The sequence below is a fragment of the Brevibacillus sp. NPDC003359 genome (assembly GCF_042878995.1).
Classification (GTDB): domain Bacteria; phylum Bacillota; class Bacilli; order Brevibacillales; family Brevibacillaceae; genus Brevibacillus.
Window position 1 is genome coordinate 344,452 of record NZ_JBIAOR010000001.1, and the last position, 115,343, is coordinate 459,794.

General features: G+C 47.6%; 118 protein-coding genes and 3 tRNA genes (2 of these 121 only partly in view). 105 read left to right on the top strand and 16 right to left on the bottom strand.

From position 1 onward, the window contains the following. The 15 genes from hisC to ACFYU8_RS01690 form a co-directional block, all read left to right on the top strand. Positions 1–681, top strand: partial view of a histidinol-phosphate transaminase gene (hisC, locus tag ACFYU8_RS01620; protein ID WP_390296447.1) — the 3' portion only. It extends 414 nt beyond the left edge of the window; the window shows 681 of its 1,095 coding nt (coding positions 415–1,095); its start codon lies beyond the left edge, outside the window; it ends in the stop codon at positions 679–681. A 69-nt stretch (positions 682–750) separates the two neighbouring features. Then, positions 751–1,854, top strand: a complete 1,104-nt coding sequence (locus tag ACFYU8_RS01625; protein ID WP_390297367.1) for a prephenate dehydrogenase — start codon at positions 751–753, stop codon at positions 1,852–1,854. Between the two features lie 91 nt (positions 1,855–1,945). Further along, the gene (gene aroA / locus ACFYU8_RS01630) at positions 1,946–3,229 is read left to right on the top strand and encodes a 3-phosphoshikimate 1-carboxyvinyltransferase (protein WP_390296445.1); all 1,284 of its coding nucleotides are present in this window, start codon (positions 1,946–1,948) and stop codon (positions 3,227–3,229) included. A 319-nt stretch (positions 3,230–3,548) separates the two neighbouring features. Then, positions 3,549–4,670, top strand: coding sequence for an amidohydrolase family protein (locus ACFYU8_RS01635; RefSeq protein ID WP_390296443.1), 1,122 nt, complete (start codon positions 3,549–3,551; stop codon positions 4,668–4,670). A gap of 147 nt (positions 4,671–4,817) precedes the next feature. Then, positions 4,818–5,408: an RNA polymerase sigma factor gene (locus tag ACFYU8_RS01640; protein ID WP_390296441.1), complete on the top strand. Its 591-nt coding sequence runs from the start codon at positions 4,818–4,820 to the stop codon at positions 5,406–5,408. After that, a complete protein-coding gene (locus tag ACFYU8_RS01645) occupies positions 5,405–6,055 on the top strand; it encodes a zf-HC2 domain-containing protein (protein WP_390296439.1) in 651 nt (216 codons plus the stop codon). Before ACFYU8_RS01640 ends, ACFYU8_RS01645 begins: the two co-directional genes overlap by 4 nt. A 128-nt stretch (positions 6,056–6,183) precedes the next feature. Beyond that, positions 6,184–7,131 (top strand): tetratricopeptide repeat protein, encoded by a 948-nt coding sequence (locus ACFYU8_RS01650; RefSeq protein ID WP_390296437.1) that lies wholly within the window; start codon positions 6,184–6,186, stop codon positions 7,129–7,131. Positions 7,132–7,234: 103 nt separating this feature from the next. After that, positions 7,235–8,353 (top strand): hypothetical protein, encoded by a 1,119-nt coding sequence (locus ACFYU8_RS01655; RefSeq protein ID WP_390296435.1) that lies wholly within the window; start codon positions 7,235–7,237, stop codon positions 8,351–8,353. Positions 8,354–8,362: 9 nt separating this feature from the next. Then, positions 8,363–8,578 carry an IDEAL domain-containing protein gene (locus tag ACFYU8_RS01660; RefSeq protein ID WP_106837506.1) on the top strand — a complete coding sequence of 72 codons (216 nt, stop codon included), beginning with the start codon at positions 8,363–8,365 and terminating at the stop codon, positions 8,576–8,578. Positions 8,579–8,667: 89 nt separating this feature from the next. After that, complete coding sequence (locus tag ACFYU8_RS01665; RefSeq protein ID WP_390296433.1) at positions 8,668–9,090, top strand: DUF2487 family protein; 423 nt, start codon at positions 8,668–8,670, stop codon at positions 9,088–9,090. A gap of 252 nt (positions 9,091–9,342) precedes the next feature. After that, positions 9,343–9,861 (top strand): Rieske (2Fe-2S) protein, encoded by a 519-nt coding sequence (locus tag ACFYU8_RS01670; RefSeq protein WP_007716590.1) that lies wholly within the window; start codon positions 9,343–9,345, stop codon positions 9,859–9,861. A 1-nt stretch (position 9,862) separates the two neighbouring features. Further along, positions 9,863–10,534 carry a menaquinol-cytochrome c reductase cytochrome b subunit gene (gene qcrB, locus ACFYU8_RS01675; RefSeq protein ID WP_390296431.1) on the top strand — a complete coding sequence of 224 codons (672 nt, stop codon included), beginning with the start codon at positions 9,863–9,865 and terminating at the stop codon, positions 10,532–10,534. 28 nt (positions 10,535–10,562) lie between these two features. After that, positions 10,563–11,354, top strand: coding sequence for a menaquinol-cytochrome c reductase cytochrome b/c subunit (locus tag ACFYU8_RS01680; protein WP_390296429.1), 792 nt, complete (start codon positions 10,563–10,565; stop codon positions 11,352–11,354). 76 nt (positions 11,355–11,430) lie between these two features. Beyond that, complete coding sequence (locus tag ACFYU8_RS01685; protein WP_390296427.1) at positions 11,431–12,030, top strand: DUF1405 domain-containing protein; 600 nt, start codon at positions 11,431–11,433, stop codon at positions 12,028–12,030. A gap of 48 nt (positions 12,031–12,078) precedes the next feature. After that, positions 12,079–12,894 carry a sporulation protein YpjB gene (locus tag ACFYU8_RS01690; protein ID WP_390296425.1) on the top strand — a complete coding sequence of 272 codons (816 nt, stop codon included), beginning with the start codon at positions 12,079–12,081 and terminating at the stop codon, positions 12,892–12,894. Positions 12,895–12,953: 59 nt separating this feature from the next. On the opposite strand, the gene ACFYU8_RS01695 is transcribed toward ACFYU8_RS01690, so the two are convergent. Then, positions 12,954–13,811, bottom strand: coding sequence for a YitT family protein (locus ACFYU8_RS01695; RefSeq protein WP_390296423.1), 858 nt, complete (start codon positions 13,809–13,811; stop codon positions 12,954–12,956). A gap of 215 nt (positions 13,812–14,026) precedes the next feature. Here ACFYU8_RS01695 and ACFYU8_RS01700 point away from each other — a divergent pair, with 215 nt between their 5' ends. The 15 genes from ACFYU8_RS01700 to ACFYU8_RS01770 all read left to right on the top strand — a co-directional run bounded on the left by ACFYU8_RS01700 (position 14,027) and on the right by ACFYU8_RS01770 (position 29,579). Beyond that, positions 14,027–14,374: a nucleotide pyrophosphohydrolase gene (locus tag ACFYU8_RS01700; RefSeq protein ID WP_390296421.1), complete on the top strand. Its 348-nt coding sequence runs from the start codon at positions 14,027–14,029 to the stop codon at positions 14,372–14,374. Then, positions 14,367–15,119, top strand: coding sequence for a 4-hydroxy-tetrahydrodipicolinate reductase (gene dapB, locus ACFYU8_RS01705; protein ID WP_390296419.1), 753 nt, complete (start codon positions 14,367–14,369; stop codon positions 15,117–15,119). Before ACFYU8_RS01700 ends, dapB begins: the two co-directional genes overlap by 8 nt. Positions 15,120–15,169: 50 nt before the next feature. After that, positions 15,170–15,580 carry a methylglyoxal synthase gene (locus ACFYU8_RS01710; protein WP_390296417.1) on the top strand — a complete coding sequence of 137 codons (411 nt, stop codon included), beginning with the start codon at positions 15,170–15,172 and terminating at the stop codon, positions 15,578–15,580. After that, entirely contained in the window at positions 15,577–16,272 is a 696-nt protein-coding gene (gene bshB1 / locus ACFYU8_RS01715) for a bacillithiol biosynthesis deacetylase BshB1 (protein ID WP_390296415.1), read from the top strand. Before ACFYU8_RS01710 ends, bshB1 begins: the two co-directional genes overlap by 4 nt. 16 nt (positions 16,273–16,288) lie before the next feature. Next, complete coding sequence (gene bshA, locus ACFYU8_RS01720) at positions 16,289–17,422, top strand: N-acetyl-alpha-D-glucosaminyl L-malate synthase BshA (protein WP_390296413.1); 1,134 nt, start codon at positions 16,289–16,291, stop codon at positions 17,420–17,422. A gap of 135 nt (positions 17,423–17,557) precedes the next feature. Beyond that, positions 17,558–18,781: a CCA tRNA nucleotidyltransferase gene (locus ACFYU8_RS01725; RefSeq protein ID WP_390296411.1), complete on the top strand. Its 1,224-nt coding sequence runs from the start codon at positions 17,558–17,560 to the stop codon at positions 18,779–18,781. Then, positions 18,771–19,754: a biotin--[acetyl-CoA-carboxylase] ligase gene (locus ACFYU8_RS01730; RefSeq protein WP_390296409.1), complete on the top strand. Its 984-nt coding sequence runs from the start codon at positions 18,771–18,773 to the stop codon at positions 19,752–19,754. The genes ACFYU8_RS01725 and ACFYU8_RS01730 overlap by 11 nt, the downstream gene beginning before the upstream one ends. 261 nt (positions 19,755–20,015) lie before the next feature. Then, the gene (gene panB / locus ACFYU8_RS01735) at positions 20,016–20,879 is read left to right on the top strand and encodes a 3-methyl-2-oxobutanoate hydroxymethyltransferase (protein ID WP_390296407.1); all 864 of its coding nucleotides are present in this window, start codon (positions 20,016–20,018) and stop codon (positions 20,877–20,879) included. Next, entirely contained in the window at positions 20,876–21,742 is an 867-nt protein-coding gene (gene panC, locus ACFYU8_RS01740; protein ID WP_390296405.1) for a pantoate--beta-alanine ligase, read from the top strand. The genes panB and panC overlap by 4 nt, the downstream gene beginning before the upstream one ends. A gap of 20 nt (positions 21,743–21,762) precedes the next feature. Continuing rightward, positions 21,763–22,146 carry an aspartate 1-decarboxylase gene (gene panD / locus ACFYU8_RS01745; RefSeq protein ID WP_007723146.1) on the top strand — a complete coding sequence of 128 codons (384 nt, stop codon included), beginning with the start codon at positions 21,763–21,765 and terminating at the stop codon, positions 22,144–22,146. Positions 22,147–22,228: 82 nt separating this feature from the next. Next, positions 22,229–23,683 carry a tetratricopeptide repeat protein gene (locus ACFYU8_RS01750; protein WP_390296403.1) on the top strand — a complete coding sequence of 485 codons (1,455 nt, stop codon included), beginning with the start codon at positions 22,229–22,231 and terminating at the stop codon, positions 23,681–23,683. Between the two features lie 91 nt (positions 23,684–23,774). Beyond that, positions 23,775–26,678: an ATP-dependent DNA helicase DinG gene (gene dinG, locus ACFYU8_RS01755; RefSeq protein WP_390296401.1), complete on the top strand. Its 2,904-nt coding sequence runs from the start codon at positions 23,775–23,777 to the stop codon at positions 26,676–26,678. Between the two features lie 41 nt (positions 26,679–26,719). Further along, a complete protein-coding gene (locus ACFYU8_RS01760; RefSeq protein ID WP_390296399.1) occupies positions 26,720–27,619 on the top strand; it encodes a ComEC/Rec2 family competence protein in 900 nt (299 codons plus the stop codon). Positions 27,620–27,634: 15 nt separating this feature from the next. Then, positions 27,635–28,258, top strand: a complete 624-nt coding sequence (locus tag ACFYU8_RS01765; RefSeq protein ID WP_390296397.1) for a redox-sensing transcriptional repressor Rex — start codon at positions 27,635–27,637, stop codon at positions 28,256–28,258. A gap of 16 nt (positions 28,259–28,274) precedes the next feature. Beyond that, positions 28,275–29,579 carry an amidohydrolase gene (locus ACFYU8_RS01770; RefSeq protein WP_007723137.1) on the top strand — a complete coding sequence of 435 codons (1,305 nt, stop codon included), beginning with the start codon at positions 28,275–28,277 and terminating at the stop codon, positions 29,577–29,579. Positions 29,580–29,642: 63 nt separating this feature from the next. On the opposite strand, the gene ACFYU8_RS01775 is transcribed toward ACFYU8_RS01770, so the two are convergent. Further along, positions 29,643–29,822, bottom strand: a complete 180-nt coding sequence (locus ACFYU8_RS01775) for a hypothetical protein (protein WP_390296395.1) — start codon at positions 29,820–29,822, stop codon at positions 29,643–29,645. A 133-nt stretch (positions 29,823–29,955) separates the two neighbouring features. On the opposite strand from ACFYU8_RS01775, the gene ACFYU8_RS01780 reads away from it, so the two are divergent. The 23 genes from ACFYU8_RS01780 (at position 29,956) to ACFYU8_RS01890 (ending at position 57,330) form a co-directional block, all read left to right on the top strand. After that, positions 29,956–30,660, top strand: a complete 705-nt coding sequence (locus ACFYU8_RS01780; protein ID WP_390296393.1) for a hypothetical protein — start codon at positions 29,956–29,958, stop codon at positions 30,658–30,660. A 29-nt stretch (positions 30,661–30,689) separates the two neighbouring features. After that, positions 30,690–31,169, top strand: coding sequence for a cell wall elongation regulator TseB-like domain-containing protein (locus ACFYU8_RS01785; RefSeq protein ID WP_390296391.1), 480 nt, complete (start codon positions 30,690–30,692; stop codon positions 31,167–31,169). A 154-nt stretch (positions 31,170–31,323) separates the two neighbouring features. Further along, positions 31,324–31,851: a hypothetical protein gene (locus ACFYU8_RS01790; RefSeq protein WP_390296389.1), complete on the top strand. Its 528-nt coding sequence runs from the start codon at positions 31,324–31,326 to the stop codon at positions 31,849–31,851. Next, on the top strand, positions 31,844–33,355 hold the full coding sequence (locus ACFYU8_RS01795; RefSeq protein WP_390296387.1) for an AAA family ATPase: 1,512 nt from the start codon (positions 31,844–31,846) through the stop codon (positions 33,353–33,355). The genes ACFYU8_RS01790 and ACFYU8_RS01795 overlap by 8 nt, the downstream gene beginning before the upstream one ends. A gap of 178 nt (positions 33,356–33,533) precedes the next feature. Continuing rightward, positions 33,534–36,251 (top strand): WIAG-tail domain, encoded by a 2,718-nt coding sequence (locus ACFYU8_RS01800; protein WP_390296385.1) that lies wholly within the window; start codon positions 33,534–33,536, stop codon positions 36,249–36,251. A 216-nt stretch (positions 36,252–36,467) separates the two neighbouring features. Further along, positions 36,468–37,757, top strand: coding sequence for an asparagine--tRNA ligase (gene asnS, locus ACFYU8_RS01805; RefSeq protein WP_390296383.1), 1,290 nt, complete (start codon positions 36,468–36,470; stop codon positions 37,755–37,757). Positions 37,758–37,879: 122 nt separating this feature from the next. Then, complete coding sequence (locus ACFYU8_RS01810) at positions 37,880–38,563, top strand: DnaD domain-containing protein (RefSeq protein WP_390296381.1); 684 nt, start codon at positions 37,880–37,882, stop codon at positions 38,561–38,563. Between the two features lie 105 nt (positions 38,564–38,668). After that, positions 38,669–39,091, top strand: a complete 423-nt coding sequence (locus tag ACFYU8_RS01815; protein ID WP_390296379.1) for a hypothetical protein — start codon at positions 38,669–38,671, stop codon at positions 39,089–39,091. Further along, positions 39,072–40,244: a glycosyltransferase family 4 protein gene (locus tag ACFYU8_RS01820; RefSeq protein ID WP_390296377.1), complete on the top strand. Its 1,173-nt coding sequence runs from the start codon at positions 39,072–39,074 to the stop codon at positions 40,242–40,244. The genes ACFYU8_RS01815 and ACFYU8_RS01820 overlap by 20 nt, the downstream gene beginning before the upstream one ends. Positions 40,245–40,366: 122 nt before the next feature. Continuing rightward, a complete protein-coding gene (locus tag ACFYU8_RS01825) occupies positions 40,367–41,413 on the top strand; it encodes a glucose-1-phosphate thymidylyltransferase (RefSeq protein WP_390296375.1) in 1,047 nt (348 codons plus the stop codon). Continuing rightward, positions 41,410–42,213, top strand: coding sequence for a glycosyltransferase family 2 protein (locus ACFYU8_RS01830; RefSeq protein WP_390296373.1), 804 nt, complete (start codon positions 41,410–41,412; stop codon positions 42,211–42,213). The genes ACFYU8_RS01825 and ACFYU8_RS01830 overlap by 4 nt, the downstream gene beginning before the upstream one ends. Further along, entirely contained in the window at positions 42,210–43,160 is a 951-nt protein-coding gene (locus ACFYU8_RS01835; protein WP_390296371.1) for an NAD-dependent epimerase/dehydratase family protein, read from the top strand. The genes ACFYU8_RS01830 and ACFYU8_RS01835 overlap by 4 nt, the downstream gene beginning before the upstream one ends. A 26-nt stretch (positions 43,161–43,186) precedes the next feature. After that, on the top strand, positions 43,187–44,260 hold the full coding sequence (locus ACFYU8_RS01840) for a glycosyltransferase (protein WP_390296369.1): 1,074 nt from the start codon (positions 43,187–43,189) through the stop codon (positions 44,258–44,260). Between the two features lie 12 nt (positions 44,261–44,272). Then, on the top strand, positions 44,273–45,559 hold the full coding sequence (locus ACFYU8_RS01845) for a UDP-glucose dehydrogenase family protein (RefSeq protein WP_390296367.1): 1,287 nt from the start codon (positions 44,273–44,275) through the stop codon (positions 45,557–45,559). A 97-nt stretch (positions 45,560–45,656) separates the two neighbouring features. Continuing rightward, positions 45,657–47,516, top strand: a complete 1,860-nt coding sequence (pepF, locus tag ACFYU8_RS01850) for an oligoendopeptidase F (protein WP_390296365.1) — start codon at positions 45,657–45,659, stop codon at positions 47,514–47,516. A 250-nt stretch (positions 47,517–47,766) separates the two neighbouring features. Next, positions 47,767–48,990: an efflux RND transporter periplasmic adaptor subunit gene (locus ACFYU8_RS01855; RefSeq protein WP_390296363.1), complete on the top strand. Its 1,224-nt coding sequence runs from the start codon at positions 47,767–47,769 to the stop codon at positions 48,988–48,990. A 4-nt stretch (positions 48,991–48,994) separates the two neighbouring features. Further along, entirely contained in the window at positions 48,995–52,090 is a 3,096-nt protein-coding gene (locus tag ACFYU8_RS01860) for an efflux RND transporter permease subunit (protein WP_390296361.1), read from the top strand. Between the two features lie 120 nt (positions 52,091–52,210). After that, a complete protein-coding gene (locus tag ACFYU8_RS01865) occupies positions 52,211–52,999 on the top strand; it encodes an SDR family oxidoreductase (protein WP_390296359.1) in 789 nt (262 codons plus the stop codon). Between the two features lie 20 nt (positions 53,000–53,019). Next, complete coding sequence (locus tag ACFYU8_RS01870; RefSeq protein ID WP_390296357.1) at positions 53,020–53,511, top strand: YajQ family cyclic di-GMP-binding protein; 492 nt, start codon at positions 53,020–53,022, stop codon at positions 53,509–53,511. A 122-nt stretch (positions 53,512–53,633) separates the two neighbouring features. Next, positions 53,634–54,110 carry a hypothetical protein gene (locus ACFYU8_RS01875; RefSeq protein ID WP_390296356.1) on the top strand — a complete coding sequence of 159 codons (477 nt, stop codon included), beginning with the start codon at positions 53,634–53,636 and terminating at the stop codon, positions 54,108–54,110. Between the two features lie 66 nt (positions 54,111–54,176). Continuing rightward, entirely contained in the window at positions 54,177–54,968 is a 792-nt protein-coding gene (locus ACFYU8_RS01880; RefSeq protein ID WP_390296354.1) for a phosphotransferase, read from the top strand. A gap of 79 nt (positions 54,969–55,047) precedes the next feature. After that, positions 55,048–56,706, top strand: a complete 1,659-nt coding sequence (locus tag ACFYU8_RS01885) for an AMP-binding protein (protein WP_390296352.1) — start codon at positions 55,048–55,050, stop codon at positions 56,704–56,706. A gap of 117 nt (positions 56,707–56,823) precedes the next feature. Continuing rightward, complete coding sequence (locus tag ACFYU8_RS01890; protein WP_390296350.1) at positions 56,824–57,330, top strand: GNAT family N-acetyltransferase; 507 nt, start codon at positions 56,824–56,826, stop codon at positions 57,328–57,330. A 77-nt stretch (positions 57,331–57,407) separates the two neighbouring features. Here ACFYU8_RS01890 and leuD read toward each other — a convergent pair whose 3' ends face one another. Next, positions 57,408–57,992, bottom strand: a complete 585-nt coding sequence (leuD, locus tag ACFYU8_RS01895; RefSeq protein ID WP_390296348.1) for a 3-isopropylmalate dehydratase small subunit — start codon at positions 57,990–57,992, stop codon at positions 57,408–57,410. Then, a complete protein-coding gene (gene leuC, locus ACFYU8_RS01900) occupies positions 57,989–59,419 on the bottom strand; it encodes a 3-isopropylmalate dehydratase large subunit (protein WP_390297365.1) in 1,431 nt (476 codons plus the stop codon). Before leuC ends, leuD begins: the two co-directional genes overlap by 4 nt. A gap of 114 nt (positions 59,420–59,533) precedes the next feature. On the opposite strand from leuC, the gene ACFYU8_RS01905 reads away from it, so the two are divergent. Further along, positions 59,534–60,421 carry a LysR family transcriptional regulator gene (locus tag ACFYU8_RS01905; protein WP_390296346.1) on the top strand — a complete coding sequence of 296 codons (888 nt, stop codon included), beginning with the start codon at positions 59,534–59,536 and terminating at the stop codon, positions 60,419–60,421. Between the two features lie 29 nt (positions 60,422–60,450). Here ACFYU8_RS01905 and ACFYU8_RS01910 read toward each other — a convergent pair whose 3' ends face one another. Both ACFYU8_RS01910 and ACFYU8_RS01915 read right to left on the bottom strand, forming a co-directional pair. Further along, positions 60,451–61,140 carry a class F sortase gene (locus tag ACFYU8_RS01910; RefSeq protein WP_390296345.1) on the bottom strand — a complete coding sequence of 230 codons (690 nt, stop codon included), beginning with the start codon at positions 61,138–61,140 and terminating at the stop codon, positions 60,451–60,453. 31 nt (positions 61,141–61,171) lie between these two features. Beyond that, the gene (locus ACFYU8_RS01915; RefSeq protein ID WP_391365166.1) at positions 61,172–61,390 is read right to left on the bottom strand and encodes a hypothetical protein; all 219 of its coding nucleotides are present in this window, start codon (positions 61,388–61,390) and stop codon (positions 61,172–61,174) included. A gap of 150 nt (positions 61,391–61,540) precedes the next feature. Between ACFYU8_RS01915 and ACFYU8_RS01920 the strand changes: the two genes are divergently transcribed. Genes ACFYU8_RS01920 through ACFYU8_RS01930 form a run of 3 tightly spaced genes read left to right on the top strand, consistent with a single transcriptional unit; the run spans position 61,541 to position 64,008 of the window. Then, a complete protein-coding gene (locus ACFYU8_RS01920) occupies positions 61,541–61,888 on the top strand; it encodes a thioredoxin family protein (RefSeq protein WP_390296343.1) in 348 nt (115 codons plus the stop codon). A 33-nt stretch (positions 61,889–61,921) separates the two neighbouring features. Beyond that, positions 61,922–62,830, top strand: a complete 909-nt coding sequence (locus ACFYU8_RS01925) for an RluA family pseudouridine synthase (RefSeq protein ID WP_390296342.1) — start codon at positions 61,922–61,924, stop codon at positions 62,828–62,830. A gap of 59 nt (positions 62,831–62,889) precedes the next feature. Further along, entirely contained in the window at positions 62,890–64,008 is a 1,119-nt protein-coding gene (locus ACFYU8_RS01930) for a YheC/YheD family endospore coat-associated protein (RefSeq protein WP_390296340.1), read from the top strand. Positions 64,009–64,071: 63 nt separating this feature from the next. Here ACFYU8_RS01930 and ACFYU8_RS01935 read toward each other — a convergent pair whose 3' ends face one another. From ACFYU8_RS01935 to ACFYU8_RS01945, 3 genes are all read right to left on the bottom strand, one after another. Beyond that, on the bottom strand, positions 64,072–64,872 hold the full coding sequence (locus tag ACFYU8_RS01935) for a VOC family protein (protein ID WP_390296338.1): 801 nt from the start codon (positions 64,870–64,872) through the stop codon (positions 64,072–64,074). A 99-nt stretch (positions 64,873–64,971) separates the two neighbouring features. After that, positions 64,972–65,424, bottom strand: coding sequence for a GNAT family N-acetyltransferase (locus tag ACFYU8_RS01940; RefSeq protein WP_390296337.1), 453 nt, complete (start codon positions 65,422–65,424; stop codon positions 64,972–64,974). 27 nt (positions 65,425–65,451) lie between these two features. Further along, positions 65,452–65,949: an NUDIX hydrolase gene (locus ACFYU8_RS01945; protein WP_390296335.1), complete on the bottom strand. Its 498-nt coding sequence runs from the start codon at positions 65,947–65,949 to the stop codon at positions 65,452–65,454. A gap of 161 nt (positions 65,950–66,110) precedes the next feature. Here ACFYU8_RS01945 and ACFYU8_RS01950 point away from each other — a divergent pair, with 161 nt between their 5' ends. Both ACFYU8_RS01950 and ACFYU8_RS01955 read left to right on the top strand, forming a co-directional pair. Continuing rightward, positions 66,111–67,460 (top strand): D-serine ammonia-lyase, encoded by a 1,350-nt coding sequence (locus ACFYU8_RS01950; RefSeq protein ID WP_390296333.1) that lies wholly within the window; start codon positions 66,111–66,113, stop codon positions 67,458–67,460. Positions 67,461–67,550: 90 nt separating this feature from the next. Then, complete coding sequence (locus tag ACFYU8_RS01955; RefSeq protein WP_390296331.1) at positions 67,551–68,450, top strand: alpha/beta fold hydrolase; 900 nt, start codon at positions 67,551–67,553, stop codon at positions 68,448–68,450. A gap of 41 nt (positions 68,451–68,491) precedes the next feature. Here the strand turns inward: ACFYU8_RS01955 and ACFYU8_RS01960 are convergent, their stop codons facing one another. Then, a complete protein-coding gene (locus ACFYU8_RS01960; RefSeq protein ID WP_390296329.1) occupies positions 68,492–69,238 on the bottom strand; it encodes a class I SAM-dependent methyltransferase in 747 nt (248 codons plus the stop codon). 237 nt (positions 69,239–69,475) lie between these two features. On the opposite strand from ACFYU8_RS01960, the gene ACFYU8_RS01965 reads away from it, so the two are divergent. Then, complete coding sequence (locus ACFYU8_RS01965) at positions 69,476–69,925, top strand: hypothetical protein (RefSeq protein WP_048032705.1); 450 nt, start codon at positions 69,476–69,478, stop codon at positions 69,923–69,925. Positions 69,926–69,991: 66 nt separating this feature from the next. On the opposite strand, the gene ACFYU8_RS01970 is transcribed toward ACFYU8_RS01965, so the two are convergent. Then, positions 69,992–71,443, bottom strand: coding sequence for an amidase family protein (locus tag ACFYU8_RS01970; protein ID WP_390296327.1), 1,452 nt, complete (start codon positions 71,441–71,443; stop codon positions 69,992–69,994). Positions 71,444–71,586: 143 nt separating this feature from the next. Then, on the bottom strand, positions 71,587–72,531 hold the full coding sequence (trhO, locus tag ACFYU8_RS01975) for an oxygen-dependent tRNA uridine(34) hydroxylase TrhO (protein WP_390296325.1): 945 nt from the start codon (positions 72,529–72,531) through the stop codon (positions 71,587–71,589). Positions 72,532–72,728: 197 nt separating this feature from the next. On the opposite strand from trhO, the gene dut reads away from it, so the two are divergent. After that, positions 72,729–73,265: a dUTP diphosphatase gene (gene dut / locus ACFYU8_RS01980; RefSeq protein ID WP_390296323.1), complete on the top strand. Its 537-nt coding sequence runs from the start codon at positions 72,729–72,731 to the stop codon at positions 73,263–73,265. A 65-nt stretch (positions 73,266–73,330) separates the two neighbouring features. Here dut and ACFYU8_RS01985 read toward each other — a convergent pair whose 3' ends face one another. After that, positions 73,331–73,633 carry a DUF3846 domain-containing protein gene (locus tag ACFYU8_RS01985; RefSeq protein ID WP_390296321.1) on the bottom strand — a complete coding sequence of 101 codons (303 nt, stop codon included), beginning with the start codon at positions 73,631–73,633 and terminating at the stop codon, positions 73,331–73,333. 148 nt (positions 73,634–73,781) lie between these two features. Between ACFYU8_RS01985 and ACFYU8_RS01990 the strand changes: the two genes are divergently transcribed. The 6 genes from ACFYU8_RS01990 to ACFYU8_RS02015 all read left to right on the top strand — a co-directional run bounded on the left by ACFYU8_RS01990 (position 73,782) and on the right by ACFYU8_RS02015 (position 81,125). Next, positions 73,782–75,008: an NAD(P)/FAD-dependent oxidoreductase gene (locus tag ACFYU8_RS01990; RefSeq protein ID WP_390296319.1), complete on the top strand. Its 1,227-nt coding sequence runs from the start codon at positions 73,782–73,784 to the stop codon at positions 75,006–75,008. Between the two features lie 228 nt (positions 75,009–75,236). Next, the gene (locus tag ACFYU8_RS01995; RefSeq protein ID WP_390296317.1) at positions 75,237–76,298 is read left to right on the top strand and encodes a sulfate ABC transporter substrate-binding protein; all 1,062 of its coding nucleotides are present in this window, start codon (positions 75,237–75,239) and stop codon (positions 76,296–76,298) included. Positions 76,299–76,328: 30 nt separating this feature from the next. Further along, positions 76,329–77,165, top strand: a complete 837-nt coding sequence (gene cysT, locus ACFYU8_RS02000; RefSeq protein ID WP_390296315.1) for a sulfate ABC transporter permease subunit CysT — start codon at positions 76,329–76,331, stop codon at positions 77,163–77,165. Between the two features lie 12 nt (positions 77,166–77,177). Then, positions 77,178–78,044, top strand: a complete 867-nt coding sequence (gene cysW / locus ACFYU8_RS02005; protein ID WP_390296313.1) for a sulfate ABC transporter permease subunit CysW — start codon at positions 77,178–77,180, stop codon at positions 78,042–78,044. After that, complete coding sequence (locus ACFYU8_RS02010; protein WP_390296311.1) at positions 78,041–79,162, top strand: sulfate/molybdate ABC transporter ATP-binding protein; 1,122 nt, start codon at positions 78,041–78,043, stop codon at positions 79,160–79,162. Before cysW ends, ACFYU8_RS02010 begins: the two co-directional genes overlap by 4 nt. Before the next feature lie 349 nt (positions 79,163–79,511). Beyond that, a complete protein-coding gene (locus tag ACFYU8_RS02015) occupies positions 79,512–81,125 on the top strand; it encodes an ABC-F family ATP-binding cassette domain-containing protein (RefSeq protein ID WP_106837769.1) in 1,614 nt (537 codons plus the stop codon). 66 nt (positions 81,126–81,191) lie between these two features. Here the strand turns inward: ACFYU8_RS02015 and ACFYU8_RS02020 are convergent, their stop codons facing one another. After that, complete coding sequence (locus ACFYU8_RS02020; RefSeq protein ID WP_144615974.1) at positions 81,192–81,386, bottom strand: hypothetical protein; 195 nt, start codon at positions 81,384–81,386, stop codon at positions 81,192–81,194. A gap of 404 nt (positions 81,387–81,790) precedes the next feature. Here ACFYU8_RS02020 and ACFYU8_RS02025 point away from each other — a divergent pair, with 404 nt between their 5' ends. From ACFYU8_RS02025 to ACFYU8_RS02105, 17 genes are all read left to right on the top strand, one after another. Beyond that, on the top strand, positions 81,791–82,549 hold the full coding sequence (locus ACFYU8_RS02025; protein WP_390296309.1) for a hypothetical protein: 759 nt from the start codon (positions 81,791–81,793) through the stop codon (positions 82,547–82,549). 291 nt (positions 82,550–82,840) lie between these two features. Continuing rightward, positions 82,841–83,008 (top strand): hypothetical protein, encoded by a 168-nt coding sequence (locus ACFYU8_RS02030; protein ID WP_390296307.1) that lies wholly within the window; start codon positions 82,841–82,843, stop codon positions 83,006–83,008. Next, entirely contained in the window at positions 83,005–84,264 is a 1,260-nt protein-coding gene (locus tag ACFYU8_RS02035) for a M20 family metallo-hydrolase (RefSeq protein ID WP_390296305.1), read from the top strand. The genes ACFYU8_RS02030 and ACFYU8_RS02035 overlap by 4 nt, the downstream gene beginning before the upstream one ends. 128 nt (positions 84,265–84,392) lie before the next feature. Beyond that, on the top strand, positions 84,393–85,250 hold the full coding sequence (locus ACFYU8_RS02040) for a carbon-nitrogen hydrolase family protein (RefSeq protein WP_017248204.1): 858 nt from the start codon (positions 84,393–84,395) through the stop codon (positions 85,248–85,250). Between the two features lie 36 nt (positions 85,251–85,286). Next, the gene (locus tag ACFYU8_RS02045) at positions 85,287–85,958 is read left to right on the top strand and encodes a GNAT family N-acetyltransferase (protein WP_390296303.1); all 672 of its coding nucleotides are present in this window, start codon (positions 85,287–85,289) and stop codon (positions 85,956–85,958) included. 41 nt (positions 85,959–85,999) lie between these two features. Continuing rightward, positions 86,000–86,671 carry a GNAT family N-acetyltransferase gene (locus ACFYU8_RS02050; protein ID WP_390296301.1) on the top strand — a complete coding sequence of 224 codons (672 nt, stop codon included), beginning with the start codon at positions 86,000–86,002 and terminating at the stop codon, positions 86,669–86,671. A 117-nt stretch (positions 86,672–86,788) separates the two neighbouring features. Beyond that, complete coding sequence (locus ACFYU8_RS02055) at positions 86,789–87,124, top strand: DUF4406 domain-containing protein (RefSeq protein WP_390296299.1); 336 nt, start codon at positions 86,789–86,791, stop codon at positions 87,122–87,124. A gap of 24 nt (positions 87,125–87,148) precedes the next feature. After that, positions 87,149–87,391, top strand: a complete 243-nt coding sequence (locus tag ACFYU8_RS02060; RefSeq protein ID WP_390296297.1) for a hypothetical protein — start codon at positions 87,149–87,151, stop codon at positions 87,389–87,391. After that, positions 87,388–88,686: a sigma-54 interaction domain-containing protein gene (locus ACFYU8_RS02065; RefSeq protein WP_390296295.1), complete on the top strand. Its 1,299-nt coding sequence runs from the start codon at positions 87,388–87,390 to the stop codon at positions 88,684–88,686. Before ACFYU8_RS02060 ends, ACFYU8_RS02065 begins: the two co-directional genes overlap by 4 nt. 162 nt (positions 88,687–88,848) lie before the next feature. Next, positions 88,849–89,718: an energy-coupling factor transporter ATPase gene (locus ACFYU8_RS02070; protein ID WP_390296293.1), complete on the top strand. Its 870-nt coding sequence runs from the start codon at positions 88,849–88,851 to the stop codon at positions 89,716–89,718. Further along, the gene (locus ACFYU8_RS02075) at positions 89,715–90,575 is read left to right on the top strand and encodes an energy-coupling factor transporter ATPase (protein ID WP_390296291.1); all 861 of its coding nucleotides are present in this window, start codon (positions 89,715–89,717) and stop codon (positions 90,573–90,575) included. The genes ACFYU8_RS02070 and ACFYU8_RS02075 overlap by 4 nt, the downstream gene beginning before the upstream one ends. A gap of 13 nt (positions 90,576–90,588) precedes the next feature. Continuing rightward, positions 90,589–91,425, top strand: a complete 837-nt coding sequence (locus tag ACFYU8_RS02080; protein ID WP_390296289.1) for an energy-coupling factor transporter transmembrane component T family protein — start codon at positions 90,589–90,591, stop codon at positions 91,423–91,425. A 66-nt stretch (positions 91,426–91,491) separates the two neighbouring features. Then, positions 91,492–92,049 carry an ECF transporter S component gene (locus ACFYU8_RS02085; RefSeq protein ID WP_390296287.1) on the top strand — a complete coding sequence of 186 codons (558 nt, stop codon included), beginning with the start codon at positions 91,492–91,494 and terminating at the stop codon, positions 92,047–92,049. Next, positions 92,049–93,011 (top strand): P1 family peptidase, encoded by a 963-nt coding sequence (locus ACFYU8_RS02090; protein ID WP_390296285.1) that lies wholly within the window; start codon positions 92,049–92,051, stop codon positions 93,009–93,011. The genes ACFYU8_RS02085 and ACFYU8_RS02090 overlap by 1 nt, the downstream gene beginning before the upstream one ends. Before the next feature lie 37 nt (positions 93,012–93,048). Next, a complete protein-coding gene (locus tag ACFYU8_RS02095) occupies positions 93,049–94,266 on the top strand; it encodes a M20 family metallopeptidase (RefSeq protein WP_390296283.1) in 1,218 nt (405 codons plus the stop codon). Positions 94,267–94,409: 143 nt separating this feature from the next. Beyond that, on the top strand, positions 94,410–96,197 hold the full coding sequence (locus ACFYU8_RS02100) for a M3 family oligoendopeptidase (protein ID WP_390296281.1): 1,788 nt from the start codon (positions 94,410–94,412) through the stop codon (positions 96,195–96,197). Positions 96,198–96,319: 122 nt separating this feature from the next. Then, positions 96,320–96,559 (top strand): hypothetical protein, encoded by a 240-nt coding sequence (locus ACFYU8_RS02105; protein ID WP_106837426.1) that lies wholly within the window; start codon positions 96,320–96,322, stop codon positions 96,557–96,559. Positions 96,560–96,637: 78 nt separating this feature from the next. Here ACFYU8_RS02105 and ACFYU8_RS02110 read toward each other — a convergent pair whose 3' ends face one another. Then, the gene (locus ACFYU8_RS02110) at positions 96,638–97,546 is read right to left on the bottom strand and encodes a C40 family peptidase (RefSeq protein ID WP_390296279.1); all 909 of its coding nucleotides are present in this window, start codon (positions 97,544–97,546) and stop codon (positions 96,638–96,640) included. Between the two features lie 176 nt (positions 97,547–97,722). On the opposite strand from ACFYU8_RS02110, the gene ACFYU8_RS02115 reads away from it, so the two are divergent. The 21 genes from ACFYU8_RS02115 to ACFYU8_RS02215 all read left to right on the top strand — a co-directional run bounded on the left by ACFYU8_RS02115 (position 97,723) and on the right by ACFYU8_RS02215 (position 115,086). Then, positions 97,723–97,799: transfer RNA gene (locus tag ACFYU8_RS02115), tRNA-Asp, on the top strand. A 43-nt stretch (positions 97,800–97,842) separates the two neighbouring features. Continuing rightward, a tRNA-Thr gene (locus tag ACFYU8_RS02120) sits at positions 97,843–97,918 on the top strand. 8 nt (positions 97,919–97,926) lie between these two features. Next, a tRNA-Leu gene (locus ACFYU8_RS02125) sits at positions 97,927–98,013 on the top strand. Between the two features lie 226 nt (positions 98,014–98,239). Continuing rightward, positions 98,240–99,286 (top strand): NAD(P)/FAD-dependent oxidoreductase, encoded by a 1,047-nt coding sequence (locus ACFYU8_RS02130; RefSeq protein ID WP_390296277.1) that lies wholly within the window; start codon positions 98,240–98,242, stop codon positions 99,284–99,286. Positions 99,287–99,442: 156 nt separating this feature from the next. After that, positions 99,443–100,072, top strand: coding sequence for a VanW family protein (locus ACFYU8_RS02135; protein ID WP_390296275.1), 630 nt, complete (start codon positions 99,443–99,445; stop codon positions 100,070–100,072). Between the two features lie 132 nt (positions 100,073–100,204). Next, positions 100,205–100,750 carry a hypothetical protein gene (locus ACFYU8_RS02140; protein ID WP_390296273.1) on the top strand — a complete coding sequence of 182 codons (546 nt, stop codon included), beginning with the start codon at positions 100,205–100,207 and terminating at the stop codon, positions 100,748–100,750. Between the two features lie 63 nt (positions 100,751–100,813). Next, positions 100,814–101,440 carry a fumarylacetoacetate hydrolase family protein gene (locus tag ACFYU8_RS02145; RefSeq protein ID WP_390296271.1) on the top strand — a complete coding sequence of 209 codons (627 nt, stop codon included), beginning with the start codon at positions 100,814–100,816 and terminating at the stop codon, positions 101,438–101,440. A 335-nt stretch (positions 101,441–101,775) separates the two neighbouring features. Then, positions 101,776–102,678: a C40 family peptidase gene (locus tag ACFYU8_RS02150; protein ID WP_390296269.1), complete on the top strand. Its 903-nt coding sequence runs from the start codon at positions 101,776–101,778 to the stop codon at positions 102,676–102,678. Positions 102,679–102,883: 205 nt separating this feature from the next. Beyond that, complete coding sequence (locus tag ACFYU8_RS02155; RefSeq protein WP_390296267.1) at positions 102,884–103,489, top strand: TetR/AcrR family transcriptional regulator; 606 nt, start codon at positions 102,884–102,886, stop codon at positions 103,487–103,489. 33 nt (positions 103,490–103,522) lie between these two features. Beyond that, complete coding sequence (locus tag ACFYU8_RS02160; protein WP_390296265.1) at positions 103,523–105,034, top strand: o-succinylbenzoate--CoA ligase; 1,512 nt, start codon at positions 103,523–103,525, stop codon at positions 105,032–105,034. A gap of 10 nt (positions 105,035–105,044) precedes the next feature. Beyond that, positions 105,045–105,461 (top strand): MaoC family dehydratase, encoded by a 417-nt coding sequence (locus ACFYU8_RS02165; protein ID WP_390296263.1) that lies wholly within the window; start codon positions 105,045–105,047, stop codon positions 105,459–105,461. Beyond that, on the top strand, positions 105,458–106,504 hold the full coding sequence (locus tag ACFYU8_RS02170; protein WP_390296261.1) for a 3-oxoacyl-ACP synthase: 1,047 nt from the start codon (positions 105,458–105,460) through the stop codon (positions 106,502–106,504). Before ACFYU8_RS02165 ends, ACFYU8_RS02170 begins: the two co-directional genes overlap by 4 nt. Before the next feature lie 67 nt (positions 106,505–106,571). Continuing rightward, positions 106,572–107,741, top strand: coding sequence for a substrate-binding domain-containing protein (locus tag ACFYU8_RS02175; protein ID WP_390297363.1), 1,170 nt, complete (start codon positions 106,572–106,574; stop codon positions 107,739–107,741). 12 nt (positions 107,742–107,753) lie between these two features. Then, the gene (locus tag ACFYU8_RS02180) at positions 107,754–108,524 is read left to right on the top strand and encodes an ABC transporter ATP-binding protein (RefSeq protein WP_390296259.1); all 771 of its coding nucleotides are present in this window, start codon (positions 107,754–107,756) and stop codon (positions 108,522–108,524) included. After that, complete coding sequence (locus ACFYU8_RS02185) at positions 108,508–109,209, top strand: ABC transporter ATP-binding protein (RefSeq protein WP_390296257.1); 702 nt, start codon at positions 108,508–108,510, stop codon at positions 109,207–109,209. Before ACFYU8_RS02180 ends, ACFYU8_RS02185 begins: the two co-directional genes overlap by 17 nt. A gap of 27 nt (positions 109,210–109,236) precedes the next feature. After that, on the top strand, positions 109,237–110,097 hold the full coding sequence (locus ACFYU8_RS02190) for a branched-chain amino acid ABC transporter permease (RefSeq protein WP_390296255.1): 861 nt from the start codon (positions 109,237–109,239) through the stop codon (positions 110,095–110,097). A 22-nt stretch (positions 110,098–110,119) separates the two neighbouring features. Further along, positions 110,120–111,103 (top strand): branched-chain amino acid ABC transporter permease, encoded by a 984-nt coding sequence (locus ACFYU8_RS02195; RefSeq protein ID WP_390297361.1) that lies wholly within the window; start codon positions 110,120–110,122, stop codon positions 111,101–111,103. A 137-nt stretch (positions 111,104–111,240) separates the two neighbouring features. After that, complete coding sequence (locus tag ACFYU8_RS02200; protein WP_390296253.1) at positions 111,241–112,824, top strand: acetate--CoA ligase; 1,584 nt, start codon at positions 111,241–111,243, stop codon at positions 112,822–112,824. A gap of 105 nt (positions 112,825–112,929) precedes the next feature. Next, positions 112,930–113,745, top strand: coding sequence for a transglycosylase domain-containing protein (locus ACFYU8_RS02205; protein WP_390296251.1), 816 nt, complete (start codon positions 112,930–112,932; stop codon positions 113,743–113,745). Positions 113,746–113,873: 128 nt separating this feature from the next. Next, entirely contained in the window at positions 113,874–114,122 is a 249-nt protein-coding gene (locus tag ACFYU8_RS02210; RefSeq protein WP_390296249.1) for a YuzF family protein, read from the top strand. A 70-nt stretch (positions 114,123–114,192) separates the two neighbouring features. Then, positions 114,193–115,086, top strand: coding sequence for a manganese catalase family protein (locus ACFYU8_RS02215; protein WP_390296247.1), 894 nt, complete (start codon positions 114,193–114,195; stop codon positions 115,084–115,086). Between the two features lie 80 nt (positions 115,087–115,166). Here the strand turns inward: ACFYU8_RS02215 and xerS are convergent, their stop codons facing one another. Continuing rightward, positions 115,167–115,343: the final stretch of a tyrosine recombinase XerS gene (xerS, locus tag ACFYU8_RS02220; protein WP_390296245.1), read on the bottom strand. The gene runs 936 nt beyond the window's last position; only the last 177 of its 1,113 coding nucleotides appear in the window; its start codon lies beyond the right edge, outside the window; its stop codon occupies positions 115,167–115,169.

Sequence of the window (115,343 nt, forward strand, 5' to 3'; positions counted from 1 at the left end):
CACGATCTTGAAGCGATGGCGGCAGCTGTCAACGATCAGACGAAGGTCGTATGGGTATGTAACCCGAACAATCCATCTGGCACGATTGTAACGACATCCGAGTTGGAAACTTTTCTGAAAAAGGTTCCCAAAAATGTCCTGGTCGTTTTGGATGAGGCTTACTACGAGTATGTGGTTGATCCGGAATATCCACAAACAGTACCGATGCTCGCTGAGTATCCGAACCTGATTATTTTGCGTACGTTCTCTAAAATCTACGGTCTGGCTGCTCTTCGTATCGGCTACGGTATTGCTACAGAGGAGCTCATTTCCTCTCTGGAACATGTGCGCGAGCCGTTCAATACAGGCACCCTTGGCCAAGTAGCAGCACGAGCGGCGTTAAAAGACCAGGAATTTGTGAAAACGTGCCGTGAGCGTAATCGTGAAGGCATGAAGCAGTTTACTGATTCCTTTGACGAGTGGGGACTTTCCTACTATCCATCTCAGACCAACTTTATTTTGGTTGATGTGAAAAAGGATTCCGATGAAGTATTCAAGAAGCTGCTCTCTCAAGGCATTATCGTTCGCTCTGGTAATGCGCTAGGCTTCCCAGGTTTTCAACGCATTACCATCGGGACAAAAGAGCAAAATGATAAGATTCTTTCTGTATTAAAAGAAATCGTGACTGGAGCATTGAAATAAAGGACGAAGATGCCGGGCATGCCTCGGCATTTTTGTCTAAGAGAGATGAAGGAAGGATAGAGAGTGGAGATGAAAAAAACCACCATTACTGTAATCGGCGTGGGGCTGATCGGCGGCTCAATCGCACTGTCTATGCGACGCGATCCAACTATTCGGGTAGTTGGCTACGACGTACGTCAGGATTGTTTGGATAAAGCACTGACTCTTGGTGTCATTCATGCTGGCACGACAGATTTGCAAACCGCAGTTCGAGAAGCAAATATTATTTTCCTCGCATCACCTGTAGAGCAAATCGTTGCAACCATTCGTTCGTTAGTGGAAATGGATTTGCAGCCTGGTGTGATCATTACAGATGTTGGCAGTACAAAAGCAGGTATTGTCAGACAAGCGGTAGATGTCATTCCCGATCACGTTACGTTTATTGGCGGACATCCGATGGCTGGTTCGCATAAATCCGGCGTGGAAGCTGCTTCTGACCGTCTTATGGAAAATGCCTACTATGTTTTGACACCAGCTCCGGGAACACCTGAAGAAAAAGTAAAGCAATTATCTGAACTACTCACATTGACACGCGCAAAGGTTGTGCAAATGGACGCGGCATCACATGATCAGGTCGTGGGTGCAGTCAGTCATTTTCCGCACATTCTCGCTTCGGCTCTGGTCAATCTGGTGGCAGAGTACGATGAGGAAAATGCTTGGCATGCAACTCTTGCTGCTGGTGGCTTCCGTGACATTACGCGCATTGCATCGAGCAACCCTCAGATGTGGCGCGACATCTTGGTGCAAAACCGCGATCCCATCCTGAAAATCGCAAAAGATTGGGCAAACGCATTGGAAGATGTCGTTCACCTCGTAGAAAAGGGAGATCCAGAAGGAATCGAGCATTTCTTCAAAACGGCACGTGAATTCCGCGACAGCTTGCCTGAGCGCAAAACGGGGGCATTGCCTCCATTGAACGATTTGTATATCGATATCCCAGACAACCCGGGCGAAATCGGACGAATCACGACTCTGTTGGGTGCAAAAGAAATCAACATCACGAATCTCCAAATCAGAGAGACGCGGGAAGACATTTTTGGGGTGCTGCGCATTACATTCCATTCGCAACAAGAGTTGGAAAAGGGAGAGGAAGTTCTTCGCTTTTTCGATTACAATGTATACAAGCGCACATAAGTTTTTTTATGCAAAAACACTTTACAACGAAGACGCTTCACAGTGCGACTGGTGATCTGAGTGAGCGTGAGAGAGAAAAGGAGTGGAAGAAATGCTTCGCGTACAACAAGCCAAACAAATCAAAGGTACCGTTCGGGTGCCAGGAGATAAATCTATTTCCCATCGTGCAGTTATGTTTGGAGCTCTAGCAGAAGGAACCACAACCATCGAAGGCTTTTTGCCGGGGGCCGATTGCTTGAGCACGATTAGCTGCTTCCGTCGGATGGGGATCGAGATAGAACAACAAGGGGATGCCGTAACCGTACAAGGAAAAGGCTGGTACGGCTTGCAGGAACCATCTCAGCATTTAGAAGTAGGGAACTCTGGTACGACCATTCGCTTGATGGCAGGGATCATGGCGACACAGCCTTTCCATGTAGTAATGGAAGGTGATGAGTCCATTGCCAAAAGACCAATGCGCCGTGTGATCGGACCACTGCGTCAAATGGGCGCCAAAATCGATGGAAGAAAAGACGGCGAGTTCACACCGCTATCCATTCGTGGTGGGGAGCTTCAAGGGATTGTGTATCAATCCCCAGTTGCAAGCGCACAAGTGAAGTCAGCGATTATGCTGGCAGGGTTGCAAGCAAAAGGCGTGACGAGTGTAACAGAGCCGCATTTATCCCGCGATCATACAGAGCTTATGCTGCAAGCATTTGGTGTACAAGTTGTACGTGATGGCTTGACCGTTTCAGTAGAAGGCGGACAAAAGCTGAAGGGCCGTGCCATTTCTGTTCCTGGTGACATTTCTTCCGCTGCTTTTTTGATTGCAGCTGTGATGGTCGTACCAGGTAGCTCTCTTCTGATTGAAAATGTCGGAATCAACCCAAGCCGCACGGGCATCATTGATGTGGTCAAAGCTATGGGGGGAAGCCTGGAGCTGTTGAATGAGCGAGTCGTAAATGAAGAACCGGTTGCAGACCTCCTCGTGAAACATTCGGAGTTGCACGGTATTGAAATCGCCGGGGATATCATTCCACGTCTTATTGATGAAATTCCGGTGATTGCTGTCATGGCGACGCAGGCAAAAGGGCAAACCGTTATCCGTGATGCCGAAGAGCTGAAAGTAAAGGAGACAGACCGTATTGCAACGGTGGTTAATCAACTGTCAAAATTTGGTGCGAAAGTGACACCTACCGATGACGGAATGATCATCGAAGGAAAGACAGAATTGACAGGAGCTGTCATCGATAGCATGGGCGATCACCGAATTGGCATGGCGATGGCGATCGCAGGTCTAGTTGCCAAAGGTGAGACGACGATCGAAAATGATGATGCGATTGATGTATCGTTCCCTGGCTTCCACGAGCTGCTTGTGAAAATTAGTCAAAAGTAAAGAATGAATAGAAGCCTGTGCCTCTATAGGGAAGCAGGCTTCTTATTTTGTCGCGAAGAGAAAGCGTTCCGAATTTTAGCAAAAATGATTTGACAAGCGCTTACATTCCGTTTATTATAAAAATACAGTATGGTTTCTCTCCACTCCTATCCAATATAAGAAAGCACGAGTGTGCTACCGTCGTTTGAATGCGCTTACATCAACGGCGGTCTTTTTTTGTTTAAAAAGCGCTTTGGCCCTAATAAGTACTTTTTCCCCTTTTGCTGCATATGCTCGTACAAGAGTAGTGTGTACATAAGAAGCGGGAGGGGGACGAGCTATGCTGGAGCGAGGGATGGTCATACGCGGGGGAACGATTGTCACAGCACTTGAAATGAAAGAAGCTGATATTTGGATTCGTCATGGGAAAATCGTACGAATTGCAAAAGATACCTTGACGAAAAACCCCTTCAACGATTCATTTGAAGAAATAGATGCTACCGGTATGTATCTTTTGCCTGGTTTCGTCGCACTCCCGACACATTCGTTGTATAAAATCAAAGAGGTAGATGTATATATAGAAGCCATGCGAAATCTCATCAGCTATGGATGTACAAGCCTGGTAGACGTCTTCCGACCGGAACGTTGGATGAGCAGACCGCAAATTCACTATCAACAAACTCAGCATTTCAATAGCTTGTTGGATTATGTTTGGCACGTGGAAATCGATGTCGCTGATCTGCACGGTGACCGCTTAGCAGAGTGGTTTAACCATGGTTGCTCTTCGTTTCATGTCACGATTCGAAATCCAGAAGAAATTTCCACAATAAAATGGGAAACGCTTTTGCAACTTCATACGTCTAAACATACGATCCTTCACATGCAGGTGCAAAATGATCCGTTCTTGAAAAAAGAACAACGGGAACACATTCGCCAGATGTGGATGGAGGCTACTCGTTATTGGCGGTTACGTACTGTCATTACTGATTCTCAAGCAGCCTTTCATCTTGAAGAAAATGACCCGTACCTGCATATCTTTCGTTTGCCTGCTGAAGTGACGGATCAAGGTCTTCGTCAATTACATCGTCAATGGTTTGGGAGCTGGCAAGTAGCGTCTCCGATTCACGATGTGCGGATTGATACGCGAAAGAGCTGGTGCACGCCTGAAGAATTGCTTTCTTTGCTAGTCAGGCTCACTTCGACAAATGTTGCAAAAGCAACTGGACTGTATCCGCGAAAAGGAAGCTTGACAACTGGCGCAGACGCTGATATCGTTTTCCTGAAAAAGGAAAACTGGTTGACAAAGATTGATCTTTCCACTATTCTCAATTTTAGTGAAATGCATCTTCCAACATCTGTTATGTCGAACGGTAAATGGATATATCGAGATATGCGATTTGTTCCTTTGATTGGTATGGGTAAGTGCTTATTCGACACGAAGCCCTACGCTTATGTCATATAACCCCGGTTTGGGGGTTTTTTCGTGAATGGTTTCCAGCAGACAGACGAGAAAAAGAATCGTAAGGTCGCGCAACTTTTTACATCCCCAGCAGTCTAATTATGCAAAAGGCCGCTGAGGGATCGGAATCGCAAGGAGGTAATCCTGATCATGACCGATTCCCAGCTTATCCGAGAGATTAAAGAAGGTAATCTGGAATGCTATGCTGAACTGATTCGTCGATATGAAAAAAAGATCCTCTCATTTGTCACTCATCTTTTGCGTCAGGCACATTTAGAGCATATAGCGGAGGATATATGTCAGGAGACGTTTTACAAGGCGTATAAGAGCATTCATTCTTTTCGAGATGTAGAAGCTACATTCTCCACCTGGCTCTATACGATTGCACGCAACTCCGTGCTTAGTGAATTGCGCAAGAGCCGCAATTCTGACGTGTATCTGGATGATACGTTGCAAGTGCCTATGGCTTCTCCCAAGTCGCTGCCTGAGCAAGTTTTGCTCCGGAATGAACGGGAGAGCATGGTAAGACTGGCAATCAACAGCTTGCCAGAGAAGCAACGCTCAGCGCTGATATTACGCGAGTACGAACAAATGGATTACACAGAAATCGCTACGATTCTGGATTTAACAGTGAGCTCTGTGAAGTCTTTGCTGTTTCGAGCGCGGCAAAGTATTCGTGGACAGTTGGAAACCTACATCCTGGACCCTCATTTGGATGAAGCTGAAGGGATGAATCGATGATGAGATGTGAAGAAGTTCAGGAAATACTGCCTGAATACGCCGAAAATCTGTTGCCTGAGGTGACCCAACGCCGGGTTGATCACCATATGGCGGCATGCTATGCCTGTCGTTCCGACTATGAGATTTGGTCGGACAGTGGTGAGTGGATGGAGATGGATAAAGAAGAATACCATTCAGTAACTCCATCACGTTCCATTGTAGACGCGGTGATGGCCCGTATTTTATCAGAAGAGCAGTGGGCGATCCCGATTGGCAGAAAAATTTTCAGCGTGACAGCGAGAATGCGACGCATGGCTGCGAGTGTAGCTGTTTTGTTGCTCATGGTCTTTTCTTTCACTTTATATGTGAATACAAGTACCACGGAGCATGCGAATTCTCTCGTTATAAACGGAGAAGTTATGGAAATTAACGCGCCAAAAGCGCAAGTCATTTCCTCTTCCATGCAAACAGACGACGGTACATACGTGGTAGAAGCACAGGCATATACATCGCATGGAGATTCGTTGGAACATGCCACTGCTTCGATCGTACCGCTCGATGGGAAGCCGTCTTCTACTGATTTAGCCAAGCCGAATTACAGCATCGTACTTAGTATTTTTGGAATCCTTATCACTGTTCTTACAATGAGCTGGCTAACGCGAGCGTAATGGTATATGATCAAGAGTAAAAGAAAAGACCGTCTTCGGACGGTCTTTTGTGGCTATTTTATTAGAGTGGTTGTTCAACAAGCACGTAGAGCAACAAGGCCACGCAAAATACATATGAGGTGAAAGAAATGCCGAAAAAGTGGCTGGTTGTCATAGACGAAGCGATTAAACGGATCGAAAACGATGAAGTGGAGTTGGGCTTGACCGCTTTGCAAAAGGTTCAGGAACATGGAAAAGATTTGCCGGATGTCATGATGTATTTGGCAGAGGTCTGGTACCGACTCGGTCATTTGGAAGAGGCGAGTCAATTGCTGACAGATGTCATGGCCAAAAATCCACAAATGGATTCCTCTTTGCGCAGAGAATGCCAGCTGTTGTTGGCGGAAATTGCTTTGGACTCCAGTGATTTTGAAACGGCGCAACATCTTCTCTATGAATGCAAAGAATCTGGCTTTGAAAGCATCCAGCTTGACTTGTTGCTAGCGGATCTGTATTCACTCCAAGATTTAGATGAAGTAGCGGTCAAGTATTTGGAGCAAGCGAGACTAAAAGAGCCAGATAACCAAGATATTATGGCAGCGTTGGGTAATATGTATTTCCGTATTGGAGAAGACGAGAAAGCAATGAAGCTCTTAGAACAAGCCGGGGATGAGAGTCTGTCCATGCTTTTGACGAAGGGGCGCTCGTACGCACAAAGCGGTCAATTCGAACAGGCTTACCAAGTATTCCGTCAGGCGCTGGTCATGGACCGCTCGCCAGAAGTACTTTACGGATGCGCCCTGATGGCCTTCCACGTAGGACGCCTGGATGAAGCAGCAGAATTGGTCAGCAGCTTGCAGGCGGTTGACGAGGAGTATGTGGCTGCTTACCCATTAGCTGCAGATGTGAATCTTTCGATGGGGAAAACAGAAGCGGCTATTGAGGCTTTGAAGCAATATGTATCTTTGTCAGGTTTCGATTTGGATCAAATCCGTAGGCTGATTGCCCTTTTGACTCAAGCGGGGCGCTATGAGGAAGCGAAAGAATACCAACAGCTTCATGACTTGTGGGACCAAGAATCCGACGAGCAATCATAAAAAATCGCTAAACAGGAAGTCACTTCGGTGCCTTCCTGTTTATTTTTCCGCATTTTGGTAAGAATGAGAGACAAGTAAGCCATCGTAAAGAAGGGATGCACAGATGAACTTGGCTGAGATTTTGGTGTACACCGATATCCGGCAGCTCCATCAGATTGCCAACCATTACGGATGCGAATGCAACCCTCATTCCAAAAACGAATTGATTACGTCACTGCTGTCTAGCTTGAGGCACAGGTTGACAATCTCTCAAGAAGTTGAGCAGCTGAGCAGTGCGGAGACCCATTTTTTGCTCCAATTGTTCCTGGACAAGCGTACGATCATGTCGCTTGAGGATTTGTTGGCGAAGGCCGGGGTGGCACTGGAGTGTGAAAAGGAAAAGAAGCAGGAGGAAGGACGGAAGTTTGTTGCTGCTGCAATGAAACGAGGATGGATTTTTCCGGCGAAAAGTAAAACAGTAGGGCAGTATCAGATTCCGCTGGACATCCGTGAACCGTACTTGCAAGCGTGGCTGACAAAGTGGCGTGAGTCAAACGCATTAGTTCATCCCGGTCCGCAAGCTTATAGGGATGAGGGAACAGCTCTATGCGATGATATCATGCAATTTTTACAATTTCTCCAGCAGGAGCCAGTGCCGCTAACCGCAGAAGGTGGCATGTACAAGCGTCATCAGCAGCAGCTTTTTCAATTTTTGTACGTAAAAGAAGAGCCGCTATTGCCGCAAAAATGGCGTTTTGGGTACGGTCTGCACTTTGATTTATACCCTGACCGTTTTTCGTTGCTATACGATTTCTGCTACTATCACCGATGGATTGTAGAAGTGGACGGCAAGGTAGCATTAACGGATGCAGGCAGGGAGCGACTGGAGCAAACGTATAACGATCAAATGTACCATGATGTCATTCGCTTCTGGATGAGGCTGTACAAGCGGGCTATCCCGAACTTGCCGATGCTGGTTCAGCTCATTCCATTGATCGCCTCGGGTGGTTGGGTAAGTCAGCAATCGCTGATGGACACGCTGCTCCATTGGATGAAAGAGTTTTACTACGATTCGCCCACAGATATCTTGGTGAATCGGGTATGCAAGATGATGGTGCATCTGGGATTGTTGCGCGTTGGTCAAGACGACCAGGAGCAGTGGTTATACACCGCAACGTATGCGAGCCAGACTTGGCTTCGAAAATACAATGGTTTTACCGAAACGACTATTTTATTGAAGTGAGGGATGGGTATGGAGTGGCCGAATTTCTATTCCAACGCGTACGGAACGAACAATCAAATGGTTTCCGGTTTACTATCTGAAATGGTGATAGACGAGCAGATGCGTCAATATCGCAAGCGCACGCTAATCCAGGAGATTGATGAGGCACTGGCAACGAAAAACAAAGAGCTGTTTTTGCGGTTAACAGACGAATTAAAAGAAATCATGGCTTACGAGCAAGCCTAATTACATAATCGTATGCGTTATTGCGAGTCTCCGACCATTCATGGTACGCTTGTTTCCAGAAATGAACAAGGAAATGAGGAGACGGCTCTATGCAGTGGAACTTGAACGATTTTGAAAACTGGGAGGAGTTGCGGTCCTTTGTGGATACCGCGCTGCTCCCTCTTTATTTGTACAGCTCGGACAGAAAAGTAGAAGAGCATGTTGTACGCACGAACTACTTATTAAATGTAGCTGCTGGGATTGAGCAGCGGCTGAAGGGACGCGTGCTGCTGTTTCCGTTAAGCTATCAAATCGCAGAAGAAGAGCTGGAGCAAAGAACACCGGCGGAATTCCCCTATAAAGTAGTGCTTCATTTTCGTGGAGAACAGATTCAATTAAAGGAACGAGCAGAAGAAGGCGTATTGACTTTATTGGTAGGGGATGAAGACCTGGAATCTTCTTTGCGATTTGAAGTGACCGTAGATGTGCTGTACAAAGAGGTCATAAAGATGTGGCAAACAGGGCGGGGATAATCGTTTTGACTTAAAAAAGAGACGCAATAGAGAAAGCGTTTTCCGGTAATACTACAGAAAAATGGGTGGGGCAAGGTCTTAAATTTGACAATCTGGCAACAATATCCTGTCACACATCGTTTGGGTAAAGACATGTCCACTGGACATTCTTGACATCTTTATAGGCGTTAGCTATGATTGGGATTGACCTAGTGTATATGTATGAAAATGCCATCGTAGCGCTATTTTACAGGATAAGGAGGGAAAAAAGATATGGGAGACAAACGCGAAATTTCCAGGCGTACATTTTTGAACTACGCCCTGATGGGAACTGGCGGATTCCTTGCTGCGGGAATGATCACCCCAATGATTCGCTTTGCGGTAGACCCCCTTCTGCAAGGACATGCAGGTGGAGATAAAGTAGCTGTCGGCAGTCCGGATGAGTTTAGTGCCGTGCCAAAACGCGTTGAATTCAAGGTCCATACCAAGGACGGTTGGTATGAATCAGAATCTACACTTACTGCATGGGTTACCAAGAACGACAAGGGTGAGATTCTTGCTCTGTCCCCGATCTGTAAGCACTTAGGGTGTACGGTTGACTGGGGAACTGGCCCAGGACAACCAAATGAGTACTTCTGTCCTTGCCACATGGGTCGTTATTCGATCAATGGCGAGCACATTTTGGGAACGCCACCGACGGCCTCTCTTGATGAGTATGAGACAGAAGTCAAAGACGGAAAATTGTATTTAGGTAAAGTAAAAGCAAATCCTCGTCCGGGGGTGAACGGCTAAAATGATGCAAAAAATGTATGATTGGGTCGACGAACGCTTAAACATCACTCCGATGTGGCGTGACTTGGCTGACCACGAAGTACCTGAGCACGTGAACCCGGCACATCATTTTTCCGCTTTTGTTTACTGCTTTGGTGGACTTACGTTCTTTATTACCGTTATTCAAATCTTGTCTGGTATGTTCTTGACGATGTACTATGTACCAGACGTTATCAATGCTTACGAATCCGTTAAGTACCTCCAGAACGAAGTAGCGTTCGGGGTAATTGTACGCGGTATGCATCACTGGGGTGCCAGCTTGGTAATCGTGATGATGTTCCTACATACTCTGCGTGTATTCTTTACAGGTGCATACAAAAAGCCTCGTGAATTGAACTGGGTAGTCGGCGTACTGATTTTCTTCGTTATGCTGGGTCTCGGTTTCACAGGCTACCTCTTGCCTTGGGATAACACAGCATACTTTGCGACCAAGGTAGGTGTACAGATCGCAGACTCTGTACCATTTATTGGTCCTTATGTAAAAACGTTGCTCACAGGCGGAGACATTCTAGGGGCGCAAACCCTTTCCCGTTTCTTCGCGATTCACGTGTTCTTCCTGCCAGGCGCTCTGCTTGGTCTGTTAGGAGCTCACTTTGTTATGATTCGTTCGCAAGGTATCTCGGGTCCACTATAATCGGTCTTCGAAAAAAGGAGGAAATAGCATGGCAAAACAAGATAAAGATGCTACCTTCGTCGGAGATTCCCGAGTATCGGCGAAGCGTATCCCGAACATTTCTCCATCCTACTCTGACTTTCCAGGTAAAAACGAGCCATTCTGGCCAAATTTCCTGTTGAAAGAGTGGATGGTGGCAGCCGTCTGCTTAGTTGGCTTCCTCGTGTTGACGGTTTCTCATCCGTCGCCGTTGACTGACAAAGCAAACCCGAATGATACATCATTCATTCCGTTGCCAGACTGGTACTTCTTGTTCCTGTATCAATTGCTGAAATATCCATGGGCTGCAGGGGATTGGGTCGTTCTTGGAATCGTTGTTATTCCAGGTATCGCATTTGGTGCACTGATGCTGGCGCCTTGGCTGGATACCAGCAAAGAGCGTCGTCCTAGCAAGCGTCCAGTTGCTACTGGCTTGATGCTGACTGCACTCGTTGGTATTTTCTACCTGACTTGGGCGGCAAACCATGAATATCATCTGGCTCACCCAGGTAAAGGCAAAGGAACTGGTGGCAAAGAGGGCTCTAGTGCAACAGCACCTGCTCCTGCAGACACTAGCTTTAAAGCAGATGCACTTTGGAAAGCGCAAACAAGCTGTATGGGATGCCATGGTAAAAACATGGAGGGTGGCATGGGGCCAAACCTCCAAAAAATCGGTGCAACTTTGGATGCAGCTAAGATTACTGACGTCATCAAGAACGGTAAAGGCGGAATGCCAGCCGGTTTGATCAAAGATGACGCGGAAATCGCAAAGCTGGCTGAATACATGGCTAGCTTGAAATAAGCTAATAGGGGAAAAGCTGGCTGGTAATGCGGTCAGCTTTTTCGTTAGCGGCGTACACAGCGGGAGACGATTATACATGATCTGGATATGGGAGTGGTTTCGGCAATCATTGGGCAAAAGGTGGTTTCTTTGGACGCTGTTCGTCGTCAACTTTTTGGGAACCATATATGGATTCATGTGGTATGGTAACCAACTTGCTGAGACACCAGCGTATTTGATTCCTTTTGTCCCGGACAGCCCGACAGGTAGCGGACTTTTTTCGCTTGTACTCCTTACCTATTTGTTGGGTCGCCACATTCCTGTACTGGAAGCTTTGGCTGGCATCACCAATTTTAAGTATGGTGTCTGGGCCGTCTGCATTATCGTGGCTGGTTGGATGATGGGCAATGAAGTGCGTTGGACAGACGTGATGCTGATCATTTCCCACACCGGCATGGCTGTGGAATCTGTTTTGTATGCGCGTTTTTACAAGCTAAGTCTTCTGCCGGTAGGAATCGCTGCGCTGTGGACACTAAATAATGACTTTCTCGATTACGTCATGGACATCCATCCGTGGCTGCCGAGTGTGCTGGATCCGTATGAGGGCTTCGTTGGTTTGTTTACGGTGCTTCTCAGTTTGATCTCCATCTCGGTGATCTGGTGGGTGAATATGAAGTATACGACAAATAAGGTCTAATCTTGTCCTCCTTTCCATAGGCTGTACTAGGGAAGGAGGTTATTTGCGTTGAAGAAAAACATCCGGTTTTTATTATTCTTTCTCATGATCGGGTTGTTCTTGTCGTGGCCCATTCATAATTTGTACTCGAAGCTGAATCAACCGATAGAAGAAAAGCAGTTGGCAGCATTGGATCAAATTGCGCATGAGTTACTGACGTATGCAAAAAAGGGAGATCTTGAAGGGGCAGAGCAGCGCATTGTACAACTTGCGGAACGATTCCCGAACCAGCATTTGCCCAATCCGATACGAATTGAGAGTTTGAATGCAGTGACCCAGTCCATACTGGCAGCCAAGCAAAGTTTTGCTTCCACGAACGCAAGTGAACAGCAATTGCTGTGGCATGCCACGCGGGTCCGTATCGCCATAGACGCATTGACGCATGATCACCAGCCGATGTGGCGCGGCTACTATCCTTCTCTCGTAACACAGGTCCAAAACCTGCAGCTATCGGCTGTTGAGCGGAATTTCAGTCAGTTTCGTGAACAGTTCGATGAGAATTACCGATTATTTTTGGCTATTAAGCCGGGGATGAGTATTCAGCTTCCGGAGGGACAAATGTCCTCGATTACGGTTGCGTACGATATTATATCCAAAGAGATGCGGAACTCCCAAGTAGACTGGCAACTGGTACGAGAGGCGTTGCGAGAATTGAACAGCTCTTTTCAAGTGGCTTTTGTGGGAGAAGAGAAGAGTACGTTCGCTCGTTTGATGATGCGGCCAGACTCACCTATTGTAATTCTCACATCGATCTCGATTGCTTTGGTCATGGCCTTGTCTTATGTGGCATGGAAGAAATATGACGGAGAAATCCGTTCGACTTAATGGATGCAAAAAACCTTGCCTGTACGAATAGGCAAGGTTTTTTGCTGTGCTGCTTCGTTCTAGTCGTGAAGCGGTTTCTTGTTTTCATCAAGCGTGAAGCCTTCTCCGAGAACTTCATGCACATCGTTGACGATGACAAAAGCATGCGGATCAATTTCTTGCACAATCGTTTTAAAACGCATGACTTCGTTTCGACTGACAACCACATAGATGACTTTCTTTTCATCGCCAGAGTAGGCACCTTTACCCGCCAAGAGTGTCACACCTCGACCTAGATCGAGGATTTGCTTGGCGATGCTATCTGCTTCGTTGGATATGATCGTCAGTGCTTTTCCTGCATACGCGCCATCCTGGAAAAAGTCGATGACACGTGCTGCGATAAAGACGACGACGAGGGTATACATAGCGCTTTCCAGATTCAAATAGACGAGGGACGCCCCAATGACCAAGATGTCTCCGAAAAACAATGTCCTCCCCATACTGATACCCATGTATTTCTGAAGCAGTCTCGCAATGATGTCCACACCACCGGTTGTCCCGCCGTAACGGAAGATAATCCCTAGACCGACACCAACCGCTACCCCAGCATACAGGGAAGCGAGCAAGCGATCTTTCATCGGCAACGGAAGGACACCATCAAATAGGGATAAAAAGACGGAGAGAGAAACCGTTCCCAAAATCGTGTAGAAAAAAGAAGTTCGTCCAAGAATTTTCCAGCCCAAGAAAAATAACGGTATGTTCAGGACAAAGAAGACGATTCCCTGATCCACAGCAGGAACTAACAGCTTGATCAAAATACTGATACCAGTGATACCGCCCTCAGCTAGGTGGTTGGGAATGTTAAACGCGTTAATACCGAATCCCATAATGGCAGAACCGATGATAATGGCAATGATACTGTCAAGACGAATTTTCATATTTCCTCCTGTTCGCCGGACCAGGAAAAGGCTTCCCCCCGGACTTGATGTGCAGGTAATACTTGTGTTACCTGAGGGCTATCCGAAAGCCATTATAAATGAACGCTCGTTTGGTTGTCCATATGCTGGAAAGACGAAGTATTGTGATTTGGCAAACGAAGCCTTTTTTAGTACGATAGGTGAAAGAGAGAAGTATGTGAAAAAGGAGTGGGCGGATGGAACGGAAAAAGACTATGCAAGAGATGCAGCAAGAAGTTGATCAATACATATCGCAATTTAAAGAAGGCTACTTTTCCCCGCTTTCGATGCTGGCTAGGATGACGGAAGAAGTAGGTGAATTAGCCAGAGAGATTAACCATTTCTATGGGGAAAAACCGAAGAAAAAGGATGAGGGCGAAAAAACAGTAGAGGAAGAGCTGGGTGACGTACTCTTCATCGTAATCTGTTTCGCAAACTCACTCGGAATCGATTTGCAGGAAGCGTTTGATCGTATTATGTACAAGTTTAATACTCGCGATAAAGATCGCTGGACGAAAATAGAGGAGAACGAGCAGCATGACTAAACAAATCCGTGTAGCAGTTGCAGGCGCAAATGGTCGAATGGGGCAAGAAGTAGTGAAAATGCTGGCGCAGGATACCACTCTCGTTTTTACAGGCAATCTAGACACGCGTGTGAGCGAAGCGGAAATCAATCAACAACTGGACGAAATGAAGCCGGATGTTTTAGTAGACTTTACGACACCGCATACGGTGTATCGTCATATGGAGCTCTGTCTGGCTCGTGGTGTGAGACCAGTTGTCGGAACAACGGGGCTGACAACAGAGCAGCTGCAAGAAATAACAAAACGCTATAAAGAAGCGGGACTAGGTGCCATCATTGCCCCGAATTTTGCGATCGGAGCGATTCTATGTATGAAGTTTTCCGCAATGGCGGCAAAATATATGCCGCATGTGGAAATTATCGAGCTACATCATGACCGCAAGCTGGATGCGCCAAGCGGAACTGCTTTGAAGACGGCCGAGATGATCGCAGCCGTTCGAGAAGAGCTCAAGCAAGGGCATCCGGAAGAGGTAGAAACGATTCCAGGTGCTCGCGGCGCTGACTACGAAGGCTTCCGGATTCATAGTGTCCGTCTGCCAGGCATGGTTGCTCATCAGGAGGTTTTGTTTGGCGCAACAGGCCAAACGCTGTCCATTCGTCATGATTCGATTAACCGGGAATCATTCATGCCAGGTGTGAATATGGCCATTAAAGCCGTGATGAATATGAACGGATTGATTTACGGATTGGAGCATCTGATTGATTAAACGTTTGATTAACATACAGACGATACCCAGCCATAAAGGGAGAGGTTTTCTTGAAGATTGCATTGATTGCCCATGATCGAATGAAAGAACAGATTGTGCAACTAGCGATGGCCTATGAATCCATTTTGGCAAAACACGACCTGTATGCCACAGGAACAACTGGGTCGCGAATCATGGAAGCTACGTCGCTGTCCTTAACCCGGTTTCTGTCAGGGCCATTAGGAGGCGATCAACAAATCGGAGCGATGATCGCCCGCAATGAGATGGACTTGATTATCTTTTTGCGTGATCCACTGACTTCTCAACCACATGAGCCTGATATTATCGCATTGCTTCGACTGTGTGATGTGCACCAGATTCCGTTTGCTACCAATCTCGGTTCGGCAGAAATCATGCTGAAGGCTTTGGAGCTGGGACAACTGGATTGGCGTGAAGTGGTGCATGAGGAGAATGAAGCATGAGTTCACTCGATATTTTGGCAATCGGCGCGCATCCTGACGATGTCGAAATAGGCGCGGCAGGCAGTCTGATTTTGGCAGCCAAAGAGGGGAAGCGTGTGGGGATTCTCGACTTGACCTACGCTGAACTGTCTTCGAATGGAACGGTTGAAAGAAGGCAGCAAGAAGCGGCTGCAGCTGACCAGGTGATGGGAGTGGCTGCTCGATATAATTTTGGTCTACCTGATCGTGGCTTGGAAGCTGTCAGGGAAAGTGCGATTGAACGTGTCGTAAAGGTGATTCGCGAAACACGCCCAGCCATTGTGCTTGCGCCTTATTATTCAGATCGTCATCCAGATCACGAAAGCGTAAGCCGGATCGTTCGAGAGGCGGTATTTAATGCGGGCATCCGCAAGTATTTGCCGGAGCCTTCTTTGCCTGCCTATCGACCTTCGCAATTCCTTTACTACTTTATTAATTCCACTGTCACGCCTCAGGTTGTCGTGGATATCACCGCTGTTTATCCGCAAAAAATGGAGGCGCTGCGTTGCTACCGCAGTCAGTTTGAGCTAGAAGAAGGCAGCGTTCAAACACCGCTTACCAACGGGTATCTGGAGTCTGTCGAGTATCGAGAGCGACTGTTTGGTCAGCAGGCTGGTGTAGCTTACGTAGAAGGATTTGTCAGTGCAGCTCCGTATGTATTAAAGAGCTTGTGAGAAGGAGTGACACTGTATGAAGATCGGGATTACTTGCTATCCGTCATTGGGCGGATCGGGGGTAGTAGCCACAGAGCTGGGCAAGCTATTGGCCGAGCGAGGACATCAAGTCCATTTCATTACAGGTGGAATGCCATTTCGCTTAGGTGCGTTTCACCCGAATATTTTTTATCATGAAGTAGAAGTGAACAACTATGATGTTTTTAAATATCCACCTTATGATTTGACCTTGGCGAACCGAATGGCGCAAGTGGCGAAAAATGAAAACCTGGACTTATTACATGTGCATTATGCTGTGCCACATGCGTTGTGTGCGTTCCTTGCCAAGCAAATGGTAGGGGATCATTTGAAAATTGTGACCACCTTGCACGGGACGGATATTACTGTTCTGGGTTATGACTCGAATTTGAGTGATATGATCCGCTTCGGCATTGAGCGAAGCGATTTGGTAACCGCGGTGTCCAATGATTTGATCAGGCAGACGAAAGAGCTGTTGCATGTTGAAAAGGAAATTGTCCCCGTGTACAACTTCGTAGACAAGCGGCGTTATTACCCAAAAGAGGTTACGAAGCTGAAAAAGGTATTTGCACCGAATGGTGAAAAAATTCTTATGCATATCTCTAATTTCCGTCCGGTCAAACGAGTGCCGGATGTGATTGAAATATTTTCGCGCGTACGTGAAGAAATGGCTTCCAGACTGATCCTCATTGGCGAAGGTCCCGAAATGGGTCTGGTCCGCAAGATGATCGCTGAGCTCGGTCTGAGCGACGATGTTTGCTTCCTCGGCAAGCAAGAAGACGTCGCTGAGGTATTGTCGATGGCAGACATCATGCTGCTTCCATCAGAAAAGGAAAGCTTCGGACTCGTCGCATTGGAAGCAATGGCTTGCGGCGTGCCTGTCGTCGCTACGGTGGCAGGAGGCTTGCCTGAAGTCGTCCTGGATGGTGTGAACGGCTTCTTGCGCCCGATTGGGGACGTTGAAGGCATGGCGAAAGAAACGATTCGTCTCCTGCAAAATGAAGAGCTATACCGCGAATTCTCGGCGAATAGCATTGAGCGATCCTGCAAAACGTTTTGTCACGAAACGATTGCCTCTCAGTATGAAGCTCTTTATGCTAACTTGCTGGCAAGCGATCCGGTGAAAAACTAAGCTTTTGAACGTAAGATTGAGCTTTTGGCTAGCTGATGCACTTTGGAAATAAAAATGAACAATCCATACAAAACTCTCATGAATAACGCCTCCTTGTGTAGATCAGGCGGAGCAAACCAGAAAGGGGGGATTGGATTGGCGATAGAATTGGCAAAGCGTGTTCTCGACAAATTAGAAGAACATGGCTTCGAAGCTTACTATGTGGGTGGTTGCGTCCGCGATTGGCTTTTACAACGACCTGTTCATGATATAGATATATGTACGAATGCCCATCCCGGCGACGTCATCCGATTGTTTCCCGATCATGTCCCGACTGGTCTGAAACACGGTACTGTGTCTGTAAAAGTCGAGGGGCAGATGTTCGAGGTAACCACGTTTCGGACGGAAGGAAAATATGAAGATTACCGTCGACCCGATGAGGTTCAGTTCGTTTCAGAACTTCGGCTCGATCTGGAGCGACGAGATTTTACGATGAACGCAATGGCAATGGATCGTAATCAAGTATTGCACGACCCGTTCTGTGGACGAGAGGATATGGAGAATCGGCTGGTTCGGGCTGTAGGCTTCCCGCTAGAGAGATTTCAGGAGGATGCCCTTCGGCTTTTACGAGGAGTACGATTTGCTTCCCAGTTAGGTTTTGCTATAGAAGATCAGACTATGCTTGCCATGAAACAGACGGCACCTTTGTTAGCTCATATTGCTGTGGAGCGGATAAGAGAAGAGCTGAATAAAACGCTCGACAGCAAAGCCCCAGAGGTAGGTTGTCAGTTGTTGAATGAAACGAAGCTCATGGCTTGTGCTCCTGATGTAGAAAAACTGTTCGTCCTCTCAAATGAGCAAGTCTGGCGGCTCCATCATTTGCAAACCGTGACGCAAAAATGGTCGTTGCTACTGTTTGCGGCGAATTATTCTCCCGTGCAATCGCGTGAAGTATGTCAGTTCCTCAAAATGTCCAAACGGGAAACAGAAGCAATTTGTTGCTTGGTTGGACTTTTGACACGATTGCAGCCGCAATGGGATGTCCCTCAATTGATCGAGTGGGGGCCATTGCTGCTTGAAGTCGGGTGGGACACGTGCAACGAGTTCGCCATTTTATTGCAAGCGTGTTGGTGGAAGGAGAGGCAATCGTTTTCGATACAAGCACTCATCGATCAATACGAGAGCATGCCTGTCAAAACTCTTAAGGATTTGGCAATCACGGGGCTTGATCTGCAAATGGCTATTCAGAAAAAGCCAGGCGAGTGGATTTTCCGCGTCTTGGAATCGTTGCTAAGACAATCGGCTCTGCACGGTTTACCAAATACACCAGAAGCACTCGTCGAAGTTGCAAAGAAAGAGGTTGCACAAGATGAACATTAAGCAAGTCATCCTTCAAGCATTCCGTGACCAGCCGGGCAGTTTCATCTCTGGTGAGGAATTAAGCCAAACATGTGGTTGCTCCAGGACGGCGGTTTGGAAACACATCGAAGAGCTGCGCCGTGATGGTTACGAGGTAGAGGCGGTACGCAAATCGGGGTATCGCCTGCTGGTTGCCCCTGATCGCTTGTCAGCAGCTGAAATCATGGCTGGACTTGCGACGGATCGGATCGGACAGAATGTCATCGCTTACGATGAGGTCGTATCTACACAACCACTCGCACACGAGGCTGCGGCAAAAGGGGCAGTGGAAGGTACGATTGTGCTGGCAGAGCTGCAAACAGGTGGGAAAGGCAGACTAGGTCGACCATGGCATTCTCCGAAAGGTACGGGGATTTGGTTGAGCTTGATCATCCGTCCTGCGATTCCTTTGCCGAAGACACCTCAGATGACGTTGCTAACGGCAGTGGCCGTAGCGAAAACGATTCGGGAAGAGACGGGGTTGCCTGTCAAAATCAAATGGCCGAATGATATTTTTATCGGTGACAAAAAAGTATGCGGGATTTTGACAGAACTGAATGCTGAATCGGATCGAGTCAATTATTTAGTAATCGGAATTGGGCTCAATGCCAATAGTGTCGAGTCTGATTTTCCATCTGAACTGGCACAGATTGCGACTTCGCTTCGAAGTGAATCTGGCGAGCCACTCAAGCGTGTTTCGTTTATCCAGCGGCTTTGCCGAATCTTTGAAGAAGAGTACGACCACTATTTGCAAGCTGGCTTCGAGCGTGTAAAAAAAGAGTGGGAGGATCATTCGTACACCATTGGCAAATGGGTGACGCTCCAGACGATTTCACAACAGCTTGAAGGTCGTGCCGTTGGCTTGGATGAGGAAGGCGTACTCAAGGTCGAGGATCAAGCGGGGCAGATTCACAAAGTTTATTCGGCTGATGTCAATTATCGTGCAAATGATTAAATCATTTGCTATACTCCAATTTGGAGGCTGTATCACTTCGTGAACGGTACTTCCGGAGTAATTTTGTATAGATCGTGTAATCTTAATGCAATACGTGTATGGACAAAAATCTGCTCAGAGCCTGTGTGGACCGAGACAGAAGGAATCCGTTGGACGCATGATGTCTTTTTGACATGGACAACCTTCTCCCGATTGACGCGAGAAGGTTTTTTTATTCCTCACACGATCCACGGGCTTGATGCGAAAGAGGAGAAATGAATAATGGCAACAAACGACAGACCCATTACGACTTCGAGTATCCGCAAGAAAAAAGAAACACGAACCCCGATTACCATGGTGACCGCCTATGATTATCCGTCAGCCAAATTAGCTGATGAAGCTGGCGCTGATATGATTCTGGTTGGTGATTCATTGGGAATGGTTGTACTCGGTTATGACTCCACCATCCCTGTTACGATGGAGGATATGCTACACCATACGAAAGCAGTAACGAGAGGGGCCAAGCGTGCATTTGTCGTGACGGACCTACCTTTCCTGAGTTATCACGGAACGCTTGAGGAAGCGGTGAAAAACGCGGGCAGACTAATGCAAGAAGGGCTGGCCAAGGCGGTCAAAATGGAAGGGGGCCGTGAATTAACCCCTATCATTACACGTTGTGTACAAGCAGGCATCCCTGTCGTTGGACATATTGGACTTACCCCGCAATCGGTCCATCAATTAGGTGGTTACAAAGTGCAAGGCAGAGATCTGGAGGCAGCCAAAAAATTGTTGGACGAAGCTCTTGCCATTCAAGAAGCGGGTGCATTCGCCATTGTTCTGGAATGTGTTCCGGAAGAGGTTGCAGGCATGATTGCTGACAAGCTGGACATCGCTGTGATTGGGATCGGAGCGGGTGTAACTTGTGACGGGCAAGTGCTGGTGTTCCATGATCTGGTCGGCTACGCATCGGATATCACACCGAAATTCGTTAAGCGTTACGCAAACATCGGAGAAACAATCCGTGAAGCCATTGAGACCTATAACAAAGAAGTCGAAGCAAGAAGCTTCCCAGGGCCTGAGCATGTGTTTCATGCCTCTGAAGAAACGATCAAGGAATTGTACGGGGAAGGAGTGAAGCAGTCATGATGCAAACGATGATGCAGCAAGTCTCCACAATTGAAGAGATGCGCGTTCATGTAAAAGAAGCACGTCGGCAAGGCAAAACGATCGGGATGGTGCCGACCATGGGGTTTCTGCATGAGGGACATCTCAGCTTGGTGAAAGCTGCCCGTAAAGTATGCGATTTGGTCGTGATGAGCATTTTTGTAAACCCGCTGCAATTTGGACCGAATGAGGACTTTGAACGTTATCCGCGCGATATCGAACGCGATAGCAAAATGGCAGAAGAAGCGGGAGTGGACTTCCTGTTTACCCCGGAAGTCAGCGAGATGTATCCGAAGCCGATGTTGACCAATATTTCAGTTGCGAATGTGACGTCTCCATTGTGCGGAGCTTCTCGTCCAAGTCATTTTGATGGCGTATCGACCGTTGTCAATAAATTGTTTCAAATTGTCCAGCCTGACTACGCCTTTTTTGGACAAAAGGATGCTCAACAGGTAGCCGTTGTGACGCAAATGGTTTACGACTTGTCGATGCCAGTTCAAATCGTTCCATGCCCAATTATACGCGAAGCGGATGGACTTGCCATGAGCTCTCGAAATGTATACTTGTCAGCAGACGAGCGAACCCAAGCGTTAGTGCTATCTCAGAGCTTGAAGCAAGCAGAAGAATGGTTGGGAGAGGGCATGGCTCTTTCAGAAATCAAAGATCGAGTGACGCAAACAATTTCTGAGAAGCCGCTGGCTGATATTGATTATGTGGAAATCTTGAGCTATCCAGCGCTTACTCCAGTCGAGCAGGAAACAGCAGGTCAAACTATCCTCCTCGCACTAGCTGTTCGTTTTGGCAAAACACGACTGATCGACAATACGATTACAACAATCAAGTAGAGTAAAGGGAGGAATTCTTAGTGTTCCGCACCATGATGAAAGCAAAGATCCATCGCGCAACGGTAACTGAAGCAAACTTGAATTATGTTGGCAGTATTACCATCGACAAAAATTTGTTGGATGCACTGGATATTTTGCCAAATGAAAAAGTACAAATCGTCAATAACAACAATGGCGCACGTTTGGAAACATACGTCATCGAAGGTGCTCCAGGCAGTGGCGTCATTTGCTTGAATGGAGCAGCTGCACGTCTCGTACAGGAGGGCGATATCGTCATTATTATTGCCTATGCGATGATGACGGATGAAGAGGCGAGAACCTACAAGCCGCGTGTCGCCATCATGGATGAAAAAAATCAGATCAAAGAATTGATTGCAGAAGAAGTACACGCGACGATTCTGTAAGCGATCTGTCGCCTCCTGCATAGAGCCACCTGCCTTGTGAGACAATGAAAGTACTCATGCCTCATAGGGGGTGGCTTTTCTTGTGAAAATCGAAGACTGGTTCCATACGCTTCGTAACAAAGCGCAGACGATTGAAGAGAAGTGGCAGGGGGCTTCTGAACAAGAGCGCCTTCAGCTCGCGGAACAATTATTTCAATTGCGTCAAGTAAGCGATACAGTCGTAGACTTGTGGCTTCAATTCGAAGAAAAATTATCGAATGCCATTCGTAGTATCAAGGAAATGGAAGGACAGCTTCCGGCAGAAGAGAAAAAGACGCAACAGTCGCAGGTGAATACAGAAGCATCAAATGCCGTTGAAACGAAAAAAACAGCAGACGGAAAAAAGAAAGACCATTCCCCGGAAACAAATCTATACGAGCCGATTTTTCGTCGTGGGGAAGGATTTTATCATTTACGCATGTTCCAGGACGCGAAAAAGTGTTTTGCAGAATTAGTCCAAAAATCGCCAGACTGGGAAAGTGGACGCCTGTACTACGCCTACAGTCTCCTCTTGTGTGAGGAGAAAGAATTAGCCTTTCGGGAATTCCGTCTACTCGGCAGGACAGCAAGCTCACCTACCATGGTGGCCATCAGCTTCAATGCCATGGGATGCATACTGGCAGAAGAGGAGCAATGGTTAGAGGCGGCACAAGCTTTTAAGACGTCTCTCGAGATCAAGCCAGAACAAGAAGAAGCTAAATACAACCTCGCGCTATGCTATTTAAGGGATGGCGATGCACAGGAAGCTTTGGACGAATTGGAACCGTATCTAGAAAAAAACGAGCACGATTGGGAAGCGCAGATGCTATGGCTGCGTGCTGCCAAATTACTGCATACGATGGATCAGACGGTGGAATGGAGCCCGCCGAAAGGGTTGCAGCTGCCGACACGCGATTTGGACAGCGATACTCTTCAGGAAATGGCTTCTCTATACGAAACAGTGGGCAATTACCACCGGGCACAAATTTGCTATCACTTTTTGACCGAGCGTTCCCCAAAAGATGGGTGGACGTGGCATGGTTTGGCCTGGAATACTTGGCTCATTGCGGGTACGAAGCGCGCATTGACGCTTGTCAAAAAAGCAATCAGTCTTGCTCCCGAAAATGACGACTTTCTTTTTAGTTATGGCTGGATGCTGTTGTTTGATGGAAGGGTAGACGAAGCGATCAAAGCGTTTCGGATCATGCTGGAGAAAAATCAAGACAATCGCCTCGGACAATCCGGGATGATTTCCGCATACGAAAAGCTGGGGGATACACAAGAGGCGAAACGATTGGCAAAATATTTCCTGGAAGACGCTGAGCCATATGTACGTTCGCTAGGGTATTTTCATCTGGGAAGAATCGCGGTTGTGGAGGAAAATTGGCGCCTAGCTGAACAGTATTTTCAACGGGCATTGCCATTCGCAGAACAGTTATGGGAAATCCCCATCTATCTACAATTGTGTGCAAGTAAGCTCGGTCAATCAGAAATGCAAACCGAGCTCGTACAGCCTTAAATGTACAGGAGAGCAGGAATATTTCCCATCGTTGCCGAATGTGAATGGGTGCGGATTGAATGTTTCCGCCCAGGTTACGAGGTGACAACGTTTGAATCGATTACTAGTTGTAGATTTTGAGACGACGGGAAGCCATCCACGCCAAGGAGATAGCATCATTCAGATTGGTGCAGTCGCAATCGATGACGGGCAGATTACCGAGAGTTTTTCCACCCTGATTCATCCGGGCCAGGATATTCCCCCATTTATTACCCAATTAACAGGGATTACCAATGAGATGGTTGCAAATGCTCCTTCCTTGGAAGAAGTGTTTCCAGATTTCTTGCGTTTATTGGACGGACGAGCTTTTGTTGCACATAATGCAAGCTTTGATCTCCAATTTTTACAAGAAGCCCTGCTGAGCCAGGGCTATTATGCGTTCGACGGCTATGTGCTTGATACAGTGGAGCTATCCCGCGTTCTTTTGCCGATGCAAAATAGCTACAGACTCGGAGAACTGGCGTCTGAGCTGGAAATAGAGCACGATAATCCCCATCAAGCAGACAGCGATGCACTTGCCACGGCGCAGCTCTTTCTCCACTTGCTAGATATTTTAAAGAAATTGCCGCTTGTGACGATCCAGCGGCTGCAGATGCTCGTCTCTTCGTTTCGCTCTGATATCGAGGTTCTTTTACGTCAGATCGAAATGGAAAAGCTCATAGAGCTGCCAGAGCTGGATGGAACGCCAACAGTAACTGATTCCTCAGACATGTGGGATATTTATCGTCAGCTGGCCCTTCGGAAGCGAGAAGAAAAAGCAACGGCGTCTTTGAAACGTCCTCATATCGATGCTAGGGTGACAAAAGCATTTGCTGATCAGCTCGAGGATGTTTTGGGCGAAAACGGGCATATGCAAGCTAAAATGTCGGGGTATCAACGTCGGGATGCTCAGGAAGCGATGATGCATGCCGTCTACGAGGCGATGGAAGATGGTGCCCATTTATTGGTGGAGGCAGGGACAGGCACGGGAAAATCATTAGCCTATCTCTTGCCGGGAATCATTTGGGCTCATCACAATCAGCAGCAGCTTGTGGTTAGCACCAATACCATTCAATTGCAGGAGCAGCTATTCCACAAGGAAATCGCTACCTTGCAGGAGTCGTTGCCGTTTTCCTTCACAGCTTCGACGCTAAAAGGCAGAGGAAACTACTTATGCTTGCGTAAATTTGAACAAGCCGTAGACGAACCTGTGGAAGGAAGCAGCCAAGAAATGCGGTTGGTCAAAGGACAAATGCTGACGTGGCTCACGCAAACCGTTACAGGTGACGTGGAAGAGCTGAGCATGCCTCCAAGTGGTCAACTGCTGTGGCAGCAGGTAAAAAGTGATACGAGCTCTTGTTTGAATCGGGCTTGTCCTTGGTTTAGCCGCTGCTACTACTTCCAGGCGAAGGAACGGGCACGCGATGTTGACGTACTCATCGTCAATCACGCCCTGTTTATCAGTGACTTGCAAGCGGAAAACAGAATCCTCCCTCCGTATGAAGTTGCTATCGTTGATGAGGCCCATCATTTGGAGGATGCCGCGACACAGCATTTAGGCAAGCAGTTTTCAACTACGCAGCTTCTCTTCTTGTTAGATCGTGCATCGGTTGAAGAGAGTGGGGCTATTGCCCGCTTCGCAGAAGAACTACAAAGCTGGATGCCTGCGGTACAAGAAGATGTCACTGCAAAGCTCCTGGAGTTGAAAAAGCAGTCCGCTTCTTTGCGAGAGAAAGCGCAGCAATGGACACAGCTCTTGTATGTATGGGCATCAGAGCGCGCGGAGGAGACGACAGACGCCGGACGTGAGACGGTACGTTATCGGATCGAATCGTTTGTAGGCAAACACGAGAAAATACGCAAAGTAACCAAAAAGCTGATTGAAGGGATGACAGCACACGCAGCGGGCATCGAGCAGCTTTTGCGAACCACTCCGCAAGAGGAAAAGCCTCCTTTTGCCGTACGCAGTCTGCTGACGGATTTATTCGGTCTCATCAAAGACTGGCAAAACGCCGTGGAACTGCTTCACTTCTTTTTGCTTGAGCAGGATGCCGAGTATGTATATTGGATGGAAGTAGAGTCCCGTACAGCTCGCAAGCAGGTTCATTTTTCAGCAGCACTCTTAAAGGTTGCCGACTCACTGGCAGAACCACTTTTCGCGCAGAAGCGGAGTCTGATCTTGACATCAGCCACTCTGACTGTCAAAAACAGCTTCTCCTACATCAAAAGCCAGTTTGGTCTCGACCAACTGCCTGAGGAACGAGTTCGTACCTTGTCATTGCAATCGCCGTTTCATTATGAAGAGCAGGGGTTGTTGTTGATTCCAGCTGATTTCCCCGCACCAGGCAAAGAGAGTGACCATACGTATTTGGAGGTGGTTATTCAGGGATGCGTTGATGTCGTATTGGCTTCAAAAGGAAGGACGCTGATTCTGTTTACCTCCCACTCGATGCTGCGACTCGTTTACCAAGCAATGAAGGAACGACTTGCGGACGCCCCAGAACCGTATACGTTATTCGGTCACGGCATCGATAGCAACAATCGGAGCAAGCTGGTACGTCTGTTCCGAAGCATGGAGAGAAGTGTTCTGCTAGGGACGAGCAGCTTCTGGGAAGGTGTCGATATCCAGGGGGAATGGCTGAGCAGTTTAGTCATTGTTCGCCTCCCGTTTGCTCCGCCGAATCATCCTGTTTATCAAGGCAGGGCAGAACTTTTGAAGGCAGAAGGTAAAAACGCCTTTATGTCTTTGTCTCTTCCACAAGCCGTTTTGCAATTCAAACAAGGTGTGGGGCGATTGATTCGCCATCACTTGGATCGCGGGGTCGTGATCGTATTCGACACGCGTGTGGTTGAGTCGAGATATGGACGTTCATTCCTTCAATCTTTACCGCCATTTCAGATCGAAAGTGGTTCATGGCCAACGCTGCGAGAGCGCATAGATCCATTCCTTAGTATGCAATCCCTGTCAGATTCATAAAATGAAGCAATAGTCTCATAGGGATTAAGGTGATAAAATAAATGTTAGGGAAAAAAGCGTGGTGTTGGTGGATTGTGGTTCTCTGTGCGATTTTCCTTTGCGCATGCTCGATTGACAGTCATTTGCTAGAAGCAGCAGTGAAGATCGAAGACCCGTTTGAAACGGAGACCGAACAGGAATTTTCTGGTCTCATTATCAGCTACTTGGCACTTCCTCATGGTGAAAGTACACTTTTGAGAATGCCAGGTGGCAAGACGATGCTGATTGATACGGGTGCGGCAGAAGATTGGCCCGTTCTTTCGGCGCGTTTGGCAGAGCTTAAGATCACACGGCTCGATTATGTGGTGTTGACGAACGATCAGCCTGAATATATGGGAGGCTACGCTTCATTAAGCCAGCAAGTGCTTGTAGATGCCGTCATTTTACCCAAGCTGATCTCACCTTCGATTCGTCATGTCGTGCTGCTTCGCCCCAAACAAAAGCAGATGGAAGCAGAGCAAGGACAAGTACTCACGCTTGACCAAGAAATCTCCATGGAAGTGTTGCTTCCGAATGAGCCGTTATTTTTATCGCCCCAGAACAATTCTCTCGTTTTTCGATTGATGCACGGTCAATTGCGGTTTTTATTTATGAGTGCCGTGAATGAAAAAGCAGAAGAGCGATTGTTGGAACAAAAAAATGACAAGCTGAGGGCGGAAGTGCTCAAGGTAGCCGGTCAGGGGAGCAATCAAGGGTCTTCGCAACCCTTTCTGACGCAGGTCGATCCGCAGGTCGCCATTATTCAAACAGGCCGATCGCGTGATCAAATGAAAGAAGGTCAGACGGAAGTTATGGAGCGCTTGGGTGAATCATGGGCCGAGACATATGTTACCAGCCACGATGGTTCCATTACCATTTTATCGAATGGGAAAGAATATCGGATTTTGAAGCAAAAGAATTAGGGGGGAAGACCGAACGTGGCAAAACACGAAAAGATTTCAGAAGCGGTCGTCCGTCGTTTGCCGATTTATCTGCGTTACCTCAGTTATTTGCAGCAGGTTGAGGTGACCACCGTTTCCTCCCAACAGATGGGCAAGAATCTTGATGTGAATCCTGCCCAAATCAGAAAAGATCTTGCAGCTTTTGGTGATTTTGGAAAAAAAGGAATCGGCTATGATGTCGATTATCTGGTGGAAAAAATACGTGAAATCCTGAAGCTAACGGATGAAATCCGTGTGGCTTTGGTCGGAGCTGGACATTTGGGCCATGCCATTAGTAACTACAACGCTTATTTGAAAGATAACATGCGGATTGCGGCCATCTTTGACAGTAACCCCGAGAAGCAGGGCAAAAAGGTCGCAGGTATACTGATTCAGCCTTTATCAGAGCTGGAAGAAACGATCGTAAACAAGCAGATCAAGCTGGCGATTATTACGGTACCAGCACCTGCAGCGCAATCCGTATGTGATCAGTTGACTCAAGCGGGTATCAGGGGGATCTTGAATTTTGCCCCTACGACGATTCGCGCAGGAAAAGATGTTCGCATTCACTATGCAGATGTGACGTCCAACCTGCAAAGCTTGGCCTACTACTTGACGTAAGAACGGAGTGTATATTATGAAAAAGACGATCCTCATTCACGCAACAGTCATTACCGTTAACGATACGAATGAAGTCATTTACGATGGTGCCGTAGCATTCGAAGGCAACAAGATTACGTACGTGGGCCCAACGCCTGAGGACCTGTCGGAAGCAGGATACGATGAAGTCATCGATCAAAAAGGAGACTACATACTGCCTGGATTGATCAACACACATGGACACGCTGGCATGTCCCTCCTACGCGGTTATGCAGATGATTTGCCGCTGCAACAATGGTTGGAAGACAAAATGTGGCCATTGGAAGCGCAATTCACGGGAGACACAGTAAAATGGGGTACCCAACTGTCGCTCATCGAGATGATTCGCACTGGAACCACTACGTTTGTGGATATGTATGATCATATGGATGTCGTGGCAAAGGAAGTCGATGCAGCTGGAATGCGTGCACGCCTGTGCCGAGGTATGATCGGTCTGTGCTCTGAAGAAGAACGTCAAACAAAGCTGAAAGACGCGACTCTTTTTGCAAAAGAATGGCATAATCAGGCAGACGGTCGGATTACCGTCATGATGGCACCGCATGCTCCATACACTTGCTCGCCAGAATTTATTACCCAAATTATCGAAAAAGCCGATGAGCTTTCCTTGCCGCTTCATATCCATATGTCTGAAACCGCTTGGGAAGTCGGTCAAAATGAGAAGGACTACGGGCTGCGTCCAGTTGCGCATTTGGAAAAGCTGGGAATGTTCAATCGCCCAACGCTCGTCGCGCACGCTGTTCACCTGACGGATGAAGAAATCGACATTTTGGCAAAATACAACGTGAGAGTTTCTCATAACGTTGTGAGCAACCTGAAGCTGGCAAGCGGTGTTGCGCCTGTTCCGAAAATGTTGGCAAAGGGTGTCAGCGTATCGCTGGGTACCGACAGCTCGGCAAGCAACAACAATTTGAATTTGTTTGAGGAATTAAAACTCGCTGCGATCCTGCACAAAGGTGTAAACAACGATCCAGTAGCCGTACCTGCAGAGGAAGCACTTCGCATGGCTACACGTTATGGGGCAGAAGGAGTATTCCAAGAGGAAACGCTTGGAAGCATTGAAGTAGGCAAGCAAGCCGACTTGATCGTGCTAGATAGTCACCAAGCACATTTCCACCCAGCCCACCAACCGATTTCACACGTGGTGTACGCAGCAAATGGACGAGATGTGAAAGATACGATTGTAGCGGGTAAATTTTTGATGCGTAATCATAAACTGTTGACCATCGATGAGGAGCGCGCGATTTACGAAGCGAACCGCGTATTCCAAACGTTAAAACGGTAAAAGGCTCCTGTCAGGTGGGGGACAGGAGTAAGGCAGTGCAGGTGTAGGTAGGGGAATTGGATACTACGACGTTCCGTTGTTCATATTCGCCACAGCTTTTGTCAGGAGATGATGGCGAAAATGAAGAGTGGGTGTGTGCGACCATTGACGCAAGGGAGACGACAATCCTGCCCAGGAGACGCGGTATTCCTGCAACAGAAACCCAAGTATGTCAGGAGATGTGGTTTGTTGTGAAGCTGTCACGCGCTCACCTCCTCGGGGTGTATATGTAGTATGACCGCCCGACCTTAAGCTATGATTAGCAACTTTTCCGTGTCGTTCTAAAACCTTCCCGTATAGCATAGGCTAAAGACAAAAATGGGACAGGGGGGACGACATGTACATCCGGCCCAAAATGCTGTGGTGGCTCATTCCTATCCTACTCGGTCTATTCCTCCTCGGTATTGTATTGGGGACAGTAAGTCGATCAGCCAATACAGACAGCACAGATACTGCGTCTGCGGTCAGACAAACAGCAGGTACGGAGCAGACTACGACGACTGTAGAAGAGCTTTTGGAGCAGATCACGAAGGACGAGGAACGCTCATTTCTGGTATACATGCAGGATCAGACTTTGCATGGACGATATCGAAATGAACAATTTCAGCTCGCAGGAGAAATAGGTGGCCACCAGCTTGAAATAACCAGAGAAGATGGGCAGCTAGTGTCGGTGCGAATTGATGGCCAGATACAGGATCATGCCGCACTGCCTTATGCGCTGTTCACCCCGTATGAGCACGCAGCATTACTCAAGGGAGTTATGCAATCTGTTCGTCCTGAAAGTCTGAAAGATACTGCAGGGCAAGGATGGAGTGGATATCGGTTAGCGGTACCACCTGAGGAAGTCTCTTCGCTATTATCGATGTGGTTAGGTCCATCCTTCCCCATTCATGATTTGACTTCGAACGTAACGAACGGAATTAAAGTCAGTTACCAACTATGGTACGAGTCAACTACGGGGCAGCTTCGTCAACTGGAGCTGGATTTGCAAATACAAACGGCAGTTGGAGTGAAGAGAGACCAGCTTCGATTCCGATTGTAATGTCAGCCACGTAAAGGAGTTACTTTGCTGTGTTAGTACGAATTATCCTATCAATTGTAGCCGTCATATTACTTACGGGAGCAGGATTCGCCTATCATTTGACGGCTTCTGTAGCAGGAGAGCGTAACCAATTCGAGGAGACCGTTCGTCAGTGGGTCCAAGACCGCACGACAATCACGGAGATTGAATCCATTGATGAATATCGAGGCAAGGAGAGCTACGCGGTCGTCATTGGGAAAAATAAGGCGGGGACACCGGTTGTAGCTTGGATAACAGATCAAAAAGTTAGTTTCGATCGAATGGATCTAGCTGTTCCAAAAAAGAATGTAGAAGACGCGGTCTACAAGTCATTCCCGCAATCGGAGATCACTCATTTGGTTCCTGGTCTCGAAAACGACAAGAAATTTTGGGAAGTCACTGTTAAAGACAAAGACGGTCGTTTTCACTATGTTCACTATGATCTATTCACTGGTGCTCTGCTAACTTCTTACGTGCTTGCGCCAACCTAATACACTTGCGTGACGACAGGCCTTTTCCTTATGGGAGAAGGCCTGTTTGGCATTCCATCCAACATCTGTATAAGAAATTGATATACTCATATGATATACTGGGGTCGTTGCAGAGAGAGAAAAAACGAGAACGATATTTATGGGGGGAGTAGCCGTGCAGTTGAAAAAGAGCACAATTGGATTGTCATTGGTAGCAACATTGGCACTCCTGTTCGGAGGATGGTTCTTGTATCAAAAGATGGAGATTGAGGAACCAATCCGTGCAGAAATTGGACAAATGCAGTCCGCAACATTGGGCAATTTGGAGATCAACAAAGATAAAATTCAAATAGATGTAACGGTTACAAAACCAGACGCTTTTCCAGCAGAATATCGCAATCTGTTAGCAGAAACAAAAAAGATCGCAGGGGAAAAAGAAGTAGTCATTGACATAGACAACCAATCGACAGCGATGAACGATATATGGCAGAGCGGTCAATTTGTGTTTACTGAAGCGGTGGAATTACATGAATATAGCCGCATTCCTGCCCTCGTAGAGCAATGGAAAAAAGGGAATCAGTTGGACGAAGCATCTGCATTGATGGATGACGAGAACATTTATGTTTACTTGAAAAAAGGAACGGAGGATTTTTACACCATCATCCCTCGTTCGATTGAAAAAGAGGTGACGGCACGTGCGTAAGGAAATACTGATCGGCGTCGTACCTGCACTGTTGATTTTTCTTGTTTTTCTAGGTGTAAACATTACGCCTTTCCTAGTATTTGGAGCTGTACTGGGGGCGATTTACTTTCTGGTTATTCGTCAGCAAAATGGACAAGGCGGGAATGTCGCCCTTGGCGGGAAAAGAAAAGTAAACAAGCACGAAATGCCGAAATCGGACGTACAGTTTGCTGATATCGGCGGACAGGAACGCGCAAAAAAAGAACTGAAAGAATCTCTAGATTTTCTCGTGTACAAGGACAAAATTGAGCAGTACGGGATTCGCCCAATCAAAGGTGTTCTTTTGACAGGTCCTCCTGGTACGGGTAAGACACTAATGGCGAAAGCGGCAGCGAACTATACAAATTCTGCTTTTGTGGCGGCTTCAGGTTCGCAGTTTGTAGAAATGTACGTCGGTGTCGGTGCACAACGCGTCCGTGAATTGTTTCAAGAAGCGAAGGCATTAGCAGAGAAAAATGGGCAAGACAGCGCGATTATTTTTATCGATGAGATCGATGTCGTCGGTGGAAAAAGGGACGGTCAACAGCAGCGTGAATACGACCAAACCTTGAATCAACTGTTGACGGAGATGGATGGCGTAGCTACGACCGACAAGCCTCGGATTTTAGTCATGGCAGCTACGAACCGGAAAGACATGCTCGACGCAGCCCTGTTGCGTCCTGGTCGTTTTGACCGTCATATTAGCGTTGATCTTCCAGACAAACCAGCACGTGAGCAGATATTGACCATTCATACGTCTAATAAACCGCTTGACGGGGACGTCACACTGGAAAAAGTGGCACAAGAGACATTCGGTTTTTCTGGCGCCCAGCTGGAAAGTGTAGCCAATGAAGCGGCCATTTACGCTATGCGTGACCGTCAGGAAAAGATTACTGCGAAGCATTTTGCCTATGCTGTGGATAAAGTTATGCTCGGAGAGAAGGTAGACCGTCAAGCATCAGAGGAAGAGAAGAAGCGTGTTGCTCTTCATGAATTGGGACATGCCATTGTCAGTGAGATGGTGCGACCAGGCTCTGTCTCGCAGGTCACGCTGAGTCCACGTGGCAAAGCACTTGGATACGTCCGACAAAACCCAATGGAAGACCGCTATCTATATACCAAGGAAGCGATGGAAAAGCAGATCATGGTTAGCCTTGGAGGAGCGGTAGCGGAGGAAATCTACTACGGTGGACGCAGTACTGGATCGAAGAATGATTTCGAGCAAGCGTTGGGAATGGCACAGGAAATTGTACAAAGCGGTATGTCGGATCTGGGGATTGTACATTTGCAATACGTGGATAAGAATCGTATTCATGACGAGGTTGAGCGCCTCTTGGAAGGAATGCTCGCAGAAACTCGCAAACTTTTGAGACAGTATGACTCCGTATTCCAAACGGGTTTGTACACATTGATGGAAGCAGAAGCTCTACAAGGCGATGAGTTCAGGACGCTTCTGTTACAAACGAAGGAAGAAGTTGCTGTATAAATGAAGCTAAAGAACCTGCTAGCCACTGGAAGAGTTGGCGAAGCAGGTTTTTTTGCGTTTGCTGGCAACTTTGGCAAATAAGGACGAAACAATTTTGTAGACGCGGTGCCAAATACTGAAATGGCTGAATATCCTACAAAAGTGATACGGGAATGAAATCAGGAGGCAAGGAGACCCTATGGCCAATGTGAACCGGCGAAAAGCAAACAAAAGTCTGAGCAAAACCTTTAGGCAGACCATGCACGAGTTACCGCTCACTTATACATCATCACCCGATCGGGAGTGGATGGAAGACCTCGAATTAAATCTGCTTGAAAGTAATTTGGAGAGCAGTCAGAGAACACCACCTCCCCTCTCTGCTGACACACCGAAAGAGCAACAACAACCGATTCCCAAAGTACCCAAGCAGGACCTATCCTCCAAACAGGACTCGTCTTCCAAACAAGATTCATCTACTAAACAAAACGTATCCTCCAAACAAAGCTCATCCACCAATCAAAACTCATCCACCAATCAAAACTTTTATTCGAAGGTCATCAAAGATCGAAATGATGATCGTGTCCAATCGTTTGTCTATACAGACGACTTGACAGATCAATCGGTGACAACAGAAAAAATTGCGAACCGTGCCATTGACTCATCCAAGATTAAGCAAGGAGCCGTGGATAATTCGATTTTGAAGGATTATGCCGTGGACAGCAGCAAACTCGCGGACAAGAGCGTAACGTCCACCAAACTCGCACCGAATGCGATACAGAGGGATCATCTGGGTCGGGGAATCGTAGACGGTGAGCATTTGCAGGATTATTCGATATGCGCGCAAAAATTGATCAATCATAGCATTACGTCGGAGAAGTTAGCTGATAAAACCATCGACTCCATGAAATTTGCCGACCACTCGATCCAGAGCAAGCATATTCAGGAGCAAGCAATCACGAATGAGTTGATTCAGGATCAATCGATTACCACAGAAAAAATAAAGATGGGAACCATTCAAACAAGTAACCTCGCCAATTATGTGATCAACACAGTGAAGCTTGAGGATGGAGCTGTCACAGGCGATAAATTACGCGATGGAGCTGTGACTTCGACGAAGATAGACGAGGATGCAATTGAATCTCAACATATTCGTGAAGGTTCCATATATCATCACCATCTCACTGAAGAGATTATAGATGGCAGTAACATTAGCGCAGGCAGCATCACGGATCATCACATCGCCTTTCAGGCCATTTACAGCCAGCATTTACATCCAGAAGCGGTGACCAGTGATAAAGTGGGGCCATATGCGATTTTGACTGAGCATTTGGACAACAACAGTGTCACGACAGAAAAGATCGCCAAAGAATCAATAGGCAGTACACATTTACAAGCTGGCAGTGTCCTATCGGGCCACTTGCAAGACGGGTTGCTGACGTCTAAAAAAATTGGGGATCAGCAGATTAGCACAGTCAAAATAGCCGACAAGGCTGTGACTACTGACAAATTGGCGAACAGGAGTGTAGGAGAGAAACACTTACTCGATGAGAGTGTGAGTTCACGACATCTGATTGACGGGTCCATTCGTTCAGAAAAGCTGGCAAGAAGATCTGTAGAAGAACAACATTTGACTGACAGACTCATTGGGGGCAATCATCTACGCGAATACATCATCCAGACGCAACATCTGCATGACCACTTGGTGACCACGTCAAAATTGGCGCCGGAATCTGTTTCCACAGACAAAATTTCAGACCTAAGCATTACGACAAGCAAACTTGGAGATGCCGTCATCACAGCGCCAAAAATAGCCAAAGATGCGATCAAGACACGCCATTTGGGCAGAGCAGCCGTCACAGGGGAAAAGATTGCCGAAAAAGCCATATCGTCTACACATCTCAACAGTCAAATCATTCAAAATGAACATCTCCAGGGTAACTCCATTTCCAAGGAAAAATTACAGGAAGGGAGTGTCACCCGAGAGAAAATAGCTGACCAGAGCATTGATGCGAGCAAGCTGGATAGTCATTCGATTCATGGTGCTCATGTCATAAAAGGCAGCTTGGACGGAACGCATATTATGGAGGGGACGCTCAAAGGAAATCATCTTGTCACTAAAAGCATAACAGAACAGCATCTGCAAAACCGGATCATTACGCAGGAAAAACTGGCAGAGGACTCCGTGACCGGTTCCAAACTTGCGCCCAAAGCTGTCTCTACGCATCACATTGCGAATCAATCGATTACGGCTGAGAAGCTAAGCTTTCCGGCCATTGAAACGCATAATCACATAGGAGTAACCTTTCAACAATACGGTTTCGTCCCATTCAGACTTTCTGCCACGAGCAAGTCCACAGATGTGACCGTTCGTTTGCCACAGCCATATGCGGATACACATTATTGTATGGTGGCGATGACAAATCAACCGGGGATCTATACGTCGCTCAAATACACGAAGAGGACTTCAGCGATCATCACCGTGTTTCGCAATCAAGAGGGTCAGGAAGCGACTGGTGTGATTCACTGGATCGCGATTGGAGAAAAAGGAGTAGGTGTGCCGCACGAAATGTTGGAATGGTCAACGGAGAGGGAACAACTGGAGGCAGAAGAAGTCGACGAAGATCAAATAGAGGAAGATCAAGACTTGGAAGATGAAGACACAGATGATGAAGATATGGATGATGAAGACACGGATGATGAAGACACAGATGATGAAGACACAGATGATGAAGACGCGGATGATGAAGACATGGATGATGAAGACACGGATGATGAAGATACGGAAGATGAGGACATGGACGAGGATGACATGGATGAAGATGAAGATGAAGATGAAGAGGATACGGATGAAAGTGATCTCGAGCAAGATTATGAAAGTAGTGAAGAATACGATAGCGATATCGAGAACGATAAATAATTCGGTAGGAAACAACAATGGGGCGAGTGGATGAATCAGAAGCAGGGAGGCCGATGTTGAGATCAGGTCTCCCAAATGTACATTTTGTTTACATAATAAATTTATGGTTAACTTTTTAAAGGAGACTTTCATTGAATTTGCATGCCTCCAATAGTATAATTGCTAGGTATACTTAGTCTGTATTTGCGTGGCATGGTAAATGGAGGGAATCATTCAATGTTGACGACGATTGCCCGAATCGGGCAGCATGTTGGACAAGAAGTACGCCTGGGATGCTGGTTATACAACAAACGCAGCAGCGGCAAGATTCAATTTTTGCAGCTCCGCGACGGCTCCGGCTTCATTCAAGGTGTAGTAGTAAAAGCAGAAGTAGCGGAAGAAGTGTGGGAGAATGCTTCGCAGCTCACACAAGAAAGCTCACTATACATAACCGGTGTAGTTCGTGCTGATGACCGCGCACCAAGCGGTTACGAACTGACAGTAACAGGTGTGGAAATTATTCAGATCGCCCAGGAATATCCGATTTCCTTGAAGGAACACGGTGTTGACTTCCTCATGGACCATCGCCACCTGTGGCTGCGTTCTCCACGTCAGCGTGCAGTCATGGCTGTGCGTTCCGAGGTGATTCGCGCCATGTATGAGTTCTTCCACGAGAACGGGTTCGTAAAAGTAGATCCACCGATTTTGACACCGACCTCTGCGGAAGGTACCACCAATCTGTTCCATACCAAATATTTTGATGAGGATGCGTATCTCTCGCAGTCCGGCCAGCTTTATATGGAAGCAGTCGCTATGGCGTTAGGTCGCGTTTACTCTTTCGGTCCAACTTTCCGTGCTGAGAAATCCAAGACACGTCGTCACTTGATCGAGTTCTGGATGATCGAGCCGGAGATGGCTTTCGTGGATCACGAAGAAAATCTGCGTATTCAGGAAGCGTTTGTTTCCCATGTGGTACAATCCGTATTGAAAAACTGTGGACGCGAACTCAAAACGTTGGAGCGCGATACAACAAAACTGCAAAATGTAACGGGGTCGTTCCCTCGCATCACGTATGACGATGCGATCAAACTCTTGCAGGAAAAAGGTAGCGAGATCAAATGGGGAGACGACTTTGGGGCACCGGATGAGACCATGATTGCGGACCACTTCGACAAGCCTGTTTTCATCACCCACTATCCTACCGAAATCAAGGCTTTCTATATGAAGCCACACCCTGAACGCCCGGAAGTAGTTCTGTGCGCGGATATGATCGCACCGGAAGGCTACGGTGAAATCATCGGGGGCAGCCAGCGGATTGATGATCCAGAACTCTTGGAGAAACGTTTTGCTGAGCATGAGCTTTCGGAAGAGGCTTATCGCTGGTATTTGGATCTGCGCAAATACGGTACAGTTCCTCACTCCGGTTTCGGTTTGGGTCTGGAGCGGACGATTGCATGGATTTGCGGTCTGGATCATGTGCGTGAAACTATTCCATTCCCACGCATGCTGAATCGTCTCTACCCATAGAGTTTTTCTTTATTGATGAACGATCTACACCCTGTTGCGAGAGGGCAGCAGGGTGTTCCTATTGTTTGACAGCGCGTTTTACGCACTCCCTTGTTATTCCAACCCAGAGGTGAATATGCGTTATGGACTCCCATATATTGCAATTGTTGCAAGAAGGAGCAACATCCGTCTCCAACCTTCTTTTGAAAATGTATAAGCGTATGTCATTAACTGATGATGAGATGATGCTACTGATTCATCTACTGTCCTTTCAGCAGGAAGGGAATCGATTCCCGACCTTAACAGAGCTGGAGGAACGCATGTCTATGACGAGTAGGAGATTGATTCAATCTCTTCAAAAACTATTAAAAGAAGATTGGATTACGATAGATGAGTTTATCGATCCACAGACTGGCATGCGTCATGAGCAATACAATTTGACCCCACTGTACAAAAAGCTGTACCAGACCTGGCGGGAGCAGCAAGTAGACCCGCGAAGCATGGAGCCATTTTTGGAAGTGGCCGTTTCTTTGGATGCCGAACCCGTTGCCATTTATGCTCGTTTTGAGCAGGCATTTGGTCGCCCGCTAGCGCCGTTTGAATTGGAGAACATCCATATGTGGACCGAACAGGACGGTTATCAGGAAGAATTGATTTTGACCGCTTTGCGTGAGGCTGCAACCGTCGGTAAACTGCACATCCGCTATATCGACAGGATCTTGCTCGAATGGCAAAAGCAACAGATCACAACCGTAGAACAAGCGCGTCTTTACAGCTTGAACTTCCGCAGACAAGCAAATATGAAAGACCACGGGCAACCGCTTTGATTTCATCCAAATCAAGCGGTTTTTTCTATGTCACCGTACACGTACCCATTTTCCTTGTCTGTCATAACATATTACGTAGATGCAAGCTTCAGGAGGCGATGACTTGTGGACAAACGGAAAAAATGGGATCTGTCTCATTGGGTTACACCAGGTGTGTTTTCAGGAAGTTATGTCGTAGATGAGGCGGTTCAACGTATTTCAATCGTAAAAGCCAATGAAAAACAGGAAGCGGAAGTAACAGAAAACGTCCAAGAGCTGGTCGTAAATACAACAGCAGAGCAGCCGAAGGAATTGGTGTTGGAGCCTACTTTCGAAATTATTATGAGAGAGACCGACGAGGCAGTCGTGGAACAGGTGCACCAGCTTGAGCAAGAAGTGATCGAGCTGAGAGAGGCGCTTGCTTCGTGGGAAGAAAGATGGGAGAAGCTTGAAGAAAACCACACAAAACAATTGCAGTACTTGTATCAAGTAGTTCTTTCACTGAAAAAAGAGTGGGAGATCGAGCGAAATGAACATCGCAATTATTAGTCCGGGCCCCTTTTCTGTGCCACCGGTCAAAGGAAGCTCGGTCGAACACGATATTGACGAGGTCACAAAGATGATCGATCCCAAGCATAACGTCACGATCTACACTCGTCAATGTGCGGCCTATCCAACCTCATCCGTGGACGAAAACCGAAAGTTCATTCGCGTCCCGTACCAAGGGCCAAAGCCGTATTTGCGCCGGATTATTAGCAACATCAAGAAGAACAAGCCAGATGTCATTCTCGTGGAAAACAGGCCGATCTATGTTCTAACCTTAAAACGCCATTTTCCCAAGATCCCGGTCTTTGTGAATATGCACTCGCACGTGTACGGGTCACAGCCGATCATCAGTAAGGAAAATATGCGTCGTGCAGTTCGACTGGCAGCAGGTTTTATTACGAACAGTGAATTTTTACGGCAGCATTTTATCCGGACGTGCAAGATTCCTGCAAATAAAATTCATGCAGTTCACCTCGGAGTCGATGTCACGCCTTATCAGGTGGCAAAGATAGCGATTAAAAAAATGCGTCAAGATCTCGGATTGAAGTCTGATGATCGTGTCTTGTTTTATGCCGGGAGACTCATGCGCGGAAAAGGAGTGCATGTGCTGATCAAAGCCTTTCACCAGGTGAGCAAACAAGACCCGAAAGCCAAACTCGTCATTGTGGGCGGTACGGGATACGGCAGTAATCGCCTGAATCCGTATGTTCGAGAGCTCAAGCGACTTGCGAAGCCTTTGGGTAAAAAGGTGCGTTTCGTCAATTTTGTAGCATCCGCAAAAATGCCGCTTTACTATCAAATTGGGGATGTCGTGGCGACACCATCCGTTTGGAAAGAAGCGTTTTGCCGTGTCAATTTAGAGGCAATGGCTTCCGGAAAGCCTGTCATATCAACTCCACGAGGCGGTATTCGTGAAGTTGTTGCTCACGAAAAGAGTGGCTTTATCATTCCGCCAAAAGATTGGGAAAAAGGATTGCCGGCTGTCTGGGAGCTGTTGTGGAGTTCACCTGCTGTCCGAAATGAAATGGGCAAACAGGCCCTGCAACGAGCCAAGTTTTTTTCTTGGTACGCGACAGCGCAAGGCTATCTGAACGTGTTTGAAACAGTAGTTCCAACGCGAAGCGAAGAGAAACAAGAGCTTTTTAAAACGGGGTAATTTGAACGTAGATGATGTAGGTGGCTGCCTTTTCTTGCGCCAATGTGGACGTCTGCCCTGTCCAGCTATCCAGATACGCATACCTTATAAGTATCGCAGAGCACAACTGGGGAGTGATACTTGTGAAAGGGTTAATCTTGTGTGCTGGACGTGGGACGCGACTGCACCCCTTCTCCTATTCGCAACCGAAAACCCTCCTCCCTGTGGCCAATCATCCGGTCTTACACTATTGCATTCGCAAACTGCGTGAAGTGGGCATTCAAGACATCGGCATCGTGATACATCCTTCTCAAGTACAGATTCCTCCCATGGTGGGTGATGGTAGTCATTTCGGGGCTACCATTACGTTTATCAGGCAGGAGGTACCATTGGGAATTGCCCATGCTGTCCAGCTAGCGCAACCGTTTTTGCAAGACGATCCATTTATCTTGCTACTAGGTGATAATTTATTGATGGATTCGCTTCACGGGCTTTCACAAGCGTTTACGAAGGGAAAATCTGACGGTGTTGTGATGCTGAGTAAAGTGGAGAGACCACAGGATTATGGGATCGCAGAAGTACACAAAGGACGACTAATCTCTGTAGAGGAGAAGCCACGTCAGCCAAAGAGCAATCTGGCGGTTATTGGCGCATACTTGTTTACGCCACCTATTTTTGAGTCGATTGCCACCCTGCAGCCATCTCCCCGAGGCGAACTGGAAATAACGGATGCGATTCAATCGATGATTAATCGCGGCTTTAAAATGGCTCACTCCGTCACCAACGGAAAGTATTCGGATGTGGGAACCATTGATCGCTGGCTGGAGGCCAATCAGTGGATGCTTACCAGGGAGCTAGGCAATCAACATCAAATTGGCAAAGGAACCATAGTGAAAAATTCGAAGATTACGGGTCCCGTACTAATCGGTGATGATTGTGTGATTGAAAATTGCCAAATAGGACCGTACGTCTCGATCCAAAATGGCGTAAGCTTGAAAAATTGCTCGTATATCGAAAATAGTATCTTGCTGGAAAACTGCTCGCTGCAAGACATTGCATGGAAAATAACGAACAGCGTTTTCGGCCGCTCATCGATGATGACGGGTCAATCTTCTAACAGTTCGGGTGTCTTCATTGTAAGCGACAAATCGTCCATTTGCATTCCGGCTGTCAAGAGGGAGGACGTATGAATCCGACCTTTACTGTAGTCATCCCGACATACAATCGCGCCAAGTTTATTCGTAAAGCCATCAACAGCGTCTTGAAACAAACCTCAAAAGATTGGAAGCTGTTGATCATTGACGATGCGTCCACCGATCATACCAGAAGTAAAATTGAAAAATATTTGTACCATCCAAACATTATGTATCATCGAATGGAACAAAATTCTGGAATCGGCAAAGTCATGAATCAAGCAATGTCAATGGTGGATACCCCGTATCTCGTACAACTCGACTCCGATGACTGGTTACCGAAACGAACGCTGGCAGTGTTCAAAAAGTACATTCTCAAAAGCAAGAAAAGCACAGCACTCTTCTTTGGCAATATGAACATCTGGAAAGTTAGGCGTGGACAGTATATCAAAAATATTAAAGTGAAGCACAAGCCGTTTCATAACAAATACCAGTTTCTGAAGTACAATCGCTGGATGGTTTCTCCACGCTGCTATCGCGTAGAAGCACTGCATAAAGTGGGTGGTTGGGATACCTCGGATCGATACGATGGAAGGATTATGGAGGATCGGCGAATCATTTTGCGATTAATTGAAAAGTATCGGGTGAGATACATCAACAAAATCCTTTACAACCGAACGAAGCATAAAGGTCAGCTCACGGACAGCAAGATGACGTTCCGCCGTAATTATTTGCGAAAAAAAACATTCAAATTTTATCTGAAAAGGTGGGGCAAGAAGTACAAGGCCATCTATGGTTACAAGAACGGTTATTTAGTCATTAGAAGGCTCAAGAAAGTGAGGCGTCGGAGGCGATGAAGAAAGCTCTTGTCACCGGCTGTGCAGGTTTTATTGGGTCTCATTTGACGCAGCGCTTGTTGAACGATGGCGTGACAGTCATCGGGATCGACGGGTTCATCGATAACTACGATGTAGCTGCGAAACTGCGTAATCTGGCCGAAATAGGAAAACATCCTGCCTTCACCTTCCACTCTACAACACTTCAGACTGGGCGTTGGGACAGTTGGCTCGAGAACGTTGATGCTGTTTTCCATCTCGCTGCTTTGCCGGGAGTGAGAAACAGCTGGGGAAAGTCCTTTGCCGATTATGTCAGCCATAATATTTTGGCTACACAAGAATTGCTGGAGGCTTGCTTGCAAAGACCGAAGCCACCTGTCATCGTGGTCTCTTCTTCCTCTTCGGTCTATGGGACGATGCAAGGGACATTAACCAATGAAAATGCGCCTCTTCGCCCAGTTTCCCCCTATGGGGTGACCAAGGAAGCGATGGAGCAAATCTGCTCGGTTTATGTGAAAGCTTATGGACTCCCAGTTAGCATGCTTCGCTACTTTACAGTATACGGTCCCAGACAGCGACCTGATATGGCTTTTCATCGTTTCTTTCGTCAAATGATGAAAGGCGAGCAGGTCATCATCTATGGAGATGGTCAGCAATCACGGGACTTTACGTATGTGTCAGACGCGGTGGAGGCGAATCTGCTCGCAGCACAGCATGCTGTTCCTGGTGACATTTTTAATGTGGGTGGAGATCGGGAAATCAAGCTCATCGATGTACTATCCATCATGGGCACGTTAATGAATCTGACCTCTCGAATTACGTATCAAAATGGTCCGGCAGGTGACTCTTTACGAACCTGTGCGGATATCCAATTTGCCAAACAACGCTTAGGATACAAGCCAAAAGTAACGTTAGAAGATGGCCTTCGCCATCAATTAGCAGAGATTCGTTCGCAATCGAAGGGGTAACACCCGTCATAAAGGAGGCCAGTTGCATGCATCGGGTCCTCGTTTACCGCAGAAAGTTTCTTCCCAAGAGTGAAACATTTATTTACGAGCAATTGCTAGGACATCAAGTGGTCAAACCCGTGGTGTTGACCCGACAGCAAGCCTTTAACCGAAAACAATTTCCTTATTCGCCGGTCTATGTGCGCAAGCATATGGCCGGCCTCTCCACTTGGCTACGACGAAAAAAAATCAAATGCCTGCATGCCCGTTTTGGTCCTGCTGGATTAGAATTGCTTCCGTATGCACAAAAAAGCAAGCTCCCCCTGATCACTTCCTTTCACGGTTTTGATGCGACCAAGCGCGTCAAAGAAAACCCAGGGTACAGGCGCTCCCTTAAGCGTCTCTTTCGAAAGGGCAAGGCGTTTACAGTCGTGAGCAATCACATGAGAAAGCGATTGATTCATCTGGGCTGTTCCCCGTCCAAAATTACCCTTATTCGCTCAGGAATTGATTTGCGCAAATTTCCCATGCTGCCGCCACAGCCCGTAGCAAATGGGGAGTACCGATTGCTAAGCGTAGGGAGACTGACCGAAAAAAAAGGGATGGATACGTTAATCAAGGCGTTTACCCACGTGCATAAAAAACATCCCAAGGCGAAGCTAATCATCGTCGGCGATGGAGAAGAAAAAAAGAAGCTCAAGCGACTGATCAAGAAAAACAGGTTAGGCACACAAGTCGTGCTCAAAGGTGCTTTGCCACATCGTGAAGTCCAGAGTGAATTGGCCAAGTGCCATTTGTTCATCATCGCTTGTAAGACAGCGAGAAATGGCAACCAAGAAGGGATTCCCAATGTCATCATGGAAGCGATGGCTAGCGGACGCCCTGTCGTTTCCACCTATCACGCGGGGATTCCTGAGCTGGTCGAAAACAAAGTGACCGGATATCTTGTCCCAGAGAAATCACCGACTGCACTTGGGAAAATGATAAACCGTGTACTAACAGAAAGTCACGAGTGGGCACAGATCACGACGGAAGCTCGATTGAAAGTAGAAAAAAACCACGATATCCATAAGCAACGGATGAGGCTAGAAGAGCTCTATTTGCGTGTGTCGAAAAAATGATGAGGTGAAGGAATGAAAGTTGCCGTTATTGGGACCGGCTACGTAGGTTTGACGACTGCTGTTTCCCTTGCCATGAACGGTCATCAGGTGATCGGTATTGACCTCGTTGCATCCAAAGTTGAAAAATTGCGCCAAGGGATCTCACCGATTTACGAGCCGGGCTTAGAAGAGGCATTGAAAAAAGTATTGGATGAAGGCGCGCTTGCCTTTAATACGGATCTGGCAGCGGCAAAGGACGCAGAGATTTTTTTCATTTGTGTAGGGACACCTGAAGCAGCAGACGGCACAGCCGATTTAACGTATTTATTCGGTGCTGTTTCTGACATGGAAAAGGTCCATTCGCTCGCACCGCAAGAACGCATCGTAGTAATCAAGAGTACCGTCCCAGTCGGAACTGGCGAAAAAGTCGCGGTGATGCTAGCTGGCTGCCAAGGAGTATCTGTTGCATCCAACCCGGAGTTTTTACGGGAAGGGAGTGCATTATTCGACGCACTGGAGCCTTCGCGAATCGTCATTGGGGTAGATAATTCTCAGGCAGAGGCTCGCATGGAGCAGCTGTACAAAGGCGTGAAGGCACCGCGGGTAATAACCACCAGAGCCAACGCGGAGCTGATCAAATACGCTTCGAATGCGTTTTTGGCAACGCGAATCTCCTTCATGAATGAGTTAGCCCGGTTAAGTACCGCGCTCGGGACGGATATCGTGACGATCTCGCGAGGAATGGGACTGGACAGCCGAATTGGTCCGCAATTTTTACGGGCTGGAGTAGGTTATGGCGGCTCCTGTTTTCCGAAGGATACGATTGCGCTATTGCAGCTCGCAGCCGAGCACAATATTCACTTGAGCATTTTGGATAAAGTGCGAGAAGTGAATGCTACGCAGCCAGGCTGGTTTTTGGAGCAGTTGTGCCTGCAACTCCCTGATCTGAAAGGCAAACAAATTGCCGTTCTGGGGTTGACGTTTAAACCGGAAACGGATGACATCCGCGAAGCGCCGTCACTCAAATTGATAGACGCACTGCTGCAAAAAGGGGCTTATGTGAAGGCCTTCGATCCGATTGGAGCACCTATTGTCAGCAAGCAGTTTCCGCAGATCACGTACACGCAATCCGCTGGCGAAGCATGTGACGGAGTACACGCTGCATTATTGGTCACAGAATGGGAACAGTGTGTCCAATTGGATTGGAAACAGGTTCATCAAAGCATGGCGCAGCCTCTCTTGGTAGACGGACGAAATGCCTGGCCGATCCAGGATGTAAAGGAAGCTGGCTTTCACTATATCGGAGTAGGGAGAAGCTGACTTTTCCATTTCGGGAAAGCTCGGCTTTTTTTCTGTGGAAAACGTGAAAGCGCCTGATTGATTTGAACCTGTAGGCATAATACGATAGGATAAACATATGGATGATTTGACCATTTCATCTTACATGGATAACGAGGGAGTGATCACGGTGAATAAAAGCAAAACACTGCCGAAACGCAGTGACGTCCCCGCTGAATACAAATGGCGTCTTGAGGACATTTATCCCACTGATAATGGTTGGGAAGCGGACGTTCAAAAAGTAAAACAGCTCACTGAAAAAATCGCAGCAATGAAAGGCTCTCTGGCTACTTCCGGGAAACAGTTGCTGGCCGTGTTGACTCTGCAAGATGAATTGTTGAAGACGCTCGACCAAGTCTACGTCTATGCACGTATGCGTCGAGACGAGGATAATGCGAACAGCAAATATCAAGGGCTGACGGACAGGGCGACCAGCCTCAGCACGCAGGCATACGGCTCCATTTCGTACATACAGCCAGAAATTTTGGCTATTGCCACGGAAGACTTGCAAACGTGGATCAAAGAAGTAGAGGGTCTTGCACACTACCGCATTCTGTTGGAAGAGATTACCCGCTTCAAGCCACATACACTATCTGCCGAGGAAGAGGCATTGCTGGCAAATATGAGTGAGCTTGCGTCCTCACCTTCTAAAATATTTGGCATGCTCAACAACGCTGACATGAAGTTTCCGATGATCACGGATGAAAACGGCGAGGAAGTCGAGCTGACCAAGGGACGCTATACGCAGTTCATGGAAAGCAAAGACAGACGCGTGCGCAAAGATGCATTCGAGGCGTTATACAATACGTATGGCAAGTTCCGCAATACGATCGCGGCCTCGCTGACATCTGCCATCAAAGGGGATGTTTTCTACGCACGTACGAGAAAATATCCTTCTGCTCTGTACGCAGCCTTGTTTGCCGATAATGTGGAGCTCCCTGTTTACGATAACCTGATTGCAACGATTCATGAGCATCTTCCGCTTATGCACCGATACATTGCCTTGCGTAAAAAATTATTGGGTGTTGATGAATTGCACATGTACGATTTGTACGTGCCGATCGTACCTGAGACGGACATGAAAATCCCGTATGATCAAGCTGTCACGACGATTAAAGAAGCACTACATCCACTGGGTGAGGAGTACGGTCGCATCCTGGAAGAAGGCTTTTCCAACGGTTGGATTGACGTGCATGAAAACGAAGGGAAGACAAGCGGAGCCTATTCATGGGGAGCTTATACGACACATCCGTTTGTGCTCATGAACTATCAGGACAATGTCAATAACATGTTTACGCTGGCGCATGAGATGGGTCACGCTTTGCATAGCTACTATTCCAATCACGCACAGCCTTACACGTATGCCGATTACAAGATTTTCGTAGCAGAAGTAGCTTCCACATTGAACGAAGCACTCCTGATGAATCATTTGCTCGAGACGACGACTGACAAGAAACAGCGCATGTACTTGATTAATCATTACCTGGAGCAGTTCCGTGGAACGGTATTCCGTCAAACTATGTTTGCCGAGTTTGAGAAAATTGTGCATGCAAAAGAAGAACAGGGAGAGCCTCTGACAGCGGAATCTCTTAGTGCACTCTACCGAGAGCTCAATGTTGCCTATCACGGCCCGGATATGGTCGTAGACAGCGAGGTTGATTTGGAATGGGCGCGGATTCCTCATTTCTATCGCGGTTTCTATGTGTATAAGTACGCGACAGGCTTCTCGGCCGCGACGTCTCTTTCCAAGCAGATTTTGGAGGAAGGCCAGCCAGCCGTGGATCGTTATTTGCAGTTCCTCAAGGGCGGCAGCTCAGATTATCCGCTCAATCTGCTCAAGGGCGCAGGTGTAGACATGACGTCTCCAACACCGATTGCAGAAGCATTGAGTGTCTTTAAGGAAATGCTCGAAGAACTGGAACAACTGGTTGAACAATAACATGTATCACTTCTAGTAGGCAGTTCAAGTCTATGACTTGGCTGCTTTTCTTTTGTTAAATTTTTCATTAAGATTGTCCAATAAAAGGTAACTTTTCCATTTTTATTGCGTATCTATTTATGCACTGTAAGGTACTGTTCTCCGTCTCGGGGCGGATATGAATTTCCACCCGCTGACTGTTTTGCAGCAGAGGTAAAAACTGGCACAATTACGCCATGAGGAATGATTGTGAAAATTTGGAGGAATTCTTGTGAAAAAACGAGCATCTGTAATTTTGGCTTCCGTAATGTTGGTTGCAGCAGGTTGTTCAGCGCCAGCACCAGAGGCACCGCAGCAGACGGAGGCAAAGGCGAAGGTAGTAGAGGTAGTAAAGGTTCAAAAAGCAGCAAAGCCAGTGATGCTCGCAGTCACAGGGATGGTGGAAGCCAAGCGGGACGCGGTGCTGTCGTTTGGTACAGGTGGAACGATTTCAGCAATCTCTGCCACCAAAGGAGCAAAAATCGCGCAGGGTCAGTTACTGGCGACCTTGGATACGCGTTACCATCAAAAAGAAATTGCAGCCGCACAGGGACAGGTGGAGGAAGCAGCAGCGCGTAAAAGCAAGACGTTAAAGGGAGCGACAGCAGAAGCACTTGAGCAGAAGCGCTTGCAGGTAAAAAGCGCGCAAGACAGTCTGGATAAAGCAAAGCAGGATCTCGGAACAAGCGAAAAGCTGTTTGCAGGCGGAGCCATTTCGCAAAACGAAATAAATGCGAGCAAACGGGCCGTTACGCAAGCAGAGATTACACTGCGTGACGCTCAGCTGTCTCTGAATGAACTGCAAAAAGGAGCGGAACCAGAAGACGTCATGGTCGCTAACGCTTCGATTAAAGCGGCTGCCGGCGGTGTAGACCGTGCGAAAAAGAGTTTAGATGATGCGAAAATTCAGGCACCTTTTGCAGGAACAGTCGTTGATGTGAGGCTGCAAATGGGAGAGCAGGCTTCTCCTGGCCAGGAAATCATTCGCATTGTCGACTTGTCTGAAGTAAAGGTAACCTTGGATGTCTCCAATGATTTGATCGGCCAGTTCCGTGAGAAAACGAAAGTGCAAGCATTGTCCGACGATGGGAAGAAGAGTGAAGGAACCATTGCATTCATATCTCCAGTTGTGAACAAGGATACAGGAAAGTACCGCGTCGAGATCACGATACCGAATGCAGATAGTTACTGGCGTGGAGGAATGGCAGCGACAATTGAGGTGCCACGTCAAGTGAATGGCTTCCTGGTGCCGCTGGAAAGTGTCGGCGTGAGTCAAACCGACCATTACGTAATGGCAGTAGAGAATGGACTGATCGTTAGAAAAGTAGTGAAGACCGGTCAAATGGTCGGAGACTCCATCGAAATCGTATCTGGAGTAAAAGAAGGCGACCAACTCCTGCGCAGTGGAATTACATTCTACGTCGAAGGGCAAAAAGTAGAGGCGAAGGGAGAATAGTTGCATGAACAAGATGATTCTCTTTTTGCTGAAAAGACAGCTAATTGTCTACTTGTTTACATTTTTACTCGTCATTGCAGGTTTGGGGTCCTTATTCAGCTTTAATATCGAACTCGTTCCAAAGACGAACTTTCCTGATATTTACGTAAGAATTTCCGGTGGTGCACTGCCACCAGAAGAGATGGAAGAAAAAGTAACGAAGAAAGTAGAGCAAGAACTAAAATCGATTAATGATATTAAAAAATACTCTTCTTCAACAAGTGCAGGTTCTGTCAGAATCAATGTTTCGGCCAATGAAGGAAAAGGTGAGCAGGTGAAGCAAGATGTCCAAAATGCCGTCAACCGTCTCCGAAACGGTTTTCCGAAAGCCGTTGACTCTGTAGATATCTCCCAGAGCAATATGGGTAGCGATCAAATGATTGATTTTGCCATCGTAGGAGCAGAGCCGAAGACCATGCTGAGTTTGGCAAAAACCTCGATCAAGGACCGCATTGAAGAAGTCGAGGGCGTCAAGGAAGTAACCGTAGATGAGAAAAGCTTCGAGAATAAAATTACCATATCCTTTTTGCCACAGCGATTGAATGCCTATCAAACAACGCCAGCAGCTATCATTTCACAGCTTCAGGACACAAACTGGAAGCAAGGGATTGGTACACTGGAGAACACGGGATTTGATACGGTTGTCATGATTGACAACACTTATCAGACCCCACAGGAAATAGAGGCACTGCCAATTGATACACCGAGAGGAACCGTTTCTCTGAATCAACTGGCACAAATTGAAGATTTGCGTGGTAAAGTGAAAGACTTTGTCGCCCTGACAAATGGTTCCGTGTTTATTCAAATCAGCGTGACGCGGGCAGACGGCTATGACTTGATCACGACACAAAAGAATGTAGAAGAAGTCGTTCGCAAAATGAACACAGAAGCAAACGGCAAATACAACATCAAAGTCATGTTCGAAGGAGCTTCCTTTGTCGAGCATGCCGTGAGCAACCTCAGCCGGGATGTCATGATTGGTGGGGCGCTTGCGATCATCATCTTGTTCGTCTTCCTTCGCAACTGGAGGGTCACACTCGTCATCGCTACGACGCTGCCGCTCTCTGCGTTCATGACGTTCATCGCGATGAAACTCGCAGGCTACAACATTGATATGATCAGCTTGCTGTCGCTTAGTTTGTCAGTCGGCTTGATCGTCGATGCCGCCATCGTCGTATTGGAAAGTATCTATCACTACCGGGAAAAGGGCGAAGAGCTGAAGCAGGCCATTATTAAAGGAACGAGAGAAGTTTTGACACCTGTGTTCACCTCGCAGCTCACGATCATCATCGTCTTTTTGCCACTTGTCTTTGCGGATTTCGAAGATTGGCTGAAACCGGTTTTGGCTACCATCGCCTTTACGGTATCCGCTGCCATTATTGCATCGACGATCGCTGCTTTCTTCTTCGTTCCCGTGTTTTCCAATCGCTTCTTGCAGAAGGATAAGCACGTTTCGCTAGAAGGAGAAGGCAAGGAACACTTTATTATTCGCGTATTCAGCGGCATTCTAAATGTAGCGATCAAGCATCGGATTAAAACGGTTTTACTCGCAGTAGCATTGCTGGTTGGTTCCGCTTTCCTCACACCTTTTATGAAAATGGGTCAAGGAATTAACCCCAATGAAAATATCGTCTTTGTCACGATGAAAATGCCAATCGGTACTACGTTGGAAACAGCCCAAAAAGCAGCCGTCACCGCGGAAACATCTATGCGGGAGATCCCGGAAATCAAGGATGTATTCTTCTTTACTTCCAAGGAAGAAGCAACATTGTTCATTTCCTTAATTCCGAAGACGGACAGAACACGTGAAAAGGACGCTTTGAACGAGGATATTAACAAGCGCCTGAATGCGACCCCAGGAATCGAATCCGTCTCCATGTCTTTCGGACAACAAGGCGGAAGCGGTCCGATCCAACTGGATGTTTACGGGGATGATATGGAAGTCATGCGGAAGATCGCAACCGATCTGGAAGCGATGCTTGGAACGATCAACGGGCTCACCAACATTCGCAACGATTTTAAAGAAGGAAAAGAAAAAGTTACGTTGCTGCCAAAACAAGAAGCGCTTACCAGACTGAATGTAGATCACCGTTCCCTTTTGCAGCAACTGAGCGTGTTAATTGGCAGCCAACCAATTACGTCCATCACACAAGATGGAATCGAAGTAGACATCGTTGCCAAGATGCCGGATAACTGGCTGAAGCATCCGGATCAGCTCAAAACGATTATGGTGACATCGAAAGACGGAGCAGCAGTGCCTTTGGCAGACCTGGTAGATATCGAGTACAGTAAGTCTCCGATCACGATTGAGCGTAAAGAAGGCGACCGCATCGTTACGGTTTCTGCCGAGATGCTGGGAAGTGATTTAGGGCCTGTAGGCCGTGAGATTAATGAAAAATTGCCATCCGTACCTGTACCAGCAGGTTATAAAGTGGAAATCGCCGGTAAGTTGAAAGAGCAAAGCACGAACATAAGCCAAGGGATCTTCGTATTCTTAGGTGTTCTGGCTCTGATTTACGTCATCATGGTTGCCCAGTTTGGGCGGATGTCCCAGCCGTTTATCATCATGCTGACGATTCCAATGGCCTTGGTCGGTGTTGTGCTTGGATTCGTCCTTACGCAGCGGACATTCGGTGAAATGGCGATGATCGGGATTATCATGCTTGTCGGTATCGTCGTATCCAATGCGATCCTCTTGATCGACAGGATCAACCTGCTGCGCAAACGTGGAATGGATACAGCCGAAGCCATTATTCAAGGAACGAAGGAACGGATTCGTCCTGTTATCATGACGAAGCTGACAGCGATTTTGGGAATGCTGCCGATGGGACTGGCGATGGCGGAAGGTTCTGATTTGGAAGCACCGCTCGCAACTGCCGTAATCTCCGGTTTGATCTTCCATACTATTGTTACGCTGGTGCTCGTTCCAGTTCTGTACTCCCTGTTTGAGGGGGCGAAGGCAAAAAGACTGGCGCGAAAAGCAGCTCGTCAGGAGAAGCGCGAAGCAAAACGAGAAGCAAAACAAAACAAAGATAAGAACGTACCTCCGACAGAGGTATAGTAATTCGCAAGAGAAGGGGAGCATGTGCTGTAGCCCTTCTCTTTTGCTTTTCCTTCGTCTGAAAGTTCTGTAGAATAAAGAGATAAGTATACATGAGTGAACCAGGAAAGGAGCAAGCATATGGATCTATTTTTGCAAGGAAGAACCGCTCTGGTACTCGCGTCGTCAAAAGGATTAGGGAAGGCAACAGCGCAATGCCTCGCCCAAGAAGGAGCGAATGTCACGATATGCGGTAGAGATGAAGCTGCTCTGGAAATCGTTCGTGATGAAATCGAACAGGCTACTGGCAAAACCCCGCTTGCTGTTACGGTGGATGTAACTAAAGAAGAAGACATAAAGCGAGTTGTCGAAGAAACGGTCAAGCATTTTGGCAGCGTCGATATTTTAATCAACAATTCAGGTGGACCTGCAATAGGCAGATTCGATCAGCTCACCGACGAACAGTGGATGCAAGCCTTCCAGCTAAATTTGCTCAGCTATGTACGTGCCATTCGTGCTGTATTGCCGCATATGCGAGCGAACCAATTTGGAAGAATCATCAATTTCGCTTCCTCGTCCTTTAAACAGCCTATTGAAAATTTGCTTCTGTCCAATACGTTTCGTACAGGGGTATTGGGTCTATCCAAGACGCTTTCTTCAGAATTAGGACCAGATGGGATTCTGATTAATACCATCGGGCCTGGAAGAATTGCGACGGATCGGGTGGCACAACTGGATGGGCTTACCGCAGAGGCGAAGAGCATCCGTGCAGATGAAGTAAGAGAAAATTGGGAGAAGCAAATCCCATTGGGCAGATATGGTCAGCCTGACGAGTTTGCTCGCATGGTGACGTTCTTGGCTTCGCCAGCAAACAGCTACGTGACAGGTCAATCCTTCCTCGTCGATGGTGGCTTGATCCGTGCGATCTAATAAAAGAGAGGAGAATTCCTTTGAGTAAAGAGAGCTCATTTGATATCGTGTCCAAAGTAGAGTTATCCGAAGTGAACAATGCGATTCAGACCGCATTAAAAGAAATCGAGAACCGCTTTGACTTCAAAGGGAGCAAGAGCAGCATCTCCTTGGAAAAGGAAGAGCTCGTTCTCGTCTCCGATGACGACTTCAAGCTCAGTCAGGTAAAAGACATTTTACTTGGTAAGCTTGTCAAACGGGATGTCCCGATCAAAAACCTCGACTATGGCAAAGTTGAACCGGCAGCGGGCGGTACTGTCCGTCAGCGTGTCAAGCTAGTACAGGGGATCGACAAAGACAATGCGAAAAAGATCAACAGCATCATCAAAGATACCGGTCTTAAAGTGAAAACACAGATTCAAGATGACCAAATTCGCGTGACGGGCAAAAGCAAAGATGAGCTGCAGCAAATCATCAACGCGATCCGCAAAGCTGATTTGCCATTGGACGTACAATTTATTAACTACCGCTAAGTTGGAGCTGTTCCAAAAATCGTCTTTTGACTACTAGAAAAGTTTTTACTTCTAACTCTCTTCACTCTCGCATATGCATGTACAAATAAGTGACAAGCACTTGCGAAAGGGAGAGTAGAGACATGAAAGTCTTTATTATCAGTATGCGCAATCTCATTTTGGGCGGAATTGTTTTTCTTGTAGTACTGGTGGCGGGGATCGTACTTTTGGTCAAAGACCCTCTGAGCGTCTCGGACTCTTATCGACCGTCAGACCCGACTACTCCGGTTACAGCGACGGCACCCTTGAACCAGCCAGCAGGGTCAGAAAAGCCGGCGCTGAATATGGAGGTCAAGATGGATGGGACGACGGCAGAGGTATCCTTGCTCACAGAGAACTTCACGTTTGTTCAGGAAAATGGTGAATTAGCCGAAGCCCCAGTCTTTGGAGAGGGACACGCACATTTATACCTGAATGGCGAACCCAAAGGGATGATTTATCAACCAGAGTTTTTACTGAAAAAGTTGCCCAAGGGTGAGCATGAAATTCGGGTAGAGCTCAACTACAGCAATCACCTGCCATACAAGGTAGAGGCTACGAAAAAAATCGTCGTGAAGTAAAAAAGATAGCGTTCCACAACAGGGACGCTTTTCTTTTTGCGCTGAAGGGAAAGGGGCGTTTCTGATATGTCAAAACCGTCAAAAGAAGAATTATTAACGGGCGGAAACGTAACAAACGTTTACCGTTTTGGCAATACAGTCAGAAGGGAAGTAAAGCCAGAAAGCAAGAACATCCATGAATTATTGAAGCACTTGGAAAGAACAGGCTATCCGTATGCTCCCAAATTTTTAGGCATCGATGAAAAGGGGAGAGAAATCCTATCCTTTATAGAAGGAGAGCCTGGTCATGCTCCCTTGAAGGAATATATGCAGTCGAACGCAGCGCTACAAGAAATTGCGAAGATGCTTCGGCTTTATCATGATTCTGTCAGTGATTTTCTGTTCGATGATCAATGGCATTCGTTGGATCACACTCCTGAACCGCGTGAAGTCATCTGTCATAACGACTTTGCCATGTACAATATTATTTTTCATCAACAAAGGCCGATTGGTATTATTGATTTTGATGTAGCGGCTCCGGGCCCAAGACTTTGGGATATCGCCTATACTCTCTATACCTGTGTGCCTTTCAGTAGATTCTCGATTTCTGAATCCGGAGAAAAAATCCATTACCAACCATTGCTGCATGCCAATCAGCGAAAACAGCGAATGGCATTGTTTTTTGAATCGTATGGGATGGAATGGAAGGAGAAGCCCGTTGAGATGGTAGTGCTTCGTTTAGAAGGACTATGCAAAACCATTGCCAGAAAAGCCAGTGAAGGCGATGCCGCTTTTCAAAAGATGGTCGAGGAAGGGCATATTCGTCACTACCAAGAAGACATCGCCTTTATCAATAAACACAAGGGCGAATGGGTGTAGGACGTGAATGGAAAAAGAAGGGTTTGTGGCATATAGGAAGAATCATACAGAATAGTCTGAATGTTTTGGGGGTGCTTGTATGATTCATATGACCACAATCGGCAACATGTTAGACGACACAGCCAGTAAGTATCAGGAAAAGGAAGCGCTGGTTTATCACGAACGAGGGCTTCGTTATACGTTTGGGGAATTTCAAGAGATATGCAATCAGGCAGCGCGGGGATTTATGTCTCTTGGCATTCAAAAAGGAGAGAATATCGCGATTTGGGCAACCAATGTGCCAGAATGGGTGATTTCCCAATTTGCCACAGCGAAAATGGGGGGTGTGCTGGTAACGGTCAATACAAGCTACCGGGTACATGAACTGGAATATTTACTGCGTCAGTCAGAGTCGACGACGCTTCTGTTGATTGATTCCTATCGCGATGCGAATTATCTCGCCATGATTCAAGAAATTTGCCCGGAGTTACAGACATGTGATCCTGGTGCGCTTCAATCCAAAAGGCTTCCGCATTTAAAAAATGTCATTTATCTAGGGAATGAGCGTCAACCCGGGATGTTTTTGTGGAGTGATTTGCTCGAACGTGCTGCATGGGTCACGGAAGAAGAGCGGATATCGCGCCAGGCCACGCTCTCACCTGATGATGTCATCAATATGCAGTACACATCCGGGACGACCGGTTTTCCAAAGGGAGTCATGCTGTCGCATGTCAATATCGTCAACAATGCCATTAAGGTAGCGGAATGCCAACGGCTCGGGCTAGAGGATAAGGTGTGTATTCCTGTTCCGTTTTTCCACTGCTTTGGTTGTGTGATGGGGACCTTGGCATGTGTGGCGACAGGGGCGACGATGGTTCCTGTCATCGCCTTTGATCCCGGCGTCGTACTTGCGGTTGTGGAGTCTGAGCGCTGCACAGCACTGTACGGTGTACCCACCATGTTTATTGCTGAGCTGAACCATCCGACTTTTACCGAGCGTGACCTGAGCTCGCTGCGAACAGGCATCATGGCAGGTTCTTTATGCCCGATTGAGGTCATGAAGAAGGTCGTCGATCAAATGGGCATCCGTGACATTACGATTGCGTACGGACAAACGGAAGCTTCTCCCGTCATCACACAGACTGTACCGGAGGATTCCCTCGAGCGAAAAGTATCCACAGTCGGTCGGCTGCATGCAGAAGTAGAAGCAAAAGTCATCGATCCGGTGACAGGTGACATCTTGCCGCCAGGTGTCCAAGGCGAGCTGTGCACCCGAGGATATTTGGTCATGAAAGGCTATTACAACATGCCAGAGGAGACAGTAAAAGCGATCGATCACGAAGGCTGGCTACATACTGGAGACTTGGCAACCGTAGATGAAGAAGGCTACTATCGGATTACTGGCAGGCTCAAAGATATGATCATTCGCGGAGGGGAAAATATTTATCCACGTGAAGTGGAAGAATTCCTCTATACGCATCCAAAAGTGTTGGACATCCAGATTGTAGGTGTACCTGATGCCAAATACGGAGAGCAGGTATTGGCGTGCATTCGGGTAAAGCCTCACGAGACGTTATCGGAGGAAGAGGTGCGGGACTATTGCGAAGGGAAGATTGCTCATTACAAAATCCCTCGCTACATACAGTTTGTAGACGAATATCCGATGACGGCCTCCGGAAAAATACAAAAGTTCAAGCTGCGAGAGCAAGCGTTGCAGCTGTTTGGGCAAAGCAACCCAAACCAGACTGGAACTGCATAGGTAGAGGTTTATGTGCCAGGGAGATACTCTTGGCGCTTTTTTTAGATAGTTCTTTACATTCTAGCAACTCTTGACTAAGATAAGTGGAAATTAAAATTGGGAGAGGGGCAGCTTAGAATGGAAGTTCGATTTTTGGGACCAGACGATGCAGATGAGCTTATCAAGATTAGACTGGAAGGGCTGCAAACAGATCCAGATGCATTCGGCTCTACTTATGAAGAGGAAATCCAAAAGCCAAAGGAAGAGTGGCTGAGGAGACTTTCTCAAGGAGAGTCGGGGGATAGCGGCTATTTTGGAGCTTTTGTGGAAGGACAGCTAACCGGCATCATCGGTTTTTTCCGCCATAGAGGGTTGAAAGCAAGACACAAAGCTGCTATCGTCTCCATGTACGTGCGTGAAGCGTATCGCGGGACGGGTGTCGCACAAGCGCTCATGCAGACTGAGCTCGCGTATTTGAAGAAGCGGGGAGATATCGATACGGTACAGCTCGCTGTCGTCACGACCAATCCAGCTGCCATTCGTCTCTATGAGAAAATGGGCTTTCTCCCATATGGAGTGGAAAAACGGGCACTGAAAATCGGCGATCAATACTTCGATGAAAATCACATGTATATTCTTCTATAGGGCAACCATGGAAAAAGCGAAGGCACACAATAGTGGATGCCTTCGCTTTTTCTATGCGCTATGCTATGGATTGAAAGTTAACGACTAGCTTCGTATACCGTGATCTTATCTTCATACTGCAACGTAATTCCAATATCGTCGAGGCCATTCAGCAGGCAATAACGACGATAGGAGTCAACCTCAAACGGGTAGGAGAGACCTTCACTGTCACGAACGACTTGTTCTTGCAGATCGATGGTCAGCTGATAGTTCGGCTTGTTTTGAGCACGATTGAACAGCTCGTCGACTTGTTCTTCACTCAACTTGATCGGCAGGATGCCGTTTTTGAAGCAGTTGTTGTAAAAAATGTCCGCAAAGGATGGAGCAATTACACAGCGGAAGCCGTAATCAAGGAGAGCCCATGGCGCATGCTCACGAGAGGAGCCACAGCCAAAATTGTTGCGCGCAAGAAGGACAGAAGACTCCTTGTATGCAGGCGTATTCAGAATGAACGTATCGATTGGCGCACCATCGACAGTAAAGCGCCATTCGTAGAACAGGAATTGACCAAAACCGCTGCGCTCAATGCGCTTCAAGAATTGCTTGGGGATAATCGCGTCCGTATCTACGTTTACACGATCGAGTGGAGCTACCACTCCGGTGTGGATGACAAATGGATTCATTGGAATACCTCCTTGCTTGCGTTCTCGTTTTTCCATTCACGTACATCTACGAAGTGACCTGCGATAGCCGCAGCCGCAGCCATTTCCGGGCTGACCAGATGTGTCCTTCCACCTCGTCCTTGACGTCCTTCGAAGTTCCGGTTGGAAGTAGAAGCACAACGCTCACCCTCGGACAGGATATCTGGGTTCATCGCCAGACACATGGAGCAACCAGATTCGCGCCAGTCAAAGCCAGCTTCTTGGAAAATGAAGTGCAAGCCTTCTTGTTCAGCGAGCTGCTTAACTGCTTGAGAGCCAGGAACGACCATCGCGTGTACGGAAGGGGAGACCTTGCGTCCTTTTGCCACTTCGGCTGCTTTGCGCAGGTCCTCAATCCGACCATTTGTACAGGAGCCGATAAACACGCGATCGATTTTGATGTCGCTCATAGGGGTGCCAGGCGCAAGGTCCATATACGCCAGAGCATCTTGTGCTGCTTTGCGCTGTGCTGTTGTCTCGAATGACTCAGGGTCTGGAACGGTGTTCGTAATGTTCGTACCCATACCAGGGCTCGTTCCCCACGTAACTTGCGGAGCGATTTCGACTGCATCGATTTCAACACAGACATCAAACGTAGCGCCTTCGTCTGTGCACAGCTCTTTCCAAGCCTCGACAGCTGCAAGGAAATCTTCCCCTTGTGGAACGTAGCGTTTGCCTTTCAAGTAGTCAAAAGTAGTCTGGTCAGGAGCGATTAAGCCAGCACGAGCGCCTCCTTCAATCGTCATGTTGCACACTGTCATACGTTCTTCCATGGTCAGGTTACGGATCGCAGCGCCTGTGTATTCGATGACGTAGCCAGTTGCAAAGTCAGTTCCGTATTTTGCGATAATCGCCAAAATTAAATCTTTTGCACTGACACCGAATGGCAGGTCGCCGTTCACGCGTACTTCCATCGTTTTTGGCTTGGATTGCTGCAAGCATTGCGTTGCGAGTACATGCTCTACTTCACTGGTACCAATACCGAAGGCGAGGGCACCGAATGCTCCGTGAGTAGAGGTGTGGCTGTCACCGCAGACGATTGTTTTGCCTGGATGTGTAAGCCCGAGTTCAGGACCAATGACGTGGACGATCCCTTGATCTGGGCTATTCAGATCCGCGAGTGTAATCCCAAATTCCTCACAGTTCGTCGTCAAGGTTTCCATTTGTTGACGAGAGATCGGGTCTTTGACATTAAAGCGGTCAGCAGTCGGAACGTTGTGGTCCATGGTCGCGAAGGTAAGCTCTGGACGGCGTACTTTGCGGCCAGACAAGCGGAGTCCTTCAAAAGCTTGCGGTGAAGTCACCTCGTGAACCAGGTGCAGGTCGATATAAAAAAGGCTTGGCTTGCCTGCCTCTTCGTGAATAACGTGATTGTCCCAAATCTTTTCAAACATCGTACGGGCTGTCATCATGTTTTCCTCCTTCGTTCAAAAACTCTTAACAAGGTTGTAACATGGCAAAGAGAATAGTTCAAAGATATAATAATTATAAGAAGGATAGTTTTTGCCTATGGGGAGGTCTATATGGAGTTACGACAAATTCGTTATGTACTCGCTGTTGCGGAAGAACGTAGTTTTTCCCGGGCAGCCAATCGATTACATTTGGCCCAACCGTCGTTGAGCCAACAAATTGCGAAGCTGGAAAAAATGCTCGGTGTTAGCTTGTTCCATCGCTTGCCGCAGCACGTAGAACTGACTGATGCGGGCCAGCGCTTCGTACAGGTGGCGCAGACGCTCGTAGATATGTCTGAGGGGCTAGAGAGGGAAATGCGAGCTTATGCAATAGGAGAAAGCGGCAAATTGCTAGTAGGAAGTCTACCGATTACAGGGGCGTACGTGCTGCCAAGGGTGTTGCCTACGTTTACACAGCAATTTCCAGGTGTCGAGCTGCAATTGATGGAGGAAACGTCGAGTCATTTGGAGCAGCTGCTCGTGCGGGGTAAAATTGATGTAAGCCTGCTAACTATGCCCATCAGTGAGCCAACGCTTACGATCATTCCTGCGATCAATGAAGAAATCTTTTTGGCTGTACCATCCAACCATCCGCTCGCCAAACGTAAGGAAGTCGATCTTGCAGAGGTAGCCGATCAGCCTTTTATCCTGTTAAAAGAAGGGCAGGGCTTCCGCACGATTTCGCTTCGGCTCTGTGAGCAGGCGGGGTTCCGACCAAGAATCGTTTTCGAGAGCACCAACATCCAGACCGTTCAGTCACTAGTTGCAGCTGGCATGGGGGTGTCGTTTGCGCCGAAAATGATCACGCTCGCACCCGGAACAATTGAACCGCCAACGTATGTGCGGATCAAAACAAAACCTTCTCGCACACTCGTCGTGGCGTATCGAAAGGACAAACCATTGTCCCGCCCGGCTGAAGCGTTTGTGCAATGTCTCATCGAGCAGGGTGGGAAATTATAAAGGCAAAACAAATAACCCAGTCGCCGCAATCATTTGCGAACACTGGGTTTATTATCTTGCGGCTCTGTATCTTGAACAAGCTCAGAAAAGACGACAAGCCTTCGAGCATGCTCCTGTGTCTTCTTGTTAAATTTACCAGAGCAGGTAATCAAATTCAGGTGTGATCTTTCTGCATTCCCAAAAATCTGATCGATGGGGGCTTCGGCAGTTTGAAAGCTTTCTACTCTGCGAACCTGGAAGGTAAGCGTTCTTCCTTTTGCTTCTCGCACCATGATTTTGTCACCGGGCTTTAGTTTTTTCAGATGGTAAAAAACAGCTGGACCCGTATAATGATCAAAATGGCCTGCGATCACTGCATTTCCCCTCATCCCGGGCTTCGTCCATGGCGACAAAATACCCACGCGATCAAAAGCTTTTGGGACGTCCATTTGGCCATTTGTTAAAACGCCGACCGGTTCTACGCGAGCTTGCAGGTTCAGTTTTGGTATATGTAGAAGTGTCGGCATGATGCCATCTGGAAGAGGGGCGACAGGAAGGAACGTTGGTTGAGGTGGCAGCGAAGGACCATAAACGGTAACCGTTCGTTTAATATGGATCGGCCCTGCAGGTTTTGGTATGGCATTCGTTATTTTTGGAGCTTCTACTGGTTGTTTAGCTGTATGGCCGCAACCGATTGTAACCAAACTAATGAATAGAAGGAACCCGAGTAGTTTTTTCATAGGTCGTAAAGAAAAGGGGGACGAGCCCCCTTTAATTGCTTGCTCCACCCATACCAGTTTTCGGCAATGCTTTCACATGCACTTTGCCTTTATGTGCTTTGGTTTTCATATGGTGAGCTTTGGTCTTCATATGATGAGCTTTTGTTTGTACCTTGTGGTGTTTTTTGTGACCGTCATGTGTCGCAGCGGATACAGGAATTGCAGTAGTTACCAAGCATGCAACCATCAACAAAGCAGCGAATTTCTTCAAGATAAGCACCTTCCTTTAATGTTTTTGGCTTACAAGTGATAGGATTCCCGTTTATGGTTTTGTTAGCGCTGGCAATTGTTTCTCTTAAACGTCCCAAACAGCCCGCGCCTGTGGTACACTATTGCCAAATCATTCTGGGAGGAAGATAACATGAGAGAAATTAAGACAGAAGCAGAATTCGAGCAAGTGATTGCAGCAACAAAGCCAGTCATCGTCAAATTCTTCACGGATTGGTGCCCAGATTGCCATCGGATTGATCCATTCATGCCAGCCGTGGAGGAAAAATACAAAGAACAACTGGATATGATCGAAGTTAACCGTGATACTCTCCCGGACTTGTCCCAAAAGTATGATGTCTTTGGGATACCAAGCTTTATTGCCTTCCAAGATGGAAAAGAACTGGTTCGCTTCGTCAGCAAGCTCGGAAAAAGTCGTGATGAGATCGAGCATTTCCTGGACCGTGCCATTCAAGTAGGTAAAGGACTCGAGCAAGCGTAATTGCATGAACATAGAACAGGGAGATCGACTGAAATGTTAAACATGAAAAAAGAAGGGGAATGGCTCGTTTCTCACTTACGAGACAAAGATGATGCCATTCCGATTGGGAACCTGCTGCGCGAAGAGTGGAAGCTGCCTCGTAAGCAGGTCCATCTTTTATTCCAACACAAAGAAGTACTGCTGGATGGTGCACCTGTCGCTCAGCATGTTGCGGGAACAGCAGGGCAGGAAATTCGGCTGCGGATGTGCAAGCCTGAGCCTTTGGGGCTTGATCCGGCTAGTGAAGCTCCCGAGATCTTGTACGAGGATGATCACTTGCTCATCGTGAATAAGCCAGTTGGCCTTTTGTTACATCCGACCGAACGACATCATCATGTGACGTTGGATCATCTTGTGTCTGGCCACTTTTTCCGTACAGGTCTGGAAGCAAAAGTCCGCCATGTCCATCGGTTGGATCAAGATACGTCAGGCGTCGTTCTGTATGCGAAGCATGCGTGGGCCTCTGCACTGTTAGATGAAATGCTGCGTGAGCGCACAATCAAGCGTACCTATGTCGCGTATGTTTCGGGACCAATGTCCAAAGAGCGCGGGAAAATTAATGAGCCCATCGGAAAAGATCGGAATCATGGGACGCGCAGAAGGGTCACACCAAACGGAGATTCAGCGATTACTCACTACCAGGTGAAGGAACGCTTTCAAACAGCTACGAAAGTGGAATGTCAATTGGAGACGGGGAGAACTCATCAAATTCGTGTTCACTTCAGTTATATTGGACACCCGCTTTTAGGGGATGAATTGTATGGTGGCAAGAGCGAACTCATTAAGCGACAAGCGCTGCACGCCGCAGTACTCAAATTCGAGCATCCATTCGGGGGAGAAATAATTGAGGTCACAGCCCCGTTGCCACTCGATCTGTTTCACTTGGAAAAGAAGCTAAGGTAAGCGCCATTTGACTACAGGCTGAATAAACTGCCAAGGAGGAAACGAGAGAGGGTGGTCTTTTGAAACGACCCATAATCGGCATTTTGACTTGGCGGGAAGGCAAAAGATTTGCAGAACCAACCTATTTTCGGCGACTGCTCAAGGCTGGACAAGAACTGGGCTGTACCGTTTTCTTGTTTTCACCAAACGATGTACTTGGATCTGGCAAGCAGGTGAGAGGGTACGTCCCGGGGAGTAATGGCGGCTGGCAAGCACGGATATTTGACCGTCCAGACGCTGTATTCGACCGATACCGTTATACACCGACACAGGCATTTAAGAACTACGTGGCCTTTCGACGGACGAGTAATTTTTTGTATGCAAACAATCGATTGGCAAACAAATGGCGTGTACATGAGGTGCTGCATCGGGACCACAGAATGCATCGCTGGCTTCCTGAGACACACCTCTATAACCGACAAAGCCTGGTCAACATGCTAGGCAAGCATCCATTGCTCTACGTAAAGCCACTCAATGGAACTGGGGGACGAAACATCCTGTCGATTGAAAAGCGTGGCGACGAACTGAGACTGCTCGGTCGGAACAAACAAAGGGCGAAAGTATCCACGGTAGTAAGAGACAAAGCCGCTGCCCAGAGATGGGTGGATCATTGGACGAGACAGGAGAAATACATTGTACAGCAAGGGCTTCGATTGCAGTTGGTCCCTTCGCGTGCAGTAGACATGCGCCTCTTGATTCAAAAGAATGGGCAGGGTGAATGGAGCATTACAGGTCATGGGATTCGCGTGGGTCCAGAACGCAGTGCAACCTCTAATCTGCATGGCGGCGGAAAAGCGATCCCTGTTTCGGTATTTCTCCGACCGAGGTTTGGGGAGGAACGCACAGCGCAGATAGTGCGTGATTGCGAACAGCTTGCTTTTCAAACAGCGGAAACACTCGAGGATCATTTTGGACGGATGGTTGAATTTGGCCTAGATATTGGCATTGATGTAGTTGGTCGCGCATGGCTGATCGAAGTGAATCCCAAACCAGCTCGGGAAATTTTTCGGGAGATGGGGGCAGTGGAGCAGTACAAGAATGCCGTTACTCGCCCGCTTGAATATGCCATCTACCTTGCGAAAACACAAGGACGCGAAGGACGCGAGCCCCTTTTGAAGAGAAAAGTCGCCAGAGGATAGCATGAAAGCAGAACAGCGGCAGTCAGGGACCACGTGTGAAGTCCTTGTCTGCCGCTGTATTTGCTAGGGCGAGATGGAAAGCGGTAACTGCAATTTGCTCGGAATGTCAGGGGCGAAATCGGGTGTATGGATAACAGAAAAAGAGTACCCCCCCCGGACGAATGTAAGCTCATGGGCATCCGAATGGAACAGGACATTACTTTTTTCAAAGCGCTTCCGCACTTTTTGTAGGAACGTTTGGTCAGGGGTTCCAAATGTGACGTGCATTTTCGGTGGTAACGCTTTCATCGCAATGGGAATCCAAGGTCTGTTTTTCCATGTGGCTACAATATGTGCCGTTCCTCCAATGACGAAGTTGAATATTTCGCCATCCTCGTATGTTTTCAGGCTGATATTCGATTTGAGCCATTGCGTAAAAACAGGCACACTTTCCACGGGACAGCCCACTTCCCGTAAATACATAATGTGCAGGGGAGTGGATGACTCTACGACCTCTTCTGACACATACTCGTGGGCAATAATCTCCAGAAGATTCCCGTCTCCATCGCGGAAATACAGGTTCATAAGTTGTTTTTCCTGATCAATGTCATGCCCATCCTCCCATTGAACAATCAAAAGACCAGATTCTTTGATCTTTTTCGCTGATTCATGAAACAGCGAAAAAGGTACTTGAAAAGCAATATGGGCAGGGGAGATCGGCTCATACACTTCTTCAAAGGTTAGTCGAAAATGGGGTGTGACCTGAAACGTAATTTGTTTGTCTGATTGAGATGAAATCGGAAAACCGAGACGGTCTGCGTAAACCTGATGTACCCCTTGGATGGACACGGTTTGTAAGGTTAATTTAGAAAAGTGCGTGATCACCTGGCATCACCTTTTCCTATAAAAAGATAACGTACAATAAGATAACATAATATAGATTATGTATACTCAAACGGTTCACACTGTTTCTAGACAATCTTCTCAAAAATCTTGAGAGAGGCGAACCATATCTACTACCTGAATGCCATTTTCGTAAATCTCTTCCTCATAATGCCGCAAGAAAAAGTCCCGATCAATCCAATTCATGCGAAATCCACACTTTTGATAAAGGGCGAGCTGACCCACACTAGAATTTCCTGTGCCGACCTCGATCGTCTTATAACCAAGAGACTTCGCTACTTCAATGGAATGAAGAACCAGCTTTTTGCCAATGCCCTTCCCTTGATGGGCCTCATCGACTGCAACATTCACGAGTTCAATCGTATCCGGTCTGGTTGGAATCAATACGTAGACACCTACGATGGTCTCCTCCAGAACAGCGACATAGCAGTGACCTCTTTGTAAATAATCTTCCACCAATCTGACAGAAGGGTCAGCCAATAAGAGTAAATCCATTGGTGAATGTTCCTGTGCTGCAAGCTTGCGAATTTCCATCCGTGTTTCTCCTCCGATTCAAGCGTTTTACGAGCCAGTCGTTACCGGCTTTGGCAATGGAGCTGTTTCATAGTTGACGATCTGGTTTTTTTCGTACGTAAATAAATGCTGACAAGGATCAGCTTTTTCCAACATGTACGGTAAAAACATGGGGAGGTTTTCCGGGACGCCTTCATTGTCCGGATCCAAGATCCACGCTAGCTCTTTCCAGTCAAGAATGCCTTCTTCCACGAACTGCGGGGTTTGAGAGCGCTCGAAGTCTTCTGGAAGATCAGCGAGAAATGCATACATACCGCCCGATTGTTTTCCATCGACTAACCAAGAAACAATCCCTTTGTAGCAAGCGGTTTCTAGCAAAATGCCTGTCTCTTCCCGAATTTCGCGAAGGACACTGTCCAGTGGAGTCTCTCCGTGCTCTAGTTTACCGCCTACACCATTCCATAGCCCCATCAACGGTGATTTGTTGCGATTCAGCATGAGTATTCCATTTCTATGTTTGAGAAAGCATATGGTATAGCGATACATGTTATCACTTTCCTTTTTGTACAATCGACTTCTTTAACACGACCATTGTATCAAATGAGGGGATTCCTCAGTTATTTTTATTTGGTTTTCGAGAGAAGTTTCGTAATATTTCGTTATAATAACAAAGAAGAATGGAAGGAAGAATAGGGGGCTCGTTCAAGATGATAAACAATGAAAAGGTCGAAGGGCTAACCATAGAGGAATGGAAAACGAAATATCCGATCCTCCATAACATGCTGGAGACGGATGAGGTGTTCTGGACGAACCCAGGCTATGACGAGATCGTAAAAGCAACTCTCTCCGTTACTCCAGAGGAAGTTCAGGATGCAGAAGAACGCTTGCGGCGCTTTGGCTCGTTCATTCAAGTGGCTTTTCCCGAGACGAGAGAAGCTGATGGTTTGATCGAGTCCCCACTCGTTCCGATAAAAGAGATGCACAAGTACCTGGAGTCTCGCTTTGCTTCGAGTATACAGGGGGATCTCTGGTTAAAATGCGATAGCCATTTGCCTATTGCAGGCTCGGTCAAAGCACGGGGCGGTATCTACGAGGTGCTGGCACATGCAGAAGAATTGGCCCAAAAGCATAAGATGCTGCAACCAGACAAGGATTATTCTATTTTGGCTTCCGAAGAGTTCAGGGAACTGTTTTCCCGTTATTCCATTGCAGTGGGCTCGACAGGAAATCTCGGTTTGAGCATCGGGATTATCAGCGCGAAGCTCGGTTTTCAAGTCACCGTACATATGTCAGCGGACGCCAAGGCCTGGAAAAAGGAATTGCTGCGGGCAAAAGGGGTCCAGATTGTGGAGTACGCATCGGATTACGGAAAAGCGGTGGAAGAGGGTAGGAAGCAGGCAGAAGCCGATCCGAACTGCTATTTCATTGATGATGAGAACTCCAAGCGATTATTCCTCGGCTATGCAGTAGCAGCCGAACGATTGAAAAGACAGCTAGAGGAACAACAAATAAAAGTGGATCGTGATCACCCGCTGTTCGTCTACCTTCCGTGTGGAGTTGGCGGTGGTCCAGGTGGTGTGGCGTACGGGTTAAAGCTCGTTTATGGTGATCATGTTCATTGCTTTTTTGCGGAACCAACTCATTCTCCCTGCATGCTGCTAGGGTTAATGACAGGTCTGCATGACAAAGTTTCCGTTCAAGATTTCGGGATAGACAACAAGACAGAGGCGGATGGTCTGGCAGTTGGTCGACCTTCCCGATTTGTAGGAAAAATGATGGAGGACCTATTGAGTGGCGTGTTTACAGTGGACGACGAGGAGCTATACGCTATGTTGCGCGCCTTGCGCGATCATGAATCCATTCGATTGGAGCCGTCCGCATTGGCTGGCATGCCAGGACCTGTTAGATTGTTTCAGCAGGAGGTAGGGCGAATGTATATGGAGAAGCAAGGTCTGACGGAGGAGAAAATGAAAAAGGCGACTCACATCGTATGGGCGACGGGTGGGAGTATGGTGCCGGAGAAGATCCAGGAAGAGTACTATGCGAAAAATATTTAAGTTACATAATTAAAATTATGTAAACTTTTTTCTCGTGAAGCTCTCTTGCATTGTTCATGTTTCTTACAGCCTTGGGTGGATGGATGGTGTATGATGAGAAAGGGAAGCATTTATAAAAGTGAAGAAGGAAAACGAAAAATCGAACAGCACTATGAATCGTATCTCCAAATACTGAACTTCGAAGTCGAGCGAAAATATGTGAAGACAAGCTTCGGAAATACGCATGTACTCGTGGCGGGTCCAACAGAGGGGAAGCCCATATTCATTTTGCAAGGCGGGAATTGTATCAATCCAATGACACTATCCTGGTTCTCATCGTTGGTAGAAAAGTATCGCGTATATGCACCAGATACACTTGGACATCCTGGATTCAGCGATGAAACGAGGATGTCAGGGAAGGATCATAGTTTCGCTCGCTGGATCGAAGAATTAATGGACTATTTCCATTTGAATCGATGCGCATTTGTCGGCCCGTCCTTTGGTGCAGGTATCATTTTAAGACTTGCTTCCTTTATGCCTCAAAAGATTGATTGTTCGATATTGGTATCGCCGGCGGGAATACGGCTTGGTTCGAAGGTAAAGATGATCAAGGAAATATTGCTCCCTTTATTTCTGTTCAAAGCCACTGCTGACGAAAAGCATGTAGAGTCCATAACGGGGATCATGTCTGATCGTAAAATGAAAAAAGAAGACCGACAGATCATCGCTGACATTTTTAGGCACGTTAAACTCGAACAGGAAATGCCAAAATTGAGCGAGAAGAAGGAATTGATGCGATATCATGCGCCTACCCTTGTTATATCCGGAAAAAAGGATATTTTTTTCCCTGAAAGCTGCTTGCGGGAAGCAGTGAGGGAACTACTCCCAAGCGAAACCACACTCAAAGCTTTCGATATGGGACATTTTCCTGATGATGAACACCTGCGACTCATAAACATAGAGATGAATCAATTTTTAGAAGCTTATTATGAAAAGGAACAGTTAGCATAAAATACGTAAAGCCCGGAATATTCCCCCGGGCTTTTGTTCATTCATTTCAAAGTCTTTTGTGTCTTGAAAATAATAAACGTTGGTCTTCTTACTTCTGAAATCTGATGTGGCTGCAAGAGGAGTCCTTCTGGCGTGCAAGTCGGCTCGATGATCTCTTGCAGGGTGAGCCCCGCCTGAATTAACGTATTGACGGCAGTGGACATGGAGCGGTGGTAAAAAAGAGCCTTTCTGCCGTTCATGATGTGCATTTCTCGTTCTCCATCTTCCAGATAGTTGTCCAACGGCCAGAAATGCTTATTACCTTCTTCGTCGCGTACCCAGCCCTCGACCTGTTTGCGAGCGGTAATATGCGGATGGAGTGTAGAGTAAGCGAAATGTCCTCCGCTGCGTAAGGCGCGGCTTACTTTGTTGATCACGTGGTCATAGTCACGAACATAGTCCATGACAAGAGAGCTCGTAATGAGATCGTAGTCATGATCGGCAAGCTCCACGTCCTCCAGGGAACCATGTAGATACTGAATGTTCTCATGACTGTTATTCGCCCGGGCATACTCCAGCATGTTGTGAGAGAGGTCAACACCGATCACTTCACGTGCTCCTTGTTCCACACAGTACCTCGCAAACTGTCCGCCACCACATCCGAGGTCGAGTACACGCAATCCTTTTAGGGAGGGGAGACAACCGCGAAAGGCGGGCTGTTCGATCATATCATTCTCCGATTCACCGGACAGACGGAGTTTTTGATAGTCCTGGTAAAAATCCGGTTGATCATATAGATTTTGTTTCATCCCATACCACCCGTTTCTATTTTTTTCGGATTCCTATTATGTATAAAAGATGAAGTTGATGTCAAGATTCGTTTAAAACGATTGAAAATGAGAGCAGGAGTTTGCCTTTTTAACGAGAATATAGTGAGAGACAACCTATTTTTGTGATTCCGTCCGCATTGTTGTGACGGTTTTTTTCTGTTAGAAGATTTGGTTTCGGCAATTTTTGGCGAGACTGAAATCGAAGGAGGGATAAGCGTGGACCAAATACTTCAATTGATCAAAGATTACTGGCCGATTGCGCTAGGTATCATAATCATTATCATGGCTGCCCAATGGGTGGTGCGAAGTATCATTCGAATTATTTCGCTCGCAGCTATTATTGGTGTTGTGCTCGTGTTGTTTTTCCAATTCAGTCCTGAAGAAGTGATCCAGATGGGACGTCAAGCAGCCGTAGCTACACAGGAAGTCGTCGATAAGACGATTACACCAGTCTTGGACAAAGAGCTAAAGGATGCCGATATTTCCTTCAAGGAAGATGGCACCTATGAAGTGAAGACTACAAATATTCGTATCGTAGGCAAAAAAGGCGAATCCAAAGCGACTGTTTATTACAAGGATGAGGAATGGGAAGTAAATATCGGTCAATTGAGCAAGCTGTTCCAGGACCGACTCGGTAAAGCGGAGCAAGAGAGCAAGACGATGTAGAAAGGGAAAAACGCATGGGCCTGAATAGGTCTCATGCGTTTTTTGCTGGATAGGCGAGTACTTCCCCTACACTGTCGTCATATTCGGAGCTACTCGCAGTCGAGTTGCTTGCTCATAAGCGTAGGCTAGGCGAAGGAGAGTAGGTTCCTGGAATGCCAAGCCAGTCAGCATGATGCCAAATGGCTTGCCCGCAGAAGTATAGCCAGCCGGAACCGTAATCGAAGGGTAACCAGCCTTGGCTGGAATAGCATAACCAGTACTGCCAGGGTACAAGAGGGCATCGAGTTCGTGCTCCTTCATGACAGCATCAAGGCCTAGTTTCTGTGACATTTCCAAATCGAACAGGCGATTAGCCAGATACTCCGGCTCTGTCAGCGTACCACTTGTTTGCTCGGATTCTTCCAGCAGCTCTTGCCCATAAAGTAGGGCTTGTTCCTCATGTGCCCGATTAAAAGCAATGACATCCTGTAGGGAGCGGATCGGGTAGGAGGCTGGTAAGGTTTTTAAGTATGCGTTTACCCCAACCTTGAATTCATGCACGAGAACATGTCTGTCCCACTCAGCATTTTCTGTGGGAATGGTGACCGCATCTATGACAGTTGCGCCAGCCTCTTTGAGTTTTTCAATAGCCGCTTCATACAAGGCAATTTCTTCGTCATCACACTCAGCCAAAAATCTGGAGCGTACAACGCCGATGCACGCACCCTGCAATCCATCTGCATGGAGGAAGGGGAGGTAATCAGTATGTGTAAGACCCTCGCTTTTTCCAGTTACCGGATCATTTACATCTACACCAGTTAGGGAGCCAAGCAAAATAGCTGCATCCGCCACGGTTCTCGCCATGGGTCCAGCTGTGTCTTGGCTATGCGAAATCGGGATGATACCCGAACGGCTGATTAAACCAACAGTAGGTTTGATTCCCACGAGTGAATTGTGCTCCGCTGGGTGGAGAATCGACCCGGAAGTCTCCGTACCGACTGCCACAACGGCAAATCCTGCGGCAATCGCAGCAGCAGAACCCGAGCTAGACCCGCCTACATCGAGTACACCAGGGCTATATGGGTTCAACACTTGTCCACCGCGCGAGCTGTAGCCATCTGGCATGTCATTGGAGACAAAATTAGCCCATTCCGTAAGGTTTGTTTTCCCTAAAAGGACGGCACCTGCTTCTCGGAGCTTGGTCACAACAAGTGCATCCGCAGAGGCAAACGCATCAGATAGAGCAAGAGCTCCTGCCGTTGTATGCATCTTGTCAGAAGTTGCAATGTTGTCCTTGATCAGTACAGGGATTCCGTGAAGCGGTCCGCGACTGCCTGACACGGCTCGTTCCCGATCCAGTGACTCTGCAATCGCCAGTGCATCTGGGTTTAGCTCACAAATGGCATTAATTCGGATGCCTTGTTTGTTGTAGGTGGCAATTCGCTGTAAAAAGGCGAGGGTCAGTTCCCGGGAAGTCGTGGTTCCAGCTGTCATTGCAGCTTGCCAGTCGAGAATGCTCGTTTCATGAATCAACGACATAATGTATCCCCTTTTTTGAATGATTTGATTTTTATTATAGTACCAAATTCAGGGAAAGGGAAAGAGAGGGGGAGTGTTAGCCTTTTTCCTATAAAAAAACAAGCTGACTCTGCGAAAGAATCAGCTTGTTCGTACGTGTATGATTAAGCGTTTGATCCAGCAGCTTCCAGCTTCGCTTTTTCTTCCGCTTCTACATAACGGTTGCGAGGGTGCTCGCGGCATTCGTCGGAGCAAGAACGCTTGTATTTTGTCTCACATTCTGGGCAGCAGAAGTGCTGTTTGTTGCAGAATGGGTTCGCGCAGTTGAGATAACGGTCTTCAACGGTACCGCAGTAATGGCAACGACCAATGACGACGTCTTCTTCTGTATGGTTGATCGGTACGGAGATGCGCTCGTCAAACACGTAGCACTTTCCATCCCACAGACGTCCTTGGACTTCCAGATCTTTTCCATACGTGACAATCCCACCCTCAAGATGGTAAACATTTTCAAAACCTTGTTGCAGGAATACACCTGTCAGCTTTTCGCAACGAATACCGCCAGTGCAATAGGTGAGGACTTTTTTATCTTTGAATTGGCTCATGTTTTCACGAATCCACTCAGGGAACTCACGGGATGAATCTACTTCAGGGCGAATCGCACCACGGAAATGTCCCAAATCGTATTCGTAGTAGTTGCGACCGTCAAGGATCACTACGTCTTCTTCCTGCATCATTTCGTACCATTCTTTTGGATTCAGATAGGTGCCGACTAGTTTATTCGGATCAACATCCTCCTCCAAACGCCAGGTTACAAGCTCTTTTTTCGGGCGCACAAACATTTTTTTGAACGCATGTTCTTCCGACTCATCTATTTTAAACCACATATCACTAAAACGTGGATCTTTTCGCACATATTCCATGTAGGCGTCGGTTTGTTCAATCGTACCGGATACGGTTCCATTAATCCCTTCCGGAGCTACGACAATCCGCCCTTTCAGCCCGTTATCCTTGCAAAATTGCAAGTGCTCGGCTGCGTACTCCTCATAATTTTCAATAGGAGTATACTTGTAATACAACAAAATGCGATATGGTTTTTGTACTTGCAAGGTACAATTCCACCTTTCTTTTTCAATTGTGATTTTTAGATGCAACGGTGATTATATCACATTCCATTGTTAAAATCGCTGAAAAAGGAAGGGGTTTGTGAGGTTTTTATGAAAAACGGTGCTTCTTGCTGGAAGTGGACGCATCTTGTACACTATGAATGGTATTCAGTTGACAGGCTATAGAGGAGAGACATTACATGAACATGACAAATGAGCGCCTGGTTACACAGGTGAAAATTAAAAAGCTCCACCAAGACGCCGTGATCCCAGCGTATGCGAGAGCAATGGACGCGGGTTTTGATCTGGTCGCAGTAGAGGATACATTGATTGCTCCTGGACAATCCGCAAAAGTTCCAACTGGCTTGGCGTTCGCGCTTCCAGAAGGATTTGAATTGCAAGTGCGCCCTCGTTCCGGGATCAGTGCAAAAACAAAGCTGCGCTTGTCCAATGCACCAGGGACTGTTGATGCAGGCTATCGCGGTGAAGTATGCGTACTGATCGATAACATTCGGATCGCTTCTGGAAAAAATGGCAAAGTATGTCTGGGCGCTGGCGAAAACGAAGTAACCGTTGATCAAGAAGTCGATGCACATAGCTACTTGATCAAAAAAGGGGATCGGATTGCACAGGGCGTGATTGCAATCGTTCCAGTCGCGCAATTTGAAGTAGTCGATGAGCTGGATGAGACTGAAAGAGGTGCGGGCGGCTTCGGCAGCAGCGGTATTAAGGGCTAGTGCATTTGTAGTGAAAAGACAAGACCCCTGATCATACGTCAGGGGTCATTGTTTTGGTCATCCCCTTATCCTTTGGAGGATAAAAACTGGTCAATTCTCGTAAGGTCGTCATCGGTCAGCGAACGTCCATCTGCTTTGACGAATACGCAAGGTCCATAGACCCAGTCTAAAAAACCATCTGATGTGATGGGGAAATTGTTCGCTTGTACCCCGCGCGCATCTTCATTCACCACGAGGGAGATTCCCTCCAGATGGTCATCTTCCACCACCTCGTAATCACCACCCACCAGTTCCTGTAATTCAACCGTCTCAGCGATTTCACGAACAACTGCATGTTCATGCGGAAGCTTTACGTATACCGTAGTCAAGCCCAATCACTCCTTCTGACACCCATCATAACGTATAACCAATGAATTGCGCGATAGAAGAGGATGCCTGCTGGCGTGTTGGTTATCCTATGGTTGAGAATTGAAGTGAACGCCCGTATTGATAATTTCAGCCTGAGGGGACATGCTGATGATTTTCGTGACCGGAAAACTGTATTGGCCAGAAACATTGCCAGCGCCACCCCGATATCACTCTCTGACCGAGGACGTGAAGTGTGATGTCCTGATCATTGGTGGCGGAGAGGCAGGAGCACTCGTTTCCTATTATTTGAAGCAGCATGATGTGGATGTCATCCTCGTGGATAAACAGCGGGTCAGTGGGGGCAGCAGCAGTGCTAACACTGGTTTACTGCAAATATGCAACGATAAAACGTTGACAGCCTGCATCCATTCTTTCGGCGAACGAAAAGGAGTTCGTTTTTACGAGCTGACACGGCAGGCTGTTGATGAATTGGAACAAATCTCTGGGCGGCTAGACCGATCTCCAGATTACATAAGGCGTGACAGCTTGTATTATGCCAGCGAACCAGTCGATGCGGTGAGCTTGCGGACAGAGTACCAGTTATTGAAGAAGCACGGCTTTCCAGTTACGTATTTTGAGCGACCAGATATAGAAAAGCGATTCTCCTTTTCGAAGGCAGGGGCTATTTATTCCAAGGGAGACGCGGAGCTTAATCCGTACAAATTTGCCAACGGTGTAGTCGCCCACTCTGTGAAAAAAGGGATGCGTGTATACGAAAACACGGAAGTTGTCCATCAAAAAGTGCAGGATGGAGGGCTTTTGGTCTATACCAAAAGGGGGCACACAATCAAGTGCAGGCGTGCCGTGTTTGCCACTGGCTACGAAGCACAATCCATGAAACGCAATGCCAATGCTGTGATTTCCAGCTCGTTTTCCATCGTGACCAATCAAGTCGATGCGTTTCCAAGCTGGCCGAAAGCATGCTTAATATGGGAAACAGCCCGTCCATACTTGTATATCCGTACTTGTCCAGAAGGGAGAATCATTGTTGGAGGACTTGATGAGCCGTTGAACGACTTGCAAAAAAGGGATGCTTCCAGTCTGAAGAAGCGGGATCAATTGCTCGCAAAGATCCAAGAGTTATTTCCACAGATACCAATGCGAGCCGAGTATTATTGGGGATCGACTTTTGTCGAAACGCATGACGGACTTCCACTAATTGGGGAGCAGGAGGGCTATCCGCATTGCTTGTTCACACTAGGCTACGGAGGGAATGGCACCGTCTATTCGACCATTGGCGCGCAAATCATCAGTGATCTGATTACAAAAGGAAGTCATTCGGACGCCGAACTTTTTGCTTTTGACCGGATGAAATATGCTAGTGTCACAGTCTGATCGAAAAAGCTTTCCCATTCAACGGGAAGGCTTATTTTTTAAGAAAAAGTCAGAACGGGCGTGCCCAAATTTGCCGGATGGGCAAGTCACATTTGAACGTGGCCTACCTGCCTAGCATAGGGTAGATGGAAATATCGTTGACAGGAATAAAAAGGCAGGTATAATCTTCAATAACAGAGTATTCCGAGTAAAATACTATAGATTAAGTAAGGAGTGAAGGTGAGCTGTATGAAAACCACGAAAGGCAAGGTCCACACGATCCTGCAACGCGTAGGAATTTTTGCTTTGGCAGCTGCTATGGCAGGCTGCTCGGCTTCTGCACCAGCAGAAACAGGTAAGGGAGCAGCGGGCAGCAACTCAACGGTAGAGCTGCTCAATGTTTCCTACGATCCGACGCGAGAGTTTTATCAAGATATCAACAAGGAGTTTGCCTCAGAGTGGCAACAAAAGACAGGTCAAACAGTGACGATCAAGCAATCACATGGTGGTTCCGGCAAGCAATCCCGCTCCGTCATGGATGGTTTGGAAGCAGATGTAGTCACCCTTGCCCTCGCCTATGATATTGACGCGCTTGCCGAACGCGGTCTGATCCCTGCCGATTGGCAAAAGATGCTCTCGGACAACAGCTCGCCTTACACCTCCACGATTGTGTTTCTCGTACGCAAAGGCAATCCGAAGCAAATCAAAGATTGGGATGATTTGATCAAGCCTGGTATATCCGTGATCACACCGAACCCGAAAACGTCTGGGGGAGCCAGATGGAATTACTTGGCTGCCTGGGGGTATGCCCTGAAGACGAATGGTGGGGATGAAGCGAAGGCACAAGAATTCGTGGCAAAATTGTTTAAGAATGTACCTGTCCTCGATTCTGGGGCGCGTGGTTCGACCACTACATTTGTCGAACGTGGCATTGGGGATGTGCTGATAGCATGGGAAAACGAAGCGTATCTCGCTGTCAATGAACTAGGGAAAGACAAGTTTGAGATCGTGAATCCATCCTTGAGCATTTTGGCTGAACCGCCTGTCACCATCGTTGACAAATACGCTGACAAGCACAAGACAAAAGAAGTAGCAGAAGCATACCTCCAGTTCCTGTATACCAAAAAAGGCCAAGAGCTCGCAGCCAAGCATTACTACCGCCCTCGTTCGCAGGAAGTGCTCCAAGCACATAAACCCGCATTCCCCGAAATCAAATTGTTTACCATCGATGAGTTGTTTGGTGGTTGGGCGAAAGCACAAAAGACTCATTTTGCCGATCAAGGCGTCTTTGATCAACTTTATAAACCATAGACCTACACTTTCCTCAGAGGAGTTACCTTCATGAGAAAATCACTGAGCAACAGAGGCTTTTTGCCAGGCTTTGGCATGACCATGGGCTATACAATCATCTACCTGAGTCTTCTGGTGCTAATCCCTCTGTCTGTCTTGTTTTTAAAAGCTTCGACGATGAGCTGGGAGCAATTCATAGGGACGATCATGGATACGAGGGTCCTTGCCTCCATTCGTGTGAGTATTATGACTTCTTTCTTTGCGGCTTGTCTGAATGCGGTGTTCGGAGTCTTGGTGGCATGGGTGTTGGTTCGCTATCAGTTTGTGGGGAAGCGGATTTTAGACGGCATTGTAGATCTGCCATTTGCTTTACCTACCGCTGTAGGCGGGATTGCCCTGACTTCTATCTACGCTGAAAACGGCTGGATCGGGCAGTACTTGGCGGAGTGGGGGATCAAGGTAGCGTACACGCCCATAGGCATATGGGTCGCACTAACGTTTATCGGTCTTCCTTTTGTCGTCAGAACCGTCCAGCCTGTGTTGCAGGATTGGGATTTGCAAATGGAAGAAGCAGCGGCTACGTTGGGCGCTACCCGATGGAATACATTTTGGCGTGTGGTTTTGCCGCATCTGTTACCGGCGATCATTACGGGTTTTGCGCTCGCCTTTGCCAGAGCACTGGGAGAGTATGGCTCTGTTGTATTTATCTCCGGGAACATGCCGCTGAAAACAGAGATCGTGCCGCTCTTGATTATGACCAAGCTGGAACAGTTTGACTATGCAGGCGCTACGGCAATCGCAACCGTCATGCTGGTAATTTCCTTTATCATGCTTTTGATCATCAACTACTTGCAATGGAAAATTAATAAATTCGATGCGGCCCGTTAGGAGGTATCACGTATGAAGCATTTGACGGAGCCGGCCTATATCCGATGGACACTGATTATCGTGGCCTTGCTCTTCCTTGGCTTGTTTTTGATCCTGCCGCTTGTTGCTGTATTTACAGAAGCGTTTCGGCAAGGGGCAGAGGTGTTCATGGCGTCCATTACAGAGGAGGAGACGTTATCCGCTGTCAAGCTCACCTTGCTTGTCGCTGCTATTAGCGTACCGCTGAATGTGACATTCGGGATCGCGGCCGCGTGGGCAATCGCCAAGTTTTCGTTCCGGGGTAAAAATGTGCTGCTTACTTTGATAGACTTGCCATTTGCCGTGTCTCCAGTAATTGCGGGCCTTATCTTTGTCCTCTTGTTTGGGAGTCAAGGTGTGGCAGCGCCCTTGCTTGCGGCATGGGATTTCAAAATCATTTTTGAGGTACCAGGTATCGTACTGGCGACGACTTTTGTTACCTTTCCGTTCGTCGCCCGTGAACTGATTCCGGTCATGGAAGCACAGGGAAGAGACGAGGAGGAAGCAGCAGTCTCGCTCGGAGCAAGCGGCTGGAAAACATTTTTACGAGTCACACTGCCAAACGTAAAATGGGGGCTCCTGTACGGGGTCATTTTGTGTAACGCCCGTGCCATGGGTGAATTCGGTGCTGTATCCGTCGTTTCCGGTCATATCCGCGGCATGACCAATACGCTCCCGTTGCATGTGGAGATTCTCTACAACGAATATCAATTCGCTGCTGCCTTTGCCGTAGCCACCTTGCTTGCTGCCTTAGCCTTGGTGACGCTTATTCTGAAAAGCTTGATCGAGTGGAAAACCGAGCGGCAGGTAAAGCTGGATGAGGAACAACACTACGACGTGACAGGAGAGAGAGCCGGATGAGTATCGAGGTAGTGAACATAACGAAATCATACAAAAGCTTTACGGCGCTGAAAAACGTGAATCTGCATATCCCGGAAGGCGAACTCGTAGCGCTTCTCGGGCCTTCCGGATCGGGAAAGACGACGCTTTTGCGTCTCATCGCTGGACTAGAGCAACCACAGGAGGGGAGCATCCTCTTTCACGGAGAGGATAATACGAACCGCGACGTGCGCGAGCGGCAGGTGGGGTTTGTTTTTCAGCATTATGCCTTGTTTCGGCATATGAACATTTTTGACAACATTGCGTTTGGGTTGTCCGTACGCTCCCGGAAAACACGACCGAGCAAGGAAGAAATCAGTGAAAAGGTTCATTCGCTGCTAAAGCTCGTTCAGCTAGAAGGGCTCGCACATCGCTATCCCTCACAGCTATCCGGTGGGCAACGCCAACGTGTTGCATTGGCAAGGGCATTGGCAGTGGAACCAAAATTTTTGCTGCTGGATGAACCGTTTGGCGCTTTGGATACGAAAGTGAGACAGGAACTGCGTCGCTGGCTCCGTCATCTGCATGGAAAGCTCGGGCTGACGATTCTGTTCGTCACGCACGATCAGGAGGAAGCCATGGAATTGGCGGATCAGGTAGTTGTGATGAATGAAGGGCGAGTAGAGCAGGTAGGATCGCCCGAAGAAATTTATCATCATCCGGCGAATCCATTCGTATACAGCTTTTTGGGGCGGGTCAATCTGTTTCACGGACGTATCCAAAATGGCAAAATCAAGCTCGGCGAGGCAGAGTTCGAGACAGATTGGAAGGATAAAGCGGTGGAGGCTCCCGCTGTCGGATACATGCGGCCACATGACGTAGAGATTTCGTTGCGCCCGTCTGAGGGGAAGTCTGCCAGATCTGTTCAGGCCGTAATCAATCATATTTCCCTCTTAGGTCCGATTGTTCGCCTGGACCTGAAACGTTTGGACACGGATGAGGTGTTTGAGGCAGAAATGAGCAGGCAGCGTTTTATGGAGTTGAACGTAGAAGAGGAGAGCATTGTGTATGTGACGTTGCACAATGTATCGATCTATGTGGATTCACAGCCTCTACAGACACATCGCCCTTCCCTTGTTCCGTTGCAGGCCAGTGTTTGATCCAATTGATTGCAAATAAACCGGTCTGCATTTGCCGCAGGCCGGTTTTTGATGGAGGCACTCTCTACTCGCCACGTTGCTTGGAGCGTGTCTGTTCTTTGCTAATTGTGTTCGATCTACGGGTTTGCGAAGGGTTTTCTTTCTTTCCCATCTCATTTTTGACACCGTTTTGCTTGGACATTTCTTTGCCTCCTTCCCACTGGATTGCCATGGTAGTTTTCCCCGTCAAACTCATTTTCATGAATTAGCTATTTTTTGCTGTGCTCGAAATCGTTTACCTTTTGCAAAATAGGGTCATCTCTGGTAAGATAAGTGTTTGAACGATTCAAAAAAGGCAGGTATTGCGACGATGATAAGCACTCAGAACGTGACGCTGCGCTACGGTAAGCGCGCACTGTTTGAAGATGTATCCATTAAGTTTACCCCAGGTAACTGTTACGGCCTCATCGGTGCGAACGGTGCAGGGAAGTCTACCTTCGTGAAGATCCTCTCTGGAGAGATCGATCCGACGAGCGGTCACGTTTCGGTGACACCGGGCGAGCGTATCGCTGTATTAAAGCAGAACCACTTTGAGTTCGACGAATTCGAAGTGCTGAAAACGGTCATTGTGGGTCATAAGCGCCTGTTTGAGATCATGGAAGAGAAAACAGCTCTCTACATGAAAGAAGACTTCTCCGAGGAAGATGGCAACCGTGCATCTCAACTAGAAGGCGAATTCGAAGAACTGAACGGCTGGATGGCAGAAGCAGATGCGGCTAGCTTGCTGATCGGTCTGGGTATCCCGACTGACTTGCACGACAAGCTGATGAAGGACCTCTCTGGTACGGAGAAGGTACGTGTTCTGTTGGCACAAGCGCTGTTTGGTAATCCACACATCCTGCTGCTGGATGAGCCTACGAACCACTTGGACATCGAGTCGATTCGTTGGTTGGAAAACTTCCTGGCAGACTATGAAAACACAGTTATCGTTGTATCCCATGACCGTCACTTCCTGAACAAGGTGTGTACGCATATCGCGGATATCGACTTCGGTAAGATTCAAATGTACGTGGGTAACTACGACTTCTGGTACGAATCCAGCCAATTGGCACTAAAAATGGTTCGTGATCAGAATAAGAAGAAAGAAGAAAAAATGAAGGAACTGCAAGAGTTTATTGCGCGTTTCTCTGCCAATGCTTCCAAGTCGAAGCAGGCGACTTCGCGTAAAAAGCTGTTGGAGAAAATTACGTTGGATGACATTCGTCCTTCCAGCCGTAAGTATCCTTTCATCAACTTCAAACCAGAGCGTGAAGCGGGTAAAAACCTCGTAGCAATCGAAGGCTTGAGCAAGACGGTTGAAGGCGAAAAACTGTTTGAAAACCTTCACCTCACCATTAATAAAGGGGATAAAGTTGCTTTTGTCGGACCGAATGAGCTGGCGAAAACGACTTTCTTCCAAATTTTGATGGGCGAAGTTCAAGCAGACAGCGGTTCTTTCGAATGGGGCGTTACGACTTCCCAAGCGTACTTCCCGAAAGATAACGCTGAGTACTTCAATTCTGACTTGAGCCTGGTTGACTGGCTGCGTCAGTACTCCAAAGATCAAGACGAGACATTCATTCGTGGATTCCTCGGTCGCATGCTGTTCTCTGGAGATGAAGCACTGAAAAAGGCGAACGTATTGTCCGGGGGAGAAAAAGTTCGTTGCATGCTGTCTAAGATGATGCTGGCAAGCGCCAACGTATTGATCATGGACGAACCGACGAACCACTTGGATCTAGAATCCATTACTGCCTTGAACAACGGCATGATCGAATTCGACGGTACGCTTCTGTTCGTATCTCATGACCACCAGTTCGTACAAACGATTGCGAACCGGATCATTGAGTTCACGCCGAAGGGTGTCATTGATAAGATGATCACATATGATGAGTACCTCGAGAGCGATGAAATCAAGCGCCTGCATGAAGAGCATTACGCGTAAGCTTGATCCACATAGAAAAAGCCCTTGGCTTCGCACAAATCGTGCTGAAGTCCAAGGGCTTTTTTCTCATGATGGGGAAGAAGCGGTGTCCTCCACGAACTCTACTTTGCTGAGGAACGCTTCCTTGCTGGAAAAAATAACACGCTCTTTTCGCGGAGAAGTAAAGAACACGACGATATACTGGTCATCGATGTATTCTACTGTGCCTCGTTTTTTCGGTCTTTGTATAGTTTTCACGGGTTTATTCAACCACTCGTTCATCTTTTATTCCTCCTACCAGGCTCTCCCTTTCATTATACCAAGATTAGAGACGATACCCAATGACATGTGCAGTCATGGCAATGCGAAGCAGCATTTGATCGTGCCCATTTTCCGCATTCAATCCGGTCTACTCCCGGATGAGCTGGATGCGGTAGCTTTTGACGCTAAGAAAAGAGATCGCATACTATTCTGCATGGTGAGTTTACTTATTACTGAGATTTCTTTTTTTCTTTGATTATCTTATACAGATAGTAGCAGAGGATAAACACTAACATGGTAACAAATGAAGCAACAATAGAATTTTGAAGAATTGATAGTATGTACTCGTCAACAGGAAGATAAACAATTTCGAATAGATCAGTACCTGGAGTAGGTACACTTTGGTATCGACTTGTGAATAAAATTTGGGCACAAAAACTGACAATAAAGCTGTAGAGCACGACTTTAACTATCATTTTTTCCATGAATTAATCACACTCCTGTATTTTTTTGGAATATTCACTCCCTTACAAAAACACTTATGGTATATTATAGGGGTTTCTGCGAAATCAGTAGATAATAATAAGGTTAATTATTGTGAGGATTTAGAAAAACTAGGTGAAGTTAGTTACCAAAAATTTAATGGCATTACCAAAAAAGTAATTAAGATAAAAGATGCAAAAGAATTTGGTGAAGTACATGGTATGAAAGTTATGCCGACAAGCGAAGTCACCTTGGTTGTACCGATGGTTAAATCAACACCTAAATTAATTGATCAAACAGGACCTGATGTGTCAATTTTGGCTGCTCAATATGTAAAAGTGAAACGGGAATCGGAAGCCTGCGGGACAAAAAAAATTAGAAGTTCTAGCTATGCACCTCCTGGCGGTAAAATGATCATTTCTCAAACCGTAAGTGCTTCATATAGTGCAAATGTTACTGTTAGCGCTGAGGCTGTTAGTGCTGGTGTTGGATTTAGCGTTACCAAGGGTTACAACGTTTCAGATGAACAACCAATAACTGTTCCGCCAGGGAAATCGGGAATTATTACAGCGTATCCCTGGTATCAAACATATGAATTTGATGTGATGGAAAGAAGGCCATGGCCTTTAGAAGATGAAGTGGTTGGTAGTGGAACTGCTTACTTGCCAATCGGAGTTTGCTTTGTGCCTGATGTCAAATAATTAATGTCATGAAAAGGAGCCTAACACTAGCTCCTTTTTTCTTTACTCTTGGTTGGAAGTGCGGCATAATTCCCCTCTTAAAGTAGCCAGTTTTAAATTAATATTACTTCTGATTGTAGATAGTAAACGATGGTTTTTTTGCCAAAGTTCCATGCCGGTTTTGACATGGCGGGAGATGCTTAGGATCTTCGCGATATAGTGATCGGACAACCCCCAGCCGATCAGATGATTATGGAATTCTCTACTATGAACAGGACGAGTTGAATACCATTTTAGAAGAGGCACATCCTCGTGAGAATCACCGACATCGGATTGGATAGGCTGGCTGATCTCGTGGTGCTGGACGGCGATATTTTGGCAACCTCTACAGATCGCATCAAAGAGCTGCGCGTAGACAAAACGATGATAGATGGGGAGTTCGTCTATCAACGCCAAGATGAGGAGGTTCTACAAGCATGAACGTAAAAGCGAGAAAGCTTGCGATCAATGAGGAACGGTTGCAAAAACGAATCGAGCAATTGGCGCAAATCGGGAAAATAGGGGAAACGGGTGTATGTCGACTTGCTTTGTCTCCGGAAGACCGGGCAGGCATAGAGCTGGTGCGTAGCTGGATGGAAGAAGCGGGTCTTCAGACGCGGATCGATGACTTTGGCAATTTGATTGGTCGTATGGTAGGGAAGGATGAGCATGCCCCATTATTGATGATTGGCTCTCATATCGATTCACAGCCGTACGGCGGTCAGTACGATGGGGTGATCGGGGTATTAGGGGGGCTGGAGGTCGTCCAGACGCTGAATGAACAAGGGATCATGCCCGCACAGCCTATTGAAGTCGTTGCGTTTTGTGACGAAGAAGGATGCCGGTTTCAAAAAGGACTGTTTGGTTCCAAAGGCATTCTCGGAATGCTGGACCCATCGGATTTGGAGAGGACAGATAAAAACGGCATCACACGCAGGCAGGCACTGATTGATTTTGGCTGCGACCCTGATCGCTTGGAAGCGTCGATATATCCAAAAGAGAGCATCGGTGCTTATCTGGAGCTACATATTGAACAGGGGCCGATTCTCGACGATGCAAAAGAAGCGATTGGAATCGTGTCGGCGATATCAGGGCCTTTGTGGTGGACAGTCGAGCTAACTGGCTTTGCTGGGCACGCTGGTTCCGTACCGATGCCTATGCGAAAGGATGCACTAGTCGGTGCAGCTAAAGTAATCTTGGCAGTGAACGAGCTGGCAAAGTTCGATCCACAAGCGTCAACAGTCGGCACAGTCGGTCACTTAGAGGTTTTCCCGGATTCGCGTAACATCATTCCGGAGCGGGTGCGTTTTTCGATTGATTTGCGGGATATCGATTTGCAGCGTCGCGATGAGCGCGAACAAGCATTGCGCGAGGCGATTGAGCTAGCCGCTGTAGAAGGTGGATTGCAATTTACGATCACCGAAGATACAAATAGTGACCCGCGTTATTGTGCAGACTGGATTAAGGCAATCATGCATGAGGAGAGCAGTAAGCTCGGTGCCTCTGTGCGCGAACTGATGAGCGGTCCTTTCCATGATGCTTTGGCGCTCTCATACGTTTGTGATTACGGGATGATTTTTGTACGCTGCAAGGACGGTATCAGTCATAATCCGCAAGAGTACGCAGCCTATGAAGACGTGGCACTGGGAACAGAGCTGCTCTACAAAACTGTTTTGCGGATGAGCACCAACCAATAATAGCGAGAGTCGCCCGTCTACGTGGATAGGCGACTTTTTTCATACAGCCAATGGCGAGACTTTACAGACTGTTTTTGATATATTTTAGTCTGAGAGGTTCATTTCACGATGGAGAAAGGAAGAATGGCATGAAAATGCGTGTTTCCGCTGTGCAGTACCATCTGCATACCATACATAGCTTTGAAGACTTCGCCAATCAAGTTGAGCACTACGTGAAAAACGCGCAAGAGTACGATACAGAATTTCTCCTTTTCCCGGAGTTGTTTACGACTCAACTTATGTCAATCGGAGACGAGCAGGGAAATGCGCTGCCGATTACCGCATTGCCGTCATTCACTGACCGATATGTCGAGCTGTTTCGTTCCCTCGCTGCCAAATATGAGATGTATCTGATTGGCGGAACGCACATCATCGAGGAAAACGGCAAGCTTTACAATACGGCTTTTCTGTTTTACCCAGATGGACGTGTAGGCCAGCAGAAAAAAATCCATATCACGCCATGGGAAGTAAAAGGCTGGAACATGGGTGCGGGCGACTCGCTGCAAATCTTTGAGACCGACAAAGGGAAGGTCGCAATGATTATTTGCTACGACATCGAGTTCCCTGAGTGGGTGCGTATCGCCAAGGCACGTGGCGCAGACGTCATTTTCTGCCCATCCTGCACAGATGACCGACACGCATTCCACCGCGTACGTTATACCAGTCATGCCCGGACGATTGAAAATCAGGTGTATGTCGTGCTGACTGGTACTGTAGGCTCGCTGCCGACAGTTGATTTCATGCGTGCGAACTTCGGACAAGCGGCGATTTTGACGCCAAACGATGTTCCGTTCCCTCCGCGAGGCATTCTGGCTGAAGGGGAAATCAACCACGACATGATGGTAACCGCTGACTTGGATATCCAACTGCTATACGACGTGCGGGAAAAAGGCTCCGTAACAACTTGGCGTGACCGCCGCACCGATTTGTATACAGACTGGAAGTAAGCATTCCAGCGTGATCTGGACAGCAGGAGGATGGATATGTACAGAAAAGAGCTGTATGTATTTGAAGGGGATAAGCCACGCAAAGCGGTTATTCGCAACTACAATCGCACAGACTTTTTCGAATTGATTCAAATACAGGCGGAGAGCTTTCCCCCGCCGTTCCCATCTGAGCTATGGTGGAACCAGGAGCAGTTGACGAACCATATTTCGCTGTTCCCGGAAGGTGCCATTTGTGTAGAAGTGGATGGTGTTTTGGCAGGTTCGATGACCGGACTGCTCGTGAAGTTTGATCCGGCCCACCCCGAACATAAGTGGGAGGATGTCACCGATGGCGGTTATATCCGCAATCACGATCCGCAGGGGGACACGCTGTACATTGTGGACATTTGCATCCGTCCGAGCTTTCGCAAGCTGGGATTAGGCCAACAGATGATGCAAGCGATGTATGAGCTGGTAGTACAAAAAGGACTACGCAGGTTGCTCGGCGGAGGTCGGATGCCAGGATATGGACGTTATGCAGACCAATGGACACCCGAGCAGTATTTGGAGCGTGTTCTGACAGGGGAAGTAAGAGACCCGGTGGTTACATTTCTCATGCGTTGCGGTCGCACGCCCGTTCAGGTCGTGGCCGATTATTTGGAAGACGAAGAGTCCCGCAACTACGCGACACTCATGGAATGGAAAAATCCATTTCAGCAGCATCTGTAGGGTGTTTATCCGACACAATCGATCGAGAGGAGATTTGACTGATGGAATTCGTACGTATTCAACATATTGACAACCCGCTTTTCGCGAAAATGCACCGTTTGATGCAAGAGGTTTTCCCGCCTGAGGAAGTATTGGAGTACGACCTGTGGAAGGAACCGCTGGAAGATCCGGGCATTCGCGTATTTGTCGCTGTACATGAAGGAGAAGTTGTGGGCGCTACCGAATACCGTTACTACACTGACATGAACGTAGCCATGACAGACTTCACGATTATTGGTCGAGAAGGACTCGGTGTAGGACGATTCCTCGCCAGAGAACGTCAAAAGGACCTGCTCGCTCTGGCTACTGAAAACGGCAAAGAGCTATACGGGATGTTTGCAGAAATCTACGACCCGTACCGTGTGGAAGAACACAGCTTTGGTGGGATCAAGCCAATGGACCCATTTGTACGCCGTGAAGTGCTCTCCCATTTGGGCTACAAACGCACGAACTTTACCTATGTGCATCCATCCTGGCAAAATGACGGGGAAGCGGTATCCGGACTCGATCTGGGTTTCATGCCGACAAACGAAGAGCAAACGACGCTCGAAGCGGATCTGATCGTCACTTTCTTGAAGCGTTATTACGCCGTGCTTCCACAGAAGCCGCAGGCATGGCTCGATATGGTGAAGGACTTGGAGAGCAAAGAAGCTGTGGAACTGCTTCCTATCTAATCAAAAGACAAAAAGAATCGACTCTCCTGTGGAGCTATGATCACGGCTTCACGGGAGTTTTTCGTAGAGTGTAAGTCAGATTATTATGAAAAAACGCCTTGTGAAGAGGGATTCCAAATGAAAGTCATCACATTATGCGGGTCTACAAAATTCAAAAAGGAATTTGAGCAGGCGAACACGTATTTGACGCTCCAAGGAAACATCGTGATGAGTGTAGCCTTTTTCGAGCAGAGTGAGGGCTTTGAGATATCGCAGAAGCAAGCAGATCTCCTGACAGATATTCACTTACGAAAAATCGATTTGTCCGACGAGATATTTGTCATCGATGTAGAGGGCTATATCGGAAGTAGTACAAGCAAAGAAATTGCGTATGCAAAAGAACAAGGAAAGCCGGTTCATTACTACTCCATAAGCGGGATAAACGAAAAAGTGATTGCGGCATTCTTTGGCTAACCAGAAAAAACAGAGGTGAACGAGGTGAAAGCTCAAAATCTAGCATCGATCTTCCTTTACATAGCCGTCATCTTTCACTTGCTGGGCATGAGTGGCTGGACATCTACAAAGCTGGCACAACCAATCGAACTCGCCATCCTCGCGTTGATGCTCCTGTCTATTTTCATTTTACGGAAAAAGAAACGAAAAAAGCGTCGGGCAAGAAGACCAGCACCGGAAGTAGCAGTCATGCTTGAGCATGCCGAGGAAGGAGAGCCAGGCAAATGATCCATGACATCCACATTCAGGCGATTCTGGACGCTTCCCACGACGGGATCATCGCGGTCGATCGGGATTCCATTATTATCGGGATCAATAAAAACGCGATGGAAATACTCGGTCTGCCAGGCAATATCGTTGGACACAAAATTACCCGTTATATTCCTAATTCCGATATGCTGAGAATTTTGGCAACGGGAAAAAAAGAGATAGGGGACATCGCGACGATTCTGAATCGACAAATTATCATCAACCGTTTGCCGATCGTCGTAGATGGTGAAATCGTTGGAGCGGTGTCCACCTTTAAAGAGATCACTGACATTCAAAAAATGGAGATGCGCATTCGCAAGCAGAGCATGGAGAGTGGCCTGGAAGCCAAATTCCGTCTGGAGGATATCGTTGGGGAATCTCCTGCGATCCGGGAAGCGAAGGAATGGGCGGAAACATTTGCACGGACAGATGCGACGGTTCTCATACAGGGGGAGACTGGAACCGGCAAGGAATTGTTTGCCCAAGGGATTCATTTGAGTAGCCAGCGAGCAACCGGGCCGTTCATCCCGGTTAACTGTGCGGCTCTCCCCGGCAATTTACTGGAGAGCGAGTTGTTTGGATACGAAGAAGGCGCTTTTACTGGCGCGAGAAAAGGAGGAAAGCCCGGGCTGTTTGAATTGGCCCACGGAGGCACTCTGTTTCTCGATGAAATCGGAGAGATGTCGATCCCGATCCAAGCGTTGCTCTTGCGTATTTTGCAGGAGAAAAAAGTGCGCAGAATCAGCGGGGAGCGCATCGTCCCTGTCGATGTGAGAATCATCGCAGCAACGAATCGGGATTTGGAACGACTGGTAGAGGAAAAGCAGTTTCGCTCAGACCTGTACTTCCGATTGAATGTGTTGACGCTAGAGCTGCCTGCTTTGCGAGAGCGTATTGAAGATATTCCACAATTGGTAGCATCGATCATTGGAGAAATCAGGGAACGGGAAAATAAAAGGCATCTGCAAATCGAGGAAGCCGTTTTCCACGTTCTCAAACAATACGACTGGCCAGGTAACGTACGGGAGCTGCGCAACGCGGTGGAAAGAATGGTCTTGCTTTGTAAGAATGACGCTCTCGGCAAGGAGGATACGGCTTTTTTTGCCAAGAAGCTGTATCAGCGACAATCTTACCGAGATCAAGAAGAGAGAGAAGCAGAAGTCATCCGAAAGGTTTTGGCGGAAACGAAGGGAAACAAGGGAGAGGCGGCGAAAATTTTGGGAATGGATCGGTCCACGCTGTGGAGAAAAATGAAGCGCTACGAAAGGTTATAGAAATTGATGCAATTGCAACATCAGCGATGCATGTTTGCAACAGAATGATTCAGTAAATTGCTTAATTTACAGAAAATTAAAAACATATTCATTTGGCATGGTAGTTGCTTATTTATGGATGACACCACACATAAGACTTTTACGAAGAGGCGAGGAGAGAGCATGACACCACAACCGATTATTCGTGTAGAAAATGTCTCGTTTGCCTATCAGGTTAACCAAGATCAACAAATTCCTGTCCTGCAAAATGTCTCCCTTGAAGTGTTTCCAGGAGAGTATGTCGCCATCATCGGTCATAATGGGTCCGGTAAGTCTACGCTGTCCAAGCATCTCAATGGAATTTTGACTCCAAAGGAAGGCGATGTCATCGTTAACGGAATCAACACGCGTGAAAAACAGCGAATTCATGAAGTGAGGAGTCGTGTCGGGATGGTTTTTCAGCATCCTGATAATCAGATTGTCGCGACGATTGTAGAGGACGATGTGGCCTTCGGATTGGAGAACATTGGAACATCAGCAGAAGAGATGAAAATACGAGTTGATTTTGCCCTGGAGGCAGTAGGAATGAGTGCGTTTTGCCATCGACCGCCTCATCATTTGTCTGGCGGACAAAAGCAACGGATCGCCATTGCAGGGATATTGGCGATGAAGCCACAATGCCTTGTCATGGACGAAGCGACGAGTATGCTGGACAGCAACGGTAGACAGGATATACTAGCAGTCGTTCGCAAGCTGCACCGCGAAGGAATGACGATCGTCACCGTTACTCATCACATGTCAGAGGTAGCAGAAGCAGATCGCGTCATCGTGATGGAGGGCGGCAAGATCGTATTGGAGGGCACTCCGCGTGAAGTGTTTTCCCACCAGGAAAGACTTCGCGAGCTTCATCTGGATGTTCCAGACGCGAGCCGAATTGCTCATCTCGTTCACTCCGAATATAGCGAATTTTCACCTGATCTCATTCATAATGAGGAAGTTGTCGCGGAGGTTAATCGTCTATACGTCAGACAAGCGGAGGCGAGTGGTTCATGATGCAAACGATCGTACACGTGGAAAATCTTTCTCATGTCTACATGCAGGGAACGCCCCTCGAACATCGGGCTCTCGACCAGGTAAGTATCCAGGTGGCAGAGGGTGAATGCTTGGCGATTATCGGTCATACAGGATCGGGAAAGTCGACGTTAATCCAGCATTTTAACGGCCTGATTCGCCCGCAGTCCGGTACGGTCATCATCAATGGTATGGACGTATCTTCACCCAAGATCGATATTCGTACGTTGCGCAGACAAGTAGGGTTGGTCTTTCAAAACCCGGAGGATCAACTGTTCGAGAAACTGGTCGGTGATGATGTAGCCTACGGTCCATTTCGGATGGGGCTGCCTCTAGAGGAAGTGAGGCGACGTGTTCAATGGGCGATGGACTTGGTTGGCCTCTCGTTTGAGGAGATGAAAGACCGTCCGACTTTTGCCTTAAGTGGCGGGCAGAAGCGCAAGGTGGCATTAGCTGGTGTTCTTTCTTTGCAACCCAAGGTTCTTGTTCTTGACGAGCCAACAGCAGGGCTGGACCCACGCTCTCGTCTTGAGCTATTGGATCGCATCCGCCGTCTCAATCGTGAAGAAAAGCTAACGGTTATCTTCGTCTCACACAATATGGAAGAGGTCGCCAAGCTTGCTGATCGTGTCTACGTCATGGCAAACGGCAAATCCGTCTGCGACGGGACGCCACGACAAATTTTTGGCAATCAGGAATTGCTGCGGCAGCATCACATCGGCACACCGGAATCAGTTGATATCTTATACAGACTCCGTGAGCAGGGCTACAGCATCGATCCAAGCGCTTTTTTACCCGAAGAGACGGCGATGGAAATTTTGAAACTGATGAACCGCTAAGGAGGGGGTCCACATGTCAGCAGAATTTGAATTGACGCGTAATATTACCATCGGTCAATATTTACCCACTGCTTCGGTCGTTCATCGTCTCGATCCTCGTTTCAAGCTTGGTGCTTTTGTCATCCTCATTTTAGCGATTGCCATCTGCGATACATACGTGGGTAACCTGTTTGCTTTAGCCATTTGTATCTGGATGTTTCAAATTTCGAAAATCCCCTTGCATTACGGCATATCCGGGATCAAGCCCGCTATTCCCTTTATCATTATTTTGGGAATTATGCAGTTGCTTTTTTACGGGGAGGTTGTCAATGGAGGGACCGTTTATTTGAAATACGGCTTCATCACGATTACGAGTGAGAGTGTACGCCTGGTTATCGTGTCTGCCATGCGATTTGTAGAAGTGATCTTCTTATCGAGTGTCCTCACGCTCAGCACTTCTACGACGGAACTCACGCACGGGATGGAGCGACTGCTGGGGCCTTTGGAAAAAGTAAAGTTTCCGGTTCATGCGTTTGCCTTGATCATCACGATTGCTGTGCGCTTTGTCCCTACCTTTGCGATGGAGATGGAAAAAATGATGAAAGCCCAAGCATCCCGTGGAGCAGATTTCGGTACAGGAGAATGGTGGCGGATTATCCAGCGAACAAAAGACATGTTTCCGATCATCATCCCACTGTTTAATGTCGCGCTCTCCAGAGCAGAGGATTTGATTTTGGCAATGGAAGCCAGATGCTACACACCAGGAGCAGCCCGGACCAGATATACCCAATACAAGGCAGTAGGAAAAGATTACGCCGCGTTGATCGCAAGCATTGTCATTTCAGCTGTCATGCTCGCCATACCATGGTAAGGGAGACTAGCGGGAACTCGCCCGAGTAGGGCATTCCACATAAAACTCGTAAAAGGAGGAGTATGCATGGAAAAAGGCTTGACCGTTCGCAAGATTGTCATTGCAGGCGTTCTGGGTGCGATAGCTATTTTGCTCGGGGTGACACGTCTTGGCTACATTCCGGTTCCGACAGCAGCGGGTAATGCCACCATTATGCACATCCCAGCTGTTATCGGGGGCATTATGGAGGGTTGGGGCGTTGGTATGATCATTGGCCTTATATTTGGAGTCTCTTCTTTCTTAAATGCCACCGTTCCGCTGTTTAAAGATCCTCTTGTAGCCATCCTGCCACGTTTGTTCATCGGAGTGACTGCTTACTTGACCTATGTCGGATTGAAAAACGTCAATCAGTACTTGGCGATTGGCGCAGCTGGCTTTATTGGGGCGATGACAAACACGATCCTGGTACTGGGCATGGCCGTCATTCGAGGATACATGACGCTCGGTGTAGCGGCAACCGTCGCCATAACGAACGGTTTGCCAGAAGCAATTGTTTCTGTCATTGTTACATTGGCTGTTGTTGCAGCTTGGAAGAAATTGGGCTCAGCAGGCAGGCAAAAATCAAAAATTTCAGGAGACTTATAATGACCGGAACGATTGTTGACGTACCCGGCGTTCTCGTCGGGCATGCACAAAACGAAGAAACATTGACAGGATGCAGTGTGATTGTGCTGGAAAAGCCGTCTGTTTGCGGTGTGGATGTCCGGGGTTCTGCCCCGGGCACCCGCGAGACGGACCTCTTGGACCCTGTCAATCTGGTGAGTGTCGTCCATGCGATTTGCCTTTCAGGCGGCAGCGCATACGGTTTGGATGCTGCTACGGGTGTCATGCAGTATTTAGAGGAACAAGGCACCGGACTGGATGTTGGCTATGGTGTCGTTCCCATCGTTCCTGCGGCAGTCTTGTTCGACTTGGCTGTTGGCGACTTTCGGGTTCGTCCGGATCTTCAAATGGGCTATGAGGCAGCACAGGTATCGAGCCGTGAGGCGGTGGCGCAAGGAAATGTCGGTGCGGGTACAGGTGCGTCAGTAGGTAAGCTGAATGGATTTGGGAATGCGATGAAGAGTGGGTTGGGCACAGCTTCCATGACATTACCCAATGGACTAGTCGTAGGCGCTATCGTCGCGGTAAATGCGGTAGGCCATGTCGTAGATCCGCAGTCAGGGACGATCCTCGCCGGGCCGAGAGATGAGCAGGGAACCATTCGGGATAGCGTGGATATCATGCGCCAGCAAGCTTTTTCCCCAATCCCTCCAGGTACGAACACGACGATTGCTATAGTAGCGAGCAATGCCCGCTTGTCCAAAGCGGAAGCAAACAAAGTAGCGCAAATGGCTCACGATGGACTCGCCCGTACGATCCGGCCGATCCACACGATGTACGATGGCGATACGATTTTTGCAGTGGCAACAGGTGATGTAGATACGAGTGTAGACTTGGTTGGCACGTTGTCCGCGGATGTGCTAGCAGAAGCCGTCATACAAGCGGTTAAGCACGCAGAGGAAGCAGGGGGACTGCCATCTTATCGCAGTTATTTACAGGAATAGGTGTAACATAATTGGATGCAGAGGAGAGGATTGTCGGATGAATCAGGTGATATCCTTTGTTGACGAGCAGGAAGTTGTGCGCCTAACGCAGGAGCTAGTAAGAATTCCAAGTGTGTTTCGCCCCGATCAGCCAGGAGCGAATGAAGAGCGAGTCGCGCTATTTCTCGCCGATTATCTTCGTAACATGGGGTTACAGGTCTTCTATGAAGAGGTTGTTCCAGGCAGACCGAACGTCATCGCTTTTTACGATTCGGGCAGGCCTGGCAAAACGCTTCTGTTCGAAGCCCATACAGATGTCGTAACAGAAGGGGACCGGAATGCTTGGAGCTACGACCCTTTTGGCGGGACAATATCTGGTGGACGTATCTACGGGCGTGGCTCCTGTGACACAAAAGGAAATCTGGCTGCCGCGATATGTGCCGTCAAAGCCATTCAACGATCCAAACAGTCTTTTACAGGAAAAATCCTCCTGTGCATCCCTTGCGATGAGGAGAGCATGATGATCGGGATCAAAGATTTCATCCGTCGCGGCTGGGCCAACAATGTCGATGCGGCAATCATCTGTGAACCGGAAGAAAATCAGCTCTGCATCACGCAAAAAGGAGCCATGCGAGCGATTCTTCGTACGTTTGGCAAGATGGCGCATGGAGCCATGCCACTGACTGGAATCAATCCGAACACAAGGATGGCACGTGCCATTGTGGCATTAGAGGAGCTAGAGCGCAAGGAAATGGCTCGTCTGGGACAGCATCCGATGCTAGGGTGGCCGAGTATCACTCCGACGATTTTGCAAGCTCCGGTCAAAGGAGACGCCCAAATCAACGTCGTCCCAGATCAATGTATGACCACACTTGATATTCGCACGGTACCAGGGCAGGACCACCAAGAGCTGTACAAAGAAATCATGGACATTTTAGATGAATTAAGCAAAGAAGATGACAAGTTCAAAGCCACTCTGGAAGTAATTGAAGAGCGTCCCTGGACTTTGACTGGCATGAAGGAAGAAGTCGTGACTGCCGCCGCAAGCGCCTATCGAGAAATCACGAAAAAAGAACCCGTATATAATGGCGTCCCAGGAGCCACAGATGGAACCTTCCTGCACAAGGCCGGCATTCCGATTTTGACGACAGGCGCAGGCGATCGCCACATCCCTCACCATGCAGATGAGTATGTAGCTATTGACCAGTTGGTGGAATCCACCCAGCTTTTTGCCTTGTCTGCCTTAACGTTTTTGACCCAGCCCGTGCGAGCTTGATCACCTACAAAAGAACTCTGCTTACACTAGCGGCAGAGTCTTTTTATTCTCACAAAAGAAGTTTTCTTAGTAAAAACTTGCAGAATCCATCTGAATTTTTTTACAATAGGTTTGTTACATAAGCGAAAAGGAGGCACGTGCCCATGAATATGCGCTGGAATTTGGACGTTTTGTATTCCTCGTTTGATGCGCCCGAATGGAAACAAGATTGGGAGAAGTTAGTAGGTGAAATGGAAGAGATCAAAAGCTGGGCAGTGCAAAACTTGCAATCTTCAGAAGATGCAGTAGCGAAGATGGAGACATACATAACGATGATGACCTCCGTTTTGCAAACGCAGTTCCGCTTGTACGCCTACGGAGAGCTGACTGCCAGCGTCGATGCCAAGAATGAAGTAGCATTGCTCGCGATTGAAAAAGTACAGAATCAGGCAGTTGAGTTGGTTGAACCAGGCGTACAGTTCCAGAAGTGGCTAGGAACGTTGAGTAACCTGGCCGAGTTGATTAGCCAATCGGAGCTGTTAGAGACACATCGCTTTATGTTGACAGAAATGTCAGACAAGAGCAAATACATGCTCAGCGAAAAAGAAGAAATCATCTTGGCAAAGATGAAAAATACAGGTTCAAATGCATGGACAAAGCTCCATGAAATGCTGACTTCCACATTGCTTGTAGATATTACAATCGATGGGGAGCACAAACAGCTTCCATTGCCAGTCGTGCGGAACATGGCGAACGAAAAAGACCCGCAGCTTCGCAAAACGGCATACGAGGCGGAGCTTGCCGCTTACAAAAAAATCGATGAAGCTGCTGCTGCCAGCTTAAATGGTATCAAGGGCGAGGTTATTACGGTAGCGAAGCTCAGAGGCTATGAATCGCCGCTGGATAAGACGTTGCAAGACTCCCGCATGGACCGCGAGACGCTCGAAGCGATGCTTCAGGCGATGCGTGAGAGCCTGCCATCCTTCCATAAATACTTCCGTACAAAGGCTCAGTTGCTCGGCCATGAGAGCGCTCAGTTGCCGTTTTACGATTTGTTTGCGCCAGTTGGCGAGGCAGACATGCGGTTCTCATATGAGGAATCCCGTGACTTCATCGTGAAGCACTTTGGTAGCTTTAGCGAAAAGCTCGCCAACTATGCAGCACGAGCTTATGACGATCAGTGGATAGATGCTGAGATTCGTGAAGGCAAGCGTGGAGGGGCATTCTGCTACAACCTGCACATCGTAGGTGAGAGCAGAATTATGTCCAACTACACAGGTAGCTACAACGACGTGAGTACAATGGCACATGAATTGGGACATGGCTACCACGGAGAATGTCTTGTAGACGAAGCATTCTTGAATAGCGAATATCCGATGCCAATCGCAGAAACCGCGTCCATTTTGTGCGAAACCATCATTGCCAATGCGGCGCTTGAACAAGCGACTTCGGAAGAAGCATTTGCGATTTTGGAAAACGATATTAGCGGAGCGAGTCAAGTGATTGTCGATATTTATAGCCGTTACTTGTTCGAGACCGCAGTATTTGAGCGCAGAACAGAAGGTGGCTTGTCTGTTTCCACTCTGAAAGAACTGATGCTGCAAGCGCAAAAGGACGCTTACGGAGATGGTTTGGATCCGGCAGCTCTACACCCGTACATGTGGGTATGCAAACCGCACTATTATAGCGCGGATTACAATTTCTACAACTTCCCGTATGCTTTTGGGCTCCTGTTCGCGAAAGGCTTGTACGCAGAGTATCTCAAACGCGGGGAAGCATTTGTTGAGCAGTACGACAAGCTCTTATCCGTAACGGGCAAAATGAGCGTTGCAGATGTAGCAGCGATCATGGATGTTGATGTACGTTCAGTTGATTTCTGGCGTAATTCACTTTCTTTGGTTGCAAAAGATATCGACAAATTCGTTGAGCTCTCATCTGCTCGCTTGAACTAAATGAGAAGAACGTCCGCTATATGTCTTTGGCGGACTTTTTTTATTCATGACGCAAAGCGTTTTTGTGCGCATAGGGAACAGGAGGGAAGGAGAAAGTAAGAAAAAACAGATGAGGTGATAACGTGGTAAACGGATTGCAGTTACTCGACCTACTACGGGAAACGGAGAACAAGATGCTGCATTTACATAGAGCCATCGACAGAGTAAGCAGCGAGCCTGATTTCAAGGAGTCTGTCAGTGTTCTTACCGTAGTCGTTCGTGATTACCAGCTTCAGCTCGACAAAATGAAACAAGCATTAGGTAAAATCGAAATCGGGGGGCAACAACAGCAACAGCAGGCCCATAATACCGAAATGCACTAAGTGAGAGAACAACAAACAGCCCTCGAACTGCTGTAAAAAGCAGATAGGGCTGTTTGTTTGCTTTATGGGTGGGAAAGCTTACTGGAAATTAGCGTAACGCTTAACTCCGTAAAACGGGTAGAGCTTATGCATGTATTCGACTTTGCCAAAGCGAACATCTTCGCCATTTGCATGCACGATCGCCCCATTGCCCAAATAGATCGCTACGTGAGACACGCGTCCTTTTCCAAGCGAATCGTAGAACAAGAGGTCACCAGGCTGTGCTTGATCGAGGGAAACTTCTTGACCGCCACGGAATTGATCTTCAGAAGTGCGCGGAAGTGTAACCCCAAGTTGTTCAAAAACGTATGAAGTAAAGCCACTACAATCAAAGCCATTCGGTGTAGTTCCACCTAAGACGTATGGTGTATTTAGCAAAGGCTCAAAAATTTCCGTCATTCGGCCCAGATCTTCTGCATTTACCTCGGCAGGTAGCGAAACCGCAGATGTAAGATTTGGACTTAGGAACTCTGTAGCAACGTATGCTTCACTATCTTCGAATTCGATTTTCGTCCATTCACTGCCTGTTTCTACGACTTCTACAATCGAACCGAATCTCAGCTTGCCTAACACTTTTTCATCAGTCGATGGCTTTTTACGCACATTCAGCACGTCGCCAGTGACGCGGGCTTTTTCACCAGCGGTTAGTTCTTTAGGCTCGGTGGTAGCGTTATCATCCTGATTGACAGCTACATCGGAAGGACTGTCAGGCGTAATAGAACCAGAATTGTTTGCCCCATGAATAGACAAAGTTTGTCCAATTGACAATCTATCATCATTCAATTGGTTCCATTGAATGATTTGATCCACTGTTACCTGATGCTCGCGAGCGATCTTGCTCAACGTATCACCTGCTGATACCACATACGCCGATGAGGAAGCATGGGCAGCAGTAGGCAGCAGAGTGAAGAGGGCGAGGAAGGTGAGTAGCCTCGAAGTCTTTTTCATGTCATCGTCTCCACCAATCTACTAAAATCTGCATATCTATCTAAAATTCTATCGGATTTTGGTTGGTAAATCTATGAAAAAATAATCTTTTATTTTATTTTTTAAAAACTATTGCATTACGAGATATGATCGTGCTATATTACAGAAGTCAAAGCAAGATGGAGACAAAATCACATGGAGCTGTGGTGAAGTTGGAGTTCACGCCGGTCTGTCACACCGGAGGTCGCGGGTTCGAGTCCCGTCAGCTCCGCCATTCTTTCACTAGAATGTGCGAATTACATAGTTTCTCGTAATGTGCCGGTATAGCTCAATTGGTAGAGCACCTGACTTGTAATCAGGGGGTTGTGGGTTCAAGTCCTATTGCCGGCACCATTTTTTATGCGGTCGTGGCGGAATTGGCAGACGCGCTAGATTCAGGTTCTAGTGGTGGCAACACCGTGGAGGTTCAAGTCCTCTCGACCGCACCATATTGCAAACAACAGGTTCGTAAATTGGCTGATGAAGCTATTTACGGACCTTTTTATTTTTTCTTGAACGTTTGTCGCTTTATTACAGTTCAAGCGGGAAAGTTTCTCATTGATTGTTGAATCCTCCTCTATTTTCCATTACAATCACATTGTGATAATGAATCTCATTTTCATTAATGATTTTGATGATTCATAAACAAACAGGAAAGACAGTGGAGGGGTAGTTGTGGGAGTACAGTTGGAGCTGTTTGATGTAACCATTATTGGCGGTGGCCCTGCGGGGATGTACGCTGCTTTTTATAGCGGAATGCGCGATATGAAGACAAAACTCATTGAAGCGAAAGAAGAGCTCGGCGGACGAATGTTGATCTATCCAGAAAAAATGATCTGGGATGTAGGCGGCGTACCACCACAGCTATGCGAAAAGCTGGTTGCCAATCTGGTGCAACAAGCGAAGACATTTGATCCGACCATCGTGCTAGGAGAGGCGATTATTGGACTAGAGCCACAAGAAGATGGCACGTACATACTCGTTGCAAAATCGGGGAGACGGCATTGGACCCGCACGATCATACTGGCTTTGGGTCGCGGTATTTTGAAAATGGCAAAGTTGGAGATCGAGGGAGCCGAGCGCTACGAGGTGACAAATCTTCATTATACGGTGCAGGAACTGGAGCCATTCCGTGGTAAGCACGTCCTCATCTCAGGGGGCGGGGACTCCGCGATCGATTGGGCAAACGAACTGGTGCAAATCGCAGCATCCGTAACCGTCGTGCATCGCCGTGATGTTTTTGGTGGGCATGAGCGGAATGTGAAGCGAATGAAAGAGTCATCTGCGAAGATCCGCACTCCGTATGCGGTCACGCAATTGCAAAGCTCAGACAAAGAAACGATCGATAAAGTGACGATACGTCATCTGGAGACGGACGAGATAGAGCAAATCGATGTCGACGCCATCATCGTCAATCACGGATTGAAGGCCGATTTCACAGGGATTAAAGAGTGGGGCTTGGACATGGATGAGTGGAACGTGTTTGTCAGTCCTCGTCTGGCAACGAATCTGCCTGGGATTTTTGCGGCGGGAGATTTTGCGAGCTTTGACAGCAAGATTACGCTGATCGCAGGAGCATTCACAGATGCGGCCGTAGCCGTTAACAGCGCCAAATTGCACATAGACCCGGTAGCAGACCGGATGGCGTATGTTTCTTCCCATAACCAACGCTTTAAAGAAAAGAACAAAGCCCTTGGGATTATCGATGAGGATGACGAGTAAAATCGCAGTACGAAAAAGCCCAACATTTGCAGGTTGATAGTCGCTTTTCCCATACGGTACATTGTTAGAGACAAGGTATACGAACAATGACTAGAAATATAAATACGGGAGCTTGCGTCAGTATAACGATCAACAAATGTGGGAGAGGAAGTAGAAATGAAGAAAGTTCGGCATTGGCCGATCAGTATGGTAACAGTGGCCCTTGTGTTCTCACTCGGTATGAACTACGCGCCTGAGCGTGCAATGGCGTTACAATTAGATCCGTTATCTCCTGCTATAGAGTGGCAGGCAAATTTGCAGGAAAAGTATGTGGAGAAGATGGACCTCAAGGAAGATGAGGTTCTCGGCCTTTATTACTCTTCGATGAAAGACAGCACCGATGCGCGTAAGCATAACATCAAGCAAGCATTGAGCAAGATTCATAATGAAAAAATCAAACCACAACAAGTGTTTTCTTTCAATGAAGAAGTGGGCAATTCGAATTTGCCCGAGGATGGTTGGCAAAAGGCCGGGGTTATTCAGAAGGGCCAACTCGTCGATGACTATGGAGGCGGGATATGTCAGGTTTCCAGCACGCTTTACAATGCAACTGCTGAAGCGGGGATGATCATGGTGGAACGACATAACCACAGTAAATCAGTGGGGTACGTGCCCGTTGGTCAAGATGCCACAGTAGCTTATGGCTATATGGATTTCAAATTTACCAATTTGTATGATTTCCCTGTGAAAATCAAAGCAAAATCATACGATGACGAACAAGTTGTGATTGCGATCATACGTGCGTAGCTTGAAGGAATAAAGGGGGCATCCTATGGATGAACCCTGTTTTTTTCGATATTTATACAGGAAAAAAATGGATGATCATTTGGTTTTGAGTCATGCATTGCTGACCATACTGTTTTAGAGGGAGGTGCCGTGATGTTCGTTCAGGTGATAGGTGATTCACACAATCAAGAGGTTCTCGCCATGGGAGAACGGTTAGATCGACAGCAGGATGGTTGCTATCTTTTGCCTGGGAGACTCGTCCACGCATTGAAGCCACAGGATTTGCCGGTAGGAATCCCATTCAAGCTCGCGGGTGCGCTGCCCTCTGGCTACGGGTTTTATCGGGAGGACTCTGTAGTTTTTCGCCGAATGAATGAAATTCCTTCCCTGTGGATTGATGTCACTTCTACATATATGGTTGCTGAATGGGATGGATTGTTCTCGGTTGAAGCGACAGTTGCAGCCCGAAAGCATGTCGTGGAACAACAGCAGCAGTTTGCCTTTGTCCTTTCCGAAACGACAGAGCAGCAAGTGATTTTCCATTACGAATTTTCCTGGAGCTCTGAACAAGAGATGGATCTGGAGAGTGCATTGGAGTCGATTTGTGATACCGTTATTGAAGTAGAAGCACGAGGGAATGCCCGTCTTTGGCCTGGCTATGGGAACTGCATGGACGATGACGTAGAAGACAAGCTGTAATGCGCCATCCAGCCATGATATAGTGAAAAAGAGACAGCAGCCAAAGGAGAGGGAGAGGACAAAATGGAGTCAGTCAAAAATATTTACTGTGTCGGTCGCAACTATCGATTGCATGCGGCGGAGTTAGGGAATGATGTGCCAACCAAGCCAATGATCTTTATGAAACCAACGCATGCGCTGGCCAAAACAACCGGAGAAACCATTGAACTTCCGGGTTCCCGAGGAGAGCTCCATTATGAGGCAGAGCTCGTGATTCACATCGCGAGACCGTATGAGGCGGGAGCTACGCTTGACGAGATGATTGACCAAATAGCACTTGGCATTGACTTTACTTTACGGGATGTTCAGAGTGAGCTGAAGAAAGCAGGGCATCCATGGTTGTTGGCAAAAGGGTTTAAAAATTCAGCGATTTTGACTCCGTTTCATCCTTTCTCAGGTATGGAGAAGCTGCACCAAAACGATTTCTCCTTGCTGAAAAATGAAGAGCAAGTACAGCGCGGCAATTTGCGTGATGTCATTTTTGATTTGGAAACAATGATGGCTTATATTTCCGAACATGTTGGATTGGATAAAGGGGATATCATTTACACAGGTACACCAGCGGGGGTAGGACCAGTTTCGGATGGAGATGTGCTGACTCTCAAGTGGGGAGAAGAGACTTGGGGGCAGTTTACGGTTAATATGAAATAGGTACAAAGAGAAAACCATCTTCTGACAGAAACATGCAGAAGATGGTTTTTGTATGGGGTCAGGGTCTTCGTTCAAAGAGAAACAATCGTACGGGAAGCCGTTCAAAATGCCGTTTTTTTGCTTAGAAAACCATCTTTGAAACCGTTTTGTAACCTTTGTGGTTCCATGGAACTAAGAAGTAGTAACCGCCTACTTTGCACCCAGTTTTCTCACTAGTCCCATGCTACCAATTCCACTATTGGAAAATTTTACGGTCTTATCCTCCTGTTTCCTCTTGCGCTATTCTGTCCATGTACCCAAGACGGGTGCCACAACATGGCAAGGAGGAAAAGAAAGTGACGAAACGAGATTGGGTAATGAAGTCAACAGTAGCAGTCATGCTGAGTACGTCCCTGTTAATGGGTGGTCAAGTTGGAGAAGTGGCCGCTAAGACACAAGATTCAAAACAGTCAGAGGTTGCAAAAATTGCTACTTCTTTGATTGGGAAGGATTACGAGTACAAAGCAAAGGGACCGAAGCAATTCGGATCTGCAGAGCTGGCTACGTATGCGTACAAACAAGTAGGGATTTCCATCGGGAGCACAATCTCTAGCCTGTACAAGACTGGGAGTAAAGTATCCGAAAAAAGCGTGCAGCCAGGGGATTTGGTGTTCTTCGCCTCTAGCGGAAGCGGCAGCCCAACTTTTATGGGAATATACATAGGCAGTGATAAATTCGTCTATTCTTCGAAAGGAGAAGACGAAGTAGTTGTAAAAACATACTCGAAGTACAGTGACAAATTTGTAGGGGCTCGTCGTGTTATTGATAGCAATTCCTCAGGGAATACGCCTAGCAAGCCAGAACAGCCAGTAAGCAAAACTGCCGATCAGGTCATTAAAAATGGCGAAAAGTACTTGGGCACAAAATACAAATACGGGTCAAGCAGCAGTACGACCAGCACATTCGACTGCTCTTCCTTTACACAGCGCGTGTTTAAAGAAGCGGGCATTACCCTGCCGCGCGATTCCCGCCAGCAATCTACTGTGGGAAAATCTGTTTCCAAGAGCAATCTGCAAAAAGGTGATCTGATCTTTATGAAGGCCTCGGCAACAAGTTCTTCTGATCGGATTACACACGTAGCTATTTATGCAGGGAATGGGAAAATCCTGCACACGTACGGTAGTCCTGGTGTGACTTATTCCAAGTATGATGGAACAAACTGGGAAAAGCGCACAGTTAAAATCAAGCGCGTCATTTAAGCATCAAATCCATTTCAGCTCTCGTGCATTCGCATGGGAGCTTCTCTATTATATAGGACGCTTGTTCTCGCTGATCGTTTCGCGTCAATTTCTGCCAATCGTGCAAAGGGAATCATACCAATTTCCGATAGCTGAAAATGAGCAGCGGAAAATATATTGTAATATTTAGAATTATACATATAATAAAAACTGAGAGGTGATTCAGGTGTCAGAAAATAGTCAGCCTACCCCTGTTTTGACCAAGAAAGGACAGGAGACCCGCAAAAAAATACTGGATGCCGCAGAGCATGTGTTTGGCGAGCTGGGCTATTATGATGCGTCCATCGTCTTAATTACACAGCATGCACAGGTATCCCAAGGTACGTTTTACAATTATTTCGAGTCAAAGAAAGCGATCTATGATGAATTGATCAGGCAGCTTAGCAGAGAGCTTCGTTCGACGATTAAAGAAGCGATCATGGGAGCAACCACGCAAGAAGAGAATTTGCGCCTTGGATTTCTGGCCTTTTTTCGTTGGATCAAGCATCATCGCAACATGTATAGCATTATTCAACAGGCTGCACTCGTCGATCAGGAATTGTATCGCTGGTATTATGCCAAACTGGCAGCGGGGTACGTGCGAAGTCTGAAGACCGCCATGAACGAAGGTGCGTTTCGAGAGATGGATCATGAGACCTTGGCTTACTGTCTCATGTCAATCGGTCAATTCATCGGGATGCGTTGGGTTTACTGGGAAAATGAAGACGTACCGGAAGAGGTGCTTGAAACAGCTATGTCGATGATAATGAAAGGGATTGCAGCCAAGCCATAACCGATCCATTTTATAGGCAAAGGAGTAGAGTTCATGCACGGAATTGCTTATTGGATTGAAAAGCGAGCCCGAATCACTCCGACGCGGATCGCAGTAATTGCCAACGATCAATCACTTACTTATCAGCAGATGAATGAGCAGATCCAACGTCTTGCCAACTATTTTCGATATGAGCTACAGGTCAAAAAGGGGGATCGGATCGGCATCTTGTCCCAAAACAGTTTGGAGTATGTGCTTCTGTTGTTTGCCATCGCCAAACTCGGTGCGATTGCCGTCCCCTTTAATATCCGCTTGACCCCTGCTGAATTAGACTATCAGTTTGAGGATAGTGGTATCCGCGTGTTATGTGCCCAGCCCGAGTTCGCTGCCACTATCGAGCTGATCAAGGGGAAGGCCAGTATTGAGCATTTGATATGGCTGGAACCGGGAGAACTCCCTTGGAGCCAGTCATTCCAGTACAGTAGGACTGAGGCAGATGACGGCAGTGGAGATGATCCATACATCATTTGCTATACATCAGGAACGACAGGAAAGCCTAAGGGAGCAGTGCTCACCCAAGAAAATATGTTTTGGAACTCCGTACACAATGTAGCCGCGCTTGATCTCACATCAGAAGACTGCTCGATTGTCTTATTGCCACTCTTTCATATTGGGGGAATCGGGTTGTTTGCCTTCCCTACATGGCTTGCTGGCGGGCGCGTCGTTATTGCCGGGAAGTTCGACCCTGATAAAGCGATTCAACTCATCGAAACATACAGAGTCACCATCGTGATGGGTGTACCCGCCATCCATGAAGCCATTCGTCAAAGTCCCTTCTTTGCTACCACACCATTCGATTCCGTCCGTTGGTTCTACAACGGCGGCGCTCCATGCCCCATGGAACTCATCCAGCAATTTCAGGAGCGAGGCCTCCCTTTTGGACAAGGATACGGCCTGACAGAAACATCCCCCACCGTGTTTATGATTGCGAAGGAAGATGCAGAAAGAAAAGCAGGATCAATAGGCAAGCCCGTGATGTTTTGTGAAGTCCGCCTGATCTCGGATGACGGAAAAGACGTGGATCAGGGCGAAATCGGAGAATTGCTCGTCAAAGGTCCGAATGTGATGAAGGAATACTGGAACAGACCAGAAGAAACAGCTAAGACCATCCGGGATGGGTGGTTGTACACAGGTGATTTGGCACGTTTTGATGAAGAAGGGTTCGCCTATATCGTAGGCAGGCGCAAAGACATGATTATCTCTGGCGGAGAGAACATTTATCCGTTGGAGCTGGAACAGGTTATCGGCGAGCTGGATGGCATTCAGGAGGCCGCAGTCGTCGGTGTACCCGATGAAAAATGGGGAGAGGTCGCGAAGGCGTTTATCGTGCTAAAATCAGGTGCAGTCATCACGGAAGCACACATCAAAACGCACTGTGAGCAAAGACTGGCGAAGTATAAAATTCCGAAGTCGTTCGTGTTTTTAACCGAGCTGCCACGCAATGCAACAGGGAAAATCGTCAAGCAAGCCTTGACCAGATTGAAGACGGATTCCATTACACAATGAGGTGATTCGCATGGGGAGATTTGCAATAGGGGAGCAAGCATCTTTTAGCAGAACGATTACTGAAACAGATATCGTCCTATTTGCGGGAATGAGCGGGGATTACAATCCGGTGCACATCGACCAACAGTACGCAAAAGACACGCGGTTCGGCCAGCGTATCTCACATGGACTGTTGACGGCGAGCATGTTGTCCAGATTGCTCGGGATGCAGCTACCTGGCATCGGTTCCATTTACAAGGACCAGACCATTCAGTTTACCGCTCCCGTATTGATCGGAGACACGATTACCGCGACCGCTACTGTGCTGGAGTATCAGGAAGAGCGGGGCATGATCCGATTACTTACGGAATGCACGAATCAGCATGGAAAAGTAGTTCTGACAGGAACAGCGACAATGCTCGTACCGAGGGAAGGAGCGAAAGTATGAATCAGTTTGAAGCGAATACGATCCACGAGCAGACCATCGGCGTGGAAGCAACGTCCGTATTTTTTCCAGAGGGAGTAGAAACAGCAGAGCGATTGGCTGAAAAGACAGGAATACCCACACGTGTAATTATCGAAAAATTCGGTTTATACCAAAAGCATGTCGCAGATGACACCCTTCATGCATCCGACCTCGCTGTTCTCGCTGCGCAACAGCTGACCGACTCGGTGATCGATCCATCTGAGATTGATGTGATTATTTACTTCGGCAGTCCGTACAAAGATTACTATGTATGGTCTAGCGCACCAAAGATTACATACGAGCTAAAAGCGACAAACGCATACGGTTTCGAGATGATGAATGTCAGTTCGTGCTTTCCAATCGCTTTGAAGGTCGCCAAAGATATGCTGACGGCAGATGCATCCATCAAAAACATCTTGCTGGTTGCCGGCTGTAAAGAATCACAGATCGTCGATTACGACAATCCTCGCTCGCGCTTCATGTTTAATTTTGCAGATGGAGGGACAGCTGCTCTCGTAAAGCGTGGCGCTACAAAGAGCAGAATTCTCCACAGCTGTATCATTACCGATGGTTCTTTTCATGATGATGTAAGGGTACCCGCAGGCGGTTCGAAGCTACTACCTAGTCATGAAACGGTGGAAAACAGACTCCACTACATCGATGTGCCAAATCCGAGTGATATGAAAGAACGACTTGATCCCATCTCTATCCCGAACTTTGTCCATGTGGTAGAGCATGCATTGGCGAAAAGCAATCGTTCCTTGCGTGATTTGAAGCTGCTACTCCCTTTGCACACAAAGCGTTCGATGTTCTTGGAGCTGTTGGAATGTCTGCAACTTAGCGAGGAGCAGGCCGTCTATCTCGATCATTACGGGCATTTGTCGGCACTCGATCCATGTATTGGACTGCATGTCGCACAGCAAGAGGGACGCCTTGCCCCAGGGGATATTGTCGTAGCTGTCAGTGCTGGAACTGGATATACGTGGGCTGCAACCGTACTGGAATGGTTAGCCGAATCGCAATGAACATATTTATTTTCGAGGAGGAACTGGCGTGAAAAAAAGAGGATGGAAAATGTTGCTCCCGCTAGCGATGTCTGTCGTGCTTGCTGTTGGTTGCAGCCAAAATGAAAGCGCTTCATCTGGAGGCGGTAATACGATCAAGGTAGGCGTACTGGCTTCGCTTACGGGACCATTGGAGAGCTACGGCAAGCAGACGGCCAGAGGTTTTGAGCTCGGACTCGATTATGCAACAGAAGGCAAGCGAGAGATCGCTGGCAAAAAGATCGAGTTTGTCGTCGAGGATACGGAGACGAAACCGGATGTCGCCGTCCAAAAAGCGACGAAGCTCATGGAGACCGACAAGGTAGATTTTCTCGTAGGCTCCTCGAGTTCAGGCGATACGCTGGCGGTCCTTCCCCTGGCAGAAGAGTACAAAAAAATCATGGTCGTAGAACCGGCTGTAGCAGATAGCATCACCGGGAAAAACTGGAACAAATATATTTTCCGCACAGGTCGAAATTCTTCGCAGGACGCAGTTGCTGGTGCTGCGGCGATTGCTTCCAAAGGAACAAAGATCGCGACGATGGCCCAAGACAGCGCCTACGGCCGAGAAGGGATCGAGGCCTTTAAGACTGCTGCTGAAAAATTAGGGGCCGTCATTATCGAAGAACAATACGTGGATACGAACACGACTGATTTCACAGCCAACATCCAAAAAATCATCAGCGCCAAACCCGAGTATGTGTTCATCACGTGGGCAGGTTCGAACTCCCCGTGGAAACAGCTTCAAGATATGCAGGTCCAGCAAAAAGGCATCAAGGTGTCTACGGGAGCGCCTGATATCGCTGCATTGAAAACGATGGAGGCAATGATCGGGATGGAAGGTTTCTCAGTGTATTACCATTCGCTCCCGAAAACGAAAATGAACGACTGGCTCATCAATGAGCACAAGAAGCGTTTTAACGGCGAGATTCCGGACTTATTTACAGCAGGCGGGATGACGGCAGCAGTAGCAGTTGTGGAAGCGCTGAAAAAGACGAACGCCGATACAGATTCGGAGAAGTTGATTACGGCGATGGAAGGCATGACCTTTGATACGCCGAAGGGCACGATGCAGTTCCGGGTGGAGGACCATCAGGCACTGCAAACGTTGTACGCGATCAAGCTGGAGAAAAAAGACGGAGTTGATCATCCTGTTCCTGTACTCGTCCGGGAGATGACGATGGAAGAAACAGCACCACCTGTCAGGAACCAGAAGTAGAGGAGGTGTGTAATGAGTTACTTGTTGGAAACGGTTGACCTCAGCGTAGCATTCGGGGAGCAAACAGTCATTAACAAGGTATCGCTGCGCATACCGAAGCAGCGATTTACTTCAATCATCGGACCGAATGGAGCCGGAAAGACGACGTTGTTTAACCTGTTAAGCGGGCAGCTTACGCCATCGCAAGGAACAATCAAGTACAAGGGGCAAGATATTTCACACTTGCGCCCAGCAGCACGAACGAGATTGGGGATAGGCCGATCATTTCAACTGACGAATTTATTTCCGAAGCTGACGGTGCGGGAAAATATTCGATTGGCCGTGCAAGCCGCACAGGGAGTTCGGTTTCGCTTATGGATTTCCCAGGCAGATCAGATGCGACAGGCAGAGGAAGTAGAGCAGTTGCTGCATCTCGTATTGCTGGAGAAAAAGGCAAATGTTCTAGCCAGCCATTTGGCGCACGGGGAGAAAAGAAAGCTGGAGCTAGCCATGCTCCTCGGACTGCGTCCGGATGTGCTCTTACTCGACGAACCGACAGCTGGGATATCGTTGGAGGAAGTCCCAGCTGTATTGAAGGTGATCGAATCGATTAAGGAGAGCAATACGTGCACGATCATCCTAATCGAACACAAGATGGACATGGTCAAATCCCTCTCCGATCATATGGTCGTTCTGTTTCATGGAGAGCTATTGGCTGAGGGGACACCGACTGACATGATGCGAAATGAGCAGGTGCAGTCTGCCTACTTGGGAGGGTTGTATAAGCATGATGCTGCAACTTGATCAAATCGAAACGTACCTCGACCAGTTTCACATCTTGCAGGGTGTCTCGCTATCCGTGCAAGCAGGTAGTATCACCGTGCTGTTTGGACGAAACGGCGCGGGCAAAACAACGACGCTTCGCTCCATCATGGGGCTTGCCCCAATCCGTCATGGACAAATTCGCTATCGAGGAGAAGAAATCGGACACCTGCCGACTTACTCCATTGCGCGTAAAGGGATTGGCTATGTACCGGAGAATCAAGGGGTTTTTCATGATTTTACGGTAGAAGAGACGTTCCGCCTCGCCATGCAAAAAAATGACGACGAACAAAAAGAAAAGCTCGCGTGGATGCTGGATCTATTCCCTGACCTGCGTCATTACTGGAAAAAGAAGAGTGGGCACTTAAGTGGAGGTCAAAAGCAAATGCTGGCGATTGCTCGTGCTTATGTGAACAGCAACGGACTCTTGTTAATTGACGAGCCGAGCAAGGGACTGGCGCCCATCATGGTTGAAAAGCTTATGTTCCACATCGAATCGATGAAGCAGAAAACGACCGTACTCTTAGTCGAACAAAACTTTATGATGGCGAGCATGATCGGCGAGCAGTATTACTTGATGGATGAAGGGAAAATTGTCCGCGGTGGCGCGATGCAGGAGTTGAAGGATGATGCAGATACGCGACAAAAATATTTGGGCATTGCCTGAGCGTATAACAGGGAGGGAGGGGATGAAATGGATGTCGCGATTAATTTGCTTGTAAATGGACTGGCGACAGGCATACTCATTTTCTTGCTCGCGTCCGGGCTCACGTTGATCTTTGGCTTAATGAGTGTGTTGAACTTTGCCCACGGTGGATTGTTTGCCTGGGGAGCTTTTGCTGGTGTATGGCTTTTCGGATTGACAGATAGTTTTCTTCTGGCCATCGTAGGTGCTGTCGTCATCGGGATGCTGCTCGGTTTCGTGTTAGAGCGCGTGTTGATCCGTCCCGTGTACGGTGATCATATTCAGCAACTGCTAGTGACATTGGGCGGGATGCTTGTGATAAGTGAATTGCTCAAGGTGTTTTGGAGCCCCAATCCTATTCGGGCAGTTTTACCGGATTATTTGCAAGGGAGCATCGAACTGGGCGACATTATACTGATCACTTATCGCTTGTTTGTCATCGCTGTGGGAGTAGTTGTGTACGTAGGGCTACACCTATTGTTGACGAGAACTAGACTAGGCTTGATCGTCCGAGCGGGCGTCATCGACAAGGAAATGGTGCAGGCACTCGGTATCAATATTAAACAAGTGTTTACCTTCGTCTTTTTGCTGGGGGCAGGCATGGCTGCGCTCGGAGGTAGTCTGCTGGCACCGTATTCAGGTGTTATTTTTGCGGAAATGGGTATGCAGTATGCGATTCTGGCATTCATCGTCGTCATTGTCGGTGGGATGGGGAGCGTTCAAGGCTCTATGATTGCCGCGATTTTAGTCGGGGTGCTTGGCTCGTTTATGGCTTACTTCGTTCCTGAGCTTTCACTGGCAGTGAACATGTTGCTGATGCTGGCCGTGTTGCTTATCAAACCATCCGGCCTGTTTGGAGCGAAGGGGTGATCATGCGTTGACTACATCCGGATTGTTGAACCATCGATTTATTCTATTTGTCTTTCTGTCCTTAACGATTTTGCCGTTTTTTTCAGAATCGCGAAGCATGTACATCATGTTCACCCAAATCTTTATCTTTGCGATTTTTGCCATGAGCTTTGATTTGTTGCTCGGCTATACGGGAATCGTCTCGTTCGGACACTGTATGTTTTTCGGAATTGGTGCGTACTCCGTGTCTTTATTCCTGAAAAACTTTGATGCGACGATCGGCTATTACTTGCTTGGTGTACTCGTTGCCATCGTTCTCTCCGGTATGCTCAGCTATGTGATCGGAATGCTGTCCTTGCGATTGAAAAGTCATTTTTATGCAATGCTGACCTTGGCGATTTCCCAGCTGCTATTCGTATTGGCAGAAAAATGGCGCTCACTGACGATGGGTGGGGATGGCTTTACTTTTCCTGTGCCTGAGCTGTTTCGTGATCGATTGTCCTTTTACTATGTATGCCTGATCCTCATGATCATGCTGTTCGTCATTTTGCGGGCGTTTACGCTCTCTCCGCTCGGCAAGGTACTGAAAGCCATCGGTCAAAATGAACAACGTGCGGAAGCGTTAGGCTATCAAATTCTTCATTATAAGGTAATCGTCAGCATCGTTGCTGGAGTGGTTGCTGCGATTAGTGGAGGCTTGTACGCAGTCATGCTGCGATTCGTGAACACCCAAGTGTTTTCGATTGAAACGACGTTGGATGCCCTCTTGATGAGCATGATCGGTGGACTGGGAACGCTATTTGGCTCCATTTTGGGGTCGGGGGTTGTGGAGTTGGCGCATCACGGGTTGACTGAGTTGGCGAAGCTGCACCCCATATTCGAGAGATGGGTCATCTTCCTTGGTTTGCTCTATATTTTGGTCGTGCTCTGCTTTCCGAGCGGAATTGTCGGCAGCTTTCAAGAGTGGAGGGAAAAAAGAAAACAGCGTTCCGTGCAAGCTACTACGATTACAGAGCAAGTAGAGTGATCGAAATAACAGAAGGGAGGTCAACCCATGCAAAAGGTTGGCCTTTTTTCGTCCCATATTTGTCGAAAGAAAAAGGTAAGAATTATAGTTATGTCGAATTATTATTCATCAATCTTTGAAAAGGTGGAGATGCGCCTATGGAATTGAGCTTTCCAGAAAATTATAACTTCGCTGCCCAAGTAGACGAATGGGCGAGAAAACATCCGGAGAGACGAGCTGTTTGGGAACTAGATGAACAAGGTCAGGAGCAAATCCTAACGTATGAAGATTTGCGCCAATATTCAAATAAAATCGCGAATGGTCTACAGTCTATCGGAGTCGAGCATGGGGATCGGGTACTCGTTCTGGTTTCCCGAGGGACATTGGCCTATGGTCTCTATTTGGCACTGCTGAAGCTGGGGGCAGTAATTTTGCCAGGGTCAGAGATGCTGCGTTACAAAGATATCGAGTACCGGATCAATCATGCAAACGTCAAGGCTGTGATCAGCTTCGCGGGAGCAATGAGTGAGGTTGATCTGACGAGAGGGAACTGTGCTACGTTGCAACACTACATCACGACGGGCGAAGAGAAAGAGGGATGGATTTCGCTTGAGGGATTGCTCCAGGGGCAGGACATAGAATATGAGGTAGTAAACACGAAGTCGGATGAGCTGGCCTTCCTGTCTTATACGTCAGGAACGACGGGGGGACCAAAAGGGGTTATGCACGTTCACGGTTGGCCGTTTGCGCATTTGGCGGTGGCGGCTACACAGTGGCTGGACGTTCGCGAAGGTGACGTGGTTTGGGCAACGGCAGGGCCGGGTTGGGCCAAATGGATCTGGAGTCCGTTTGTCTCTACGTTAGGGCTGGGAGCCACCGCGTTTGTCTATAAAGGAAAGTTTTCTGCGGAGAATTATTTGACGATTCTGCAAAAATATCCAGTGTCTGTCTTGTGTGCGACTCCAACTGAGTACAGAATCATGGCAAAAGTAACGGAGCTGGATCAATACAAGTTGTCCGCCTTGCGCTCCGCATGTTCGGCAGGTGAGCCGCTCAATCGGGAAGTGATCGATACATTCCGTCGCGTATTCCAGTTGACCGTGCGAGATGGATACGGACAGACAGAGAACACTTTGCTGGTAGGTACCTTTGTCGGCATGGAGCCCAGACCAGGTTCGATGGGCAAGCCATCGCCAGTTGTGAGGATCGCCATTATTGACGAAGAGGGAGCGGAGCTGCCCGTAGGCAAAGTGGGCGATATAGCCATTGATCGCCATATGGTGGCGCTTTTCAAAGGCTATCTGGATGATCCCGAACGCACTGCCAGAGCGTTTCGCGGAGACTGGTACGTCACGGGTGATCAAGGTCGCATGGACGAAGATGGCTACATCTGGTTCGAAGGACGTTCCGACGACATTATCATCTCAGGGGGATACACGATTGGTCCGTTTGAGGTCGAGGATGCGTTGGTGAAGCACGCGGCTGTAGCGGAATGTGCGGCAGTTGCCAGTCCTGATCCAGAGCGTGGTCATGTGGTAAAAGCCTTTGTCATCCTGAAAAAAGGGAATGAGCCATCCGAAGAGTTGATCGTGGAATTGCAAAATTATGTCAAGGAATTAACCGCTCCGTATAAATACCCGCGCAAAATCGAATTTGTACACGAACTGCCGAAGACGACCTCCGGTAAAATCAGACGGATCGAGCTGCGGCAACAGGAGGCACAGCAAGATCAGCATTCGTAATGGTTTGTCTTACGAAATTGTAAGATTGCTGTAAGTGGATTCGATGGGAGGAAATGCGCGCATCCCCTACAATGTGAGTAGAAGCAAGGCAAGGGGGGATGCAGCATGAACCACCTTCCAATCCCATTAGGAAGAAACTCCGACTTGTATGAAGCGGCGAGCATGCCCAAGAGCATCAAGAAGCTCGGTGTTCATTGGAAAAAACGACTGCGTATCAGCTTTCTCGTGATCATGATGGCAGCCATCTTGGCGCCGCTCGTGTTGACATGGACGGGGAATATATGGATAGATGAAAAAAAGCTGGCTGCGGTACAGCAATCGAACAGCTATGTAAAACTGGACGAAATGCCTGACCATGTGTGGAAGGCGTTCGTAGCGATTGAGGATCATCGGTTTATGCAGCATCCAGGAGTGGACCCGATTGGATTGAGCCGGGCGATCTGGATCGATATCAGGGCAGGTGCCTACGTGCAGGGCGGAAGTACGATAACCATGCAATTGGCGCGGAACTTGTTTCTGACGAACGACAAAACCATGACCAGAAAAGTGAAGGAAATCGCGATCGCTTTGCAATTGGAACAGCGATACAGCAAAAAAGAACTACTCGAAATGTATCTCAACGTGATTTATTTCGGGCACGGAAAGTACGGGATTGGCGAGGCTGTTCCCTTTTACTTCGGAAAAAAAGCAACAGAAACAGGAGATCGATCGGTAACATTGGGAGAAGCGGCAATGCTGGCTTCTTTACCGAAAGGACCAGAGCGTTACTCACCGGTCAAGAACTGGGATCGAGCCAAACAGCGTCAAGCGGTTGTATTGGACCGGATGAACGAGTTGGACGTGATCGGACAAAACGAAAGTACGTTGGCAAAGAACGAGAAGATATCCGTTGTTTCCACTGTCAAACGCGCAGCTAAATAATCGAAAGTGATGGAATCCCCTGTCTGGATGGCAGGGGATTTTTGTGAGGAACTTCCTGTGCACTCACCCATCCCAACCGTGGGGCATAAAATGCGGTGAGGAACTACAGGAAGGAGTCCAGAAATGTCATGAGTTCGTATCCTTTTCAGACACAAGCACAACCAGCGTCGAGTACCCCCTCTATGAATTCCATCATTGACCCTTATTTGTATCAGACGTTACAAAGTGTCATACGGCGTGAAGTTGCCATTCAAACAACCCAGGGAAATCTCCGTGGAATCGTAGTTGATGTGCTACCTGACCATGTGGTAGTGCAGACGGGAGGTTCTACGTTTTTTGTACGCATACAACAGATCGTCTGGGTTATGCCGTTTTAAACTGGTATGAAACAACCCTTCGCCCACATAAAACAGTACAGGTAGGTGCAAAACGGGGGAGGGAAGCAGGTTGTTTACTCGTATCAACAGGTTGGCAATTGAGCTGCCAGAACCGGCTTATGGAGATGCCAACGCCGCCGCGGCCGTCCAGGAGCTATTGGGCGGTCGTTTTGGTGAAATGTCAACGCTAAACAATTATTTGTTCCAATCCTTCAACTTTCGCGGAAAGAGCAAGCTGAAGCCGTTTTATGACCTGGTCGCCAGCATTACGGCGGAAGAAGTCGGGCATGTGGAGCTCGTCTCCAATGCCATCAATCTGTGCATGAAAGGGATTACGAGGCCAGGGGACCCTGACACAACTCCACTGAATAACGGATTGAATAAGCGCAATACGTACCATTTTATTGCGACCGCACAAACTGCCATGCCGGGAGACTCCATGGGTAAATCATGGACAGGTGATTACGTTTTTTCGAGCGGGAATCTTGTGCTTGATCTTTTGCACAACTTTTTTCTGGAATGCGGAGCGCGTACGCACAAGATGAGAGTGTACGAAATGACGGATCATCCTACAGCTCGGGCAATGATCGGTTACTTGCTCGTCAGAGGTGGTGTCCATATCGTCGCGTACTCTAAGGCGCTAGAGATCGCTACTGGTGTTGATATGACGAAAATGCTGCCTGTTCCTAATCTGGATAACTCACAATTCGATGCAACGCATCCGTATATCGCAATGGGATTGAATCGCAAGCTGTTTACATTCAGCTATCAGGATTATCAGGATATCGCCATGATTTGGCGCGGTCCGTTGCCTGATGGGGGCACAGCGGAGGTCATTCAAGGCGTCCCGGATGGTGGCCCTGTACCGGAACTAGATGAATTGCCTGAAGAATTTGCGCCAGGTGTGTCGCGGGAAGACTTTATGAAAATCGCGGAACGCTTACAAAGGTCAGCGGGGATGTAGATGGAAATGGAAGACGCACGAAACAAGTGACCAGTCCGCAGCGGTATGCAGATTGGTCACTTGTTCTTGTTGAGGCATTTTTACGTTGTTCGGTTCACAGCCTTGCCCAGAGCATCTTCTAGTACATGGGCATACTGCATGGTCGTTTCAATTTTGGAGTGCCCCAGTTGTGCTTGGAGTTGATGGGGATCAGGGTTCAAGCGGAGAAACTGCGTAGCAAAGCTGTGACGAAGCTTATGTACGGACAAATCGGGGAT

Excerpts from the sequence above, each read along its gene's own strand:
- ACFYU8_RS01625 (WP_390297367.1), top strand. The coding sequence starts at position 751 with ATGAAAAAAACCACCATTACTGTAATCGGCGTGGGGCTGATCGGCGGC.
- aroA (WP_390296445.1), top strand. The coding sequence starts at position 1,946 with ATGCTTCGCGTACAACAAGCCAAACAAATCAAAGGTACCGTTCGGGTG.
- ACFYU8_RS01635 (WP_390296443.1), top strand. The coding sequence starts at position 3,549 with ATGCTGGAGCGAGGGATGGTCATACGCGGGGGAACGATTGTCACAGCA.
- ACFYU8_RS01640 (WP_390296441.1), top strand. The coding sequence starts at position 4,818 with ATGACCGATTCCCAGCTTATCCGAGAGATTAAAGAAGGTAATCTGGAA.
- ACFYU8_RS01645 (WP_390296439.1), top strand. The coding sequence starts at position 5,405 with ATGATGAGATGTGAAGAAGTTCAGGAAATACTGCCTGAATACGCCGAA.
- ACFYU8_RS01650 (WP_390296437.1), top strand. The coding sequence starts at position 6,184 with ATGCCGAAAAAGTGGCTGGTTGTCATAGACGAAGCGATTAAACGGATC.
- ACFYU8_RS01655 (WP_390296435.1), top strand. The coding sequence starts at position 7,235 with ATGAACTTGGCTGAGATTTTGGTGTACACCGATATCCGGCAGCTCCAT.
- ACFYU8_RS01660 (WP_106837506.1), top strand. The coding sequence starts at position 8,363 with ATGGAGTGGCCGAATTTCTATTCCAACGCGTACGGAACGAACAATCAA.
- ACFYU8_RS01665 (WP_390296433.1), top strand. The coding sequence starts at position 8,668 with ATGCAGTGGAACTTGAACGATTTTGAAAACTGGGAGGAGTTGCGGTCC.
- ACFYU8_RS01670 (WP_007716590.1), top strand. The coding sequence starts at position 9,343 with ATGGGAGACAAACGCGAAATTTCCAGGCGTACATTTTTGAACTACGCC.
- qcrB (WP_390296431.1), top strand. The coding sequence starts at position 9,863 with ATGATGCAAAAAATGTATGATTGGGTCGACGAACGCTTAAACATCACT.
- ACFYU8_RS01680 (WP_390296429.1), top strand. The coding sequence starts at position 10,563 with ATGGCAAAACAAGATAAAGATGCTACCTTCGTCGGAGATTCCCGAGTA.
- ACFYU8_RS01685 (WP_390296427.1), top strand. The coding sequence starts at position 11,431 with ATGATCTGGATATGGGAGTGGTTTCGGCAATCATTGGGCAAAAGGTGG.
- ACFYU8_RS01695 (WP_390296423.1), bottom strand. The coding sequence starts at position 13,811 with ATGAAAATTCGTCTTGACAGTATCATTGCCATTATCATCGGTTCTGCC.
- ACFYU8_RS01700 (WP_390296421.1), top strand. The coding sequence starts at position 14,027 with ATGGAACGGAAAAAGACTATGCAAGAGATGCAGCAAGAAGTTGATCAA.
- dapB (WP_390296419.1), top strand. The coding sequence starts at position 14,367 with ATGACTAAACAAATCCGTGTAGCAGTTGCAGGCGCAAATGGTCGAATG.
- bshB1 (WP_390296415.1), top strand. The coding sequence starts at position 15,577 with ATGAGTTCACTCGATATTTTGGCAATCGGCGCGCATCCTGACGATGTC.
- bshA (WP_390296413.1), top strand. The coding sequence starts at position 16,289 with ATGAAGATCGGGATTACTTGCTATCCGTCATTGGGCGGATCGGGGGTA.
- ACFYU8_RS01730 (WP_390296409.1), top strand. The coding sequence starts at position 18,771 with ATGAACATTAAGCAAGTCATCCTTCAAGCATTCCGTGACCAGCCGGGC.
- panB (WP_390296407.1), top strand. The coding sequence starts at position 20,016 with ATGGCAACAAACGACAGACCCATTACGACTTCGAGTATCCGCAAGAAA.
- panC (WP_390296405.1), top strand. The coding sequence starts at position 20,876 with ATGATGCAAACGATGATGCAGCAAGTCTCCACAATTGAAGAGATGCGC.
- ACFYU8_RS01760 (WP_390296399.1), top strand. The coding sequence starts at position 26,720 with ATGTTAGGGAAAAAAGCGTGGTGTTGGTGGATTGTGGTTCTCTGTGCG.
- ACFYU8_RS01770 (WP_007723137.1), top strand. The coding sequence starts at position 28,275 with ATGAAAAAGACGATCCTCATTCACGCAACAGTCATTACCGTTAACGAT.
- ACFYU8_RS01780 (WP_390296393.1), top strand. The coding sequence starts at position 29,956 with ATGTACATCCGGCCCAAAATGCTGTGGTGGCTCATTCCTATCCTACTC.
- ACFYU8_RS01800 (WP_390296385.1), top strand. The coding sequence starts at position 33,534 with ATGGCCAATGTGAACCGGCGAAAAGCAAACAAAAGTCTGAGCAAAACC.
- asnS (WP_390296383.1), top strand. The coding sequence starts at position 36,468 with ATGTTGACGACGATTGCCCGAATCGGGCAGCATGTTGGACAAGAAGTA.
- ACFYU8_RS01810 (WP_390296381.1), top strand. The coding sequence starts at position 37,880 with ATGGACTCCCATATATTGCAATTGTTGCAAGAAGGAGCAACATCCGTC.
- ACFYU8_RS01820 (WP_390296377.1), top strand. The coding sequence starts at position 39,072 with ATGAACATCGCAATTATTAGTCCGGGCCCCTTTTCTGTGCCACCGGTC.
- ACFYU8_RS01830 (WP_390296373.1), top strand. The coding sequence starts at position 41,410 with ATGAATCCGACCTTTACTGTAGTCATCCCGACATACAATCGCGCCAAG.
- ACFYU8_RS01835 (WP_390296371.1), top strand. The coding sequence starts at position 42,210 with ATGAAGAAAGCTCTTGTCACCGGCTGTGCAGGTTTTATTGGGTCTCAT.
- ACFYU8_RS01840 (WP_390296369.1), top strand. The coding sequence starts at position 43,187 with ATGCATCGGGTCCTCGTTTACCGCAGAAAGTTTCTTCCCAAGAGTGAA.
- ACFYU8_RS01845 (WP_390296367.1), top strand. The coding sequence starts at position 44,273 with ATGAAAGTTGCCGTTATTGGGACCGGCTACGTAGGTTTGACGACTGCT.
- pepF (WP_390296365.1), top strand. The coding sequence starts at position 45,657 with ATGGATGATTTGACCATTTCATCTTACATGGATAACGAGGGAGTGATC.
- ACFYU8_RS01860 (WP_390296361.1), top strand. The coding sequence starts at position 48,995 with ATGAACAAGATGATTCTCTTTTTGCTGAAAAGACAGCTAATTGTCTAC.
- ACFYU8_RS01865 (WP_390296359.1), top strand. The coding sequence starts at position 52,211 with ATGGATCTATTTTTGCAAGGAAGAACCGCTCTGGTACTCGCGTCGTCA.
- ACFYU8_RS01875 (WP_390296356.1), top strand. The coding sequence starts at position 53,634 with ATGAAAGTCTTTATTATCAGTATGCGCAATCTCATTTTGGGCGGAATT.
- ACFYU8_RS01880 (WP_390296354.1), top strand. The coding sequence starts at position 54,177 with ATGTCAAAACCGTCAAAAGAAGAATTATTAACGGGCGGAAACGTAACA.
- ACFYU8_RS01885 (WP_390296352.1), top strand. The coding sequence starts at position 55,048 with ATGATTCATATGACCACAATCGGCAACATGTTAGACGACACAGCCAGT.
- ACFYU8_RS01890 (WP_390296350.1), top strand. The coding sequence starts at position 56,824 with ATGGAAGTTCGATTTTTGGGACCAGACGATGCAGATGAGCTTATCAAG.
- leuD (WP_390296348.1), bottom strand. The coding sequence starts at position 57,992 with ATGAATCCATTTGTCATCCACACCGGAGTGGTAGCTCCACTCGATCGT.
- leuC (WP_390297365.1), bottom strand. The coding sequence starts at position 59,419 with ATGACAGCCCGTACGATGTTTGAAAAGATTTGGGACAATCACGTTATT.
- ACFYU8_RS01905 (WP_390296346.1), top strand. The coding sequence starts at position 59,534 with ATGGAGTTACGACAAATTCGTTATGTACTCGCTGTTGCGGAAGAACGT.
- ACFYU8_RS01910 (WP_390296345.1), bottom strand. The coding sequence starts at position 61,140 with ATGAAAAAACTACTCGGGTTCCTTCTATTCATTAGTTTGGTTACAATC.
- ACFYU8_RS01920 (WP_390296343.1), top strand. The coding sequence starts at position 61,541 with ATGAGAGAAATTAAGACAGAAGCAGAATTCGAGCAAGTGATTGCAGCA.
- ACFYU8_RS01925 (WP_390296342.1), top strand. The coding sequence starts at position 61,922 with ATGTTAAACATGAAAAAAGAAGGGGAATGGCTCGTTTCTCACTTACGA.
- ACFYU8_RS01940 (WP_390296337.1), bottom strand. The coding sequence starts at position 65,424 with ATGGAAATTCGCAAGCTTGCAGCACAGGAACATTCACCAATGGATTTA.
- ACFYU8_RS01945 (WP_390296335.1), bottom strand. The coding sequence starts at position 65,949 with ATGTATCGCTATACCATATGCTTTCTCAAACATAGAAATGGAATACTC.
- ACFYU8_RS01950 (WP_390296333.1), top strand. The coding sequence starts at position 66,111 with ATGATAAACAATGAAAAGGTCGAAGGGCTAACCATAGAGGAATGGAAA.
- ACFYU8_RS01955 (WP_390296331.1), top strand. The coding sequence starts at position 67,551 with ATGATGAGAAAGGGAAGCATTTATAAAAGTGAAGAAGGAAAACGAAAA.
- ACFYU8_RS01960 (WP_390296329.1), bottom strand. The coding sequence starts at position 69,238 with ATGAAACAAAATCTATATGATCAACCGGATTTTTACCAGGACTATCAA.
- ACFYU8_RS01970 (WP_390296327.1), bottom strand. The coding sequence starts at position 71,443 with ATGTCGTTGATTCATGAAACGAGCATTCTCGACTGGCAAGCTGCAATG.
- dut (WP_390296323.1), top strand. The coding sequence starts at position 72,729 with ATGAACATGACAAATGAGCGCCTGGTTACACAGGTGAAAATTAAAAAG.
- ACFYU8_RS01990 (WP_390296319.1), top strand. The coding sequence starts at position 73,782 with ATGATTTTCGTGACCGGAAAACTGTATTGGCCAGAAACATTGCCAGCG.
- ACFYU8_RS01995 (WP_390296317.1), top strand. The coding sequence starts at position 75,237 with ATGAAAACCACGAAAGGCAAGGTCCACACGATCCTGCAACGCGTAGGA.
- cysT (WP_390296315.1), top strand. The coding sequence starts at position 76,329 with ATGAGAAAATCACTGAGCAACAGAGGCTTTTTGCCAGGCTTTGGCATG.
- cysW (WP_390296313.1), top strand. The coding sequence starts at position 77,178 with ATGAAGCATTTGACGGAGCCGGCCTATATCCGATGGACACTGATTATC.
- ACFYU8_RS02010 (WP_390296311.1), top strand. The coding sequence starts at position 78,041 with ATGAGTATCGAGGTAGTGAACATAACGAAATCATACAAAAGCTTTACG.
- ACFYU8_RS02015 (WP_106837769.1), top strand. The coding sequence starts at position 79,512 with ATGATAAGCACTCAGAACGTGACGCTGCGCTACGGTAAGCGCGCACTG.
- ACFYU8_RS02020 (WP_144615974.1), bottom strand. The coding sequence starts at position 81,386 with ATGAACGAGTGGTTGAATAAACCCGTGAAAACTATACAAAGACCGAAA.
- ACFYU8_RS02035 (WP_390296305.1), top strand. The coding sequence starts at position 83,005 with ATGAACGTAAAAGCGAGAAAGCTTGCGATCAATGAGGAACGGTTGCAA.
- ACFYU8_RS02040 (WP_017248204.1), top strand. The coding sequence starts at position 84,393 with ATGAAAATGCGTGTTTCCGCTGTGCAGTACCATCTGCATACCATACAT.
- ACFYU8_RS02045 (WP_390296303.1), top strand. The coding sequence starts at position 85,287 with ATGTACAGAAAAGAGCTGTATGTATTTGAAGGGGATAAGCCACGCAAA.
- ACFYU8_RS02050 (WP_390296301.1), top strand. The coding sequence starts at position 86,000 with ATGGAATTCGTACGTATTCAACATATTGACAACCCGCTTTTCGCGAAA.
- ACFYU8_RS02055 (WP_390296299.1), top strand. The coding sequence starts at position 86,789 with ATGAAAGTCATCACATTATGCGGGTCTACAAAATTCAAAAAGGAATTT.
- ACFYU8_RS02065 (WP_390296295.1), top strand. The coding sequence starts at position 87,388 with ATGATCCATGACATCCACATTCAGGCGATTCTGGACGCTTCCCACGAC.
- ACFYU8_RS02070 (WP_390296293.1), top strand. The coding sequence starts at position 88,849 with ATGACACCACAACCGATTATTCGTGTAGAAAATGTCTCGTTTGCCTAT.
- ACFYU8_RS02075 (WP_390296291.1), top strand. The coding sequence starts at position 89,715 with ATGATGCAAACGATCGTACACGTGGAAAATCTTTCTCATGTCTACATG.
- ACFYU8_RS02080 (WP_390296289.1), top strand. The coding sequence starts at position 90,589 with ATGTCAGCAGAATTTGAATTGACGCGTAATATTACCATCGGTCAATAT.
- ACFYU8_RS02085 (WP_390296287.1), top strand. The coding sequence starts at position 91,492 with ATGGAAAAAGGCTTGACCGTTCGCAAGATTGTCATTGCAGGCGTTCTG.
- ACFYU8_RS02090 (WP_390296285.1), top strand. The coding sequence starts at position 92,049 with ATGACCGGAACGATTGTTGACGTACCCGGCGTTCTCGTCGGGCATGCA.
- ACFYU8_RS02095 (WP_390296283.1), top strand. The coding sequence starts at position 93,049 with ATGAATCAGGTGATATCCTTTGTTGACGAGCAGGAAGTTGTGCGCCTA.
- ACFYU8_RS02100 (WP_390296281.1), top strand. The coding sequence starts at position 94,410 with ATGAATATGCGCTGGAATTTGGACGTTTTGTATTCCTCGTTTGATGCG.
- ACFYU8_RS02110 (WP_390296279.1), bottom strand. The coding sequence starts at position 97,546 with ATGAAAAAGACTTCGAGGCTACTCACCTTCCTCGCCCTCTTCACTCTG.
- ACFYU8_RS02135 (WP_390296275.1), top strand. The coding sequence starts at position 99,443 with ATGAAGAAAGTTCGGCATTGGCCGATCAGTATGGTAACAGTGGCCCTT.
- ACFYU8_RS02140 (WP_390296273.1), top strand. The coding sequence starts at position 100,205 with ATGTTCGTTCAGGTGATAGGTGATTCACACAATCAAGAGGTTCTCGCC.
- ACFYU8_RS02145 (WP_390296271.1), top strand. The coding sequence starts at position 100,814 with ATGGAGTCAGTCAAAAATATTTACTGTGTCGGTCGCAACTATCGATTG.
- ACFYU8_RS02160 (WP_390296265.1), top strand. The coding sequence starts at position 103,523 with ATGCACGGAATTGCTTATTGGATTGAAAAGCGAGCCCGAATCACTCCG.
- ACFYU8_RS02165 (WP_390296263.1), top strand. The coding sequence starts at position 105,045 with ATGGGGAGATTTGCAATAGGGGAGCAAGCATCTTTTAGCAGAACGATT.
- ACFYU8_RS02170 (WP_390296261.1), top strand. The coding sequence starts at position 105,458 with ATGAATCAGTTTGAAGCGAATACGATCCACGAGCAGACCATCGGCGTG.
- ACFYU8_RS02175 (WP_390297363.1), top strand. The coding sequence starts at position 106,572 with ATGTCTGTCGTGCTTGCTGTTGGTTGCAGCCAAAATGAAAGCGCTTCA.
- ACFYU8_RS02180 (WP_390296259.1), top strand. The coding sequence starts at position 107,754 with ATGAGTTACTTGTTGGAAACGGTTGACCTCAGCGTAGCATTCGGGGAG.
- ACFYU8_RS02185 (WP_390296257.1), top strand. The coding sequence starts at position 108,508 with ATGATGCTGCAACTTGATCAAATCGAAACGTACCTCGACCAGTTTCAC.
- ACFYU8_RS02190 (WP_390296255.1), top strand. The coding sequence starts at position 109,237 with ATGGATGTCGCGATTAATTTGCTTGTAAATGGACTGGCGACAGGCATA.
- ACFYU8_RS02200 (WP_390296253.1), top strand. The coding sequence starts at position 111,241 with ATGGAATTGAGCTTTCCAGAAAATTATAACTTCGCTGCCCAAGTAGAC.
- ACFYU8_RS02205 (WP_390296251.1), top strand. The coding sequence starts at position 112,930 with ATGAACCACCTTCCAATCCCATTAGGAAGAAACTCCGACTTGTATGAA.
- ACFYU8_RS02210 (WP_390296249.1), top strand. The coding sequence starts at position 113,874 with ATGAGTTCGTATCCTTTTCAGACACAAGCACAACCAGCGTCGAGTACC.